This window comes from Azospirillum sp. P4_B5, from assembly GCF_056402275.1.
In genome coordinates this window covers 56,326-169,224 of sequence record NZ_JBFUHT010000009.1, presented here as the reverse complement: position 1 = coordinate 169,224, position 112,899 = coordinate 56,326, and the positions used below count along the sequence as shown (strand labels likewise).

General features: G+C 68.1%; 100 protein-coding genes and 1 tRNA gene (2 of these 101 cut by a window edge). 54 read left to right on the top strand and 47 right to left on the bottom strand.

What is annotated here, in order from left to right:
- Positions 1-426: the 3' portion of a hypothetical protein gene (locus tag AC1DVI_RS10060; protein WP_476957845.1), read on the top strand. The gene continues 1,563 nt to the left of window position 1, outside the view; only the last 426 of its 1,989 coding nucleotides appear in the window; the start codon falls outside the window, past its left edge; its stop codon occupies positions 424-426.
- A 75-nt stretch (positions 427-501) separates the two neighbouring features.
- Here AC1DVI_RS10060 and AC1DVI_RS10055 read toward each other — a convergent pair whose 3' ends face one another.
- Positions 502-714: a hypothetical protein gene (locus AC1DVI_RS10055; protein ID WP_476957844.1), complete on the bottom strand. Its 213-nt coding sequence runs from the start codon at positions 712-714 to the stop codon at positions 502-504.
- Between the two features lie 81 nt (positions 715-795).
- Between AC1DVI_RS10055 and AC1DVI_RS10050 the strand changes: the two genes are divergently transcribed.
- From AC1DVI_RS10050 to AC1DVI_RS10040, 3 genes are all read left to right on the top strand, one after another.
- The gene (locus AC1DVI_RS10050) at positions 796-966 is read left to right on the top strand and encodes a hypothetical protein (RefSeq protein ID WP_476957843.1); all 171 of its coding nucleotides are present in this window, start codon (positions 796-798) and stop codon (positions 964-966) included.
- 1,761 nt (positions 967-2,727) lie between these two features.
- The gene (locus tag AC1DVI_RS10045) at positions 2,728-5,454 is read left to right on the top strand and encodes a helix-turn-helix domain-containing protein (protein WP_476957842.1); all 2,727 of its coding nucleotides are present in this window, start codon (positions 2,728-2,730) and stop codon (positions 5,452-5,454) included.
- Between the two features lie 67 nt (positions 5,455-5,521).
- Positions 5,522-7,972, top strand: a complete 2,451-nt coding sequence (locus AC1DVI_RS10040; RefSeq protein ID WP_476957841.1) for a hypothetical protein — start codon at positions 5,522-5,524, stop codon at positions 7,970-7,972.
- Positions 7,973-8,161: 189 nt separating this feature from the next.
- Here AC1DVI_RS10040 and AC1DVI_RS10035 read toward each other — a convergent pair whose 3' ends face one another.
- Both AC1DVI_RS10035 and AC1DVI_RS10030 read right to left on the bottom strand, forming a co-directional pair.
- Entirely contained in the window at positions 8,162-8,482 is a 321-nt protein-coding gene (locus tag AC1DVI_RS10035; protein ID WP_476957840.1) for a hypothetical protein, read from the bottom strand.
- A 237-nt stretch (positions 8,483-8,719) separates the two neighbouring features.
- Entirely contained in the window at positions 8,720-9,121 is a 402-nt protein-coding gene (locus AC1DVI_RS10030) for a hypothetical protein (RefSeq protein WP_476957839.1), read from the bottom strand.
- A 1,107-nt stretch (positions 9,122-10,228) separates the two neighbouring features.
- Between AC1DVI_RS10030 and AC1DVI_RS10025 the strand changes: the two genes are divergently transcribed.
- Complete coding sequence (locus AC1DVI_RS10025; RefSeq protein WP_476957838.1) at positions 10,229-10,840, top strand: hypothetical protein; 612 nt, start codon at positions 10,229-10,231, stop codon at positions 10,838-10,840.
- A 155-nt stretch (positions 10,841-10,995) separates the two neighbouring features.
- On the opposite strand, the gene AC1DVI_RS10020 is transcribed toward AC1DVI_RS10025, so the two are convergent.
- The 5 genes from AC1DVI_RS10020 to istA all read right to left on the bottom strand — a co-directional run bounded on the left by AC1DVI_RS10020 (position 10,996) and on the right by istA (position 16,323).
- On the bottom strand, positions 10,996-12,105 hold the full coding sequence (locus AC1DVI_RS10020) for a hypothetical protein (RefSeq protein ID WP_476957837.1): 1,110 nt from the start codon (positions 12,103-12,105) through the stop codon (positions 10,996-10,998).
- A gap of 647 nt (positions 12,106-12,752) precedes the next feature.
- Positions 12,753-13,154 (bottom strand): hypothetical protein, encoded by a 402-nt coding sequence (locus tag AC1DVI_RS10015; RefSeq protein WP_476957836.1) that lies wholly within the window; start codon positions 13,152-13,154, stop codon positions 12,753-12,755.
- Positions 13,155-13,358: 204 nt separating this feature from the next.
- Positions 13,359-13,979 (bottom strand): plasmid pRiA4b ORF-3 family protein, encoded by a 621-nt coding sequence (locus AC1DVI_RS10010; RefSeq protein WP_237906837.1) that lies wholly within the window; start codon positions 13,977-13,979, stop codon positions 13,359-13,361.
- Between the two features lie 44 nt (positions 13,980-14,023).
- Positions 14,024-14,800 (bottom strand): IS21-like element helper ATPase IstB, encoded by a 777-nt coding sequence (gene istB / locus AC1DVI_RS10005; protein ID WP_237906836.1) that lies wholly within the window; start codon positions 14,798-14,800, stop codon positions 14,024-14,026.
- Entirely contained in the window at positions 14,797-16,323 is a 1,527-nt protein-coding gene (gene istA, locus AC1DVI_RS10000) for an IS21 family transposase (protein WP_476957835.1), read from the bottom strand. Before istA ends, istB begins: the two co-directional genes overlap by 4 nt.
- A gap of 662 nt (positions 16,324-16,985) precedes the next feature.
- On the opposite strand from istA, the gene AC1DVI_RS09995 reads away from it, so the two are divergent.
- From AC1DVI_RS09995 to AC1DVI_RS09980, 4 genes are read left to right on the top strand one after another with little or no spacing between them, the layout of a single operon-like run.
- A complete protein-coding gene (locus tag AC1DVI_RS09995; RefSeq protein ID WP_476957834.1) occupies positions 16,986-19,424 on the top strand; it encodes a type I restriction-modification system subunit M in 2,439 nt (812 codons plus the stop codon).
- Positions 19,421-20,563, top strand: coding sequence for a restriction endonuclease subunit S (locus AC1DVI_RS09990; protein ID WP_476957833.1), 1,143 nt, complete (start codon positions 19,421-19,423; stop codon positions 20,561-20,563). Before AC1DVI_RS09995 ends, AC1DVI_RS09990 begins: the two co-directional genes overlap by 4 nt.
- A 31-nt stretch (positions 20,564-20,594) precedes the next feature.
- Positions 20,595-23,666 (top strand): type I restriction endonuclease subunit R, encoded by a 3,072-nt coding sequence (locus tag AC1DVI_RS09985; RefSeq protein WP_476957832.1) that lies wholly within the window; start codon positions 20,595-20,597, stop codon positions 23,664-23,666.
- Positions 23,656-24,366, top strand: a complete 711-nt coding sequence (locus tag AC1DVI_RS09980) for a M48 family metallopeptidase (RefSeq protein WP_476957831.1) — start codon at positions 23,656-23,658, stop codon at positions 24,364-24,366. Before AC1DVI_RS09985 ends, AC1DVI_RS09980 begins: the two co-directional genes overlap by 11 nt.
- 126 nt (positions 24,367-24,492) lie before the next feature.
- Here AC1DVI_RS09980 and AC1DVI_RS09975 read toward each other — a convergent pair whose 3' ends face one another.
- Both AC1DVI_RS09975 and AC1DVI_RS09970 read right to left on the bottom strand, forming a co-directional pair.
- Complete coding sequence (locus AC1DVI_RS09975; protein WP_476957830.1) at positions 24,493-25,776, bottom strand: tyrosine-type recombinase/integrase; 1,284 nt, start codon at positions 25,774-25,776, stop codon at positions 24,493-24,495.
- Positions 25,777-26,054: 278 nt separating this feature from the next.
- Complete coding sequence (locus AC1DVI_RS09970) at positions 26,055-26,282, bottom strand: YMGG-like glycine zipper-containing protein (RefSeq protein ID WP_476957829.1); 228 nt, start codon at positions 26,280-26,282, stop codon at positions 26,055-26,057.
- 417 nt (positions 26,283-26,699) lie between these two features.
- Here AC1DVI_RS09970 and AC1DVI_RS09965 point away from each other — a divergent pair, with 417 nt between their 5' ends.
- Positions 26,700-27,092: a hypothetical protein gene (locus AC1DVI_RS09965; protein WP_476957828.1), complete on the top strand. Its 393-nt coding sequence runs from the start codon at positions 26,700-26,702 to the stop codon at positions 27,090-27,092.
- Between the two features lie 66 nt (positions 27,093-27,158).
- On the opposite strand, the gene AC1DVI_RS09960 is transcribed toward AC1DVI_RS09965, so the two are convergent.
- The 3 genes from AC1DVI_RS09960 to AC1DVI_RS09950 all read right to left on the bottom strand — a co-directional run bounded on the left by AC1DVI_RS09960 (position 27,159) and on the right by AC1DVI_RS09950 (position 29,846).
- The gene (locus tag AC1DVI_RS09960) at positions 27,159-27,947 is read right to left on the bottom strand and encodes an ABC transporter ATP-binding protein (protein WP_094307089.1); all 789 of its coding nucleotides are present in this window, start codon (positions 27,945-27,947) and stop codon (positions 27,159-27,161) included.
- Positions 27,948-27,956: 9 nt separating this feature from the next.
- Positions 27,957-28,745, bottom strand: a complete 789-nt coding sequence (locus AC1DVI_RS09955; RefSeq protein ID WP_038529855.1) for an ABC transporter permease — start codon at positions 28,743-28,745, stop codon at positions 27,957-27,959.
- A gap of 150 nt (positions 28,746-28,895) precedes the next feature.
- On the bottom strand, positions 28,896-29,846 hold the full coding sequence (locus AC1DVI_RS09950; RefSeq protein ID WP_476957827.1) for an ABC transporter substrate-binding protein: 951 nt from the start codon (positions 29,844-29,846) through the stop codon (positions 28,896-28,898).
- A 289-nt stretch (positions 29,847-30,135) separates the two neighbouring features.
- Here AC1DVI_RS09950 and AC1DVI_RS09945 point away from each other — a divergent pair, with 289 nt between their 5' ends.
- Complete coding sequence (locus AC1DVI_RS09945) at positions 30,136-30,357, top strand: hypothetical protein (RefSeq protein ID WP_476957826.1); 222 nt, start codon at positions 30,136-30,138, stop codon at positions 30,355-30,357.
- Positions 30,358-30,381: 24 nt separating this feature from the next.
- Here the strand turns inward: AC1DVI_RS09945 and AC1DVI_RS09940 are convergent, their stop codons facing one another.
- A complete protein-coding gene (locus AC1DVI_RS09940) occupies positions 30,382-33,354 on the bottom strand; it encodes a PAS domain-containing protein (RefSeq protein WP_476957825.1) in 2,973 nt (990 codons plus the stop codon).
- 391 nt (positions 33,355-33,745) lie between these two features.
- On the opposite strand from AC1DVI_RS09940, the gene AC1DVI_RS09935 reads away from it, so the two are divergent.
- The 4 genes from AC1DVI_RS09935 (at position 33,746) to AC1DVI_RS09920 (ending at position 39,649) form a co-directional block, all read left to right on the top strand.
- Positions 33,746-35,422 (top strand): sensor histidine kinase, encoded by a 1,677-nt coding sequence (locus tag AC1DVI_RS09935; protein WP_149164455.1) that lies wholly within the window; start codon positions 33,746-33,748, stop codon positions 35,420-35,422.
- Positions 35,423-35,506: 84 nt separating this feature from the next.
- A complete protein-coding gene (locus tag AC1DVI_RS09930) occupies positions 35,507-36,520 on the top strand; it encodes an amidoligase family protein (RefSeq protein ID WP_476957824.1) in 1,014 nt (337 codons plus the stop codon).
- Positions 36,521-36,531: 11 nt separating this feature from the next.
- On the top strand, positions 36,532-37,245 hold the full coding sequence (locus tag AC1DVI_RS09925) for a gamma-glutamyl-gamma-aminobutyrate hydrolase family protein (RefSeq protein WP_149164453.1): 714 nt from the start codon (positions 36,532-36,534) through the stop codon (positions 37,243-37,245).
- 139 nt (positions 37,246-37,384) lie between these two features.
- Complete coding sequence (locus tag AC1DVI_RS09920) at positions 37,385-39,649, top strand: ATP-binding protein (protein ID WP_476957823.1); 2,265 nt, start codon at positions 37,385-37,387, stop codon at positions 39,647-39,649.
- Between the two features lie 6 nt (positions 39,650-39,655).
- On the opposite strand, the gene AC1DVI_RS09915 is transcribed toward AC1DVI_RS09920, so the two are convergent.
- The gene (locus AC1DVI_RS09915; protein ID WP_476957822.1) at positions 39,656-40,081 is read right to left on the bottom strand and encodes a hypothetical protein; all 426 of its coding nucleotides are present in this window, start codon (positions 40,079-40,081) and stop codon (positions 39,656-39,658) included.
- Between the two features lie 342 nt (positions 40,082-40,423).
- On the opposite strand from AC1DVI_RS09915, the gene AC1DVI_RS09910 reads away from it, so the two are divergent.
- On the top strand, positions 40,424-42,007 hold the full coding sequence (locus AC1DVI_RS09910; RefSeq protein WP_476957821.1) for a phospholipase D-like domain-containing protein: 1,584 nt from the start codon (positions 40,424-40,426) through the stop codon (positions 42,005-42,007).
- A 21-nt stretch (positions 42,008-42,028) separates the two neighbouring features.
- Here AC1DVI_RS09910 and AC1DVI_RS09905 read toward each other — a convergent pair whose 3' ends face one another.
- The 4 genes from AC1DVI_RS09905 to AC1DVI_RS09890 form a co-directional block, all read right to left on the bottom strand.
- The gene (locus tag AC1DVI_RS09905) at positions 42,029-43,336 is read right to left on the bottom strand and encodes a methyl-accepting chemotaxis protein (RefSeq protein ID WP_476957820.1); all 1,308 of its coding nucleotides are present in this window, start codon (positions 43,334-43,336) and stop codon (positions 42,029-42,031) included.
- 275 nt (positions 43,337-43,611) lie between these two features.
- Complete coding sequence (locus AC1DVI_RS09900; protein WP_476957848.1) at positions 43,612-44,382, bottom strand: OmpA family protein; 771 nt, start codon at positions 44,380-44,382, stop codon at positions 43,612-43,614.
- Positions 44,382-44,852, bottom strand: coding sequence for a DUF4398 domain-containing protein (locus AC1DVI_RS09895; RefSeq protein ID WP_476957819.1), 471 nt, complete (start codon positions 44,850-44,852; stop codon positions 44,382-44,384). Before AC1DVI_RS09895 ends, AC1DVI_RS09900 begins: the two co-directional genes overlap by 1 nt.
- Before the next feature lie 229 nt (positions 44,853-45,081).
- Positions 45,082-45,609: a hypothetical protein gene (locus tag AC1DVI_RS09890; protein WP_476957818.1), complete on the bottom strand. Its 528-nt coding sequence runs from the start codon at positions 45,607-45,609 to the stop codon at positions 45,082-45,084.
- 218 nt (positions 45,610-45,827) lie between these two features.
- Between AC1DVI_RS09890 and AC1DVI_RS09885 the strand changes: the two genes are divergently transcribed.
- Both AC1DVI_RS09885 and AC1DVI_RS09880 read left to right on the top strand, forming a co-directional pair.
- Positions 45,828-46,493, top strand: a complete 666-nt coding sequence (locus AC1DVI_RS09885; RefSeq protein WP_476957817.1) for an NnrU family protein — start codon at positions 45,828-45,830, stop codon at positions 46,491-46,493.
- A gap of 70 nt (positions 46,494-46,563) precedes the next feature.
- Positions 46,564-46,833, top strand: a complete 270-nt coding sequence (locus AC1DVI_RS09880; protein WP_476957816.1) for a DUF2934 domain-containing protein — start codon at positions 46,564-46,566, stop codon at positions 46,831-46,833.
- A 3-nt stretch (positions 46,834-46,836) separates the two neighbouring features.
- Here AC1DVI_RS09880 and AC1DVI_RS09875 read toward each other — a convergent pair whose 3' ends face one another.
- Both AC1DVI_RS09875 and AC1DVI_RS09870 read right to left on the bottom strand, forming a co-directional pair.
- The gene (locus AC1DVI_RS09875) at positions 46,837-47,574 is read right to left on the bottom strand and encodes a hypothetical protein (protein ID WP_476957815.1); all 738 of its coding nucleotides are present in this window, start codon (positions 47,572-47,574) and stop codon (positions 46,837-46,839) included.
- Positions 47,575-47,608: 34 nt separating this feature from the next.
- A complete protein-coding gene (locus tag AC1DVI_RS09870; protein ID WP_476957814.1) occupies positions 47,609-48,664 on the bottom strand; it encodes a Do family serine endopeptidase in 1,056 nt (351 codons plus the stop codon).
- A gap of 475 nt (positions 48,665-49,139) precedes the next feature.
- Between AC1DVI_RS09870 and AC1DVI_RS09865 the strand changes: the two genes are divergently transcribed.
- Both AC1DVI_RS09865 and AC1DVI_RS09860 read left to right on the top strand, forming a co-directional pair.
- A complete protein-coding gene (locus tag AC1DVI_RS09865; protein WP_476957813.1) occupies positions 49,140-50,117 on the top strand; it encodes a hypothetical protein in 978 nt (325 codons plus the stop codon).
- A gap of 43 nt (positions 50,118-50,160) precedes the next feature.
- Positions 50,161-51,399 (top strand): pentapeptide repeat-containing protein, encoded by a 1,239-nt coding sequence (locus tag AC1DVI_RS09860; RefSeq protein ID WP_476957812.1) that lies wholly within the window; start codon positions 50,161-50,163, stop codon positions 51,397-51,399.
- Between the two features lie 86 nt (positions 51,400-51,485).
- Here AC1DVI_RS09860 and AC1DVI_RS09855 read toward each other — a convergent pair whose 3' ends face one another.
- The 5 genes from AC1DVI_RS09855 to AC1DVI_RS09835 form a co-directional block, all read right to left on the bottom strand.
- Complete coding sequence (locus tag AC1DVI_RS09855) at positions 51,486-52,895, bottom strand: heme biosynthesis HemY N-terminal domain-containing protein (RefSeq protein WP_476957811.1); 1,410 nt, start codon at positions 52,893-52,895, stop codon at positions 51,486-51,488.
- Positions 52,892-54,754 carry a COG4223 family protein gene (locus AC1DVI_RS09850; RefSeq protein ID WP_476957810.1) on the bottom strand — a complete coding sequence of 621 codons (1,863 nt, stop codon included), beginning with the start codon at positions 54,752-54,754 and terminating at the stop codon, positions 52,892-52,894. The genes AC1DVI_RS09855 and AC1DVI_RS09850 overlap by 4 nt, the downstream gene beginning before the upstream one ends.
- A gap of 62 nt (positions 54,755-54,816) precedes the next feature.
- The gene (locus AC1DVI_RS09845; RefSeq protein WP_476957809.1) at positions 54,817-55,572 is read right to left on the bottom strand and encodes a uroporphyrinogen-III synthase; all 756 of its coding nucleotides are present in this window, start codon (positions 55,570-55,572) and stop codon (positions 54,817-54,819) included.
- Between the two features lie 12 nt (positions 55,573-55,584).
- Positions 55,585-56,511, bottom strand: a complete 927-nt coding sequence (hemC, locus tag AC1DVI_RS09840; RefSeq protein WP_476957808.1) for a hydroxymethylbilane synthase — start codon at positions 56,509-56,511, stop codon at positions 55,585-55,587.
- Between the two features lie 87 nt (positions 56,512-56,598).
- A complete protein-coding gene (locus AC1DVI_RS09835) occupies positions 56,599-57,435 on the bottom strand; it encodes a class I SAM-dependent methyltransferase (RefSeq protein WP_476957807.1) in 837 nt (278 codons plus the stop codon).
- Between the two features lie 72 nt (positions 57,436-57,507).
- Between AC1DVI_RS09835 and tsaD the strand changes: the two genes are divergently transcribed.
- The 5 genes from tsaD (at position 57,508) to AC1DVI_RS09810 (ending at position 61,091) form a co-directional block, all read left to right on the top strand.
- Positions 57,508-58,581 (top strand): tRNA (adenosine(37)-N6)-threonylcarbamoyltransferase complex transferase subunit TsaD, encoded by a 1,074-nt coding sequence (tsaD, locus tag AC1DVI_RS09830; RefSeq protein WP_476957806.1) that lies wholly within the window; start codon positions 57,508-57,510, stop codon positions 58,579-58,581.
- 13 nt (positions 58,582-58,594) lie between these two features.
- Positions 58,595-59,062, top strand: a complete 468-nt coding sequence (locus AC1DVI_RS09825) for an N-acetyltransferase family protein (protein ID WP_476957805.1) — start codon at positions 58,595-58,597, stop codon at positions 59,060-59,062.
- Between the two features lie 83 nt (positions 59,063-59,145).
- Positions 59,146-60,156, top strand: coding sequence for an NAD(P)H-dependent glycerol-3-phosphate dehydrogenase (locus AC1DVI_RS09820; RefSeq protein WP_476957804.1), 1,011 nt, complete (start codon positions 59,146-59,148; stop codon positions 60,154-60,156).
- A 219-nt stretch (positions 60,157-60,375) separates the two neighbouring features.
- Positions 60,376-60,660: a YciI family protein gene (locus AC1DVI_RS09815; protein WP_035669394.1), complete on the top strand. Its 285-nt coding sequence runs from the start codon at positions 60,376-60,378 to the stop codon at positions 60,658-60,660.
- Between the two features lie 17 nt (positions 60,661-60,677).
- Positions 60,678-61,091, top strand: a complete 414-nt coding sequence (locus tag AC1DVI_RS09810; protein ID WP_476957803.1) for an EVE domain-containing protein — start codon at positions 60,678-60,680, stop codon at positions 61,089-61,091.
- Positions 61,092-61,130: 39 nt separating this feature from the next.
- On the opposite strand, the gene AC1DVI_RS09805 is transcribed toward AC1DVI_RS09810, so the two are convergent.
- Positions 61,131-61,466 (bottom strand): hypothetical protein, encoded by a 336-nt coding sequence (locus AC1DVI_RS09805; protein ID WP_476957802.1) that lies wholly within the window; start codon positions 61,464-61,466, stop codon positions 61,131-61,133.
- A gap of 311 nt (positions 61,467-61,777) precedes the next feature.
- Here AC1DVI_RS09805 and acs point away from each other — a divergent pair, with 311 nt between their 5' ends.
- Entirely contained in the window at positions 61,778-63,718 is a 1,941-nt protein-coding gene (acs, locus tag AC1DVI_RS09800) for an acetate--CoA ligase (protein WP_476957801.1), read from the top strand.
- 69 nt (positions 63,719-63,787) lie between these two features.
- On the opposite strand, the gene AC1DVI_RS09795 is transcribed toward acs, so the two are convergent.
- The 3 genes from AC1DVI_RS09795 to AC1DVI_RS09785 form a co-directional block, all read right to left on the bottom strand.
- Complete coding sequence (locus AC1DVI_RS09795; RefSeq protein ID WP_476957800.1) at positions 63,788-64,144, bottom strand: hypothetical protein; 357 nt, start codon at positions 64,142-64,144, stop codon at positions 63,788-63,790.
- A gap of 128 nt (positions 64,145-64,272) precedes the next feature.
- Entirely contained in the window at positions 64,273-64,758 is a 486-nt protein-coding gene (locus AC1DVI_RS09790; protein WP_476957799.1) for a thermonuclease family protein, read from the bottom strand.
- A gap of 162 nt (positions 64,759-64,920) precedes the next feature.
- A complete protein-coding gene (locus AC1DVI_RS09785; RefSeq protein ID WP_476957798.1) occupies positions 64,921-65,103 on the bottom strand; it encodes a DUF1674 domain-containing protein in 183 nt (60 codons plus the stop codon).
- Positions 65,104-65,271: 168 nt separating this feature from the next.
- Between AC1DVI_RS09785 and htpX the strand changes: the two genes are divergently transcribed.
- The 6 genes from htpX (at position 65,272) to purH (ending at position 73,114) form a co-directional block, all read left to right on the top strand.
- Positions 65,272-66,162, top strand: coding sequence for a zinc metalloprotease HtpX (gene htpX / locus AC1DVI_RS09780; RefSeq protein ID WP_476957797.1), 891 nt, complete (start codon positions 65,272-65,274; stop codon positions 66,160-66,162).
- 285 nt (positions 66,163-66,447) lie between these two features.
- Positions 66,448-67,380 (top strand): exopolyphosphatase, encoded by a 933-nt coding sequence (locus tag AC1DVI_RS09775; RefSeq protein WP_476957796.1) that lies wholly within the window; start codon positions 66,448-66,450, stop codon positions 67,378-67,380.
- A gap of 8 nt (positions 67,381-67,388) precedes the next feature.
- Complete coding sequence (locus AC1DVI_RS09770) at positions 67,389-68,123, top strand: hypothetical protein (protein WP_476957795.1); 735 nt, start codon at positions 67,389-67,391, stop codon at positions 68,121-68,123.
- Positions 68,124-68,210: 87 nt separating this feature from the next.
- Positions 68,211-69,527, top strand: a complete 1,317-nt coding sequence (locus tag AC1DVI_RS09765) for an RsmB/NOP family class I SAM-dependent RNA methyltransferase (RefSeq protein WP_476957794.1) — start codon at positions 68,211-68,213, stop codon at positions 69,525-69,527.
- Between the two features lie 148 nt (positions 69,528-69,675).
- Positions 69,676-71,307 (top strand): heparinase II/III family protein, encoded by a 1,632-nt coding sequence (locus AC1DVI_RS09760; RefSeq protein WP_476957793.1) that lies wholly within the window; start codon positions 69,676-69,678, stop codon positions 71,305-71,307.
- A 202-nt stretch (positions 71,308-71,509) separates the two neighbouring features.
- Positions 71,510-73,114, top strand: a complete 1,605-nt coding sequence (purH, locus tag AC1DVI_RS09755) for a bifunctional phosphoribosylaminoimidazolecarboxamide formyltransferase/IMP cyclohydrolase (RefSeq protein ID WP_476957792.1) — start codon at positions 71,510-71,512, stop codon at positions 73,112-73,114.
- 117 nt (positions 73,115-73,231) lie between these two features.
- Here the strand turns inward: purH and AC1DVI_RS09750 are convergent, their stop codons facing one another.
- From AC1DVI_RS09750 to AC1DVI_RS09730, 5 genes are all read right to left on the bottom strand, one after another.
- Entirely contained in the window at positions 73,232-73,483 is a 252-nt protein-coding gene (locus tag AC1DVI_RS09750; RefSeq protein WP_476957791.1) for a hypothetical protein, read from the bottom strand.
- Between the two features lie 81 nt (positions 73,484-73,564).
- Positions 73,565-74,869: an MFS transporter gene (locus AC1DVI_RS09745; protein WP_476957790.1), complete on the bottom strand. Its 1,305-nt coding sequence runs from the start codon at positions 74,867-74,869 to the stop codon at positions 73,565-73,567.
- 8 nt (positions 74,870-74,877) lie between these two features.
- A complete protein-coding gene (locus AC1DVI_RS09740) occupies positions 74,878-75,108 on the bottom strand; it encodes a hypothetical protein (RefSeq protein ID WP_476957789.1) in 231 nt (76 codons plus the stop codon).
- A gap of 69 nt (positions 75,109-75,177) precedes the next feature.
- Complete coding sequence (locus AC1DVI_RS09735; RefSeq protein ID WP_476957788.1) at positions 75,178-76,812, bottom strand: tetratricopeptide repeat protein; 1,635 nt, start codon at positions 76,810-76,812, stop codon at positions 75,178-75,180.
- Between the two features lie 129 nt (positions 76,813-76,941).
- Positions 76,942-81,798 carry an NAD-glutamate dehydrogenase gene (locus tag AC1DVI_RS09730; RefSeq protein WP_476957787.1) on the bottom strand — a complete coding sequence of 1,619 codons (4,857 nt, stop codon included), beginning with the start codon at positions 81,796-81,798 and terminating at the stop codon, positions 76,942-76,944.
- A 231-nt stretch (positions 81,799-82,029) separates the two neighbouring features.
- On the opposite strand from AC1DVI_RS09730, the gene AC1DVI_RS09725 reads away from it, so the two are divergent.
- Positions 82,030-83,697 carry an HD-GYP domain-containing protein gene (locus tag AC1DVI_RS09725; protein ID WP_476957786.1) on the top strand — a complete coding sequence of 556 codons (1,668 nt, stop codon included), beginning with the start codon at positions 82,030-82,032 and terminating at the stop codon, positions 83,695-83,697.
- 248 nt (positions 83,698-83,945) lie between these two features.
- Positions 83,946-84,917: a Bug family tripartite tricarboxylate transporter substrate binding protein gene (locus AC1DVI_RS09720; RefSeq protein ID WP_476957785.1), complete on the top strand. Its 972-nt coding sequence runs from the start codon at positions 83,946-83,948 to the stop codon at positions 84,915-84,917.
- A gap of 90 nt (positions 84,918-85,007) precedes the next feature.
- On the opposite strand, the gene AC1DVI_RS09715 is transcribed toward AC1DVI_RS09720, so the two are convergent.
- The 5 genes from AC1DVI_RS09715 to AC1DVI_RS09695 form a co-directional block, all read right to left on the bottom strand.
- Positions 85,008-86,705 carry a methyl-accepting chemotaxis protein gene (locus AC1DVI_RS09715; RefSeq protein ID WP_476957784.1) on the bottom strand — a complete coding sequence of 566 codons (1,698 nt, stop codon included), beginning with the start codon at positions 86,703-86,705 and terminating at the stop codon, positions 85,008-85,010.
- A gap of 156 nt (positions 86,706-86,861) precedes the next feature.
- Positions 86,862-87,845, bottom strand: a complete 984-nt coding sequence (locus AC1DVI_RS09710; RefSeq protein WP_476957783.1) for a tripartite tricarboxylate transporter substrate binding protein — start codon at positions 87,843-87,845, stop codon at positions 86,862-86,864.
- A gap of 546 nt (positions 87,846-88,391) precedes the next feature.
- Positions 88,392-89,321, bottom strand: a complete 930-nt coding sequence (locus tag AC1DVI_RS09705) for an AEC family transporter (RefSeq protein WP_149164415.1) — start codon at positions 89,319-89,321, stop codon at positions 88,392-88,394.
- 80 nt (positions 89,322-89,401) lie between these two features.
- Positions 89,402-90,079, bottom strand: coding sequence for an RraA family protein (locus AC1DVI_RS09700; protein ID WP_237904815.1), 678 nt, complete (start codon positions 90,077-90,079; stop codon positions 89,402-89,404).
- Positions 90,080-90,694: 615 nt separating this feature from the next.
- Positions 90,695-90,769, bottom strand: a tRNA-Gly gene (locus tag AC1DVI_RS09695).
- A gap of 163 nt (positions 90,770-90,932) precedes the next feature.
- Here AC1DVI_RS09695 and AC1DVI_RS09690 point away from each other — a divergent pair.
- The 6 genes from AC1DVI_RS09690 (at position 90,933) to AC1DVI_RS09665 (ending at position 94,505) form a co-directional block, all read left to right on the top strand.
- Positions 90,933-91,499 carry a prolyl-tRNA synthetase associated domain-containing protein gene (locus AC1DVI_RS09690; RefSeq protein ID WP_149164413.1) on the top strand — a complete coding sequence of 189 codons (567 nt, stop codon included), beginning with the start codon at positions 90,933-90,935 and terminating at the stop codon, positions 91,497-91,499.
- Between the two features lie 54 nt (positions 91,500-91,553).
- Positions 91,554-92,504, top strand: a complete 951-nt coding sequence (locus AC1DVI_RS09685) for a tetratricopeptide repeat protein (protein WP_476957782.1) — start codon at positions 91,554-91,556, stop codon at positions 92,502-92,504.
- A gap of 97 nt (positions 92,505-92,601) precedes the next feature.
- The gene (locus tag AC1DVI_RS09680) at positions 92,602-93,291 is read left to right on the top strand and encodes an LON peptidase substrate-binding domain-containing protein (protein ID WP_145622898.1); all 690 of its coding nucleotides are present in this window, start codon (positions 92,602-92,604) and stop codon (positions 93,289-93,291) included.
- 48 nt (positions 93,292-93,339) lie between these two features.
- Positions 93,340-93,576: a Trm112 family protein gene (locus AC1DVI_RS09675; RefSeq protein WP_145622897.1), complete on the top strand. Its 237-nt coding sequence runs from the start codon at positions 93,340-93,342 to the stop codon at positions 93,574-93,576.
- Positions 93,576-93,980, top strand: coding sequence for a gamma-butyrobetaine hydroxylase family protein (locus AC1DVI_RS09670; protein ID WP_476957781.1), 405 nt, complete (start codon positions 93,576-93,578; stop codon positions 93,978-93,980). Before AC1DVI_RS09675 ends, AC1DVI_RS09670 begins: the two co-directional genes overlap by 1 nt.
- 147 nt (positions 93,981-94,127) lie before the next feature.
- Complete coding sequence (locus tag AC1DVI_RS09665) at positions 94,128-94,505, top strand: hypothetical protein (RefSeq protein ID WP_200526826.1); 378 nt, start codon at positions 94,128-94,130, stop codon at positions 94,503-94,505.
- 161 nt (positions 94,506-94,666) lie between these two features.
- Here AC1DVI_RS09665 and AC1DVI_RS09660 read toward each other — a convergent pair whose 3' ends face one another.
- Both AC1DVI_RS09660 and AC1DVI_RS09655 read right to left on the bottom strand, forming a co-directional pair.
- Positions 94,667-95,023 (bottom strand): cupin domain-containing protein, encoded by a 357-nt coding sequence (locus tag AC1DVI_RS09660; RefSeq protein ID WP_476957780.1) that lies wholly within the window; start codon positions 95,021-95,023, stop codon positions 94,667-94,669.
- Positions 95,024-95,036: 13 nt separating this feature from the next.
- Entirely contained in the window at positions 95,037-95,723 is a 687-nt protein-coding gene (locus AC1DVI_RS09655; RefSeq protein ID WP_476957779.1) for an HAD family hydrolase, read from the bottom strand.
- Positions 95,724-96,034: 311 nt separating this feature from the next.
- On the opposite strand from AC1DVI_RS09655, the gene AC1DVI_RS09650 reads away from it, so the two are divergent.
- On the top strand, positions 96,035-96,253 hold the full coding sequence (locus tag AC1DVI_RS09650; RefSeq protein ID WP_476957778.1) for a DUF1127 domain-containing protein: 219 nt from the start codon (positions 96,035-96,037) through the stop codon (positions 96,251-96,253).
- 164 nt (positions 96,254-96,417) lie between these two features.
- Here AC1DVI_RS09650 and AC1DVI_RS09645 read toward each other — a convergent pair whose 3' ends face one another.
- Positions 96,418-97,554 (bottom strand): type III PLP-dependent enzyme, encoded by a 1,137-nt coding sequence (locus tag AC1DVI_RS09645; RefSeq protein ID WP_476957777.1) that lies wholly within the window; start codon positions 97,552-97,554, stop codon positions 96,418-96,420.
- Between the two features lie 442 nt (positions 97,555-97,996).
- Between AC1DVI_RS09645 and AC1DVI_RS09640 the strand changes: the two genes are divergently transcribed.
- Positions 97,997-98,482, top strand: coding sequence for an MgtC/SapB family protein (locus tag AC1DVI_RS09640; RefSeq protein WP_476957776.1), 486 nt, complete (start codon positions 97,997-97,999; stop codon positions 98,480-98,482).
- On the opposite strand, the gene AC1DVI_RS09635 is transcribed toward AC1DVI_RS09640, so the two are convergent.
- The gene (locus AC1DVI_RS09635) at positions 98,466-99,650 is read right to left on the bottom strand and encodes a multidrug effflux MFS transporter (protein WP_476957775.1); all 1,185 of its coding nucleotides are present in this window, start codon (positions 99,648-99,650) and stop codon (positions 98,466-98,468) included. The two genes, AC1DVI_RS09640 and AC1DVI_RS09635, sit on opposite strands and share 17 nt — an antisense overlap.
- Before the next feature lie 63 nt (positions 99,651-99,713).
- Positions 99,714-100,520 (bottom strand): M48 family metallopeptidase, encoded by an 807-nt coding sequence (locus AC1DVI_RS09630; RefSeq protein ID WP_476957774.1) that lies wholly within the window; start codon positions 100,518-100,520, stop codon positions 99,714-99,716.
- Positions 100,521-100,718: 198 nt separating this feature from the next.
- On the opposite strand from AC1DVI_RS09630, the gene AC1DVI_RS09625 reads away from it, so the two are divergent.
- The 10 genes from AC1DVI_RS09625 to AC1DVI_RS09580 all read left to right on the top strand — a co-directional run bounded on the left by AC1DVI_RS09625 (position 100,719) and on the right by AC1DVI_RS09580 (position 110,157).
- Positions 100,719-101,849, top strand: a complete 1,131-nt coding sequence (locus AC1DVI_RS09625) for a PAS domain-containing sensor histidine kinase (RefSeq protein WP_476957773.1) — start codon at positions 100,719-100,721, stop codon at positions 101,847-101,849.
- Between the two features lie 207 nt (positions 101,850-102,056).
- Complete coding sequence (locus tag AC1DVI_RS09620; RefSeq protein ID WP_476957772.1) at positions 102,057-102,449, top strand: hypothetical protein; 393 nt, start codon at positions 102,057-102,059, stop codon at positions 102,447-102,449.
- A 314-nt stretch (positions 102,450-102,763) separates the two neighbouring features.
- Positions 102,764-104,101 carry a sn-glycerol-3-phosphate ABC transporter substrate-binding protein UgpB gene (gene ugpB, locus AC1DVI_RS09615; RefSeq protein ID WP_476957771.1) on the top strand — a complete coding sequence of 446 codons (1,338 nt, stop codon included), beginning with the start codon at positions 102,764-102,766 and terminating at the stop codon, positions 104,099-104,101.
- 139 nt (positions 104,102-104,240) lie between these two features.
- Positions 104,241-105,125 (top strand): sn-glycerol-3-phosphate ABC transporter permease UgpA, encoded by an 885-nt coding sequence (gene ugpA / locus AC1DVI_RS09610; RefSeq protein WP_476957770.1) that lies wholly within the window; start codon positions 104,241-104,243, stop codon positions 105,123-105,125.
- Positions 105,122-105,994 (top strand): sn-glycerol-3-phosphate ABC transporter permease UgpE, encoded by an 873-nt coding sequence (gene ugpE / locus AC1DVI_RS09605; protein ID WP_476957769.1) that lies wholly within the window; start codon positions 105,122-105,124, stop codon positions 105,992-105,994. Before ugpA ends, ugpE begins: the two co-directional genes overlap by 4 nt.
- Positions 105,995-105,997: 3 nt before the next feature.
- A complete protein-coding gene (locus AC1DVI_RS09600) occupies positions 105,998-107,071 on the top strand; it encodes a sn-glycerol-3-phosphate import ATP-binding protein UgpC (RefSeq protein ID WP_476957768.1) in 1,074 nt (357 codons plus the stop codon).
- 86 nt (positions 107,072-107,157) lie between these two features.
- A complete protein-coding gene (gstA, locus tag AC1DVI_RS09595; RefSeq protein WP_476957767.1) occupies positions 107,158-107,763 on the top strand; it encodes a glutathione transferase GstA in 606 nt (201 codons plus the stop codon).
- 115 nt (positions 107,764-107,878) lie between these two features.
- A complete protein-coding gene (locus tag AC1DVI_RS09590; RefSeq protein WP_476957766.1) occupies positions 107,879-108,313 on the top strand; it encodes a VOC family protein in 435 nt (144 codons plus the stop codon).
- Positions 108,314-108,754: 441 nt separating this feature from the next.
- Positions 108,755-109,384, top strand: a complete 630-nt coding sequence (locus AC1DVI_RS09585; protein ID WP_476957765.1) for a calcium-binding protein — start codon at positions 108,755-108,757, stop codon at positions 109,382-109,384.
- Positions 109,385-109,635: 251 nt separating this feature from the next.
- The gene (locus AC1DVI_RS09580) at positions 109,636-110,157 is read left to right on the top strand and encodes a hypothetical protein (protein WP_476957764.1); all 522 of its coding nucleotides are present in this window, start codon (positions 109,636-109,638) and stop codon (positions 110,155-110,157) included.
- Positions 110,158-110,180: 23 nt separating this feature from the next.
- Here AC1DVI_RS09580 and AC1DVI_RS09575 read toward each other — a convergent pair whose 3' ends face one another.
- On the bottom strand, positions 110,181-111,617 hold the full coding sequence (locus AC1DVI_RS09575) for a DEAD/DEAH box helicase (protein WP_149164393.1): 1,437 nt from the start codon (positions 111,615-111,617) through the stop codon (positions 110,181-110,183).
- Positions 111,618-112,082: 465 nt separating this feature from the next.
- Here AC1DVI_RS09575 and AC1DVI_RS09570 point away from each other — a divergent pair, with 465 nt between their 5' ends.
- Complete coding sequence (locus AC1DVI_RS09570; protein ID WP_149164392.1) at positions 112,083-112,538, top strand: Fur family transcriptional regulator; 456 nt, start codon at positions 112,083-112,085, stop codon at positions 112,536-112,538.
- Positions 112,535-112,759, top strand: coding sequence for a hypothetical protein (locus AC1DVI_RS09565; protein ID WP_014241688.1), 225 nt, complete (start codon positions 112,535-112,537; stop codon positions 112,757-112,759). Before AC1DVI_RS09570 ends, AC1DVI_RS09565 begins: the two co-directional genes overlap by 4 nt.
- A gap of 47 nt (positions 112,760-112,806) precedes the next feature.
- Here AC1DVI_RS09565 and AC1DVI_RS09560 read toward each other — a convergent pair whose 3' ends face one another.
- A protein-coding gene (locus AC1DVI_RS09560; protein WP_476957763.1) for a DUF1329 domain-containing protein crosses the window boundary here: on the bottom strand, positions 112,807-112,899 show its final stretch. Its footprint extends 1,248 nt past the window's final position; only the last 93 of its 1,341 coding nucleotides appear in the window; the start codon falls outside the window, past its right edge; its stop codon occupies positions 112,807-112,809.

The following is a 112,899-nucleotide window of genomic DNA, read 5'->3' as shown; positions in this document are numbered from 1 at the left end:
GATCTGCACGAGGATTATCTCGCGACGATGAGAGCGGCGACGGCGGGTGGTGGGATCAGGGCCGAGGGGCGCGGCATCGGGCATGGGCGGGCCGACGTCGTCTTCGACCTGGGTCTCATTTCGATCGTCGCGGAGATCAAGAAGACCCACGAAAATCGCACGCTCCAACAGCTTCTTGACGAGCACGGACTGCAGGCCATCTCCTACCAGCGAACGAACGTGCGGCTCGCCCTCTTGGTCGTGCTCGACCTCTTCGACCGTGGCGGGACCGGCGACCATTTCGAGGCCTCGTCGGCCGTCCTGGAAAAGGTCCCCAGCTTCACCACGACACCGTATTCGGTGGCGGTCTTCCGGATCCAGGGGAGAAAGAGGACACCGTCGAAGGTGCGCGCTCGCTTGTCGTCGCGACGTCCTGCCGCTCAATGACCGATTGCGTCTCGGACTCCATTCGAAGCGTAGCGCAGGGACGGGCACTCCGATCGTCCGATCGCGGTTCGGAACTCAGGACTCGTTGACGGGCGCATCGAGGGCGCGCGTGCGGTTGATCGTCCCGCGGCGCACTAGGATCGAGCTTCGGAACAGCCCGTGGCCGCCGTTGACGCGCTGCAACTCGTCACGGGTAACTTGGCCCGAGCGCAGGGCCTTCTCATCGCGGCGGCGGGACTCCGCCTTCTCCTGGGCTCGTCGATCCGGGTCAAGGAGGCGCGCGTGCATGAGGCCGATCCTAGCAGAGGCCCGGTCGATTGTCGTGGCAGATTGTCGTAGCAGCGCGGCCTCGGCCGCGACGGCCGCCTCGTGCCTCCGGCCAGCGTCTCCCTGACCTTTTCCGTCGTCCTGTTCTGGTCGATGGTGGAGGCGATGGCGACCGGCGCGCGGGCCGCCGACGCGAAGAGGTTCATGGCCGGTAAGTGCCATTCCGGCCATGACGGCGACGGTCCCGAGTCCGTCCTCATGACCACCGCCTGACCTCCGTTGGGGGGACTTCCGCCGTCCCGGCCCATCAACTGGCTTCTTGAGGACGGCTGTTGGCGCGCCGGGAACACTCCTCACATCGAGTTCCCGAACAATGCTCTCGTTGCCGTCCACCACGCAGGCGCTGCACTGTATCCACAGGGACATCAATCCCGGTGCAACGGGGTCGGGAAGTCTACCGCAGACAACGGCTTGCGGAGGCAGCCGGATGCGCGCGAAACTCGACGCCATGCCCCAAACTGTCTTCGACCGGGGCACCGTCTCCGTCCCCGTGACGGAGCTCCGGGACGGGGAAAGACTCCGGGCCGGCGTTGCGCGGGGACGGGCGCTCCGTCCCCGGCCGCGCACGCGCCATTGCCGGCCATTAGGCCTCCGGCACGGGGACCGATCCTCGGCGCGACGGCGGAGACGGCCGGGCCGAAGGTCCCGTCGCCGTCGCGCACCGGCGTCCGCTCATGACCGCTTGACCCAGATCCGACCGCTGAACATTTCCCATCGGTTGGGCAACTGGAGGAGCTGGACTGCATCTATTCGGCGACGCGACAGCACGCCCCGCCCCGCGGCTGAATCGGTGAAGGAACTCGGGCGTTCTTTCCGTCGTGACGGGGCGCCAGACGGCGTGGTCGTCGCCGGCGGGGGCTCCCGCCTCACGGCGGAGACGCTGTATCATGCTAGCCGCGACACGGAACACGACGGCGCGTCCGACCGGCTCGACCGCGTGTCGCCCGTCCTCGGCTTCGAAGGAGGCCGTGATGTCCTGCATCAGCTCTGGATCCAACCGCTGGCTCTGACCGCGTGCGCCTGAGTGCCCGTCGGCGGGGCCGTAGACGGGTCGAAGATCCCTTTGGACAGCGTTGGATACGCTCTTCAAAGCTCGAAATCAGGGCTGGATACGCCAGAAATGGCGGTTTGCCGCCTACGATGTACAAGGGACATTGACGTATTCAATAAAATCAAATGGCTAATGACGATGGCGTGTCATGATGTATCCATAATGAAGCCTATTTCTCGGAATATAACTATGTGCCTTAGTGCGACGCATAACATAGAAAAAACAACGATCTAGTCTGCCTCTTGGATACACACCGAACCAACCGGCGAAAGGGGGTGGATACAAACAGGACGAAGGCCGAGAAATTCGCCCTGGGAAGCGTGTTTTCCACCATCGGGCAGCCTGTGCACCGGAGTGGACGTCGGTCGGCACGAAAGGGCCTGCTGCCCGCTCGGATCAAGTCCGATGGCCGTGCCGGCATGTGTGTTGCTCATCCGCTGAGCCGAGCTCCACCTGCCTCTATCTATTTGTAGTTATTGAAAAATAGGAATGCCACGGCCGTGTCGGCAATCGTGCCGGCCAACCGTTTTGCTGTGCCGGCTCGTTCGTGCCGAATTCTCGCCGGTGCACAGCCTGGGCTCGGACGTCCGCACGGCCGGGGACCGCTGGTGCTCTTGGTTTTCCATTTCTCCCGTGCCGACTTTGAGCGCTGTGCCACCCCACGCGCGGCCGCCGCGCGGAGCCGTAGCGCTCCAGGCGTCGTGGGAAGAAGATGCACGTCGTGAACACGCTTCACGCGGGCTTGCGGCTCCGAAGCCGCGATGCCCACCAGTCGAGCCGACAAGGCAACGGCCCGGAGTGCGCCAACACCCCGAGCCGTCACCTTCGTGGAAAGGGTGTCGGACCCCTCCTTCCATAAAGGTGCCGCCGAAGGCTCTCGCTTTCAAGCGCCGATCGATTCGGCGAACGGGAGAGGTTTGCCTATGGCCAGGAGACGCCTGACGGACCCGTCGATCAGCAAGAAGACGGGCAAGCCCAAGAGGGCCCGTGTTCCGTTCGATGTCCAGTACGACGCCCTCGACACGTACCTTCGGGAACAGCACGAAAAGACCGGTCGGCCTCTGCCGGTCTATGAGAACACGCCGACGGCGCGTCTCCGGCCTCCCGATGCCGACTCCATCCTCAAGGAGTGGAATGAGCTTCTCGCCAAGGAGGATCAGGCCGCCATCCAGCGATACGTCCCCTTTGTCGGCGCGATCAATCTGCGCGAGATCAGCCGGCAAGCGAACATCAACAAGAAGACCTTCGCCAGCGACGCTCCGGCGAAGTTCCGCATCCGCGTGCTGCAGACCTACGCAAAGGTCGGCGCGGAGCCATTGAAGGTGGTCGCGGCCCGCCGGTGCACGTACGCCGATTTGCTGGACCGTGTCTCCGAAATTGCCGCGAGCGGAACCAACCCCCGGATCCGGCAGTTGGACGCCCGGTTGCTGCGGAGCATGCTGAAGAAGTGGATGGTCGCTCACGGGATAACGAAGAACAACGACCCGAAGATGGACGCGCCGCTCGGCGCGGAGATCCTCAGATCTTACAAGTCGTCCCTGAAGGTCGCCAAGAACCGCCTCGCCGCGACGCTCAGACCCGCTACGATTGCGAAGTTCTCGACGATGATGGACGCGATTGCCGCAGTCGCGGCCGCCCTCGATCGCGAGCGCCAGAACGTGACGCTGTCCTTTGGCGAACGGCTGAGGGCGCTCATGCAGGAGCAGCATGTGACCGCGTCGTCGCTGTCCCGTGATGCGGAGAAGGACGGAATCTCTCTTCGTGTGGCGACCATCAGCGCGTGGACGCTCGACCAGACCCAGCCGCGAGCTGATCGGAAACAGCAGGTCGCGTGGCTGGCCAAGCGCTTCGGCGTTCCCATCGATTACCTTCTGGACGGCATCGGCAAGGACATGCGCGTCACGCCGCTGATACGCATGCCGGATTGGCTCCGGGCCTTTCCCAAAAACCTCTTCAATACCGTGGCCCGTGAGCTTCCCGAGGACTTCCTCACGAGGAGGAGGCTGCCCGATGGCGAGCTGGAAGGTGCGGACGAACTCGACGCTAGGCAGCGAGAAACCGTGGAGTGGATCAGAAAACACTTCTGCGAAACCGCAGAATCCACCTTCAAGCGGAATCAATACGGCCTCGGCCTGCACCGGGCTGACGGTCCATCCCAGCTCAAGGAGGAATTCGACTTCCTCGTCAGGTTTAGGAACGATCAGATGCCGCCGCGTATTCCGGGCGTCGGCGCGCGCATGAAGCGCATCAAGAAGTCGAAAATCAGCTCCGAGCTCGACCAACGTGTTGAGCCCGTGGATCTGACCACCCTGAGCGGATGGAGGGAGACCGTCGGCTTCATCTTCGGCGCCCTCGCCCTTCCGCTGGACGGAGACGAGGAGATGTGCGGCCGAGGCCTGAGCGCCGAGGACGCCTCGCTCGCCCTCCTGCTCGACGACAAAATCATCGAATGGTACTGCCGCTGGCGGGCGGCGGGCCGCGCCGGCGCGAGTATGGACGATTCGGACCTCGAGGCGAAGCTTCACTACTCGTTTACGGAGGTCACCACCGTCTCCTTCGTCAAGAACCTCTTTCTCCCGGACATCGGGTACCTGACGCAGCGCCCTGACCTTCTCGAACGCTTTCTCGACGGCAACGGCGAACTGAAGCCCGGACTTCGCGGCATCATGGATCCGGAGATCGTCGCCCGCGCCAAGTCGGATTGGGTGGGCGCCTGCGTCAAGGCTTACGAAGCCTACAGCGAACTGCAGGCGCACCTCACGCAGGCTGCGATGCCGGTGCGGGACCGATGGCTCCCGATCCTTCCGATTCTCGAGGCCGATCGCCCCCTCGAAGTCTATTACAGGTTTGCGCTCCACATCCGCGACAACGCCCCGTCGGAGGGTGCGACCGAATTTCAGAAGGCGCGACACAAGAGGGATTATCTCATCATCCGTCTCGCCATCGAAACGGGCTTCCGGCAGGAGAACCTGCGGGAGCTCACCTGGGACCAGCTGGTCTATGACGACAGGGACCGCGTCTGGCGGATCACGCTTCAGCCTTCGTGCTTCAAAAACGATTATGCGAAGCATCTCGCCGGCGAGGACTATGTGCTGGTGCTCCACGATGAGCTGGACCTCTACGCCGACCTGCATGAGTACAAAGAAAAATGGCACCGGATTCTCCTGAAGGGGTACGCCGGAGCCAAAGACAACATTGTGTTACCGGCCGTGCGGCGCTTCGCTTTCGGTACCAAGCTGACCCGGATCAGAAGGCGGTTCCAGTGGAGCGATGTCGCTCTCCCGGAAATGAACGAGAACGAGTTCTACGTCTCGTGGAAGCGCATCCTTCGGAAATACGGCATCTACAACAAGTACAAGAACACCGGATTCTTCCAACCCATGACGATGAGGGTCGGCGAACATCAGGAGGTCTTCTACGTGCGTCTGCATGGGCCGCACGACATCCGGGACATCATCGTCACGGATTGCGCCAAAGCGCTCGTTCCGATTGAGCACGCGGCCGCGCGCATCCAGGACTCGACGGAGACGCTCAAGGATCATTACCGGCGCTGGGGTCCCAAGGACAACCAGCGCCTCGCGCAGATGGTCTACGTGCAGCGGCTGAACACAATCGCCGGCGCGATCAAGGGGCAGGTGGAACATGGCTGAGCCTACGATTCGAAGCAACGCCCCGTCCGCGTACCCTGCGGACGAACAACGCGGGGTCCAGCGTCGGATGCTACCGCCCGCGGCCGACGGCGGCGTTGGTCCCACGATCAGCGACAGGACGCCGGAACGGGCCAGCCCCTCGAACATCGCCAAGAGCCGCAGCCGGCTGCTGAAGTCGACGGCCGCGGTCGCCTGGCTGCTCGACCGGGGGATCACCGATGCGACGATGGCCCGCTACAGCATCGGCCTCGCCGAGCCCTACCCGGCGAATTCATCTCCCGACGAGCAGACGGCGGACGTCATCGAGGCTCCGCTGCGGCACCGGGATGGGACGTTCCGCAAGCAGTACATCAAGGTCGGCGTCCCAGGCCTCTCCCGGAACCCGAAAGGCTCCGCGTGGTGCGCTGGGGAGGCGCAGACCTACTGGTCGCACGAGATGTCGGAGGATAGAACCTGGCTCATCGTCGTCGACAACCCGATCGACCTCTGGCGGATAGCCCAGGAGATGGATGGAACGCCGCTGGGCGACCGCGTCATGGTCGTCGCGAGCACCCATGGTGCGACGGTTCCCGAGGAATGGGGCTCGAGAACGTTCTGGAGTCGGTGGCAGAAGGTGTTCGCGGCGCACCCGGACACCGCCGTGGGTGAGCGCCATGCGAATCAATGCGTCTTCGAAAAGGCGCGTCGGACCGTCTTTCGTCTTCTCGTTCCCGAGGGGATGGGCAGAACCTGGGGCGACTTCTTCGACCGCGACGGCGCGGTTGCAGCGCTCGAACGGCTGCTCGGCACGGCGCCGCCGATGTCGCGCGTCGTCCAGGATCTCGTCCGGGATGAGACCAGCGAGCTTTCGGTCGGCATGTACGCGAGCCGGGCGGTGAACATCACCGGCGCCTGGACCGGCACACACCTGTACTACCCGTTCCGGGTCCGCTCCGTGGAGGAACGCAAGCGGCGCGTCGAAAAGCCCGACGGAGGCGTCGTCTTCGAGCCGTTCAAGGTGCATCGCTACGACACCAAGGTCATGCGTTCCGACGGCGTCGTCCAAGGGTGGGTCGAGCTTCCGTCGCCGCCGAACACGCCGCCGGTCGATCGGGTCTACGAGCTCGACGACCATACGGAAATCGTCACGCCGCCCCAGGCCCGGGAGTTCTCGACATGGGCTTACGATTCCATCATCCGCTTCGGCGAGCGGCGCCGCGCCGGCCAGTCCACGCACCGGTCGATCGGCGAGATCGTTGCGGATCTCCGGCGTGTGGCCCGGAGCATGACCTGGCTGCCGCACGAGCCCGACTACGACCTCATCGTGTCCTACGTCCTGCTCAGCTACGTCTACCAGGTCTTCGACGCCATTCCGCTGGTGATGCTCAATGGCCCAGCCGGCTCCAACAAGACTGGGACCGCGGTCAACATGGCGGAACTCTCCTACAACGGCTTCGTCGCCGGCGAGGGCTCGGAAAAGGCGATGATTCGCTTCATGGACGCAGGCCGCGGCCTCCTCGTCCTCGACGACATCGAGGCTCTCGGGGCGGGCCGTGACGGCATCGGCGACATCCATCAGCTCCTCAAGCGCTCGTACAAGAAGGCCACCGCCAAGAAGATCATCTACGACCGCGACGCTGGCGGGAATCGAGTGCTCGACTTCTACGGCCCGAAGGTCATCACAAACATCCTGGGCATGGATCCGGTGACGGCGACACGGACGCTGTTCATCCGAACCCAGAAGATGCCCGAGGCCGTCAAGGCGGGGGGCCGCATCACCGGCCTCCCGCTCGAGGAGGCGCAGGACCTGCGTCAGGAGCTGCATGCCTGGGGGATGACGTCGGCCCGGGCGGTCCATGCCGCCTACGTGCATCGGATGGCCTCGCTCGGTGACCGCGACATGGAGGTGCGCGCGCCGCTCTTCGCGATCTGCGATGTCGTCGGCGATTCCGACTTCTCCCATTCGGTGGAAAAGGCTCTCGCCGCGCAAAGCATGAAGCGCCTCGAGAACGAGGATCCCGCCGATCTCCTCAAGCTGGCCATCCAGAATGCCGTCTATTACCGCGGGGTCCGCGACGCGATCGCCCTTCCTCAGATCCAGTTGGAGTTGGGGCTGATCCTCGACCCCCATGAGGACGGCAAACGCGAGGGCCCGACGGCTTCACTCCGCGATCCCCAGTGGATCGGGCAGACGCTCATCCATCTCGGCGTGAAGTCCCACACCGAGCCGCACCGGCGCCACCGGTTCTGGACGGAGCAAGTGCGCGTCTATCCGCTGGACAAGCAGTGGGTGCGCGACGCCCTGGAGACGATGCGGGTTGTCGCCGAGCGCGACGGAAGTGGCCTCGCCGCAACGGAGGAGCAGCGGGAAGCGCTGTCGTTCTGCCAATCCGGTCAAAAGGGCGTGCCGCATCCGTCATGTTCCGCCTGCCCGTATTCGACGGTGTGCGAGACATCCTACCCGGGGCTGATGAGCCGGAAGCGCGCGAAGGGCGGCTGGAAGCCCACCACATCCACCGAGGGCGAGGTCCGTCCCTGAAGCGGTGAGAGCTGGCGCGGCCATGCGGGGGATACAGCCTGGACGGAAGGCTCGTCCCCCATGCCGGAGCCCAGCTCGGATGGGGCGGGTTCCATGCGCCGCAGCGTCGGCGGGTTCACGGGGCGGCCGGCGGCGGACAGCTGCCGAAATCCTGGCCGGTTGGCGGCGGACTACATTCCGGGCCAGCCCTCAAAGGGCAGGCACCCGCCTTCCACGCGGCCCAGGCTCGCCCAGGCCGTCCTTCGGAACGACGACCTTGATGGCCCTGGATAGGACGGCATCGCGGCGTTCGAACGCTGCCGCTTCGCCGATAAGGGCGGTGCCGAGAATGGACGGACCATCCGAACCGCGATCGAGGCGACGAACAGCCTCGCCGGCGGGGCGGCCGACTGTCTCGTTCTCATCCGCATCGACATGATCGCGATGCGCGAGGACCGGTCGTTCGCCGACGAGCCGGAGGTCAAGCACCTCATGCGTCAAACCGTTTCTCGGGAAGGCGGAAGCGCACATGCTCCGCCGCGTCCCGGGCGACAGAGCATGGCTTTCGACAGCAACGGCCCAGGTGGGGGGCCTGAGTGGGGCCGGAACTCCTATGCTCACAGCCACGAATTCAGCTCGGCCCTCGCCTGTCCGGGTGAGGGCTTTTGCTTTTTCACGCCACCGGTCCGCAGGCGCTGCGGACCGGTCCGTGATGCCAGACGACCCGTCCACGCGAACAGGACGCCGGCCGACGAGTTCAGGCCATCGTCACCATGCGAGCCCGAGCATCATCCCGGCTTTCCGCGGCCGGCTGTCTCCGCTCGTCACCACCACGGTCACTCCGAGGCGGCGCAACTCCGCCACTGCTGCCGCCACTGCCTCGACCCCTTGCTCAGTCGCTGCCCAGCCAGCCTGCTCGGCGTCGAGCGCGGCGACGAGTGTGTCGGCCCGGTACGCTCGTTCCTCGAGGGCCTGTGCCGCGGCATCGAGGTCTTGGATTTCCTCCAACAGGCGATTTGCCGCGGCCCGGGCTTCGCCGTCGAGATAGCCGTTCGACCACGGCTGTGGTGTCCCCGATTGGCGCACCCGCTCAGTGATCCGTCGGGCGAGAGCCTGATCCATCGGCATCGGCTGTTGCTGTCGGCCCGCATGCGTATCGATGGCTGCCATCCTTCTGACCTCCTCCTGTTGGGACCCGAGCGCGGAAAGCGGCCGGGGGCGACACGCCGGTCTCACGACCGTGTGACGGGCCAAGGTGCTGGCATCAGCGCCGGCTCGCGGCGCTGCAAGGGGCGGCGGATGGCCGCCGGAACAGGGACTCCGGAGAACGGGGGGCAAGTGCCTCCACCGCCTCAAGGAGTACAACTCTGTCGAACGCCTTCCGCAGCGGCCGGACCGCTGCGTCGCGTTCTACGCTTCGGTGGCGCACGCGGGCTACAGCGACGGCCGTCTCGCCGATTGTACGGACAGGACGTGTGATGCGCTGTTGGGCGGCGGCAGGGCGACAACACCGCTCCGGTGAGCCGTCATGTCCTCCATACGGTGATTCCTTGAGCCGTTGCCGTTGGCGGTGCATCATCCGGCGGAGTGGCCGCTTCCGTTTGGACAAAGGAACAGAAGGTGTGGACATGCATTAGTATTTACCTTCTTGCTTTGAGCGAATTCGGCCTGTTCAGCCAACGACTCGGGAAGGCAGGAGGGCTGTTCTCCTCTGAAGAAAATATTGGATCGAAATTCTCGGCGGGAACGGAAAACGTTGCTTCGGTGAAAATATTTTCAGGCGTGTATGGATAAAGAGGAAGCCTTCTTTTGTATTCCGTTCTGATCGCGAGTTGACCGCTTCCTCTGGGGCATCCATTCTCCCCGCGGACATCGTGAAGCCGAATTGACATGGCGGGTACGGCAGGAAGTGCGGCGCAGGCCAAGCTGTCGATCCGGGGCGGGCACTGAGGATGCCAAACGAAGGTGTTGGCGGTTCGTTCGGCGCATGCTCCGCTGTGACCCATCCTCGGGCCACTGATGCACAGGGGAACCGCACAGTTTCTCAGTGGACGTGACCCGTCGATGGCCGGGATGCACCGTCTTTCTGGCGGTCAACGGAATGAGAACCTTGCGACACCCTGGCCGCTTCTACCAGAATTTGACAAATATATATCGGTATGCTATAAGGTGTCTGGATGAAGGTAGACCGCCTTCTCTCCTCGCTTCTTAACAAAGAAGCTCGGCTTGTCCTCGTCGCCGTCGGCGCGGGACTTTCTCCAACCAGGAGGACAAGCCATGTCACGTCTCGCACCCGTTCAGTCCGTCTTCGAAGCGGCTCCTCGTGTTGAGGAGCTGGAGGTCTATTACACAGATGATCGCTACTCAGACTCGACCATCGTGATCGAAGCCGTCTCCCCTTCGTTCCCCGGGAGCTTTTCCGAGGCGATGGCGAGCACCCACGTTTACGCCAGACACTTCACGGAGACGACCGACTGGGTCTTCGACTCCCTCCATGCCACGCGGAGCACCACTCAACCCTGCGCCCCCTGCGCCCGCATCGTCACCTTTCTCAATCAGGTTGCCGAAGGCATCCAGGACCACGTCAACAGCCTTTCGGGTGAGCTGACCGAGGCCGAGGCCATCCTGTACTACAACCCGACCGCGCCCTTCGTCATGTTCCATCCGGACCCGGACACCCCCCGCACGCTTCCGGTTCCCTTCGCGCTCGCCAGCGGGCTCAGCAGCTTCCGCTCCAACATCCTGTGCGGTGTCCAATCCCTGGTGGTCCACCGCCGCTTCCGGCCCGCAACCCATCACGCGATGATCCACCGGGCCAGGCTCAGGGCGGTTGCCGCCGCAGCGCCCCAGACGACCAACACCATTTCGAGAGGCTTCACCCGTCCGTAATCGACACGGTCGGGAGCGGCGTGGCGGTCGCCGCTCCCGACCGCGAGTTCTCGGGTCGGCTGCGCGTGCGTTCATTGTCCTGGGCCATCCCCAAGACCAGGAGTACTCACCTCCCAACACGGCAAAGCCGGGCGGAAATCGCCACGAAGCCCGCTCTAAAACGCGTAAGGCCGCTGGACCCAGCGCTTCATGACCTCCGCGTCGCGGTCAGGCAGGGTAACGTATTTGGAATCGAGAGCGTCCAACATGCGCCGGATCGCGTCGGGGGTCGAGCGGTTGCCGTAGGCGGAGTGGAAGAACCAGGCCATCGGGTAGCCGAGGGCGCGGTCGAACGCCGCCGCGTCGGTGGCCAGGCGTCGCAGCTTCCGCGGGTCCGCCACGCCGTCGGGGATGCTGAGGGACGGCAAATTCGCGTCGCCGATCCAGCGCGGCGTCCCACCCAGGATGCGCTTGCCGTTGCTCATGCGGTCGACCACCTCGATGCCCCAATGGCGGGTGATGTCATGCTCGTGGGCGGAGCTGTCGCGCCAGTCCTCGAACCACCGCACCAGCTTGGGCAGCTCGTTGATCCAGCCGGGACATTCCTCGAGGAATGGCTTGTCGTACTGCCGGGAGCGCGTCCCGTCGATCTCAACGATGCGGATGGTTTTGCGCTGCATCTCCGGGGCCTGGGCCAGGCGCTCCTCATATTCCAGCCGGTCGATCTCTTCGAGCAGCGCGGGCACGTGGTCGACCCGGCTCAGGCGGTACGACGGGCGGCCGATCACACCGCCAGAGACGCCGGTGGGAAGATTGCCGAGGTCATGCAGGAATTCGTCCTCGCCGTACGGCATCCGCTGGGTGGTCACGGTGCCGACGACGTGCTCGGTCTGCACGTCGAGCGCGACCTGCACATAATCCTGCGGTGCCGGACCGGTGCGCGCGACGACATAGACCGGATTGAAGCGGCGCTCGACAGCGAGCAGATCGGTGCGCCCGCACAGCGTCCTCCAGACCGGACGCCATGAGCCGCCGGCCGTCGCGATCTGCTCCCTGATCCACGCCTTCCGGCTGTCGACGGCGCGCACGCCCGCCGTCGTGACGAGCGCCCGATCGGTCGAGTAGCTTTCCGGCATCGCCGGCAGCACCGCCCGCCACCGCAGATTCGGGTATGCACCGTGCAGCGCCGCCAGCAGCGCGGTATGGTCGTCGTCGGGCGTAACGCCGGCGAGCAGAACCGACAGCTCGTCGCCCGTCGGCAGCCCTTCCTTGGTGTGCTTGGTCATCCGTGTTCTCCTCTGTGGCCTGGAGACAGGATTGACTTGGTTCGGTGCTCGGACCAAGAGCGGCGCGCGGCGGTCGCGCGTTCCAGCTTCCGAAATCTGCCACGAGAAGCGGATCGCCGCGCTGCCCTCCACCCCCACTATGATCGGCCGGCGGAACCCGGTCGCGCGTATTTCGTATATTTTAGGCGACCTGTGGATGAGGCGGCGGTGCCGGGGCAGGAGCTACGGAAGGCTGCGCGCTTGCCTGAAGGAGTGAGCAGGATTGCCGCTGCATCACACTTGGAAGGCGTGCAGGAATGAGCTTCTCGAGTCGGTGAGCGCGGATTGGCGGCGTCGCTCCGCTCGGAATTTAAGTCGCCACTGCGCAGGTCAAGAACGGACATCCTCGTTCTGGCCACTGCACTGCCTTCCCGCCGGTGCCAGTGCCGGTGTCGGGCCCGCGGGCGATGGTGGGATCGGTCATGGTGGCCGTAGCTCCGAGGCGCCGTGATGTGACACCGCGGTCGTCGTCCGGCGAATTATAGCGTTCGGACGCTATAAACCGATAAGCTCGACAGAAATGCCCGCGCAGGAACAATCGGCTCGGTGCTGGCCGTCGTACTCGTCGATCATCGCTGTCGGCCTACCGAGAAAGCTGGCCGGCGAGATCAGGCGACTGTCACCAGCCGGGTCCGAATGTCGTCCCGGCCTTGCGCGGTCGGCTGTCTCCGCTCGTCACCATCACGGTCATTCCGAGGCCGCGCAGCTCTGCCACCGCCTCGCCCCCCGTCCTCCGTCGCCGCCCAGACAGCCTGTTCGGCATCGAGCGCAGCGACGAGCGTGTCCGCCCGGCACGCTCGTTCCTCGGGCGCCTGCGCGGCGTCATCGAGGTCTTGGATTCCCGCCAGCAGGCGATCCGCCGCGGCCCGGACCTCACCATCGAGATAGCCATTCGTCCAGGGCTGGGGCGTCTCCAACCGGTGGACCCGCTCGGCGATCCGTCGGGCGAGAGCCTGATCCGCCGGCGCTGGCTGTTCCTGCCGGCTCGCATGCGTATCGATGTTCGCCATCCTTCTGACCTCGTCATGTTGGAACCCAACCGCGGAAGCGGGTGGGGGCGACACGCCGGTCTCATGACCACGTGACGGGCCAAGGCGCTGCAGGAGGGATTGCCGACAGAACGACAGCTTCGGGAAGCGGAGGAAGGCGAAGTGTGCAACGACAATTTTGACGTCCTGTTGACGCCAATTACGGTGTCTGGTCGGAGGGTGGGATCAGTCGTATCGTGACAGTGCCGCTCGGCGTTTTGCGGCGCGGACAGCGGAGCGAACAGCGCGATCGGTTTTGGCGATGTCGAACTTTTCGGGATGGAATGCTCGGCCCGCCCATCGCTTCATGTCGGCATGGTCGGGGTGGTTTGGGTCGTGCAAGACGTCGAGGAACTCAGCGTAGCCATGGACACCGCCGACGTCCTCCGGAGGTCGCGAGCGGGCGCCGTCGATGCAGGCGGGGTACTTGCGATCGGCCTCGGGCAAACGCAGGGTTTCGATCTCGATCCGATGGTGCCAATCGTCGCCGAAGTCGTAGAGATAGAGGAACGGCGGCGGGGTGGACAGGAAGTCGAACAGGCGAACGTCCTCCTCCGGCAATGCCCGGCTGTCGTCGTCGAAGGCGTCGGCGTTGAGCATGTCGGGGTCGCCGAAGCGCAAGCCGCCGATCTCAAACTGATGGAGATGGTAGTCGAGCCAGCCGAAGGCGGCCTGGATGATGTGGTGCAACTCGGCCAGCGTGGTTTTGCGCGGCACCAGCAGGCGCCGCCAGATCGGCGGGTCGATGTCCAGGATCGTGATCTTCAGCTGGGCGATGGTCGGCGGCTCATACATGGCCGCCATCATGCCGCCGCGCCGGTCCGGCGACAATGACGCGGTTGTCGCGTCGATTACCCTTCGCCGGCCCTCGGGTCTTGGGCCGCGGCCAGGGCGGAGCGGCGGCGGTAGCTTTCCGTGTTCAGTTCCAGAATGGTGGCGTGGTGCACCAAGCGGTCGATGGCGGCCACGGTCATGGCGGGATCGGGAAAAATCGCGTCCCAGGCGCTGAAGGGTTGATTGCAGGTCAAGATCAAGCTTCGGCGTTCGTAGCGTTCGGCGATCAGCTCGAACAGCACCGAGGTTTCGGCCTGGTCCTTGCGGACGTAGCCGAGGTCGTCGAGGATCAGACAATCGAAGCGGTCGAGCCGGGCCAGCAGGTTTGGCAGGGCGAGGTCGCGCCGCGCCGCCTGAAGCTTTTGCACGAGATCGGTGGTCCGGGTGAACAGGACACGCCGGCCGCCTTCGATGAGGGCGGTGCCGATGGCGGCGGCGACATGGGTCTTGCCGACGCCGCTGGGGCCGAAGATCAGCAGGTTGGCGCCGCGCTCGATCCAACCGTCGCCCCGGCCGAGCGCCTCGACGTGGGGTTTGCGGATGGTGGGCACGGCAGCGAAGTCGAAGGTGGCCAGCGTCTTGCCGTCGGGCAGATCCGACTCGGCCATGTGGCGGGCGATGCGGCGTTCGGTGCGTTCGGCCAGCTCATGCTCGCACAGGGTGGCCAGGAAGCGCGCGGCCCCCCAGCCCTCTCGGTCGGCCCGTTCGGCGAAACCCGGCCACAGCCGGCCAATGGTCGGCAGGCGCAGGGCGGACAGCATCACGGGCAGTTTGGCGGCATCGATGTCGGTCATGCAGGCTCCGGATCGGGGGTGGCGGTGGCCGGCCGCAGCAGGCGGTCGTATCCGGCGAGATCGGGCGGCGCCACGGTGATCAGTGGCACCGCCGCCGGCTGGGGAGGCGCCACGGCCGTCCGGGCACCCTCGAGATCGGGCAGGCCGCCGCGGTCGAGCACGGCGTCGAGATGCTCGGCCAGGGCCGCCTCGCAGGCGCCGGTGGCTGCCAGATGAAGCAGACCGACGTAGACGCGGCACGCCTGCCGGTCGTCGAGCTGTTCGTCCAGCACCTCCCAGGCCCGGCGGAAGGCCGGTTGGGGAAAGAGTTCGTCGCGGAAAACGGAGCGGCGGAACGCCTGCGGCTTGCGCACCAGGGATGCGGCGAGGTGGCGGTAATCGACGACCCGGTCGCGCAGCTTGCCCTTGGGATGCTTGCGGGCGAGCGTCAGCACCTGGGTCGTGCCCAGCCAACAGAGCAGCCGGTCGTCGTAGAGATGCACCTTAAGCCGGCAGCCGACAAGCCGGGACGGCACGGTGTAGAGCACCTTGCGCACGGAGATGGTGCCGCTACGGGTCACGGTGACGGTGGTGGTGGAGAAATCGGTGGTGCGGTGGCGGGGCAGCGGCTTGAGTTCCGGCAACTCCACCTCCAGCGCCTTTCGGCGGCGGGCGTTCTTGCGGGCGACGGTGTCCTGCAGGAAGGCCTGGTAGGTGGGAATGTCCGGGAAATCGCGCGACCCACGCAGATCGAGGGCGTCGCGCAAGGCTGCTTTCAGATGTCCATGGGCGGCTTCAACGCTGCCGTTCTCATGAGCGACGCCGGCGTTGTTGCGGGTCGGGGTCATGCCGTAATGGCGGCAGAAGGCGGCGTATCCGGCGGCTTCGTCGTCCTCGGCCGTCAGGTTGCGGTAGGCGGCAGACAAGCGGTCGGTGCGATGGGTGTGAGGAACGCCGCCGAGTTGCCACAGCGCTTCCTGAAGCCCTTCGGTCAGGGCGGTGAAGCTCTCGCCGCCCTGGACGAGCTTGACGGTCTCCCAGCCGCTGTAGGCCAGCCAGAAATGATAGAGGAGATGGTCGAAGGGGATGCCGTCGATGGTGATGCCGAGGCTGGCGGTCTCGGTGAAATCGGACAGGGCCTGATAACCGGGAGGGTGGTCTTGGCGGAAGATCAACTCCTGCTCCGGGCCCTCGGTCGCCCGCCACAGGGCGACCCGGCGCTGAAGCGAACGCAGCAGGCGATCAGGATAGTCGCCGGGGTGACGGCGCTGGAGCTCTTCCAGCAGGGTGGTCGCCCGGATGTGTGGAGCCGAGCGCAGAACCGGCACCAACTCCTCGTCCCACACGCCGGCGAACGGATCCTCGCGGGTACGCCAGGTCCGTTCACGGGGCCGTTGGCTTGGCGGGATTGGGTTGGCGTCGATCCGGCGCGCCGTCCGCTCGCTGAACCCGGCCTTCGCCGCCGCCGTCGCCTGACTGTCTCCTTGCCTGCGCTCGTCCATGTACTGCCTGACCTGCCGGTCGGTGATCCGCGCGCCCGTCATCAGCCTCTCCCCCGCGATCGCGGGGGAGAGGCTGATGACGGAGCCGCCACCCGGCCATTCCAATCGTCGTCAGGCGGTCATCGTAATTGGCGCCGTGCAGCGAAGGCCCGTCGCTTGGGGGCAACACTGTCGAGCGCCTTCCGCAACAGCCGGACCGCCGCGTCGCGCTCGTCGCTAAGACGGCATACGCGGACAATGCTGGCGGTTTGGTGATTCCCCGAGTGCTGTCGCCGTTGACGGCGCATCCTTTGAGCGGGGTGGCCGCATCGGTCGTGAAGGGAGACAAGAAACACAGACGCGCATGAGCAATTCCTGTCGAGGCATAGGCGCCGACTTGGCTGTGAGCTGGGCGATTAAGGAGGGTAGCCTCCCCGGTGAGGGAGGGATGCGGCGGCCCACACCTCATCTCAAGCAATGGGAACCTGCTGCCCAGCGAGCACTTCCAGTCGGCCGTGAAGCGGGATTTGTCGAGGCCACTCTCGGTGTGCGTCTGCCAGATCGGACCGTCATGCCGGCCCTGTACCGTCACCCCAACGGCTAGGCCAGCCCGAACTTGACGGTGTCTGCAGGACGCCTTCCGCAACGTCACGACGTGATTGCGCAACAGCCTCCAAGCCCGTATCAATCGGGAAAAATAGAGATAATTCGAGAGCGAGCGGCTCATGGCCATCAAGAAGAGCGATATCTACCGGTCTCTTTGGGAAAGCTGCGATCAGCTCCGGGGCGGCATGGATGCCTCGCTCTACAAGGACTACATCCTCACCCTGCTCTTCGTGAAATACGTGTCCGACCGCGCTGGCCAGCCCGACGCGTTGATCGAGGTGCCACCGGGGGCCTCCTTCGCCGACATGAAGGCCCTGCGCGGATCCAAGAACATCGGCGAGGGGATGGACACGATTATCGCCCGCATCGCGGAAGAGAACGACCTCAGCGGCGTGATCGATCGAGCCTTCTTCAACGACCCCGAAAAATTCGGGCGCGGCCAGAAGATGATCAAAACGCTGACCGCGCTGATCAACATCTTCAGCCGGGAAGGGCTGAACTTCTCGAAGAACAGGGCTGACGGCGACGACATCCTGGGCGACGCCTATGAATACCTGATGCGCAACTTCGCGACTGAGGCGGGCAAGTCCAAAGGTCAGTTCTACACCCCGGCCGAGGTGTCGCGCGTCGTGGCGGCTGTCGCAGGCGTCAGCCGGGCTACCAGTCCGCGCCAGACGGTCTATGACCCGACCTGTGGCTCCGGCTCGTTGTTGATCAAAGCCGCCGAGACCGCCCGCGTGCCGATCACCATCTTCGGTCAGGAGATGGACATCGCCACGCGCGGCCTCGCCCGCATGAACATGATCATGCACAACCGCGCGACCGCTGAGATCGCGCAGGGCGACGTCATCGCCGAACCGCACTTTCTGACCGACGCGCACACCCTCCAGACCTTCGACTTCGTCGTCGCCAACCCGCCCTTCTCGGCCAAGGCATGGGCCGCGGGCCTGGCCGAGGAAACGAAATACGGTCGCTTCGTCGATGGGGACCCGCCCGCCAAGAACGGCGATTTCGCCTTCCTCCTACACATCCTCGCCTCGATGAAGGCCACAGGGTCGGGCGCGGTCATCATGCCGCACGGCGTCCTGTTCCGCGGCAACGCCGAGGCCAAGCTGCGCGAGAAGATCCTGAAACGCGGCTACATCAAGGGCGTCATCGGCTTGCCCGCCAACCTGTTCTACGGCGCCGGCATCCCCGCCTCGATCATCGTCCTGGATAAGTCCGAGGCGCGGGCCGACCGCCCCGTCTTCATGATCGACGCCTCCAAGGGTTTCATCAAGGACGGGAACAAGAACCGTCTGCGCGAGCGCGACATCCATAAGATCGTCGACGCCTTCACCCGGCAGGAGACTACCCCCGGCTATTCCCGTCTCGTCCCCTTCGATGAGATCACCGGCAACGGCTTCAACCTGAACATCCCCCGCTACATCGACGGGTCCGACCCCGAGGATCTACAGGACATCACCGCCCACCTGCACGGCGGCGTGCCGGAGCGCGACATCGACGCGTTGGGCGAATTCTGGGCTGTCATGCCCACCCTGCGCGCCACGCTCTTCGGGCCGAACCCGCGCAAGGACTACGCCGATCCGCTGGTGGCACCCGACAAGGTGCGTGCGACCATCCGCAACCACCCGGATTTTGCCGCCTTCCGGGAGCAGGTCACGGACATCCTGAACGGCTGGATCACGGCCAACATCCCCGCCCTGTTGGGCATCGGGCAGGGCGACCACCCCCGTGACCTGATCCACTCCATCGCAGAGGACATGCTGACCCGGTTCGATCCCGCGCCCCTGGTCGACAAGTACGAGGCCTATCAGCGCCTCATGTCCTATTGGGCGGCGACCATGCAGGACGATGTGTTCATCATCGCGGGCGGCGGCTGGCTGGCGGCGCGCGCGTTGCGCGAGGCCCGGAAGGAAACCAATGACGACGGCAAGGTGAAATGGCTGGAGGAGGGCGACTTGACCGTGAACAAGGCCCGCCTTGTCGCCGATGTCATCCCGCCCGCGCTGATCACCGCACGCTTCTTCCCCGATCTGAAACAGGCGCTGGACACCGCCACCACCCGGGCCGAGGAGCTGGGCCGCGAGATCGAGGAACTGGCCGAGGAACACGGGGCCGAGGGTGGACTGCTGGAATTCGCGCTGTCCGATACCGGAAAGCTGACCGCCGCATCGGTGAAGGCGCGCGAAAGTTCGGATGAGGCCGAGCCTGAGGAACGGTTGCTGTTGAAACAGGCGGCCAAGCTGATTGCGGCCGAGGCGGCGGCGAAGAAGGCGGCGAAGGAGGCCGAGGCGAAGCTGACCGCGGCGGTGCTGAAGAAATACCCGATCCTGACCGAGGACGACATCCGCACCCTGGTGGTGCGGGACAAGTGGCTGGCCGACATCACGGCCGCCATTGGGGCCGAGGTCGAGGCCCGCACCGAGGCGCTGACCGCCCGCGTGAGGGTGCTCACCGAACGTTATGGCCAGACCCTGCCGCAGATCATGGATGATCTGGCGGTGCTGGAGTCTCGGGTGGCCGGTCATCTGTCGGCGATGGGGGTAGCGGTATGATTGAAGGCTGGACCAGTAAGCCACTCGGCCAGATTGTAACCTTTCAACGTGGCTTTGATCTTCCGAAGCGTTTGCGTGTCCAGGGGGATGTGCCAATTATCTCGTCCTCTGGTCCCGAGGGATGGCACAACGAGACGATCAAGACGGGGGCGGGGCTTGTAACAGGGCGATACGGAACCATCGGGAAGGTCTTCTTTGTCGAAGGCCCTTACTGGCCACTGAACACAACCCTTTTTGTCTCGAATTTCCACGGAAATGATCCGAATTTTTGTTATTACCTGCTTCAACGCTTTGATTTCGCTGGCCAGAGCGGGAAGACAGGCGTTCCGGGCGTAAACAGGAATGACCTTCATGTAATTGATGTGCTGTCGCCTGATGACCCCGTCGAACAAAAGGCCATCGCCGCCGCGTTGTCGGATGCGGATGGGTTGGTGGTGGGGTTGGAGCGGGTGATCGCCAAGAAGCGCCTGATCAAACAGGGCGCGATGCAAGACCTCCTCACCGCCCGCCGCCGTCTCCCGGGGTTCTCGGGGGAGTGGCCCATTCGAACCGCAGCGTCATTCGCGCCATTTATCACCAGCGGATCGCGTGGCTGGGCAAAATACTATGCAGAGGCGGGTGATCTGTTCATACGGATTACAAACCTGGATCGGGAGTCCATCTACCCAGACTTGTCTGACCGACAACACGTTGCACTCCCAGAGTGTGAACGAGAAGGGCTGCGAACGGGACTCAGGTCCGGAGACATCCTGATTTCCATCACCGCGGACATTGGGATCATCGGTTATGTAGATGAAAGGGTACCACTTCCCGCTTACGTCAACCAGCACGTCGCCTGCCTGCGGCTGCCGTCTGATCACGTATGCCCCAAGTTCGTCGCCTACTATCTAGCATCAGACGGACCGCAAAAGCGTTTCGTCGAGATGACGGATGTGGGTGCAAAGACTGGGATAAACCTGGCAACGGTTAGCGAATTAACCTTTGCTTGTCCCTCGATTCATGAACAGAAAGCCATCGCCGCCGTCCTGTCCGACATGGACGCCGAAATCCAAACCCTCGAATCCCGTCTGGCCAAAGCGCGGGCGGTGAAGGAGGGGATGATGCAGAACCTTTTGACAGGGCGGGTCAGGCTGGTCTGACTGGGTGACAGTATTTTCAGGGGGAATTCTCATGGCCATCGGCGATCCGGAACGCGCCACGCAGAACCGCATGATCGCCCAGATGTGCGGCGATACGTCGGGCAAGACCGGCGGCCTCGGCTGGCGCTACCTGGGGGACTGGCAGAAGCGCGCGGGCAACGCCAACATCGAGCCCGACCTTCTGCGCCCCTGGCTGACCGCACGCGGGTATGACCCGGAAGTCGTCACCAAGGCCGTCGCCGAATTGCAGCGCGCCGCGCGGATGGACGGGCTGAAGCTCTACGAGGCGAACCGCGCCACCTATGACATGCTGCGCTACGGTGTGCAGGTTACCCCCGGCCCCGGCGAGGCTCCGGTCACTGTGCGCTTTGTCGATTGGGAGAATCCGGCCGCCAACGACCTTGGTGTTGCCGAAGAGGTGGCGATCACCGCGAAGAACCCCAAGGCCTACAACAAGCGCCCCGATCTGGTGATGTATGTGAACGGTATCGCGCTGGGCGTGGTGGAGTTGAAGAAGTCCACCGTCGATCTGGGTGAAGGCATCCGCCAGACGCTGGACAACCAACGCCCCGAATTCATCCGGCATTTTTTCACGACCGTACAGATCACCTTTGCAGGCAACGACATGCAGGGCCTGCGCTATGCCGCCATCCAGACCCCACAGCCCTATTGGCTGGCCTGGAAGGAGGAAAGCACGATCACCGCGCCGCTCGACCGCGACGTATCGCAGATGCTGGCGCCCGCGCGGTTTCTGGAACTGATCAACGATTTCATCCTGTTCGACGCAGGCATCAAGAAGGTCGCCCGCCCAAACCAGTATTTCGCCGTGAAGGCCGCGCAGGCGGCCGTGCAGGCGCGCCAGGGCGGGATCATCTGGCAGACGCAAGGCTCGGGCAAAAGCCTGATCATGGTGATGCTGGCCCGCTGGATCCGCGAGGCCCGGCCCGATGCCCGGATCTTGGTGGTGACCGACCGGAAGGAACTGGACGAACAGATCGAGGCGGTTTTCGGCAATGCCGGCGACAAGGTCCGCCGCGCGAAGTCTGGCGCCGACCTGCTGGCCGCGTTGGCCGACCCGAAGCACCGGGTGGTGGCGTCGCTGGTTCACAAGTTCGGCCGCCGGGAAGAGGACGAGCTGGGCTCCATGATCGCCGACATCCAGCGCGGCCAGGTCGGCGCGCCGGTATGCGAGTTTTTCGTCTTCATCGACGAGGCGCACCGGACCCAATCGGGCAAGCTGGCCGGGGCTATGCGGATGATCCTGCCGGATGCAGTGTTCTACGGCTTTACCGGCACACCGCTCTTGCGCACCGGCAAGCAAACCTCGCTGGAAGTGTTCGGCCCCTACATCGGCACGCCTTACCGCTTCAATGAGGCGGTGGAGGATCGGGTCGTGCTGGACCTGCGCTATGAAGCTCGTGACATCGACCACCGCGTGGCCTCGCCGAAGAAGATCGACGAGTGGTTCGAGGCCAAGACCAAAGGGCTGACCCCTGTTGCGAAGGCGACGCTGAAGCAGCGCTGGGGCACGCTGCAACGCGTGCTATCCTCCAAGGACCGGCTGGAGCAGATCGCCAACGACATCATCATGGATATGGAGTTGAAGCCGCGCCTGAAGGCCGGCCGCGGTAACGCCATGCTGGTGGCAGGGTCGATTCCGGAGGCATGCAGGCTGTTCGAGATCTTCCGGAACTCCGGCTCGGACCTCGCCGGGAAATGCGCGATCGTCACGTCCTACATGCGGAATGCCTCCGAACTGACCGGCGAAGAGGCCGGGATGGGCGAGACGGAAAAGCAGTACGTTTATCGCGTCTATAACCGGCTGATGACCGATCTGGGCACGGATGAAGAGGCCTACGAGGCCGAGGCCCTGCGGAAGTTCCGCAAGGAACCGGCGCAGATGAAGCTGCTGATCGTCGTCAGTCGTCTGCTGACTGGGTTCGATGCGCCGACCGCGACCTACATCTACATCGATAAGCAGATGCGCGATCACGGGCTGTTCCAGGCGATCTGCCGCGTGAACCGCCTCGACGGGGATGACAAGGATTACGGCTACGTCGTCGACTACAAGGATCTGTTCAAGAACATTGAAACCGCGGTCGAGGATTACACCTCAGGCGCCTTCGATGCCTTCGACGTGGCCGATGTCGAGGGGCTGATTTCCTCGCGGGCCGAGAAGGCCGGTGTGGACCTCATGACTGCGCGGGACGCATGGTTCGGACTGCTCGACCCTGTGGAACAGCCCAAGGGTGACGAGCAGGTTCTGGCGTACTTCTCCAGCCCAGGCGGATGGGAGACAGATCCGCAATCCGAAGAAAAGGCGCGGCGACGCCAGGCGCTCTACAAACTCGCTGCGGCTTATGCCCGCGCATTTGCGTCTGTAGCCGACGATTCGGCAGCCTCAGGTATCAATGATCTTCAGCTGGCTCAGTACCGTGGCGAGGTGGATCGGGCGATCTTGCTGCGCGATGCTGTTCGGCTGCACAGCGGTGACGCAGTCGACATGAAGCAGTTCGAGCCTGCGATGCGGTATCTGATCGACACCTACATCAAGGCTGAAGAATCCGAGGTGATCTCGCACCTTGACGATATCAGTCTGATCGATCTCGTGGCGAGCAAGGGCGCAGCGGTCGAGGACGGGCTGCCAAGCTCCCTGAAATCAAAGCGTGAGAACGTTGCCGAAGCCATTGAGAACAACGTGCGCCGGCTAATCACCGATGAGACGCCGGTAAACCCCAAGTTCTACGAAAGGATGTCGGATCTTCTGACCGACTTGGTCAAGAAGCGGAAGGATGATGCCCTCGCCTATGCGGAGTATCTGGAAAGGATAGCAGAACTGGTCAGGGCGGTGAAGGCGGGGCATGGTGGGGAATATCCCTCGACCATGACATCACCGGGGCGCAAAGCGCTCTATGACAACCTTGGTCAGGATGAGGCCACGACCTTGGCGGTGGACGAGGTGATCCGCAGAACCGCCCAAACCGGATGGCGTGGCAACAGAATGAAGGAGCGGATGCTCCGGCAAAAGCTGCTCAACACTCTCGACGTTGAGGAGGTCGTGGACAGTATCATCGAGATCATACGGTCGCACGATGAATACTGAACTGATCGAAATCGCTGGACTTTGGGTGGAGCTGGTCCGCAAACCGATCAAGAACCTTCATATCGGCGTCTATCCCCCGACCGGTCGCGTTCGCGTCGCAGCACCGCCTGCGGTCAGCGAAGATGCAGTCCGGGTGGCGGTTGTCACGCGGCTTGGCTGGATCAAGAAGAAGCAGCGCGAGTTCGAAGGACAGGCCCGACAGCCCGAACGCCGGTATGTCTCCGGGGAGACCCATTTTGTCTTCGGAAAGCCGCTTCGCCTGCTGGTCAAGCCAGCTCCCAAGAACAGGTGCGTGATCCAGCCAGACGCGTCGGATCGCTTGACGATGACAGTGCCGGCAGGGTCAACAACCGATCAGAAGGCACATTTGCTGTCTGCTTGGTATCGCGGGCAACTGAAGGAGCGGGCAGCGCCCCGCATCGTGAAATGGTCAGACCGGCTGGGCGTGACTGAACCGCGATGGGGCATCAAGCTCATGAGAACCAAATGGGGAAGCTGCAATCCCGACAAGGGCTTGGTGTGGCTCAACCTGGACCTCGCGAAAAAGCCTCTTCCTGCTCTGGACTACGTCATCTTGCATGAAATGGCCCACTTCATTTCTCCGCGACACGACGACGTCTTCTTGAGCGTCTTGGACAGGAACATGCCGGGATGGCGACAGATCCGGGCGGACCTCAATGCCCTACCTCTGTCGGAGTGACGTTCTGATTTCCGCTGAGTCTGCGTATCGGGGAGGAGATGCTGGCGCTGCGCGGCATTTTGGTGTGCCACCGTACCTGGGGGCACCATCAGTCAGACCAGCCTCAGCCGAGTAGCGCGTTTTTGTTCATCCCCCGACGGATAGAGGCAAAACATTTGTTTGCTGAACGAGGCCGAACGACGGCGCGGTCCGGCGCACCATGTCGGCCACGTACGACTGTGCCAAGTGCCCATAGTGCTGCTCCACCATGCGCGTGTCGCGGTGCCCGAGGTTCTGCGCCACCACCATCAGCGGCGCCCCGGCCATGATGGTCAGGCTGGCCCAGGTGTGGCGCAACTCGTGGAAGGTGAAGGCCGGGTCGAGGCCGGCGCGTCGCACCGCGTCCTTGAAGGGGCACTGGTGAAGGTCGCGGTCCCAGCGCCCGCCGTCATCCCGTTTGAGCAGCGGCTCGCCCATCGGGCGACCGAGTGTCAGTTGCCGGCAGGCCGCCATACCTTCCTCGTTCAGAACGACGTGCCGCGGCTTGCCGGACTTGCTGTCACGAATGAACAGCGTGCCGCTCGCCACTTGGTAGTCGCGCACCTCCAGCCGGCACAGCTCACCGTAGCGCGCCCCGGTGAGAAGGGCCAGTTGCACCATTGCCCGCAGCTCAGGCTGGCAGGCATTCAGCAGGCGGCGGGCCTCATCGTGGTCGAGGAAGCGCGAGCGCTGGCGCTCGACGCCGCCGAACTGCTGGACACGTGCCCAAGCGTCGTTACTCGGGATCAGCCCCTCGCGCCACGCCCGGTTCAGCGCTGCACGCAGGGTCACCAAGTGGCGGTTGGCGCGCAGCCGGCGCTTGCGCAACGCTTCCTCGGGGTTGGGATCCTCCGCACGGTACCGCTGCGCCGTGCCCTTCGACGTCCGCAGGCGCGGCGGCTCCTCGGCAATCTCCCGGTGCCACTTGCGGATCACGGCGGAGCTCAGTGCTGCCGTGTCGAAGGCGCCCAGGCGTGGCAGGATGTAGGCTTTGACGTAGGTGTCGAGGTGCTTGACCGACTTGCGGTGCGTCTTCACGTAGTCGAGGTAGTCCTCTAGGCACTGCGCCACCGTGTAGGGGCCACGCCGCACGCCGGCCTCGGCGGCGGCCTTGGCCTCGCACCAGCGCCGCGCACGCACGCTCGCCTGGTCGAAGGTGAGGACGCCGACGCCGTCCGCTTCCAGAGCGTCGTCGGCTTGGCCAAACGCGTCGAAGTGCTGGGTGCCCAGCGTGTCGCGGTAGCGTACCAGCCAGCTGCCGGCCCCTGCCGTCAGTCGCCGGTAGCCGAGATAGCTGCCCTTGGCCAGACGCGTCCAGTAAGGCTCGCGGCGAGGAGCAAGTTTGGCGCGCGCGGTCTTCGAGCGGATGTCAGGGGCCGCGGAGCGGGCCATGAACGGGCCTCCTCGTACGGAATCGGTACGGAAAAGCATCGGCGATAAGGCCCAGAAGATAGCAGGCGGGCGTCTGCTAAGCTATTGAAAAAGCAGATACATATAGTGCCAAGCCCGCCGTTCCCAAGCTTACGACGAGGGTTCGATTCCCTTCACCCGCTCCAACATCTCCTTGAAAATCAGAAGTCTGCTGAGGCCTTGACGTTCAAGGCACGCGGAGGGTCGGGGTGGCCGCGGACATTGGTCCGGCGGCCTGATCCCCGTTCTGAAGCCTGTGTTTACCGGTGCTTGCCGTTGTTTGAGGTTAGGGCGCCCACCGCGGCGCCGGCCGCACCGCCGATCACGCCGCCCATCACGGCGCTGCCCCCCGTCAGAGCGCCGACCGCGGCACCGCCCGCAGCGCCGATGGCACCGCCGGAGAGCGTGCGCTGTTCCCGGTGGCTGAGGTTCGAGCAGCCCGTCAGAACAAGACCGCCAACCACGATCACTGCCAATTTCTTCATCATGATTCCACCCGTTTTTCTTCCCTGCATTCTTGGGTGCCGCCAGACTCGAAAGCCAGCGGTCAAGCCTGCGCTTACGTCGCATGCTTACGGAATGAACACGCTTTTGCGTGTGACTATTCCGGGGCAGAAAGCCATCCATTCCATCCCTAAGAGAGCGTATCTGACCCCTTGCCCTTCCTCGAAATAGGAATTCGGGAGCGTTCTGCAAAGCCCGGAGGGCAGTGCTTGGCTAACAGTCAGTAACTATAGAAGCAATCTGGTTATTGCTTTTTTACCATTTTCCCGCGTCGAAAGGTTGCACGGATTCGGGGGCGTTTCCTCTTTACTTCATTCAGGGCGCGTGGAACGTTCAGTGTCCTAACGACCTGCGCGACATCGAGGACGCAGGCTCATCGGAAACGTCCCAGGATGCCCCCCATGCTGCATCTTTCCAGACCGCAGGCGCTTGCCACTCTCCCGGCGAGCCGCCCGAGTGACCGCCGTGAACGGCACCCGTTGCAGCCGGTCAACGCCCATCCTTGCGCGCCGGCCTTTGAGCGCTCGGATGCGGCGATCCATCCAACGGTTCCGGCGGCTGCCCAACTCGTATCTCCGGTTCATCCGGGCTTCAGCGGGGAACCGCTGGCCCGTGTCATCCGCTTGGCGACCACCGGCGTGTGGGTGGTGAAGCGTCATGGCCGGATGCTTGAAATTGATGGGCGGCTGCACTGGAACTGCCCGCGCAGGCTCGCGTCGGACGCTGAGCGCGCCGGTGTCGCCCTGTCCGATCTGGTCGTGAACACCGGTCATCAGCTTCGGGCCGGTGGTTAAAAAAGAAAGGAGCGGCACCCGCCGGTGCCGCTCTTTCGTGTTTTCCAGTCCGGACGGGAGCGCCGGTCAGCGTTCCATCGTCACGGCCTTGATGGTCTCGACACGGATCTCCTCGGTCAGCCGCTCCTTGTAGGCGGCGAACTCCGGGGTGGTCTTGACCTTGTAGGAGCGAGGGTGCGGCAGCTCGATGGGGATGTCGCACTTGATGCGGCCGGGGCGGGCCGACATCACCACCACGCGGCTGGCCATGAAGATGGCCTCGTCGATGTCGTGGGTGACGAACATCACCGTCTTGCGGTCGGCCTCCCAGATGCCCAGCAGCAGCTCCTGCATCAGCTCGCGCGTCTGGTGGTCCAGCGCGCCGAAGGGCTCGTCGAGCAGGAGCATCTTCGGATCGTTGGCCAGCGCGCGGGCCAGCGCGGTGCGCTGCTGCATGCCGCCGGAGAGCTGGGCGGGGTGGTGGTTCTCGAAGCCCTTCAGCCCGACCTGGGCCAGAAAGCGGTCGGCGATCGCCAACTGCTCCGCCCGCGGCAGGCCGCGCTCGCGCAGGCCGAAGCAGACGTTGTCGCGCACGGTCAGCCAGGGGAACAGCGTGTAGGACTGGAAGACCATGCCGCGGTCCGGGCCGGGGCCGGACACCGCCTTGCCCTCCAGCAACACCTCGCCGGCGGTGGGGGTTTCCAGACCGGCGACGATGCGCAGCAGAGTGGACTTGCCGCAGCCCGACGGCCCCAGGATGGTGATGAAGTCGTTGTCGGCGACCTCCAGGCTCGTCGGCACCAGCGCGCGGGTCGGCGCCGTGCTGTTGCGGCCGGGGAAGGTCTTCTCGACGTTGCGGATGGACAGCTTGCTCATGGCCGGCGCTTATCGTCCTTTGGCCCACGGGAAGAGACGGGCGTTGAGCGCCCGGAACAGCAGGTCGGTGATCAGGCCGATCACGCCGATGATGAAGATGCCGAAGATCATCTGGCCGGTGTCGAGGAAGCGCTGCGCGTCGATGATCATGTGGCCGATGCCGCGCGACGCGCCCACCAGCTCCGCCACGATCACGTAGGTCCAGGCCCAGCCGAGCACGAGGCGCAGCGCCTCGAAGATCTGCGGCGAGGCGGCGGGCAGGAGGACGCGCAGCACCACGCCGTCGCGCTTGGCGCCCAGCGTGTAGGCAGCCTCCACCAGATCGGAGCGGATGCCCGACACGATGACCGTCACCATGATGATCAGCTGGAAGACCGAGCCGATGAAGATGACCAGGATCTTCTGCAACTCGCCCACACCCGCCCACAGGATCAGCAGCGGGATGAAGGCCGAGGCCGGCAGGTAGCGGGCGAAGGACACGAAGGCCTCGAAGAAGGCCTCCACCGGCTTGAAGGCCCCCATCAGGATGCCCAGCGGCACCGCCAGGGCGGCGGCCATGACGAAGCCGGCAAAGACGCGCCAGACCGTGACGGCGATGTCCTCGGCGAAGCCGAACTCCCGGAACAGCGCGATGCCCGCCGTCAGCGTGTCGCCGGGCGAGGCCAGGAACAGCGGCTTCACGAAGCCGCCGTAGGTGGCGATGCCCCAGCCCAGGAAGAACAGCACGAAGCAGGCGATGCCCAGCACCGTGCGCAGCGCCGGAGCGACCGGCTTCAGCGGAGTGAAGAGGGGGGACATGGGATTGGTGGACCGTTGTCGGTGTATTGGAGGCGCTTGCCCCCACCCCGGCCCTCCCCCGCTGTCGCAGGGGAGGGGGCTTGATTCCCTCCCTTGCCGAAGGCGGGGGGAGGGCTAGGGAGGGGGCAACGGCAGCAGAAACGTACCGTCTTACTTCACGAAGGACGCGTCGGTCATGCTGTCCAGGCTCGGCGGGGCCTTGCGGATCAGCTTGGCCTCCAGCATCACGTCCTGGACCTCCTTGATGAAGGTCGGCATGGTCTTGGTCAGATACTCGACGTTGCCGGCCTTGTCGTACCAGAGCACGGTCTTGGCGGAGCTGGCGAACTGTTCCGGCGTCTGGTTGACGTCGCGGGCCATGATCTCGAAGGCCTTCTTTTCGTCCTGCTTGATCACGTCCAGCGCCTCGAACCAGCTGTCGACGAAGGCCTTCACGACCTTCGGGTTCTTCTGGATGTAGTCGGGCTGGAAGGCCAGCGTGTCGATGATGACGCCCGGCGTCTGGTCCGACGTGACGATGATCTTGCCGTTGGCCTCGCGCACCTTGGACAGGTACGGCTCGTAGGTCACGGCGGCGTCGAACTGGCCGGCGACGAAGGCGTTGGCGGCGTCGGACGGCTGGAGGTTGACAGTCTGCACCTCGCCGATCGACAACCCGTTCTTCTTCAGCACATAGGCCAGCCAGAACTGCGGCACGCCGCCATACTGCACGGCCACCTGCTTGCCCTTCAGGTCGGCGAGGCTGTTGACCGCGTCGCGCACGACGATGCCGTCGCCGCCGTGCGAGCTGTCGAGCACCAGCACCTGCGTCACGTCCACGCCGGAGGAGGCGTAGAGCAGGTGCGTGTCCACCGTGGTGGTGATCGCCTGCACCTCGCCGGCCGCCATCGCCTGGTGGCGGTTGGAGGTCGGCATCTTCTTGATCTCGACCTCGATGCCGTTCTTCTTGAAGATGCCGGTTTCCTTGGCCAGCGTGATCGGCGCGAAGCCGGTCCAGCCGCTCATCGCCACGGTCACCTTGGTCTGCGCCGAGGCCGAAACCGCGCAGAGCCCGGCGACGGCCGCCGCCAGGGCTCCGGCCATCCACGACGTCTTCCTCATGATCCCCCGCTCCCGGTTCTGAAGGTGTCTTTTGATCGCGCCGGGCGGCGCCCCGCCGCCCACGCATCCGTGTGCCGCATTGTGCACGCCCGCGGGGTGGGTGGGAAGGGATGGGCACCACCTCGGCCTCAGACCTGACCTTCGTCGGATGGTGCGAATGGAAACCCTTGCAACCAAAGGCTTATTGGGATGCTTGCGTGCCCAATCCATATACCAACTGAACAAACCGCGACGGGTGTATGCCGTTCTTTTGGGCACCACAGAGGGGAGGCCGGACAGGATGCGCTCCATGGACCCGATGAACCCGCCGATGAACGCGATGGACCGCCAGCGGACGCTGGACTATTTCGAACGACTCGGCCGGGACAAGGTTCGGCTGTACAGCGCCATCGACTGCGACCGTTACCTGGGCGGCTGGCAGGTGCGCGAACTGGCCGACCAGTGGCTGGCCGAGAAGGCCGCGGAGGAGCACCCGGTGCCGCTGTGGCGGAGGATCGTCCGGCGGCGCTGACGCCGCCGCGCGCTCTTCCGCCGTTTACGCCGCCCCGGCGTTCGCCATCATCTTGCGCAGGTCGTTGGGGAAGACCGGCTTGTGCAGGATGCTGAAGCCGTTGCGACGGGCCTCGTCCAGCCGTTCCGGGGCGGTGTCGCCGGTCAGGATGATGCCCGGCACGTCCTTGCCGACCAGACCCTGCACCGCGGCCAGGGCTTCCGGCCCGGTCCGCCCCTGCTGGAGTTGATAGTCGGCCAGCACGATCTGCGGACGCCGACCGTCGGCGCGCAGCCGTTCCAGCGCCTGATCGCCCGACCGCGCGGTCAGCACGCTGTAGCCCCAGCCCTCCAGCATCGCCTTCAGGCCGAGCAGGATGATCGCCTCGTCGTCGATGACCAGCACCATGCCCTTGGTCGCGCAGTCGTTGGCGGCCTGCCGGAACAGGTCCATGGCGGGCGGAGGGACGGCGGCGCGGGGCCTCTCCACGACGACGCGCGGCATCTCCACCGAGAAGACGGAGCCGATGCCCTCCTTCGAGCGCACGCGCACGCGGTGGTCCAGCAGCTTCGACAGGCGCTTGACGATGGCGAGGCCGAGGCCCAGCCCGCGGTCGCCGCTGCCCTGGATCTGGGTGAACTCCTCGAAGATGTCCTCCAGCCGGTCGGCGGGGATGCCGACGCCGCTGTCCCACACCTCGACGCGCAGCCGGTCGGGGCCGCTGCGGCGGCAGCCGATCAGGATGCGGCCCTGGCGGGTGTAGCGCAGCGCGTTCTCGATCAGGTTGCGCAGGATGCGTTCCAGATGCGCCGGGTCGGTGCGCACCCAGGCCCGCGTCGGGACGGCGCGCAGTTCCAGCCCCTTCTGGGCGGCGCGCGGCGCGTATTCGGCGACCAGCCGACCCAGGACCTGGCCCAGCCGGACCTCCGCCGGGGTGGCGGCGATCTTGCCGGAGTCCAGCCGCGACATGTCGAGCAGCCCGTCCAGCAGACCCTTCAGCGTGTCCAGCGCCTGGCGCATGTTGTCGAGCAGCGGCAGGCTGGGGTGGCCCTGCAGGCGGTCGCCCAAAGCGGCGGCGAAGAGGTAGAGCGACTGCACGGGCTGGCGCAGGTCGTGGCTGGCGACGGCCAGGAACTTGGACTTTCCGGCGGCGGCGTGCTCTGCCGCCTCCCGCGCGCGGCGCAGGTCGGCCTCGGCCTGCTTGCGGCCGGTCACGTCGACGGCGGCGCAGGTGATGCCGGCCAGCGCGCCGTCCGGCCCGCGCAGCGGGTCGATGGTCATGTCGTAGAAATGGTCCTGCCCGGCCTGGCGGATACGGACCTCCTCGCGCACGCCCTCGCCGGTCTCCAGCGCGCGGCGCTTGATGGCGGTCAGGGCCTCGGCGTCGCCGGCGTCCTCGAACACCTCGGCATCGGTCTTGCCCACGACATGCTCCGCCGTGAAGCCGAGCGCCGGGTTGTGCATCCAGGTGTAGCGCAGGGCGCAATCCTGGTTGAACACCACGACGCCGGAGTTGCGCAGCGCCGTGCGGAAACGCTCGTTGGCGACGCGCAGCGCCTCCTCGGTGGACTTGCGCTCGGTGATGTCGATGCCCGAGACGATCAGATGGGTGATCCCGCCATCGGTGCCGCGCATCGGGGTGACCCGGACCTCCATGATCGCCGAACGGTCCCCGGCGATGCGCACCGGCGCGTCGAAGCGCGCGGAGTCGCCGTGGGCCGCGCGCTCCACCGCCGTGCGCAGGCGCTCGCCCGCGGCGCCAGTGAAGGCGCGCCGGCAGGCCTCGTGGAAGGGGTGGCCGACGATCTGCTCGACCGGCAGGCCGGACGCCTGGACGGCGGTCTGGTTGACCTGAAGCACGTCGCCGGCCGGGCTCAGCACGCCGACGAAGGTCGGCAGGGCGTCCAGCACGGCGCGCAGATGCTCCTCCGAACCGCGGAGGGCTCGCTCGCGGGCTTCCAGCGTTTCGGCCATGGCGTCGAAGGCGCGGCCGAGCTGGCCGATCTCCGACTTGCGGTCCACCAGACCGGCCCGCGCGCTGGAATTGCCGGCGCTCCACCCCTGGGTGGCGCGGATCAGCGCCTCGACCGGGCGGCGGATGAACAGGGTGCCGCCGATCCAGGCGGCCAGAATGGCGACCAGCAGCCCGGTCAGCGTCATCAGCAGGCCCTGGCGGGTGGCGCGGTCGATGGTGCCGGCCACGGCCGTGTGGTCGAGCCCGACGCTGATGAACAGGTCGCGCGTGCCCTGGCGGGACGGCGAATAGGCGAGCACCCGCGCCACCCCGTCCATCCCCGGCAGGGTGGTGACGCCGCCGCGTTTTTCGCCCAGCAGGTTCAGATAGGGTTGCGGCACGCGCTCGCCGCGCTGGGCGATGCCGTTGGGCAGCTTGACCAGGATGGTGCCGTTGCGGTCGGTGACCAGCAGGCTGGCGTTCTCGGGCAGCGGGCGCGCCGCGAAGTTGGTGGCCAGCCAGGGCAGGTCGAGGCCGAGCGTCACCACCCCGGCGACCGCGCCGGCCTCGTCGCGGAAGGGAACCGCGAAGGGCAGCATGGCGGTGCCGGGCTCCGCCGCCGGACCGGGGGGCGTCCATTCGCCGACGATGAAGCGGCCTTCCTCCAGCGCGCGGCGGACGTAGGGACGCTGGGCGTTGGGAAGGCCGGTCGCGGCGGGGGCGCCGTCGGGCGCGGCGCGGCACAGAACGGTGCCGTCGCGGTCCAGGACGGACAGGTTGCGGTACTCGGGGGCGCGTTGCGCCAGCCGGATCAGATGGGCCTGGCATTGGGCGTAGTCGCCGGACCGCAGGGTGGCCGATTCCGCGATGGAGGTGACCATCAGCCGCGCGCCGTCGACGATTCGCGCCTGCTCCCCTTCGACCAGATGCAGCAGCCGCTCGGCCTGGGTCGCGACTTCCTCGGCGCGTTCCGCACGGAACTGGAACACGCTGTAGGCTTGGATGCCCAGGGCCGGCAGGACGGCCAGAAGCACCAGCAGGAAAAGGCGGGCCAGCAAGGTCATCGTGTCACAGGCTCCCATCGGGCGGGAAAGCGGCCGGAACCAAAAGTCCGCTATCGTTTCGCCTGTGTTCCGAATAACCTTTGCATGGTTAAATCGCAGTTAATGCCTCGGGTTTATTTTCTTGAAGACCGGCAGCTTGCCGGAACTTTGCTGGAAATAAAGGGGTAGATGGAGGGGTGTGTCATAGATTTACTTTTGAGTTTCTCTTAAAATTTTGCATTCTCTCTTGTCGAAAGAGGTAATCATCGCCCCTTTCGATGGATGGGTGGTTGGGCCCCTCTTCTGCAACCCGTGGTAAATGCGGGATGCATGACATCCTGAATCGGATCACCCGCTTCCAGCGGAGGACGGGCGTGCTACAGTGCACACCCCGCCGCTCCGGAAGACCCGCTTGCCGTCGAAGTCCCATCATCGTCCGCTGGTTCTTCTGCTGCTGGCCGCACTGCTGCCGCTGGTGGTCCTGTCCGCGGTTCTCGGCGGTGCCTGGCTGCGGGGGCAGCAGAGCGCGATGGAGGCCAACGCCATTGCGCTGGTGGACCGGCTGTCCGCCCTGGTGAACCGCGAACTGTCCGCGCAGATGGACGCGCTGAAGGCGATGGCGGCGTCGCCCCAGCTGGACGGGCTGGCGGTGGGCGGTGAGGTCGATGCCGTTGCCTTCTTCGAATACGCCGAACGGGTGCAGGGCGCGCTTCCGCTGTGGACGACCATCGTCCTCAGCGATGTCCAGGGAAACCGGCTGGTCGACGCTCCCTTCCTGGTGGGCGGCGTCAGGGGCAAGGTGCTGGACCTGGACAGCCACCGGCGGGTGGTGGAGACGGGAAAGCCGGTGGTCGGCACGATCCTGCGCGGCCCGCGCGGCAGCCACGCCTTCCCCATCCGCGTTCCGGTGACGCGCAACGGCGCGCCGGTCGCCGTTCTGTCGGCGGTGGTGATGCCGGAGGGCTTCCAGAGCCTGCTGTTCGGCAACAGCCTGCCGCCGGGCTGGATCGCCGCGGTCATCGATGCCGAAGGACGTGTGGTGGCACGGGCCGGCGGTGAGCCGGACATGATTGGGCGCCAGGCCAGCGAAAACGCGCTCCGCGCCCGCCGCGCCGCCGGCAGCGGCGTCTATGACGGGATGAGCCTGGAAGGCACGCCGACGGTGGTCGCCTTCCGCAAGCTGCCCGACTATGGATGGTCGGTCCATTTCGCCATCCCGCGGGACGCCTATCGGGCGCCGGTCTCCAACGCGTTGTGGTTGGCCGGCGCGGGGGCGCTGGCCAGCCTGACCATGGCCGGCGCCTTCCTGTGGCTTTTCGCCCGCGAATTGCGGCTGCGTCGCCGTCAGGAGGCGGCACGGGAGGAAAGCCTGCGGCTGGAGGCCCTGGGCCGCATGACCGGCGGCGTCGCCCACGACATCGCCAATCTGCTGACCGTCGTGATGAGCGGCATCGCCGTCATCCGCAGCCGTCCCAACGATCCGGCGCGCATCACCCGCGTGCTGCCCGAGATCGAGGGTGCGGTGGCGCGCGGGCAGTCGCTGATGCGGCAGATGGCCGCCTTCGGCCGCCGCAGCGTCTACGAGCCGGTGCCCTTCCGTCTCCAGGACCGCAAGGAGTCGCTGGAGGCCCTGCTGGCGCGCTCCGCCGGCAGCGCGGTGGACACCGCACTGATCGTTCCGGACAATCTCTGGCCCATCCTGGCCGATCCGGACGCCATGGAGGTGGCTCTGCTCAATCTGGCGGTGAACGCGCGCGACGCCATGCCGGACGGCGGGACGCTCACCATCATGGCGGAAAACCGCGGCCTGCCGGGCCGGCGGGGCGACGACACCGGACTGGCTGGCGATTTCGTGGCGCTGGCCGTCCGCGACACCGGGACCGGCATCTCGCCGGAGCATCAGCGCCAGATCTTCGAACCTTTCTTCACCACCAAGCCGGAGGGGAAGGGGACCGGGCTGGGGCTCAGTCAGGTCTTCGGCTACGCCCGGCAGTCGGGCGGGACGGTCACGGTGACCAGCACCGTCGGGGCCGGCACCACCGTGACGCTCTATCTGCCGCGGGCGCCGGCGGGCGACGATCACGGCTGAACCGGACGGTGGCCGGGGCGGTGGCCGGGGTAATGGCCGGGGTGGCTGGGAACCGCCGGCCGTGCGCCGTGTTGAACGGGCGCCATGGACATTGCATTCCGCACGCCCCCCCATTCCACCACGACGGACGGCGCCCCGCGCACGGTCGGCGTGGAGGTCGAATTCGCCAACCTCGACGCCCCCTCCGCGGCCGCGGTGGTGCACCGCCTTTACGGCGGCGCGCTGCAACCGGAAAGCCCGCACCGCTGCCGGGTGACCGGCACGCGGCTGGGCGACTTCTCGGTGGAACTGGACATGCGCTCCGCGCATCCCGAAAAGATGGAGGCCGGCAAGGCGCAGGAGGATGAACCCGGAGCGCTCAAGAAGGCGGTAGGCAAGGCGGTGGACGGCGCGGTGGAGGCGCTGCGGCCCTGGTGGGGAAACATCGGCAGCCTCGTCATGCCCTTCGAGATCGCCGCCCCGCCCATTCCCATCGCCCGACTTGCCGAGCTGGAGCCCCTCTTCGCCGCTCTGAGCGCCCAGGGTGCGGCCGGCACGGACGCCAGCCCGCTGTTCGCCTTCGGCCTGCACCTGAACCCGCAGGTGGCGCGCACCGACGGGGAGTATGTGCTGGACCATCTCAAGGCCTTCCTGCTGCTGGCCCCGTGGCTGCGCCGCGAGATCCGCGTGGACCCGACCCGGCGCCTGACCGGCTTCATCGCCGCCTTCCCGGTGGATTACGCGGTGAAGGTCGTCGACCCCGCCTACCGTCCGGATCTCGACGGCCTGATCGGTGGTTATCTGGAGGCCAACCCGACCCGCAATCGCGAGCTGGACCTGTTCCCTCTGTTCGCCCATCTCGCCCCGGAGACCATGGCGGCCACGCTGAGCGACCCGCATGTGCGGCCCCGCCCGACCTTCCATTACCGCCTGCCGAACGCCCGGCTGGGCGATCCGGATTGGAGTCTGGCCCAGGACTGGAACCGCTGGGTGGCGGTGGAGGAGCTGGCGGCGGACCGCGACCGGCTCGACGCGTTGGGGGAGGACTTCCGCGCCTTCGCCGCCCGCAAGGCGCTGGACGGCTGGGCCGCCGAGGCGGGCCGGCGGCTCGCCATCTGACGGGGACCGGGATGGCCGCCTTCATCGCAGGGGGACGCCCCCTGATCGGAGTCACCGCGTCGGTGCACGGCAGCCGCATCGCCTGGTGGGCGAACCGCCTGGCGCTGCGCCGCGCCGGGGCGCGGGCGGTGCGCATCACGGCGCGCGACCCCTTTCCCATCGAGCGGCTGGACGGTCTGGTGGTCGGCGGCGGCGACGACATCGACTCCGCCCTCTACGGCGAGAGCGCGCGCCCGAAGATGCGCATCGACCCGGAGCGCGACCGGCTGGAGCTGTGCGCGCTGGACGGCGCGGCGGCGCGGCGGCTTCCCGTTCTGGGGATTTGCCGGGGCTCGCAGATGATCAACGTGCACCGCGGCGGCTCGCTGCTCACCGACATCCACGAAGTGTACGAGGAGGCGCCGCGCCTGCGCACCGTCCTGCCGCGCAAGCGCATCCGCATCGACCCGCGCAGCCATCTCTACCGCATCCTGGGCATTGCCGAATGCCGGGTGAACGCGCTGCATCATCAGGCGGTGGACCGGCTGGGCGACGGCCTGCGCGTGGTGGCGCGCGAGACGGTGGGGATCGTCCAGGGGATCGAGGCGGTCCACCACCCCTTCCTGATCGGCGTGCAGTGGCATCCCGAATATCTGGTCGCCGACCCGCGCCAGCAGGCGCTGTTCCGCACCCTGGCCGCCACCGCCGCCGGAGCCGCCAGCCTGGAGGACGCCGCCACCCTGTAGCCGATCCCCTGATCGCGCTGCCCCCTTAACTGTTCGGTGTGCCACCATTTCCCTCGCGCGCGGAAGTGGCTATCCTAACGATCGGGCCCAATGATCGGGTTTGGCGATCGGGCCGCCGCAACGGCGGAGGGGCAAGGGCGTGACGGAGAAACAGGCGGGCCGGCGGCTTCGGCTGCACACGGTGACGATGCTCACCGCGCTGGCCACGGCGTTTCTGATGGCCGGGCTGACCCTCGGGGTGGGCGGTGCCTTCGTCCGGGTGCTCGACCTTGCGGAAGAGGCGGACCGCGCCATCGTCCCCCAGATCACCCGCCAGCACCAATACGCCGTCTTCGCCGCCCGCATGGGCCAGCTCGCCGAGGCCGTCCTGCGCTCCCGCTCGCCGGAGGAGCGCGCCGGCGCCCTGGCCGAGGTGGAGGGCGTGTCGCAGCGCTTCGCGGCGGACGCGGCGGCCCCGGAGCTGCTGCAACGGCTCGAACAAGCCATCCAGGCGGTGCGCCGCACCGCGGAGCGGGCCGACGCCATCGACGCCATGGCGGCGCAGGCCGTCGCCCTGCAGCGCAGGGGGGACGAAGCCTTTCTGAGCCTGCTGCGCTCCGGCGCGCCCCTGGCGGTGCAGGAGCCCTACCACCGCGCGCTGGAGGCGCTGGCCGCGGGGATGATCGCGGCGGACACGGAGCAGCTCGCCGGTGAGGTCGCCCGCTTCCACGAGCACGCCGCCGCGGTGGTGAACGCGCTGATCCCTCTGGAGGCGGGGGAGCGGGCGCCGCTGGCCCGCACCGCGCGCGACCTGGACGGGCTGGGCGAACTGTTCACCCTGCGCCGGTCCATTCTGTCCGAAGCGGGGCTGATGGGGCTGGAGACGGAAATCGCCCACGGCGTGCTGAACGACCTCAGCGGCAGCCTGACCGACGCCGCCGCGACCAACACGCGGCGCATTGCCGAAACCTTGACCGATCAGGCCCGCAGCGGCCTGTGGATCGTGCTGGTTGGGCTGGGCGTCGCCTCGGCGGTGCAGACGGTGCTCTACGTGCTGCTGCGCGTCCATGTGGTCCGCCCGATCCGCCGGGCCTCGCAAGCCTTGGCCATGGTGCAGCGGGAACGCCGGACCGTCCGCCTGCCACCCGCCCTGTTCGCGGAGCTTCATGCCATCTCCACCAGCGTGGAGCGGTTCGGAACGGCGCTGGTGGAAACCCACGCCTACGCCGAGGCGCTGAAGGCGGGGGAGGAGCGGATGCGCGCGATCCTGGCGGCCTCGCCCTTTCCCATCGTGATCGCCCGTCGGTCGGACGATGCCGTCCTGTTCGCCAACCCGCAGGCCGAGGCGCTGTTCGGGACCGAGGGGCCGCGCCTGACGCTGACGCGCAACGCGCGCTTCTTCGTCCACCCGTCCGACGCTGTCCGGCTGTCCCGCCTGGTGGCCGTGCAGGGGGCGGCGAGCGACCTGGAGATGGAGATGCGCACCGCCGGGGGCCGGCCCTTCTGGGCGATGATCTCCGCCGTGGAGATCCGCGACGTGGACGAGCCGGCCATCCTCATCGCCGTCAACGACATCACCCTGCGCAAGCGGTCGGAGGAGGAGACGGAGGCCGCCAAGCAGCGCGCCGAAGGCGCCCTGGCCGATCTGCGCGACACCCAGACCCACCTGATCCAGGCGGAGAAGATGGCCTCGCTCGGCGGGATGGTGGCGGGGGTGGCGCACGAGGTGAACACGCCGGTGGGCATCGCCCTGACCGGCATCACCCACCTGGCCGACCAGACCCGCAAGGTGGTCCGCGGGGTCGAGGCCAACACGCTGCGCCGCGCCGACTTCACCGGTTATCTGACCACCGCGGGGGAGGCCTGCCGGCTGATCGAAAGCAACCTGAACCGCGCCGCCGAGCTGATCCAGAGCTTCAAGCAGACCGCCGTGGACCAGACCAGCGAGGAGCGGCGCCGCGTCGATCTGGCCGCCTATCTGGACGACGTGCTGACCAGCCTGCGCCCGCGGCTGAAGCAGACCCCCCACCGGGTGGTGGTGGACTGTCCGGCGGGGCTGTGGGTGGACAGCTATCCCGGCGCGCTGTTCCAGGTCTTGACCAACTTGACCATGAACGCGGTGATTCACGCCTATCCGGACGGACGGGCGGGCACGCTGACCATCGCCGTGACCCGCCCCAACCCGCAGGAGGTCGAACTGCGCTTCTGCGACGACGGTTGCGGCATTCCCGCCGCCCATCTGGGGCGTGTCTTCGACCCCTTCTTCACGACGCGGCGCGGCGAGGGGGGCAGCGGGCTCGGCCTGCACATCGTCTACAACATCGTGACCACCCGCCTGCGCGGCAGCATCCGGGTGGACAGCCGCGAGGGCSGCCKGGAGGTCCCGGCGCGCCCTTCGCTGCAAACCTTGAAGGCGATTAATTGAAGGCGGTTACTTGCTGCCGTCCGGGCCGCAGTTCGGGGTGCCCGGCGGGCAATGGGTGCCGGTCGCGGTCTGGTTGTCGCGAGCCGGGTTGCTGCTGGTGGCGCTGCCCATACCCGACGGTGCGGTGGTCTGGCCCTGCCAGGTGCCGCCCGACGAGCCGCTGCCCATGGAGCCATTGCCCATGGTGCTGCCCGACGAACCGGGCATCGTGTTGTTCCCCGGCATTGTGTTCATGGTGCCGGACGAGCCGGCGGTGCCCGGCGAGGTGACGCTGCCCGGTGTGGAGCCCGGACCGGAGGTGCTCAGGCCGGTGGACGGCGATGTGGTGGTGCTGGGAACGGTCGGGCTCACGGCGGTGCCGCCCGATTGGGCGACGGCGGAGCCGGCCATCAGGGCGAGCGCCGAAGCGGCGGCGATCAACAGGGTACGCATCCTCATCTCTCCATCTGGTGATGGCGCCCTTTGGCCGGGCGCCCTCCTGGCGGGGGTTCGGGCGGGGATTCAGTCCGGCGCCCTGCGGCCCGGCGCCCTGCGGCGCGCCCGTCCCCCATTCGCCCATCCCCAACAGGAGGCTGGGCGCATCGTTTCGGAAAAACCGGACAGTCATCCGATCCTTTGGCCCAATCTTTTGGCGAATCGCACATCGTCCGGGCTTTCCGTCCGCCACCATCCGGAAGCGGCCGCCGGGCGATTCCGGAGCAGCCGGGCGGCCCGCGGAACAGGCCGCCGCCGGAAAGGTTGACGCAAGCACCGTTACGGCACGTCGAGGCAGGAATGAGCGATCATCGGGATGCGGCGGACCTTGCCGGGGCGCGGCCCATCCTGCGCCCCGGCGCCACCTGCTGGCGGGCCGAACGCGCGGACCGGGTGGCCGTGCTGGTCGATGGCGCCGCCTTCTTCGCGGCGGTGCGCGCCGCCCTGCTGCGGGCGCGGCGGTCGGTGATCCTGCTCGGCTGGGACATCGATCCGCGGATGCGCCTCGATCCCCACGACCCGGAAACGCTGGGCGACTTCCTCGCCCGCCTGATCCATCACCGCCCGTCGCTGCGGATCCACGCGCTGAAGTGGGACATGCCGTTCCCGATCTCGCTGGAGCACCCGCACGGTCCGCTGGAGCGGCTGAACCGGCGCACCGGCCCGCGGCTGACGCTGGAACTGGACGACGCCCTGCCGGTGGGCGCGGCGCAGCACCAGAAGCTGGTGGTGGTCGACGACGCGCTGGCCTTCTGCGGCGGCATCGACCTCGCCGGCGACCGTTGGGACACGCCGGAGCATCGCGACAACGACCCGCGCCGCCGCTGGCCGACCGGGGAGCTTCACGCGCCGCGCCACGACGTCATGATGGCGGTGGACGGCCCCGCCGCCCGCGCGCTGGGTGTGATGGCGCGCGAGCGCTGGAGCCACGCCACGGGGCAGGCGCTGCCGCCTCCGCCGCCGGACGTTGTTTCGGATGGGGGCGCCGATCCCTGGCCGGAGGGGCTGCACCCGCTGATCACCGACGCGGTGGTGGGCATAGCCCGCACGCTTCCCGACTGTCTGGTCGGCCGTCCGGTCCGCGAGAACGAGGCGCTGACCTTCGCCGCCATCGCCGGGGCGCGGCGCAGCATCTATCTGGAGAACCAGTATTTCGCCTCCTTCCGGGTGGCCGAGGCGCTGGCCCGGCGGCTGCGCGAGCCGGACGGGCCGGAGGTGGTGGTCGTCGTCCCCATGGAAAGCCCGAGCTGGTTCGACCGCATGGCCATGGACACGCCGCGCGGCGTGGTGCTTCAGGAACTGCGCGCCGCCGACCGCCATGGACGGCTGCGCGCCATGACCCCGCTGACCGAGGGCGGCAACGGCATCGTCGTGCATTCCAAGCTGATGGTGGTGGACGACCGGCTGCTGCGCATCGGGTCGAGCAATCTGAACAACCGTTCCATGGGCTACGACACGGAATGCGACCTGGCGGTGGAGGCCCCGCCGGGGGACCGCAGCACCGCCAACGCCATCGGCGCGGTGCGCAACCGTCTGCTGGCCGAGCATATGGGCGTGGATCCGTCGGACCTGACCGCCGCCGTCCGCGCCACGGGCAGTCTGGTGGCCGCCATCGACCGGTTGAACAAGCCGTCGGGGCGCCGGTTGGCGCCGCTGCCCGACACCGACCCCGGCCTGACCGAGCAGGCCTTCGCCGCCTTGCGCATCGCCGATCCCGATCGTCCCGAGGAAGCCTGGGCGGTGTGGAAGCGCATGCCCCCGGCCCCCGCGCCGGCCCGCTCCCTGACACGCGCGGTGGGTGCGGCCCTGTTCACCGCCGGGGCGATCGCCGGGGTCTACGCCGTTGCACAGGCCATTGTCGAGACCGAGCGCGGCGATCGCTGAGCGGTTTGCCGCCTCCCGCCGTCAGGCGGCGCGCTTACGGATGCCGGACAGGCCGCGCAGGTCCTGCTCCAGAACGTTCAGCCGCGCCAGCCCGCCGCTGATCGCGTCCAGCTCCCGGCGCAGCCCCTCGGGCACGCGCAGGTCGCCGGCGAAACCGGCCAGGGCGTCGGACAAGGAATCGCCCAGCCGGTCCAGTTCGCCCATCAAGTGCCGCTCGTGCCCGGCGACGTCCTGCTGGCCAGTGCTGAGGCTTTGCAGGCGGTCGGCCAGATCGGACAGCAGCGCGTGCTCGGCGGCCACCTTGGCCTGGGCATCCTGCCCGGCGATCTGCTGGGCGATCGCCTGCTGCATGCGGTCGATGCCCTTCTGGATCACCTGGATGGCCTCGTTCGACTGGCGGGCCAGATCGCGCACCTCGTTCGCCACCACGCGGAAACCGTGGCCGTACTCTCCGGCCCGCGTCGCCTCGATGGCGGCGTTCAGCGCCAGCATGTTGGTGGCGGACATGATGCGGGTGATGGCGTTGACCGAATCCTCCAGCGCGCGGGACTCAGCGACGATCTGCTCGAACCGCGTCAGGTCGGAGGTCGCCTCCGCCCGGCGGCGGTCCAGATGCTCCTGAAGGCTGGCGAGAAGCTCCCGGTTCTCCGTGGCGCAGCGCTGGGCGTCGTCGTGGCGGCCGGCGACCTGCATCCCGCTGTCGCGGATGAAGCCGACCAGAGCGGCCACCGCGTCCTGCGTGTCGGACAGGCGGCCGCGCAGGGCCTGCACCTCCCGCTCCGCCTGGTCGAGCGCCGCGCCGACGCGGGCCTTGGCCAGTTCGACCGCCTGCGGCACCTCGGCGATGGCGCGCTCCGTCTCCGGCGGGATGCCTTGGGGGCGTCGCGCGAAGGCCAGCCGGGCGGCGCACAGGCTGCCGAACTCGTCCAGCGGGCCGTCCATGCCGTTGTCGCGCAGCAGGCGCCGCCAGACCTCCAAATCCCGGTGCAGGGTGACGAACAGGCGGTTGGCCTCGTCCGTCGTCAGCGTCTCGCCGTCGAAGGTCAGATGTTCGTGCGGGATGAAGTTGAACAGCGACGTGACCATGGTCCGCCGCGTTTCCAGAACCCAATACTGGACGACCATCACCACCATGATGGTGACGATCATGCCGAGCGCCGCCGCCGGTCCCTCCGGCACGCCGAAACGGTGCAGCGTGGCGTTCCACAGCGGGTTGAGGAGGACCACCACCAGGATCACCGGAACGCCGATGATGAGAAGAAGCAAAGCCTGCGCCTTCAGGAATCCCTTGCTGAGCATCGCCCCCTCGTCACCCTGTCCAGTGGTCATTCCGAATCCTCGCGCAATCAAAAGGACGCTTCAGTCCTTTGTGTTCGCGCATGGTAAAACCACACACCATAAAAGGTAAAGAAAGATTGAGTTTGCCTTGCATTCGAGACAATTTTTCTCGGAAGGCCGAGGCTCGGCCGCAATGGCGGTGCGGAACGGGCAAATCAGTTCGGGAAAAACGGCCTGGAATCGGGCCGGAATCGACGCGGGCGAGCCGTTTCCGGCCCGCCCGTTCTTGATCATGCACGGTCTGCGTCAAATGGCAGCACAGCCCGTCAGGAGCGCGTTTCCGCCACCGAGCCCGGCTCGGAGATCACGATGTCCACACGGCGGTTCTGCTGGCGTCCCGACTCCGTGCTGTTGGAGGCGACCGGCTGGGCCGACCCCAATCCCTGGGCGGTGATGCGGCTGGGGTTGACGCCGCGCGCGGTCAACGCATCGCGCACCGCCATGGCCCGCTCCTCGGACAGGCGCAGGTTGGTGGCCGACGAACCGGTGGTGTCGGTGTAGCCCTCGATCCGCACGGTCCGTTCCGGATTGCGCTGGAGGAAGTTGGCGAGTTCGCTCAGACGCGCGTCGGCGCCCGGAGTCAGGCGGGCGCTGCCGGTGGCGAACAGCACGTCGCCCAGCGACATCACCAGACCGCGCTCCGTCCGCTCCGCCTGAAGGGCGCGGATCTGGTCCTGGAGGCGGTAGGTCTCGGCGTTGGCGACGACCTGCTGCGCGCCCTTCATCGCTGCCACGTCCTGGGCGATCTGGATCTGCCGGTTGGCGAGATAGGCCTGATGGTCCATCTCCGCCGTGTTGCCGTCGCTGCGCGCCCGCTCGCCGCGCTGCAGCGCCTCTTCGGCGCGGCGCAGCTCCAGCGTGGCGTTGCTCGCCAGCTGCGGGTTGGCGGCGGCGCCGGAATAGGACAGGCGCGCCTGGGCCAGGGCCGGCGTGTCGTCCGGGGTGGCGCAGGCGCCGAGCGACAGGGCGACGACGCCGAGCGAGGCCAGGGCCAGGCTTTTCCTCACCTTGCGGGTCTTCTCGTTTGCGGCGTGCATCACGGCGTGCCCTCCAGCGTGCGCGGGGAATCCCAGGTCGAGGTCCCGCTCATGCCCGACGGGGCCAGGGGAGCGGCGGCGGACGCGGCGGGCGCCCGGCCCGCAGCGCCCGGCATACCGGCGTTGGGCAGGCCGGCATTGGGGTTGGCGAGCGTGCGCACCGCGCTGGCGGCCTGCTGCGCCGTCGCGCGCTGCGAGCGCACGGTGGCGAGTTCGGCGTCGGCCTGCGCCTGCTCGGCGAGGCGGCGGGCCTTGGTCCGCTCGTCCTCGCGCATCGCGGCGTCGGCGGCGGCCAGCTTCTCGCGGGCGGACTGGAACTCCGCGGGGGCATGCTGGAGGGCGCCGGCCCGTTCGGCCTGCTGGATGGCCTGCGCCGACGCGCCGAGCTGGGCGGTGGGCGGCGGCACGCTGCCGGCGCAGGCGGCCAGACCGACCGACGCCGACAGGATGACGGCGGCCCTCCATCCCACCCTGGGCCATCCGAATGTCGAAGTGCTGTTGCGGTTCATGCTGCGGCTTCCCGAATGACCGCGGCGCACGGCCGCGGGAGAGTGAACGCCGCTCCAACGCGCCGCCGGGTGGAAGGTTCCTTCTCGGCACATCCGCACCGGGAAACCGCCCGCTTGCGCGCACAAAGACGGCCGGGGGAGCGCCCCGGCCGCAAGGTCTGCCTGGATGGGAGGATGGATGGGGAGGGGTTTACTTCTGGATGCCGGTGACCTGCTGCTGGGCCTTGTTGCCGATGCCGGCGGCGAGGTTGGAGACGGTGCCGAGGTTCTGGTTGAACAGGGCACCCGGCGCGCCGAACTGCATGGCCTTGACCTGCTGCTGGGCGGTGTTGCCGATGCCGACCGCGCTGTTGCTGACGGTGCCGGCGTTGCTGTTGAAGCCGCCCAGAGCGAAGGGCGCCTTCACCCCGCCGCCCATCCCGCCACCGGTCTGCAGGCCGAAGACCTGCTGCTTGGCCTTGTTGCCGACTCCGGCGGCGAGGTTGGAGACGTTGCCCAGGTTGGAGGCGGTGCCGAAGGGACCGGCCAGCCCGCCGCCGGCTTGAACGCCCATCACCTGCTGCTGCGCCTTGTTCTGGATGCCCGCGGCGGTGTTGGAGATGACGCCCAGGTTGCTGGCGTTGCCCAGCGGGATGCCGCCGGTCATCAGGTCGCCGGCGAAGGCCGGGGCGGAGCAGAGCAGGACGGCGGCGGCGGCGATCAGGGTGGTGTGGCGCATGGTGTGGTTTCCTTCCGGTGTCTGGGGGAGTTGGCTTCTGGGGGGTGTCTGCCGGTTCCGTCTGCGTCGGAGCCCGGCCTGTTCGATGACCGGACAGTACGCCCCGCCGCCCATCCCCGCTGTGGCCTGCGCCACACTCGGATGCGGTTTGCTTACAGCGCCGCATGCTTGACGTTCATCAAGACTCCGTCGGGCAAATCAGTGTCTTCTCCGTCCCCATGACCACCGACCTTCTCCTCGCCGCCCTGTTCCTGTTCGCCACCCACGCCGTGCCGTCCTGGCCGGGGGTGCGGCCGTGGCTGATCGCCCGGATGGGGCGGGGTGGGTTCGTCGCCCTGCATTCGTTGGGCTCGCTGCTGGCGCTCGGCCTGTTCGTCTGGGCCTACCGCGAGGCCGGGGGCGGCGAGCCGCTGTTCGTTCCCGCCGGCTGGGCGGCGCCGCTGGTCGTCGCGCTGATGCCGCTGTCCTTCCTGCTGATCGCCGCCCGCGTCACCAGCAAGGCCGGCGAGCCCGACGCCCCCAACCCGCCGCGGGGCATCTACCGGATCACCCGCTTTCCCGGCAGCATGGGGCTGCTGCTGTGGGCGCTGCTGCATCTGCAAGCCACCGGGGACGGGCGGCGGGTCGTGCTGTTCGTCGCGATGGCGGCCATCGCCCTGTTCGCCATGGTCAAGAACGACTGGCTGCTGCGGCGTGGTGCTGCCGGACGGGACTACCGCGCGGAGACCTCCGCGCTGCCCTTCGCCGCGATCCTGGCCGGACGCCAGAGCTTCCGACCCGGAGAGATCGGCTGGGGCCGTATCCTGGGCGCGCTGGCCGCCTACGCCGCGATGATCGCGGTGCATCCCTGGCTGTTCGGGGTCAGCCCGCTCTATTGGCTGTAGCAGGACGGCACACCGTGCCACTCCACCTGTTGACGGTCCTGAGACCAGACCGCACAGGAAGGACAGCGCCATGGAGCATCACACCGGCCCCGACGACCCCCGCGTCCGCGAGCGTGCCCATGCCATCTGGGAGCGTGAGGGCCGTCCCGAGGGGCGCCACATCGCGCATTGGCAGCAGGCCGCCCGCGAGATCGCCGAGGAGGATGCCGTCCCCGGTCCGGAGGCTGGGCTGCAGACCCCCGACAGCGCCAGCGAGCGCGCTCTGCACGAGGCCGCCGAGCATCTGCGCGGCGTGGACGCGCACAGCCACCACCACCAGTCGTCGCCGGCGGAAGGCTGATTATCAGTCCTCGTCGTCCAGGGACAGCTGGCGAACCTCCAGCCGGGGATCGGGCCGTTGGGAATTGGGCTGGGGCAGCGGGCGCGGCTCCGCCGCCCGGCGCGCGGCGGTGGGGGGCGCGGCGCGGGGCGGGCGCAGCGGCTTGTTCACCGTTCCGCGCGGCCCGATGCTCGGCTCGTCGCCGAAGTCGGGCAGGGGCGGGCAGCGGTCCATCACCGCGCGCATCAGGACGGCGACGCGGTCCGTCTGCTTGCGCAGGCCCTGCCCGCGCTCCCCCTCATAGAGCGGGTCGTCGAGGAACTTGCGGATCTCCATCAGTGCGCGGAACTCCACCCCCACCGTCTCGTGGGTGCCGATGGGCAGCGCCTTGACCCGCGCGAAGGTGTTGAAGAAGCCGAGGCTCTCCTCCACGAACAGGATCACCATGCGGGCGTGCAGACGCTCCAGCGCGGTGGTCATCGGGCCGATCAGCTCCTCCATCTCCGACGGGGCGGCGTCCAGCCGTTCCTGGGTCACCGCGGCCAGCGAGAAGAAGTCGCGCACCTTGCGGGAGAATTTGCGGTAGCGGCCCATCCCGCCGACCGACACGCGCTCCCGCGCCGCCGCCGCCAGATCCGCGCAGGTCTTCAGCATGTCGTCGAGCCGCATCAGCATGCGGGCGACCTCGCGCTGGCGCTGGGCCGCGCTGACCATGGGGGCGGGCGGGGCCTGCCGGCGGGGAGGGGAGGGGCGGCCGATCATCAGACCATGGTTATCCCGATCCGGTCCGCCGGGTCTAGTTCCCCGTGCGGACGTTCAGCACCCGTTCGCTGCCGCCGCGCAGGACGGTCACCTGAAGCGGCGTGCCGGCCCGCACCAGACCCATGCGGTTGCGGAAGTCGGTGGCGCTGCGCACCGGTCGCCCGTTCACCGCGGTCACCACGTCGCCGCTGCGAAACCCGGCGCGGTCGGCGGCGGACCCGCGCTCCACCTGGGCGATGACCGCCCCGGCGTCCCCGGTCAGGTTCATGCTGTCCGCCAGATCGGGGGTCAGGTCCTGGATGGAGACCCCCAGCCGGCCGCGCCGCACCTCGCCGTACTCGACCAGCTGCTCCATCACCGAGCGGACGATGCTGACCGGGACGGCGAAGCCGATGCCGACCGACCCGCCCGCCGGGCCGATGATCGCGGTGTTGATGCCGACCAGCTCCCCGTTGAAGTTCACCAGCGCGCCGCCGGAATTGCCGGGGTTGATGGAAGCATCGGTCTGGATGAAGTCCTCGTACCCCTCGATCTTCAGACCGCTGCGGCCGAGCGCCGAGACGATGCCGGAGGTCACCGTCTGGCCCAGCCCGAAGGGGTTGCCGATGGCGACCAGGAAGTCGCCGACCTTCAACTGGTCCGAATCGCCCCAGGACAGGGCGGTCAGCTTCTCCGCCTCGATCTTCAGCAGCGCGATGTCGGTCGCCGCGTCCCGCCCGACCAGCTTGGCGCGCAGGCGGCGGCGGTCCTTCAGGGTGACGGCGATCTCCTGCGCGTTTTCCACCACATGGGCGTTGGTGATGACGTAGCCGCGCCGCGCGTCCACGATGACTCCCGACCCGGCGCTGACCTGGGGGCGGGCCTGCTGCTCGGGAACGTTGAAGAAGCGACGGAAGAAGGGATCGCGCAGCAGCGGGTTCTCGGCCTGCGGCGCCCGCGACAGGACGGCGATGTTGACGATGGCGGGGGTCACCTGCTCCAGCATCGGCGCGATGGTCGTCACGCCGGTGACCCCGGCGGGCAGGGCTGCCGCGGCGGGGGCGGGCACCAGACCGGTGCCTGGAACGCCGATCCCCAAAAGCCCGGCCACGCACGCCGCCCCCGCAAACCGAAGCGCCGCGAACCGAAGCGCCCCGAACCGAAGCGTCGTCCTCATCGGCATCTTGTCCCCGTTCCTGTTGTTCCGAACCGCGTTTCCGCGGCTGATGTGGGCGAACGGCGCCCTTGGGTCAAGCCTGCGCGCACTTTGCCCCACCGCTCGGCCAGCGCCGGGGCGGCGGAGTATAGGGCAGCGGCGGCGACGCGAGAATCCTCAATGCCGTGGCCCGGTCTTCATTGTCCGCTCCGCTCCGGTGACCGACTTCCATGCCTGGTTGCATGACGACGGGGTGCGTCATCGTGCACCGTCCATGACGTCATTAAGACTTTGTTCAGCGGGATCTGCGAGGCAAAGGTGTATGGGATTTGTCTGAAATCCAGGCCATGTCCGGTGTAACCTCAGTTTTCCCAAGACGTGCTTTCCTCCATGGCGGATTCTCAACAGCGGCCCGCCGACGGTGACGACGATGAGCGATGTTCCTCTGATGGAACTGACCGAGCATGACTACCTCCAGATGGAGGAGGCGCTGTCGCAGACCGCGCGCGGCCGCGCGTTCCTGCGCATGCGCGACCGGCGATCCCGCGTGGTCGCGGTGGACGAGTTCCACCGGCTGACCGGCGCGCTGGAACAGCAGGTCAACCGGCTGCGCGGGGTGGACCCCGGCGCCTTGCCCCGCCCGCTGCCGGGGGTCGGCATGAGCGGCGGCATGGGGGACGGCTTGCAGCTTCAGCAGGAGCTGATGTCGATCACCCAGGTGGTGCGCGAGACGCGCAGCGACATCGCAGCACTGCGCCCCGCCGACACCGGGTCGAACCGCATCGAGGCGGCGACCGGCGAGCTGGACGAGATCGTCGCGGCGACCGAGAGGGCGACCACCGACATCCTGAACGCCACCGAGAAGATCCAGGAGATCACCCAGGGCATCCCGCGCACCGATCCCGACATCGCGGAGATGGTCGACGCCATCGACGCCTGGAGCATCGAGATCATGACCGCCTGCGCCTTCCAGGACATCACCGGTCAGCGCACCACCAAGGTGGTCAACACGCTGCGCTACATCGAGCAGCGCGTGAACACGATGATCGAGATCTGGGGCGTCGACCGCATCGCCACCGCCTCGGAAACCGCGTCCATGGGCGAGGGAGCGTCCCACCGCAAGCTGGGCGACACCCGGCCCGACGCGCATCTTCTGAACGGACCGCAGCTCGGCGGGCCGGAGGTCAGCCAGGACGACATCGACGCCCTGTTCGACACACTGGCCACGCAGATCCCCCAGGTGCTGGAACGGGCCGAGCCGGCCGAGGCGCCCGCACCGCCCCCTCCGCCTCCTTCTCCGCCTCCCGCCGCTGCGAAGCCGGCCCCGCGACCCGCCGCCCCGGCGCCCGAACCGTCGGGCGGCGGCAGCGGGATTTCGCAGGCCGACATCGACGCTCTGTTCGCCTGAGGCGCCGATGGCGAACGACGGCTCCCACAAGTCCCGGATACGCTTGAGCCAGGAACAGCTGGACCGGGTGTGCGAGCGCCATGTCCGCTTCACCGAGGGGCGGCCCAACGGCGCCCGCGCCAACCTGCCCTTCTTCGACCTGACCGGACTCGACCTGTCGGGCCGCAACCTGACCGGCGCGCATCTGTCGGGCGCCATCCTGCGCGACGCCCGGATGCAGGGCACCATCCTGGACCACGCCGACCTCTATGGCGCGGACCTGCGCGGCGCCGACCTCTCGGAGGCCCGCCTCTACCGCACCGACATGCGCGGCGCCAACGTGCGCGGCGCCATCCTGGACGGCGCGGTGATGGTGGAGGTCGACCTGCGCGACGGCAGCGTCGCCAACCGCAGCGCGTCCGGCGAGTTGAAGGTGGTCGGCTTCGAGCCGGGACCGGCGGACATGTCCTCGGCCAAGCTGACCAACGCCGACATGGCGCGGGCCAAGCTGTCGGGCAGCTTCGCGCGGGCGGCGGACTTCACCAACTCGCGGCTGTCGGGGGCGCGGCTCCAGCGCACCGACCTGCGCGACTGCAACTTCTCCGGCGCCGACCTCCAGGGGGCGGACCTGAACGGTGCCGACCTGCGCGGCGCCATCCTGGACGGCGCCAAGGTGTCGGAACTGGACCTCGTCACCTCCATCCGAACCGACGAGGAGGCGGTGGCGGCGGCCCAGACGCCCGCCCCCATCCCGGAGCCGGACGAGGACCCGGCGGCGGAGCCCCCCCGCCCGGCGATCCCGGCGGCGGACATCGAGGTTCTGCTGCACCAGCACCTGCTGTGGCTCGGCACCAGCGGCCAGAAGGGGCGCCAGCTCGACCTGACCGGTCTGAACCTCGACGGAGCGGACCTGTCGGGCAAGGTGCTGACGCTCGCCAAGGGCTCCGGCGTGCGGCTGCGCCACGCCCGGCTGAACGGCGCGCAGCTCCAGGCGGCCCAGTTCGACGGCGCCGATCTGCGCTCCGCCGACCTGCGCGGCGCCGATCTGCGCGGTGCGAAGCTGGACCGCGCGATCCTCATCGACGGCTGTCTGGACGGGGCCAATCTGGGGATGCTGCTGATCAGCGCCGGAGCGAAGGTGATGCGCGCCTCGCTGGTGCGCGCCCGCATGGCCGGCGCCTCGCTCAGCGCGACGAACATGAAGGGCTGCGACCTGACGCTGGCCGACCTGACCGGCTGCGACCGCAGCGGCGCGATCTTCGACGAGGCCATCCTGGACGGCGCCCGGCTGGGCAGCGCGTAAGGGTTCGGGACCGCTCCACCACAAAGAAAAAGCCCCTCCCCGGCGGACCGGGAAGGGGCTTTTTCTTTGATGCGACCGACGCGGGGCTAGGTCGCTCCCTGGGTGGCGATCTGGCCTCCGGGCGCGACGCCCGGTTGGCCGGTCACGGGCTCCGCCACCTGATGGGTGATGGCCGCCGGCGCCGACTCCGGGCTCATCAGCGACATGCTGACGGTCGGGGTCTTCCATTCCAGGCTGTCGAAGGCGCCGCAATGGCCGCACAGGCCGCCCCAGCTCGGGCTGACCGCGTTGCAGGCGGTGCAGGTCCAGGCCGCGTCCGCCGGAGCGTTCGCCGCCTGGGCCAGCCAGGCGCGCGCCGCCTCCTCGTCTTGCCGTTCCGCCCGCTCCAGCTCGGCCAGGAGCTGGAAGACGCGGCGGGACGGCCGCATCTCCAGCGCCTTGGTCAGATGGGCGCGGGCCTCGCCCCACAGCTGGGCGTCGAGGGCGGCGCGGGCCACGGCGAGCAGCGACTCGACGTCGTTGGGGGCGTGGTTGCGCAGCTTCTCGAATAGCTTGACGCGGGTCATCGGGTCGTAGCTCGACACCACCTCGCGGTAGGCCGAGGTCAGGTCCGGGTGCGGGTTGACGCGCCAGCAGCGCTCGATGGTCTTGGCGGCGTTCTTGTGCTTGCCGATGGCCATCTGCAGCCGGGCCGCGCGGGCCGCCGCCGGGACGAAGCCGGACAGCAGGTCGTGCGCCGCCTGGGCGTGCGACAGGGCCGAGTCGGACCGGCCGCGGCGCTCCGCCTCGAAGCTGCGCTCCAGAAGCAGGGTGGCGCGGTGGCGGCGGCCGTCGTCGGGGTTGATGGCGCCGGCCTGGACGGCCTGCTGCAGCGTGCCTTCCGCCGCCGCCCATTCGCCCGAGCGGGCCTCCAGGTCGTACAGCGTGCCGAGCAGCCAGGGCGTGTTGGGCTGGAGCGACTGGGCGCGGCGGGCGAGCTGCAGCGCCTCCACCCGGTCACCGGCCTTCAGCGACTGCGTCAGCAGGCCGCGCAGGCCGAGGAAGGCGGTCTCCGGCCGGTCGAGCATGGCGGTGAAGTATTCCTTCGCCGCGCGGTCGTCGCCCTGGAGCTGGGCGGCCTGGGCCGACAGCAGCATGGTCAGCGGCGGCTCGTTGAGCAGCCCGTCGGCCTTGCGCGCCATCTTGCGGGCGGTCGTGGCGTCGCCGGCGGCGACGGCGACCATGCCGCGGGTCAGCGCCTGATAGCCGCGCTCGCGCCGGCGCGACCGGCGGTAGCGGCCGAAGTTGCGCGGCGCGCCGAGGACGGCGCGGGCCAGCCGGTACAGGACGATGCCCGCCGCCAGGGCCGCGACGCCGATCAGGATGGCGATGCCGATGCCGGTCTCGACGACGTAGCCCTGCCAGTTGATGGCAAGGGTTCCGGGGTGGTTGGCCAGCCAGACCGCGATCGCGACGACGATGGCGACCTTGATGATGAACCAGATGGCGCGTGTCATTGGGCCGCTCCCTTGACCCCGGCGGACTGCGACAGCAGGCCGATGGCGCGGTTGGTGAGCTGCTGGCCGGCCTCGTTGGCGGCCAGACGGGCCTTGGCGTCGGCGATCCACGGGGCGGCGACCTGCGCCGCCGGACCCTTCAGGGCCGCCAGCTCCTTGACCGCGCCGCCGAGGTTGCCGTCCTGCAGGGCGGCTTCGGCGCGGGCGACCACCGCCGAGGCGCCGTCGCCGACCGCGTCGCCGCCCGAGCGGCGGACGGTGACCAGGGTGGCGATCTTGCCGGTGACCTGCTCCACCCAGTCGTTGCCCTCACCCTGGTTGTCGGCGCGCACGATGTCGGAGGCCATGGCCGAGAAGCGGTCGGTGAGCTGCGGCTGCGTCGGCACGCCCTTGGCGGCGTAGCCGGCCACGGCCTCCAGCGGCTGCGTCACCTGGGCGTCGCCCGACGCCACGGCGCGGACGGCCTGGAGTTCCTGCTGGAACGGCTGCCCGGCGGCCAGCGCGGAGCGGAGCTGCCCGGAGGCGAGCACCAGCGCCTGGGCGGCTGTGGCGGCATCGCGGCGGGTCTCCACCGCCTGGTTGACAGCGGCCAGCTCCTGCTTCAGCGCGTCCACCTCCTGGCGGATCTGCCCGGCGGCCTGGGCTTCGTTGCCCACCGCGTCGACGCGCTGCTGGATCTGGCCGAGCTGCTCGGTCAACTGGGCGACGCGCGGGTCGGGCTCGGCCGGGGCGGCGGGAGCGGCGGCCTGCGGGCGCTCCTCGAGTTGCTGGATGCGGGAAGCAAGCTGGCCGACGGCGTTGTCCAGCGTTTGCTGGTCGATGCCGGCGGCGGCCGCGTTGCCCTCGGCCGGGGCGGCGGGGCGCTGCTCCAGCTTGGCGAGGCGCTCGGACAGCTGTTGGATCTGGTTGCGCAGGGCCGAGTCGGGCTGCGGCGCGGGCGCCGTGGCCACCGGGCCGGCGGCGGGGCCGCCGGCGGTGGGCCAGCCGGGGACGCGCGGACCCCACCAGGGCTGCGACAGGGCGGCGGCGCCGACCAGCAGGGCGATCAGCGAGACGGCGGTGGCGAAGCCGGCGCCGGACTTGCGCTCCTCGCGCGGCGCCTCGTAGCGCGGCGGCTCGTAGGAGGTGGCGGTGTAGGCGGGGGCGGGGGGCTCCACCGGGGGCGGCGTCTCGCTCTTAACCTCTTCGGATTTGAAGGGATCGGCCTTGGCCTCCTCGATCCGGGTCGCCTCGACCTTGTACTCCTCGGACCGGATCTCCTCGCCCTTGATCGTCTCTGCCTTCGCATCGCCACCCGAAAGCGTGTCGGCGGCGCCCGGCAAAGTGTCCGCGGCGGGCGGCAGGGTGGAGGGCGGCAGGTCAGTGGCCGGAATCGGGCCACCGCCCGGCAGCGTGTCGGCGCCCGGCAGGGTGTCCTCGGCCTTGGCGGGCTCGGTCTTGAACGGTTCGGCGCTTCCGGGGAGGGGAGCGGCGGAGGCGATGATGGCGGCGTCCGGCGGCAGCGGCGTCACCGAATCGGCGGCGTCAGGAGCGTTGCGGTCCTCGCTCGGCGTGGCGGCTTCCAGGTCGGCTTCGCTCAGCTTGATGCGGTGCTTGGCGGCGGAGACGCGGAGGTCGGCGTGGCGGGCCAGCGGAATGGCGCCGCGCTTCTTCCAGCCCTGCACCGTGGTGACCGGGATGTCCAGCTTGTGGGCCATCGGGCGGATGCCGCCGAAGCGTTCGATGATGCGTTCGACGGCGGGGCCGCCCGACACCTGGTTCTGGTCGGCCGCCTGATTCTGGTCGGGCGTCTGGTTCTGGTCGGACGGCGTGTGGCCGTTCGGGTCAGCCTCGTGTTCGGAGCCTGGGCGAGAGGTCATTGGGTGCCTTCTGGTCGCAGTTGTTCTCAACGAACGCCACACAAGCCCCCAAGCGGATGCGCTCAAGCCCGGCCCGTGCCGCCGGATGCTTCCGGCAGCAGGCCGAGCAGAGAGTCCTGCTCCGGCCGTGGCGCCACCCGTACGTTCTGCCACGGTGTCACTCCCAGCTCACCGTACGCGCGGGCAGCCTCCGCGACCGCGGGGCTGAGGCAGAGCGCGTCCACTGTACGACAGCGGTCGATGAGCCCGGCCTCGGCGACAAGCCTAACAAACGAACGGGCGGTACGGGGAGAGAAAAACAACACGGCGTCCAGTGTTCCCGTACGCAACAGCGCCGCCGTGCCGTCCGACAGCCGCGCGCTCGGAACGGCGTCGTACAGCGTTTCCCGCAGGATGGAAAATCCGGCATCGCCCAGCAGGGCCGACAGGTCCCCGGCAAGCTTGGTTCCTGCGACATGAAGTAGCGGACCCGCTGCTGCGGTGCAGCGTGCGCGCACCAGTTCGGCCAGCGCGTACACGTCGCCGGACGCGCTCTCGACCTGCGTGAAACCGGCCGCGCGGGCGGCGGTCGCGGTGGCGTCGCCGACCGCATAGACCGGACGGTCAAGCCGGCTCGTACGTCTGGTGTAGCCCCGTACGCCGTTTGCGCTGGTGAAGAGGAGGGCCTGTACGTTCCCGATGTCCGGCTCCGGCCCGTCGAGCCAGCGGATGTCCAGCATCGGCTCCACCGATACGGCGAATCCCAGCGCGCGGAGACGGGCCGCCAGCGGCTCGGAATCCTCCGCCGGCCGGGTGACCAGGAGGTGAGGGGCCGCCATCGCCGGCCGCCGTCAGCTCTTGAAGAAGTCGGGCGGCAGGACCGCCTTGATCTCCGCACCGGCGTCGGCGCCGATGGCGGCGGCATCGCTTGCGTTGCCGCTGCGCTCGGCCCGGAAGACCTGCCGGCCGTCGTTGGACAGCACCTTGGCCTTCAGATGCAGCCGGTCGCCGTCCAGCGTGGACAGAGCGGCGATGGGGGTGCGGCAGGAGCCGTCGAGCATGGCGAGCAACGCGCGCTCCGCCGTCACGCGGGCCGCGGTGGCGGCGCAGTTCAGCGGGGCGAGCAGGGCACGGGTGGCGTCGTCGGCGCTGCGGATCTCGATGCCGATGGCGCCCTGGGCGACGGCGGGCAGCATCTCCTCATGCTCCAGCACGGCGGTGATGCGGTCGGTCAGGCCGAGGCGGCGCAGCCCGGCGAGCGCCAGCAGGGTGGCGTCGACCTCCCCGGCTTCCAGCTTGGCGAGGCGGCTTTGCACGTTGCCGCGGAAGGGCACGACCTTGAGGTCGGGCCGCCGCTCCAGGATCTGGGCCTGACGGCGCAATCCGGCGGTGCCGACGACGGAGCCGGCGGGCAGCGTGTCCACCGTGTGCCCGCCGCGCGAGAAGAAGGCGTCGCGCGTGTCCTCGCGCGGCAGGAGCGTGGAAATCTCCAGCCCGTCCGGCATCCAGGTCGGCACGTCCTTCATCGAATGGACGGCGAGGTCGGCGCGGCCGTCGAGCAGCGCGTCCTCCAGTTCCTTGGTGAACAGGCCCTTGCCGCCGGCCTCGGCCAGCGTGCGGTCCAGGATGCGGTCGCCGGTCGTCTTGAAGACGACGATCTCGATGGCGCCGGGGGCGGCCAGATGCGGGTGCGCCGCGATCAGCCGGTCGCGGGTCTCGTGGGCCTGCGCCAGCGCCAGCGGGCTGCCGCGCGTGCCGATGCGGAGCGGTTGGGTCATGGGGCCAGTGTTCTAGGCGATCCACCGCGGTTTGCAAGCCTTGGTGACGGGCGCACTACTCTTTGGTGAGGCGCGTCGCCGCGCGTCTCACGATGCGCGGCGCGCCGTGACCACCATGCGGCGGCTGTCCACCGTCCAGGCGGCGTCATCGAAATCGCCGGCCAGCCGTTCGATGGCGAATCCGGCACCCTCCAGCATCAGCTCCAGCTCGTAACGGAAGATCATCCGCCAGGTGAAGGCGTATTCGGTCACCGCGATCTTGCCGTCCGGCAACAGCTCGTCGTACCAGCCGTGGATGCGCTGGCACTGCCCCTCGTCCAGGCGGGAGGCCATCGTGTTGCGGATGTAGCTGTTGCCGTTGTGCGGGCTGCGCCGCGGCTCCGACGGGCTGGGCTTCGTCTCGGCGTCCATCGGCAGCGTCAGCGGATTCATCACGTCCAGCGCCAGCGTGCCGCCTGGCGCCAGATGCGCCGCGACGGCGGCCAGCGCGCGGCGCTCCGCCGCCAGTTCCGGGATCAGCATCAGCACGTTGAAGGGAATGGCGGCGAGCCGAAAATTCCGCACCGGCAGATCGAGCGCCGTGGCGTCCTGCCGCACCGGATGGACACGGGCCTGCACCTCCGGCGCCTCGCGCGCCAGCTTGGCGCGGAGCTGGTCGAGCATGGCGGCGGAGACGTCCACCGCCCACACCTCGTGCCCGGCGCGGGCCAGCGGGATGGTCAGGCGCCCGGTGCCGCAGCCAATCTCAAGGACCGGGCCGCCGGTCTCCGCCGCGCGCTCCTTGTAGAAGGGCACGTCGCCCAGCATGCCGAGGCGGGCGAGCGTCGCGGCGTGCTCCGCCCGCGCCTCCCCGATCTCCAGCGAGGGGTAGTCGCCGTCGTAATAGACGATGCTGGCGTCGTCGTCGGGGACGTCTTTGTTCATGGAGGGCGAAACCCTGAGGAATCCGGGTCAAGACCCTATACCAGAGCGGTGGAGACGGCTAGTTTGGCGGCCATGATCGTTCTTGGAATCGAAACGAGCTGTGACGAGACGGCGGCGGCCATCGTGACCGACGCGCGGGAGATCCGCGCCGACGTGGTGCTGTCGCAGCTGGACGACCACACGCCCTATGGCGGGGTGGTGCCGGAAATCGCCGCGCGCGCCCATCTGGAGCATCTGGACGGGCTGATCCGCCGCGCCATGGCCGACTCCGGGCTGGGCTTCGCCGACATCGACGCCGTGGCGGCGACCGGCGGGCCGGGGCTGATCGGCGGGGTGATCGTCGGGGTGATGACCGCCAAGGCCATCGCCGCGGCGCGTGGGCTGCCCTTCGTCGCGGTGAACCATCTGGAAGGCCACGCGCTGACCGCCCGGCTGACCGACGACGTGCCCTTCCCCTACCTGCTGCTGCTGGTGTCCGGCGGGCATTGCCAGCTTCTGGTCGTGGAGGGGGTGGGCCAATACCGGCGGCTGGGCACCACCATCGACGACGCGGTGGGAGAGGCGTTCGACAAGACGGCCAAGCTGCTCGGCCTCGGCTATCCCGGCGGGCCGCTGTTGGAGAAGGCGGCGGCGCTGGCGACGAACCCGGGCCGCTTCGACCTGCCGCGCCCGATGGTCGGGCGCCCCGGCTGCGACTTCTCCTTCTCCGGCCTGAAGACCGCGGTGCGGCGCCATGTCGAGGAGCTGGGGATGCCGCTCGCGGCGGAAGATCAGGCCGACCTCGCCGCCGCCTTCCAGAACACGGTCGCCGAGGTGATGGCCGACCGCTGCGCCCGCGCCATGCGCCAATTCAAGGAGATGCACCCGCAGGGCGGCGCCCTGGTGGTGGCCGGCGGCGTGGCCGCCAACAAGACGCTGCGCGCCCGCCTGCAGACGCTGGCCGACCGCGAGGGCATGCCCTTCGTGGCGCCGCCGCTGCGGCTGTGCACCGACAACGCGGCGATGATCGCCTGGGCAGGGATCGAGCGCTTGCGGCTGGGCCAGACCGACCCGCTGGACTTCGCCCCGCGCCCGCGCTGGCCGCTCGACCCCACCGCGAAGCCCGCCATCGGCAAGGCCGGGGTGGGCTCCGGCGTGAAGGCGTGAGGATGCCCCCGTCATGACCCTGACCTTCCGCACCGCCGGGCGCGACGACGTTCCGGCGATCATCCGGCTGACCGCCGACGACGCTCTGTCCACGGCTGGCGACCTCTACAGCGAGCCGCTCGACCCGCTCTATTACGAGGCCTTCGACCGCATGGCGGCCCAGCCGGGCAATTTCATTGTGCTGGCGGAGTTGGACGGGCGGATTGTCGGCTGCTTCCAGTTCACCGTCATCCATGGGCTGGTCCGCCGCGGCGCGGCGCGGGCGACGGTGGAGGCGGTGAAGGTGGATAGCGCGCTGCGCGGCCAGGGGATCGGCAGCGCCATGATGCGGCACGCCATCGCGCTGGCCCGCGCCGAGGGCTGCGCGATGGTGCAGCTGACCAGCCAGACCCGGCGCACCGACGCCCACCGCTTCTACGAGCGGCTGGGCTTCCGGGCGAGCCACGTCGGGATGAAGCTCATGCTGACACCGGAGGCTTGACCGTCCGGGTTGCGGACGGGGGACGCTCCGCCTAAACAGGCGGGCAAATCCTTCAAGACACATCTTAAAATCGGGGGGAATCCATGGCGGCAACGGACTTCCGGCGCATCGGCGTGATCGGCGGCGGGGCCTGGGGCACGGCGCTGGCTCTGGCCGCCCTGCGCGCCGGGCGGGAGGCCCTGCTGTGGGCGCGCGAGCCGGCGGTGGTCGAGTCGGTCAACGCCGCGCGGGAGAACCGCGACTATCTGCCGGGCGTGACCCTGCCCGCCGAATTGCGCGCGACCGGCGATCTGGCCGAGGTTGCCGCCTGCGACGCCATCCTTCTCGTCACCCCGGCCCAGCATCTGCGAAGCGCCTGCGCCGGCCTCGCCGCCCATCTGCGGCCGGGCACCCCGCTGGTCATCTGCGCCAAGGGGATCGAACTGGACAACCACGCCCTGATGAGCGAGGCGGCGGAGGCCGCGCTGCCGGCGGGGACCCCGCTGGCCGTGCTGTCCGGCCCGACCTTCGCGGCGGAGGTGGCGCGCGGCCTGCCGACCGCGGTGACGCTGGCTTGCGCCGACGCCGCGCTGGGCGCCGGGCTGGTCGAGGCGCTGGGCAGCCGCACCTTCCGCCCCTACCTGTCCGACGACGTGGTGGGGTCGCAGATCGGCGGGGCGGTGAAGAACGTGCTGGCCATCGCCTGCGGCGTGGTGGAAGGCCGCAAGCTGGGCGACAACGCAAGGGCGGCGCTGATCACCCGCGGGTTGGCGGAGATCACCCGGCTGGCCCTGGCGCTCGGCGGACGGCCTGAGACGCTGATGGGTCTGTCGGGGCTGGGCGACCTGACGCTGACCTGCTCCAGCCTGCAATCGCGCAACATGTCGCTGGGCGCCGCCCTGGGCGCCGGCCGGACGCTGGCCGAGGTGCTGGCGGAGCGCCGCTCCGTCGCCGAGGGCGTCTACACCGCCGCCGCGGTGGTCGGGCTGGCCGGGAAAAAGGGCGTGGACATGCCGATCTGCGGTGCGGTGGACGCCATCCTGAACCACGGCGCCGGGCTGGACGCGACGATCGACGGGTTGCTGTCCCGGCCGTTCCGCGAGGAGGGGCGCTGAGGGGGAGCGTTTTTCGCCACGAAGACACGAAGACACGAAGGCAGAAAGGCCTGCACGAAGGGGTTCGGCATTGTCCGCCCGGTGTCGAGTGTGCTGGGATTCTTCGTGAAGAGCTTTGTGCCTTCGTGTCTTCGTGGTGAATAGCCTCAACTCGCGGCACCTTCCGCAGCGGCCCCGGCTGCGCTAGGCTCGCGCCCGACCGAACGGGAGACTCAAGCCATGCTGTACATGTTCCATTGCACCGACAAGGCCGGCGCCGCCCAGGTGCGGGCCGACAACCGCCCGGCCCATCTGGCCTATCTGGAAGCGCACGCCGACCGTCTGTTCGCCGCCGGCCCGTTGCTGTCCGACGACGGCCAGGGCATGGCCGGCAGCCTGCTGATCGTGGAGTGCGCCGACGAGGCCGCCGCGAAGGACTTCGCCGCCAACGACCCCTACGCCCAGGCCGGACTGTTCGAGAGCGTGGAGATCCGGGCGTGGCGCCGGGTCTACCCGAAGTCCTGACCAGGGAGCAAACGGCGATGGCCCGCTGGCTTCTGAAGTCGGAGCCCTTCAAATATTCGTGGGAACGCATGGTCTCCGACGGCACCACCCATTGGGACGGCGTGCGCAACCATCAGGCGTCGAACAACCTGAAGGCCATGAAGGTCGGCGACCGCGCCTTCTTCTACCACTCGAACGAGGGGCTGGAGGTGGTCGGCATCGTCGAGATCGCGCGGGAATACTACCCGGACCCGAGCGACGAGGCGGGGCGCTTCGGCATGGTCGACGTGCGGGCGCTGCTGCCCGTGAAGACGCCGGTCACGCTGAAGGCGATGAAGGCCGACCCGCTGCTCCAGGGCATGGCCCTGGTCAAGCAGTCGCGCCTGTCGGTCTGCCCGGTGTCGGACGCCGAATGGGCGCATGTCTGCGCGCTGGCCGGGATCGAGGCGTGACGGCTTTTCGGACCTGTTGAGGGCGGCCGTCTGCGGCGGCTATTCCGCCGGTTCGCAGATGGCCGCCTGGAAATCCTGGGTGGCCTGAAGCATCCGGCGGGCCAGCGCCTGCATCTCCGCCGCGGCTCCGGCGAAGCCGGCCTCCTGCCCGAAGGGCGCCAGGGCGGCGGAGCCGGACGCCTCCAGTTCGGCCAGCGACGCAGTGCGCAGGGCCGCGTCGATCACCATCAGACTGGTGCGGCTGCCCATTTCCGACAGGCGCCCGGCCAGTTCCATGCCATGCCCGGCGCCGCCATTGGCCGTGCCGTTTCCGGTGGTGCCGTCCGCGTTGGTCGTGCTGGCCATGCCGGTGCCCTGCTGTTGGGTGAACAGCATGCACGCTAACGATGCGACGGTTAAGACCGGGTTAAGCGGTCGCCCGGAGTGCGCCCTCATGCTTTCGTGCTATGCGCGACAAATAGTCGCGCGGTCGCGCCGGCGTGGATGCTGGTGACGTCAAAGGAACGGGCGGTGCGCTGCAACAAAGAGGGACCGAAAGCCCCGATGGAGAAGGCGGACAATCAGCCGTTCTGCTTGTAGAGACGGGAACTTGTGTGGATAATGTCCCGCAACAGGGGCGGTCGGAAGCCGCTCCCCAACAGCCCTTCAGGGCGTAACCAGAAGCACTACGGGGGAATCGCGAGCCAATGTCCGACAATTCGTTTTTTCCTGTTAAGCAGGAAATCGCCAAGACCGCTTACGTGGACGAAGCCGCCTACGCCCGCCTGTACGAGCAGTCCATCAACGATCCGGAAGCCTTCTGGGGCGAGCAGGGCAAGCGCATCGACTGGATCAAGCCCTACAGCAAGGTGAAGGACGTCAGCTACACCGGCGACGTCCACATCAAGTGGTTCTACGACGGCACGCTGAACGTCTCCGCCAACTGCGTCGACCGCCACCTGGCGACGCGCGGCGACCAGACCGCCATCATCTTCGAAGGCGACGATCCGGGCGTTTCCAAGCACATCACCTACAAGGAACTGCACGAGCAGGTCTGCCGCCTCGCCAACGTCCTGAAGAAGAACGGCGTCAAGAAGGGCGACCGCGTCACCATCTACCTGCCGATGATCCCCGAGGCCGCCTACGCCATGCTGGCCTGCGCGCGCGTCGGCGCCATCCACTCCATCGTGTTCGGCGGCTTCTCGCCGGACAGCCTGAAGGACCGCATCGTCGACTGCGACAGCCACTTCGTCATCACCTCCGACGAGGGTCTGCGCGGCGGCCGCAAGGTTCCGCTGAAGGCCAACGCCGACAAGGCCGTCGCCGCGGCGCCGGGCGTCCAGCACGTGCTGGTCGTCAAGCACACCGGCGGCAACGTCGCCTGGACCGAGGGCCGCGACCTCTGGTACCACGAGGAGATCGCGTCGGTGTCCGCCGACTGCCCGCCGGAGGAGATGAGCGCGGAGGACCCGCTGTTCATCCTCTACACCTCGGGCTCGACCGGCAAGCCGAAGGGCGTGCTGCACACCACCGGCGGCTATCTCGTCTACGCGTCGATGACGCACCAGTACGTCTTCGACTACAAGGACGGCGAGGTCTACTGGTGCACCGCCGACGTGGGCTGGGTCACCGGCCACAGCTACATCGTCTACGGCCCGCTGGCCAACGGCGCCACCACCCTGATGTTCGAAGGCGTGCCGACCTATCCGGACATCTCCCGCTTCTGGCAGGTGGTGGACAAGCACAAGGTCAACATCTTCTACACCGCCCCGACCGCCATCCGCTCGCTGATGCGCGAGGGTGAGGGTCCGGTGAAGAAGACCTCGCGGTCCTCGCTGCGCATCCTCGGTTCGGTGGGCGAGCCCATCAACCCGGAAGCCTGGCTGTGGTACTACAACGTCGTCGGCGATGGCCGTTGCCCGATCGTCGACACTTGGTGGCAGACCGAGACCGGCGGCATCCTGATCACCCCGCTGCCGGGCGCCATCGGCCAGAAGCCGGGTTCGGCGACCAAGCCCTTCTTCGGCGTGAAGCCGGTCGTCGTGGACAACGACGGCAAGGAGCTGGAGGGCGAGACGGAAGGCAACCTGTGCATCGCCGACAGCTGGCCGGGCCAGATGCGCACGGTGTTCGGCGACCACGAGCGCTTCGTCCAGACCTACTTCTCGACCTTCGCGGGCTACTACTTCACCGGTGACGGCTGCCGCCGCGACGCGGACGGCTATTACTGGATCACCGGCCGCGTGGACGACGTGATCAACGTGTCGGGCCACCGCATGGGCACGGCGGAAGTGGAAAGCGCGCTGGTCGCCCACCCGAAGGTGGCCGAGGCCGCCGTCGTCGGCTACCCGCACGACCTCAAGGGCCAGGGCATCTACGCCTATGTCACGCTCAACGCCGGGGAAAACCCGTCGGAGGAGCTGCGCAAGGAGCTGGTGGCCTGGGTCCGCAAGGAGATCGGCCCGATCGCCTCGCCGGACCTGATCCAGTGGTCGCCGGGCCTGCCGAAGACCCGTTCGGGCAAGATCATGCGCCGTATCCTGCGCAAGATCGCCGCAAACGAGCACGACAGCCTGGGCGACACCTCGACGCTGGCGGATCCGACCGTTGTGACCGACCTGATCGAGAACCGCATGAACAACGCCTGATCGCGGCGTTCATCGGGGTTTGTCTACGGACCGGGGGCCTTCGTGGCCCCCGGTTCCGTTTCGGGGCCTTTACTTGGGCGTGGAGTCCGGACCGCCGGACGCGCCGCTGCCGGACTGGGGCTTCACGGACTCGGCGGTGCCGGGCTTCAGGCCGGACTCGCCGCTCGCCGCGTCGGGGACGGCGCCGATGCGGCCCTGCGCGCGGGATTCCGCCGCGTTCTTCTGCTTCTCGGTGCGGCGCTCGCCCAGCGTCGGGTCCTGGGCGCCGGTCGATTCCATCCAGGCTTCGCCTTGGGATGGCGGGGCGGCGCCGAGACCACCCTCCATCGTCTTGGCGTCCTGCGCGGCGGCGGCGCTGGTCAGGGCGAGGCTGGCGGCCAGCAAGGCGATGGCGCCGGGGACATAAGACGAGGCCTGGGTCGTCATGGTTCGCTCTCCTCCTTGGTGGGAGGGGCAACAGCGGAGCGAGACGACGGGTTCCCGATTCATCCGTTGGTGGAATTGGGCGTTGGTGGAACTGGGCGTTGGTGGAACCGGGCATTGGAGGAACCGGGTTAGCCCATGCCCGTCCCGTCGCACCAGGGCTGGCGCCGTTCGCCGTGATAGGGGCGGGCGAGCCCCGCCTCGATCAGCGCGGCCGACAGGTCGGCGCCCCCGCCGGTCAGCACGCGGGCGCGCACCCGCCCGCCATACTTGTCGGGCTGGACGTCGAGCAGCCGCACCGGGGCGGGCCCGATCAGGCGGCGCGCGTGGTCGCGGGCACTCTCAGCCAGTTCCCGCTCACGGGGGCAGCGGGCGCGCATCTCCGGTGCGTCCAGCCCGTCCACCCGGACGTGGGTTTCCACCACCTGACCCAGCCAGATGGTGGCCCGCACCAGCAGCGTGTCGCCGTCCAGAACCTCCAGCACCTCCGCCGGGATCGGGCCGGGCAGGGTGGGCGGAGCGGCCTGGACGGTGCCGGCTAGCAGTGTGGAGAGAAACGCCAGCCAGATCCCGGCGGAGCGGGGCGGGCATGGGCTGGTGGACTTGGGCGATCCCATGGCGCGACCTCTCCGGGCACCGGTTCGCGAAGGAGCGAACCGGTCACAGAGTAGCGCGCGAACAGGAGCGCATCAAGCACAACCTAGGTATTCTATCCTGGTTGCGTACGTATTCAAATTTGGAACAGGGGCGTTCAGGCAATTGGTCCTAGAAGCGCCGGCTCAAAAGTCCGAGCAGCGGCCCTTGAACTCCCAATCGCCGAAGCGGGTCGGTTCCGGTCCCTTCGGGCCGCCGATTTCACCGGGCATCTGCTCGGGTCCCTTGGCGCCGGTCTCGGGGGTCGTTTCGGCGTCGGGCTTTGCGGCGTCTTCCGGTGCCGGGCCGGTGATCTTCGTCTCGGTCATGGCCGTCCTCTGGGGTCGGGTGCGGTGCCGGGCCATCTTGAACGATGCCTTCCGCCAAGCCCATATCACCAGACAAGCCCCGCGGAAAGCCCCGCCGGGGCCGTCTCGTCCAACCAACAGTGAAACCGTCCAGAAGATCGCCCGGAACATCGCCAAGAGAACACCGCCATGACCAGCTATGTAAAGACCACCATCCTCCTCGCCGGCCTGACCGCCCTGTTCATGGGCATCGGCTATCTGATCGGCGGCAAGGGCGGCATGATGATCGCCTTCGTCATGGCGCTGGGCATGAACCTGTTCAGCTACTGGAACTCCGGCGACATGGTGCTGTCCATGTACGGCGCGCGGGAGGTCGACGCCTACACCGCCCCCGAATATTACGGCATCGTCCAGCAACTGGCCGAGCGCGCCGGCCTGCCGATGCCGCGCGTTTACATCATGGAAAACGACCAGCCCAACGCCTTCGCCACCGGGCGCAACCCGGAGAACGCCGCGGTCGCCGCCACCACCGGCCTGCTGCGCCTGTTGAGCCCGGAGGAGGTCGCCGGCGTCATGGCGCATGAGCTGGCCCATGTGAAGAATCGCGACACGCTGATCATGACGATCACGGCGACCATCGCGGGCGCCATCTCCATGCTCGCCAACTTCGGCATGTTCTTCGGCGCGTCGCAGGGCAACAGCCAGAACGGGCAGGGCGGCAACCCGCTGGGGCTGATCGGCGGCATCCTGGTTGCCATCCTGGCTCCCTTCGCCGCGATGATCGTCCAGATGGCGATCAGCCGCACCCGCGAGTACGAGGCCGACCGCATCGGCGCGGAGATCTGCGGGCGCCCGCTGTGGCTGGCCGACGCGCTGACCCGCATCCACAGCTACGCCCACCAGATCCCGAACTACGCGGCGGAATCCAATCCGGCCACGGCGCATCTGTTCATCGCCAATCCGCTGCACGGGCGCAGCCTCGACAGCCTGTTCTCCACCCACCCGAACATGGAGGAACGGGTGCGCCGCCTGCGCGGCATGGCCGGCCCCTCCTTCATGCCGCGCAGCCCCTGGGGGTGAGTTCGCCCGTCCATCGCACGACCGGATAGGTCTGAAGCCGGGGGCAAGATCGACACGGATTTCACGGATTTGGGCACGGATTTCACGGAATCCTCGATCCGTGCCTCATTCCAGCCGCACCGGGCCGAGCAGCTCCGTGAAATCCGTGTCGATCTTGCCCGCGTTCGCCGGGCGCTGCGTTCAGGCGGGCTTTTCCGGCCCGGACGGTTCGCGGTTGCACGCCGAAAGACGTACGTCTACCTTCCCTCCACTTGCCGATTGTGGGGCGCTCAGGGGGAAAACCGCATGTCCGACGTCACGAAATACCGCCTCGTCACCCGGTCCGACTTCGACGGGCTGGTCTGCGCCGTGCTCCTGAAGGAGCTGGGCATCCTCGACGAGATCAAGTTCGTGCATCCCAAGGACATGCAGGACGGCAAGGTCGAAATCTCCGACCGCGACATCACCACCAACCTGCCCTATGTGCCCGGCGTCCATCTCGCCTTCGACCACCATTTGTCGGAGACGATCCGCGTCGGCAAGCGCGACAACCACGTCATCGAGGCCGCCGCCCCCTCCGCCGCCCGCGTCGTCTACAACTACTACGGCGGCAAGGCGCGCTTCCCGACCATCTCCGACGAGATGATGGCCGCGGTCGATCAGGCCGACTCCGCCCAGTATACCATCGAGGACATCCTGAAGCCGCAGGGCTGGACCCTGCTGAACTTCATCATGGACGCGCGCACCGGCCTTGGCCGCTTCCGCGACTTCCGGATCTCCAACTACCAGCTGATGATGGAGCTGATCGACTACTGCCGCAGCCACGGTATCGACGAGATCCTCGCTTTGCCCGACGTGAAGGAGCGGGTGGACCTCTACACCGAGCATGAGGCGAAGTTCTCCGACCAGCTCGCTCGCTGCAGCACGATCCGGGGCAACGTCGTGGTCATCGACCTGCGGCGGGAGGAGACCATCTTCGCCGGCAACCGCTTCATGATCTACGCGATGTACCCGGAGTCCAACGTGTCGATCCACGTCCTGTGGGGGCTGAAGCAGCAGAACACGGTGCTGGCCTGCGGCAAGTCGATCATCAACCGCAGCTCCAAAACCAACATCGGCCCGCTGATGCTGGAGTATGGCGGCGGCGGGCACGAGGCGGCGGGCACCTGCCAGGTGGACAACGACAAGGCCGAAGCGGTGCTGGAGGAGATCGTCGGGCGCATGCGCGCCGACGGCTGACGGGAATCGTGCCGGACCTGTTTCTCGACAAGACCCCGCTGTTCGACTCGGGGTGGCTGAGCCTGTCCCCCGCCACCAGCCGCGATGACGTGCTCCTCTGCATCGCCGAGGCCGAACGCCGCGCCGAGGCGGCGCTGGAGCGACTCGGGCGGACGCTGACGCAGGGCATCCCGGCGGCGGAGCGTGACCGGCGCATCGACGCCCTGCTGGCGCTGGAGACGCGCGGCATTCCGGCCTCCGGCACTGCGGCGGACGGGGCGGTGGAGCGTGTGATGATGGAGGTCGGCTTCCGCAGGCGCGACCTGATGCCCCGCTTCCACGAGCTGGCCGAGCAGTGCCGCGCCGTCCACCGCCGCGCCCTGGCGATGGCGCGGGACGCCCGCTGGGCGCTGATGCTGGAACGCGCCGCCGCCGATCCCGGCGGACCGTCCAGCCCCATCCAGGGGGTGGGGACCCGCTACGTCAAGAGCGACCGCTACGACGCCCGCGCCGCGCGCAGCCTGCCACCGGACGACCGCGTGCGCGCCGACCGTTTCCTCAAGCGGCTGGGCGAGGACCCGGTGCCGCCGGAGCTGGAGCTGAGCCCGCTGGAAGGCACGGAGCTGTGGGGGATGAAGGCCGGCAACGGCAACCGTTTCATCCTGCGCCGGGGCGAGCTGCGGGGCGTCGTCTGCTTCTTTGTCGAGGACGTCGGCCCCTATCCCGACCACGAAGGCGGACGGCGGGGCGCCCTGGCCCGTTGAGGCGCCCCGCTGAGGCGTGGCGGAATCCGTTTGGTCCCGCGCAGCGGCTACTCGACACCCGCCGTCCGGCGCGCTACATCCAGCGGCATGTCCGACGCCTCCCTTGCCGCGCGCTCCGCCGCGCTCGACCTTCTGCGCGATGTGCTGCGCAAATCCATTCCCTTCGACGATGCGTTCGACGCGCATCCGGAGTTGCGCGGGCTCGACCCGCGCGACCGCGGCTTCGTGCGGCTGCTGACCGCCACCGTGCTGCGCCGGCTCGGTCAGATCGACGCGCTGATCCAGGGCAGCCTCGCCAAGCCGGGTCTGCCCAAGGCCACCGTGCACGACATCCTGCGGCTGGGCGCGGCCCAGCTCGTCTTCCTCGGCACGCCCGCCCACGCCGCCGTCGACACGGCGGTGGAGCTGGCCGCGGCCAGGGGGGCGGAACCCTACAAGGGCCTGATCAACGCCGTCCTGCGCCGCATCGGGCGCGAGGGGGCGGAGCTGGCCGCCCAGCAGGACGCCGGGCGCCTGAACACGCCGGACTGGCTGTGGCTGGCCTGGCGGCAGGCCTACGGCATCGGCCGCACCCGCGGCATCGTCGAGGCGCACCTGCACGAGGCGCCGCTGGACATCACCGTCAAGACCGACCCCGCGGCCTGGGCCGAGCGGCTGGAGGCCAGGCTGCTGCCCACCGGCACGCTGCGCCGCGCCGCCGGCGGCAACCTGACGGAGCTGCCGGGCTTCGCCGAGGGCGCCTGGTGGGTGCAGGACCTCGCCGCCTCGCTGCCGGCCAAGCTGTTCGGCGATCTGGCCGGCAAGCGCGTCTACGACCTGTGCGCGGCGCCCGGCGGCAAAACCGCGCAGCTCGTCGCGCAAGGGGCGCAGGTGACGGCGGTCGACCGCTCCGCCAAGCGGCTGGAGCGGGTGCGGGACAATCTGGCCCGCCTCAACCTCTCGGCGGAGGTGCTGGCGGCCGACGCCGCCACCTGGACCCCGGACCAGCCCGCCGACGCGGTGCTGCTCGACGCCCCCTGCTCGGCCACCGGGGCGATCCGCCGCCATCCCGACATCCTGCGCGTCAAGTCGCCGGAGGACATCGCCAAGCTGGCCAAGGCGCAAAGCCGCCTGCTGGCCCACGCCGTCGATCTGGTGAAGCCCGGCGGAACGCTGATCTACTGCACCTGCTCCATCCAGCCGGAGGAGGGCGAGGCGCAGGTCGACCGCATCCTGGCCCGCGACAAGCGGGTCGAGCGCCTGCCGATCACACCGGTTGATCTGGGCGGCGGTCATGCGGGGGATGGCAATTTGGCCGAGTTGATCAACGAGCGCGGTGAGGTACGATCCCTGCCGGGCATGCTCGGGGACCTCGGCGGGATCGACGGGTTCTTCGTGGCACGGCTGCGACGGCTGCACGATTAGGGCACCACCGGCTTGCGGGGGTCGAGGCGAATTTGATACGACAACAGGATGCATCCCCCCGATCGCCCGAATGCCTTCAGCGAAGCGCCGGCCATCGCCTCCCCCTGCCGTGTGACGGGGTGAGCCGATGAGCGCCGGGCGTGGGAAAATGGGCCGCTTGCGGGACGGCGTCGCGCAGATCGCCTTCGGCAACCCGATCTACAAGCTGACCTTGGGCGGCCGCGCGCCGACGGCCCTGTCCGCCGTGCCGCCGGACCCCTGGCCGGGCGACGCCGGGGAAGGCTCGGCGATCCTGGCCGGCGTCTTCCGCTTCGGCGGGCAGGCCGCGGCCGCCGACGCCCACGGCGCGCCGAACTGGCGGGCCGGCGGTACCGTCTGGCAGGACGCCCTGCACGGCTTCGAATGGCTGCGCGACCTGCGGGCGGTCGGCGGCGACACGGCGCGCCGGCGCGCCCGTTCGCTGGTGCTGTCCTGGCTCGACCACAACGGCGGCTGGAACGCCCAGACCTGGGCGCCGGAGGTGCTGGGCGCCCGCATCGCCGCCTGGATCGGCCTGCACGACTTCTACTGCGCCTCCGCCGACGACGAGTTCCGCGCCGCGGTCTTCGACAGCCTCGCCCGGCAGGTCAAGCATCTGACCCGCGTGGTCCCCGGCGCGCTGGACGGCAAGGCGCTGGTCACCGCGGCCAAGGGTCTCGTCTATGGCGGCTTCTGCCTGCCGGAGCATGAGCGGATCGGCCAGGATGCGTTGAAGCTGCTGGAGCGCGAGCTGCCGCGCCAGATCCTGCCGGACGGCGGCCATGTCGAGCGCTGCCCCTCGGTGCAACTGCGCATCCTGCGCGACCTGATCGACATGCGGTCGGTGCTGCGCACCGCCCGCGCCGACGTGCCGGAAGCGCTGCAGCACGCCATCGACCGCATGACGCCGGCCCTGCGCTTCTTCCGCCACGGCGATGGCGGCCTCGCCCTGTTCAACGGCGGGCGGGAGGAGGACGCGGCGCTGGTCGACACGGTGCTGGCCCAGGCCGACGCCCGCGGGCGCCCGCTGAAGAGCGCGCCGCACACCGGCTTCGAGCGGCTGATCGCCGGGCGCACCATGGTGCTGATGGACACCGGCGTGCCGCCGGTCACCGGTTTGGACGCCACCGCCCACGCCGGCACCCTGTCGCTGGAGATGTCGGTCGGCAAGGAGCGGCTGATCGTCAATTGCGGCGCCCATCCGGTGAAGACCGGCCCCTGGCGCGCCGCGCTGGCCGGCACCGCTGCCCATTCCACCGTCGTGCTGGCCGAGACCAACTCGTCGGAGGTGATCGAGGCGGGCGGGCTGGGCCGCCGCCCCTCCCATGTCGGCTGCGAGCGGCAGGAGAACGACGGGGCGGTGCTGGTCGTCGCCACCCACAACGGCTACAGCCGCAACTTCGGCTATCTGCACCGCCGCCGCGTCTATCTGGCGGAGAACGGCGAGGACCTGCGCGGCGAGGACATGCTGGAGCCGGTGATCGGCGCCACGCCGGAGCCGCGGCCCTTCACCATCCGCTTCCACCTGCACCCGGCGGTCCAGGCGACCCTCATCCAGGGCGGGCAGGTGCAGCTGAAGCTGCCGAGCGGCGCCGCCTGGCGGCTGCGCGCGTCGGGCGGCACGCTGGAGCTGGAGGAGAGCATTTATCTGGGCAGCGGCGACGAGCCGCGGCGGACCACCCAGATCGCCGTCTCCGGACATACCGGCCCCGCCATCAAGACGGTGAAATGGGCCTTGCGCCGCGAGCGCAAGGGGGGGTAAACCGCGCCCATCCGCGGCGGACAGGCCGTGGGAATACGGATCGGTGCCTGTTTCGAGAGTCTGTGGAGTGTTCGCCCTGCGACCGTGATCCCCGCCCGTGCGGGGGTGACGAAGCGGGGTGTTTCGCTTTTCCGTCTTCCCAAGCCCTGTCTTCCCAAGCCCTGCCCGCCGCAGCCGGTTCCATGACAGCCAGGATGCCCCGATGAGCCCGCCGAACGTCGCCCACTCGCCCGCCCCCGATCTCGTCCGCATCACGCGCGCGCTGATCTCCGTGTCCGACAAGACGGGCCTCGTCGCGCTCGGCCAGGCGCTGGCGGCCAAGGGCGTGGAGATCCTGTCCACCGGCGGCTCCGCCCAGCGGCTGGCCGAGGCCGGCATCCCGGTGAAGGAGGTCTCCGACCACACCGGCTTCCCGGAGATCATGGACGGGCGCGTCAAGACGCTGCACCCGCGCGTGCACGGCGGCATCCTGGCCCGCCGCGACATCCACGCCGAGGCGATGACCACCCACGACATCCCGCCGATCGACCTCGTGGTGGTGAACCTCTACCCGTTCGAGGCGACGGTGTCGAAGGGCGCCGACTACGCCAACTGCGTGGAGAACATCGACATCGGCGGCCCGGCGATGATCCGCGCCGCGGCCAAGAACCACGACTTCGTCACCGTCGTCACCGACCCCGAGGATTACGAGGCGGTTCTGGACGAGCTGGCGACCCATGACGGCGCCGTTACGCTGAATCTCCGCCGCACCCTGGCCCAGCGCGCCTACGCCCGCACGGCCTCCTACGACGCGGCCATCTCCTCCTGGCTGGCCGGCCAACTCGGCGAGACCTTCCCGCCGCGCACCACCCTGTCGGGCAAGCTCAGCCAGACCCTGCGCTACGGCGAGAACCCGCACCAGCAGGCGGCCTTCTACGTCACCGGCGAGCAGCGCCCGGGTGTGGCGACGGCGATCCAGCTCCAGGGCAAGGAGCTGTCCTACAACAACCTGAACGACACCGACGCCGCCTTCGAGCTGGTCGCCGAGTTCGAGCGTCCGGCCGTCGCCATCATCAAGCACGCCAATCCCTGCGGCGTCGCCGAGGGGACGAACCTGCTGGACGCCTACAAGCAGGCCCTGCTGTGCGATCCGGTCAGCGCCTTCGGCGGCATCATCGCCGTCAACCGTCCGCTGGACGCCGCCACGGCGGAGGAAATTGCCAAGCTGTTCGCCGAGGTGGTGATCGCCCCCGACGCCGACGACGCGGCCCGCGCCCTGCTCGCCACCAAGAAGAACCTGCGCGTCCTGCTGACCAAGGACGTGCCGAACCCGGCCGAGCCGGGGATGATGGTGAAGCAGCTCTCCGGCGGCTTCCTGCTGCAGAACCGCGACAACGGCCGCATCACGCTCGACGATCTGAAGGTGGTGACCAAGCGCGCTCCGACGGAGCAGGAGCTGGCAGACCTGCTCTTCGCCTTCCGCGTCGCCAAGCATGTGAAGTCGAACGCCATCGTCTACGCCAAGAACGGCGCCACGGTGGGCGTCGGCGCCGGCCAGATGAGCCGTGTCGACTCGGCGCGCATCGCCGCCATCAAGTCGGCGGAGGCCGCCAAGGCCGCTGGCCTGTCGGAGCCGCTGACCAAGGGGTCGGTGGTCGCCTCGGATGCTTTCTTCCCCTTCGCGGACGGCCTGCTGGCCGCGGCGGAAGCCGGCGTGACGGCGGTGATCCAGCCCGGCGGCTCGATCCGCGACAACGACGTCATCGCCGCCGCCGATGAGAAGGGTCTGGCGATGGTGCTGACGGGGATGCGCCACTTCCGGCACTGAGCATCCGCATTCGCGAGCTTTTGCCCCCTCCCTAACCCTTCCCCGCCTTCGGCGAGGGAGGGGACCAACTCCCTCCACCGCAGAGCGGGGGAGGGTCGGGGAGGGGGCAATACACTCTTACCCCCGCCGCGCCCCCAAGATCCGCGCCAGCATGGCGGCGGCCCCGCCTTGGGGGGAATCCCCGTCCGTCCCCTCGTCCGGCTTCAGCCGACCGGTTGCCGCCATGGCGATCAGCATCGCCGGATGCATCGCGGGATGATGGGGCGAAGGATGCCCCGCCGAATCGCCTTCTCCACGCGCCGCGGCGTGGTCGCGGGCCAGCGCCTCGTTGATGTGCGCGAAGGCCTCGATGTCCTTGATGTGCAACATGTCCGTTCCGCCCTCCGCGCAAAGTTCGTTGTGCGTCGCAGCAAAAGGCAAGTTAGCAGCTTCCGCTGGGTGAATCCGCCGTCATGCCGCGGCGGACTGTCGCACCGCATTCGCATCGCCCGGTGCCGGCTCCCGAACCGCCAGCATAAGCCCAAAACCAATGACGAAGAAAGCCACAACGCTCGCCATGCCGGCCCGCTGGCTCTCGAACAGCGTGGTCGCCAGCCCGAAGGCGAGCGGCCCGACGAAGCCGGCCATGCGGCCGGTCAGGCTGTAGAGCCCGAACATCTCGCCCACCATGCCCGGCGGGGCCAGCCGCGCCATCATCGACCGCCCGGCCGCCTGCGCCGGCCCGAAGAAGGCGCCCAGCCCCAGCGCCAGCACCCAGAACCACGCCTTCTCCGTCGCCAGAAGCAGCGGCACGCCGAAGGCGGTCAGGCCGATCAGGCTGACCAGGATGGTCGGCTTGGCCCCCATCCGGTCGTCCACCCAGGCGAAGCCGATGGCCCCGACCCCGGCCACCACGTTCAGCGCGATGGCGAAGAGCAGGATCTCCTCGAAGGTCATGCCGAAGGCGTGGGCGGCGAAGATGCCGCCGAAGGCGGTGATGGTGTTGATGCCGTCGCGGTAGATCGCGCTGGCGATCAGGAAGCGCAACGTGTTGCGGTACTTGCGCGTCTCCGCCAGCGTCCGCCGCAGCGTCGCCATGCCCTCCCGCGCGGCCTCCCGGATGCCCAGTCCGGTCGCCGGCACGTCCGGAACGAACAGGAAGAAGGGCAGGGCGAACAGCCCATACCAAGCGGCGGCCAGCAGGGCGGTGGCGCGCACCGGCGCCTGCTCCGCCGTGTCGAGCAGGCCGAACAGCGGGGCGGGCGACTTCACGAAGACGAACAGGGCGACCACCAGACAGGCCAGCCCGCCGAAATAGCCGATGCCCCAGCCCCAGCCGGAAATCCGCCCGAGCATCCGCGGCGGCGCCAGAGCGGTCAGGCTGGCGTTGTAGAAGACGTTCGCCAGCTCGAAGGCGACGGTGCCGATGACCACGCAGACCAGGGCGAACAAAGCGTGGGACGGGTCGGGTTTCACCCACCAGAGCGCGGCGCAGAAGACCACGGTCAGGGCGGTGAACAGCGCCATCCACGGCTTGCGCCGCCCCGTCCGGTCGGCCACCGCGCCCAGCACGGGGCTGAGCAGGGCGATCAGCAACCCGGCGACGGTCAGCGCCGCGCTCCAGCGCGAGGCCCCGGCGACCTCGTCCCCGACCACGCCGCGGGCGAAATAGACGGAGAAGATGAAGGTCGTGACGATGGTGTTGTACGACGAGTTCGCCCAGTCGTAGAGGCACCAGGACGCGATGGCACGGCGGCTCGGCGTGTCGTTGGCCATCGGTCGGATTACTCGACGGCCGGCGGGGGCGGGTCGAGGTGGATCGGGACGAGGTCGATGGTGGGGCGCTGGCCGTCCAAGCGCTGGTCGTCCAGCCGTTGATCGATCCGGGCGCGCAGTTGCATCATCTGCGCCTGGATCGCCTCGATCTCCGCCTTCTGCCGCTCCAGATCCGACAGGTCGGGCAGCGGGACGGCGACGTCGGTGGCGATGCGGTCGGAAGACTCGTCGGTGCTCATGGGGCCTCTCCGGTTCGGCGTCGATCGGCTGGCTTCGGCCCGCGGGAAAACCCGAGGGCGCGCGTCCGTTCAGCCGCCCACGCCGAACGAAATCTGGTTGTTGTCGTAGCGGGCGACGATGGTCAGCCGGTCGCCGGGGCGCACGCGGATCGGCGTCTCCAAATAGGTCATCGCCTGCTTCCAATGGTTCGTCCGCGCCCGGCTTTCGGAGCGGTAGGTGACCTCCTCGTCCATCTGCAGGTCGAACCAGAAGGCCACGCCGTGGCAGGTGCCCTCCGCCGTGATCTCCACGGCGATCTCGCGGCCGCCCTCCTCTGGCATGTTGCGGGTGAAGTCGAAATCGAGCGCGGTGAAGGGGGCCGACAGCGGCGTGTGGGTGTCGGCGCCGAGGTCGATCTGCTGGTAGCCGGGGGAGCGGAAGACGTCGAAGGTCGACATGTCGAAGCCGCCGATGCGCTTCACCGGGTTGATGCGGGCCAGCTCCGGCGTTTCCACCAGCATGGCGTAGACGGTCGAGGCGCGAGGGATGATCGCGCCGCCGGGTTTCACCAGATGGGTGCGCGCGTGCTGCAGCACCGACAGCATGCGCGGCGCCAGCATGCCGATGTTGATGAGCTCCGACACGAAGATGTCGGCCTTCTCCGGCAGGTCGCCGCCCTCGCCCACCGACAGGCGGGTGGACAGCTTCGGCACCACGTCGATGCGCTCGGCGTAGCCGTTGTTGGCGACGGTCTCGCGGGCGATGCGGGCGAGGATCGGGTTCACCTCGCAGGTCACCACCCGCCGCGCCCCGGCGCGCGCCGCCATCATGGCGACGATGCCAGAGCCGGTGCCGATCTCCAGGACCAGCGAATCCGGGGTCACCGCGCGCTTCAGCGCCGCCTCGTAGGCGTCGTTGCGCTCGACATCGTTGATCATCGGCAGGTGCCAGCCGGGAACGGCGTTGGAATAGATCAGCCGGCGGGTGAATTGCACCAGCGGGTGGTCCGGCGCGATGGCGCGGGCGGCCTCGATGGCCTCCACCGCCTCGTTGGCGCGGTCGAGGCTCTGCAAGGTGTGGGCCAGCCCGACATGGGCGGGGACGAAGCGGGGCGCCGCCGCGATCACCACGCGGAACGCCTCCTCGGCTTCCTCCAGGGCGCCGCGGGTGCTCAGCGCCTCGGCGAGGTTGTAGCGGGCCTCCAGATACTCCGGCGCCCGTTCCAGAGCGGCGCGGAAGGCGGCCTCCGCCTCGTCCAGCCGGCCCAGCTCGCGCAGCGTGGTGCCCAGGAAATTGTGCATCTCCGGCGCGTCGCCGCGCAGGGCCAGGGCGGCGCGGAAGGCGCCCTCGGCGTCCTCCAGCCGGCCCAGCGCCTTCAGCGCGTTGCCCAGGTTGCCGTGAAGCTCCGGCAGGCGGTCGTTGAGGGCGATGCCGGCGCGGAACGCCGCCTCCGCCTCCGCCGCGCGGCCGAGCTGGAAGAGCAGGCTGCCGCGGCTGTTGTGGAAGGACGGGTCCTTGCCGTCCTCGGCGATGGCGTGCGTGAAGAGGTCGAGCGCGCCGTCGGGATGGCCGGTGTGGGCGGCGACGACGCCCAGCAGGTGCAGGGCCTGCGCGTTGTGCGGGTCGGTCGCCAGGATCGCCCGGCAGGCCGCCTCCGCCCCGCCCAGATCGTTCGTCCGCAGCAGGCGGATGGCGTCGTTCAGGGTTGGCTGGGGGTCGGTCATCGCGGCGGGCTCCGGTTGGGCGGACAATCCTTGGATTGGCCGCACCATAGCCGGAAAGCGGGCGGGACGCATGGGAAACCCTCGTCCGGGCCCGCCCGAAGGGGGCCGGACGAGGGGTTTTCAAGCCCTTTACCCCGCCGTCAGGCCGCGGAGCTGCCGGTTCGCCACCGCCAGCATCGACAGGTCGACGTTGGGCTGGGTGCGCAACTCGGACAGGAGCTGCTCCACCCGCTCCACCACCGGGCGGCGGTGGGCGATCCAGGCCTCCACGGGGGCTTCCGCGGGTAGCTGGTCCACCGCCTCCAGAACGCGGGTGGTCAGCGCGGTCTGGTGGGCGAACAGGTCGTCCACCAGGGCGGCCACCGCCTGCTTCTGCCAATGGTTCTCCGCCTTCGCCGCGGCGGCCTTGTCGCGCAGCCACTCCAGGCCGAAGCGACGACCCAGCATGAAGTAGACCGCGGCGACGTCCGCGACCCCGCGTCCGGTGCGCCCGGCGATGCGGACGAGGTCGGGAGCGGCGGCCAGGACCGGCAGCGCCGCCATGCGGCGGGCCAGCTCGGCGGGAACGCCCTGCTCCTGGTAGGAGGCGACGCGGGCGGTCAGGCGGGCCGTCTCCTCGGCGTCCAGCACGTTGTCCAGACCGGCCAGAAGCGTCTCGATGCCGGGCCGGAAGGCCTCCGTCTCGCGGGCGATGTCCAGCGGCTGCTGGCAGCTCGCCAGGAACCAGGCGGCGGCGCGCTCCATGTGGCGGACCGTCTCCAGGATCATGCTGGTCTGGAGCGCTGCGGGGACGACGGTGTCGAGATCCTCGATCCCCGTCCACAGCGAGCGCAGGCCGAAGGCGTCGCGCACGATGGTGTAGGCGCGGGCGACGTCCGCCGGCCCCATGCCGGTCTTCTCCATCATCTCCTTGACGAAGGTCGGGCCGGTGCGGTTGACGAGGCTGTTGGTGACGCCGGTCGCGATGATCTCCCGCCGCAGCCGGTGCCGCCCCACCGCCTCCGCATGGGCCTTGCGCAGCGGCTTGGGGAAGTAGCGGGTGAGGTCGTCGGCCATGAAGGGATCGTCCGGCAGGTCCGACGCCAGCAGATCGTCGTAGAGCGTGATCTTGGCGTAGGCCAGCAGCACCGCCAGCTCGGGCCGGGTCAGCCCCTCGCGGTTGGCCATGCGGGCGGACAACTCCTCCTCGTCGGGCAGATACTCGATGGCGCGGTTGAGCCGCCCCGCCTTCTCCAGCGAGCGGATCAGCCGGGCCTGCGCCTCCAGCGCGTCGGGACCCAGCGCGCGGGCGACGGTCAGGGCCTGGCTCTGCAGGTAGTTGTCGGCCAGCACCAGACCGGCCACCTCGTCGGTCATGGCGGCGAGAAGCTGGTCGCGCTGCTTCAGCGTCATGTCGCCGCGGACGACCACGTCGTTCAGCAGGATCTTGATGTTCACCTCATGGTCGGAGGTGTCCACGCCCGCCGAATTGTCGATGGCGTCGGTGTTCAGCCGCACCCCGTGCCGCGCCGCCTCGATGCGGCCGCGCTGGGTGACGCCGAGGTTGGCGCCCTCGCCGATCACCTTAGCCCGCACGTCGCGCCCGTCGATGCGCAGCGCGTCGTTGGCCTTGTCGCCGACCTCGGCGTTGGTTTCCTCCGCCGCCTTCAGGTAGGTGCCGATGCCGCCGAACCACAGCAGGTCCACCTCGGCCTTCAGCAGGGTCTGCATCAGCTCCAGCGGGGTGACGTGGTCCTTGGCGATGCCGAAGCGCTGGCGGATCTCCGGCGTCAGCTCCAGCGACTTGGCCGAGCGGTCGAACACCCGCCCGCCCGCGGACAGCAGCGACGCGTCGTAGTCCGCCCAAGAGGAGCGCGGCAGGTCGAACAGGCGCTGCCGCTCCTCCCAGCTCCGCGCGGCGTCGGGGTCGGGGTCGATGAAGATGTGCCGGTGGTCGAAGGCGGCGAGCAGGCGGATGTGCTTCGACAGCAGCATGCCGTTGCCGAACACGTCGCCCGACATGTCGCCGACGCCGACGACGGTGAAGTTCTGCGTCTGGGTGTCGTGTCCCAGCTCGCGGAAATGGCGCTTCACCGATTCCCAGGCGCCGCGGGCGGTGATGCCCATCTTCTTGTGGTCATAGCCGGCGGAGCCGCCCGACGCGAAGGCGTCGCCCAGCCAGAAGCCGTGGTCCACCGACACCGAATTGGCGATGTCGGAGAAGGTTGCCGTGCCCTTGTCGGCGGCGACCACCAGATAGGGATCGTCCTCGTCGTGGCGGACCACCTCGGGCGGCGGCACCACCGCGCCCTCGGCGTCGAGGTTGTCGGTGATGTCCAGCAGGCCGCGCATCAGCGTCTTGTAGCACTCGATGCCCTCGGCCAGCGCCGCCTCGCGCCCGGCGGACGGCGGCGGCGGACGTTTGACCACGAAGCCGCCCTTGGAACCGACCGGCACGATGACGGTGTTCTTGACCATCTGCGCCTTCATCAGCCCCAGGATCTCCGTGCGGAAATCCTCGCGCCGGTCGGACCAGCGGATGCCGCCGCGCGCCACCTTGCCGCCGCGCAGATGGACGCCTTCCATCCGCGGGCTGTAGACGAACACCTCGACCATCGGGCGAGGCAGCGGCAGCTCGTCGATGTGGCGGCTGTCGATCTTGAAGGAGAGGTAGGTCTTGGGCCGCCCGTCCGCGCCGTTCTGATAGGCGTTGGTGCGCAGCGTGTTGCACAGCAGGTTGAGGAAGCGCCGCAGGATGCGGTCCTCGTCCAGGTTCTTCACCCCGTCGAGCGCGCGTTCGATCTCCGCGGCCAGCCCCGGATCGTTCTGCGGGCGGCGGGCCGGGTCGAAGCGGCTGTGGAACAGGGCGACCAGCTTGCGCGCGATGGCCGGATGGCCGGCCAGCGTGCTTTCCACCACGTCCTGCCCATAGGGGATGCGGGCTTGGCGCAGATACTTGGCGTAGGCGCGCAGCACCGTCACCTCCCGCGCGGTCAGGCCGGCGCGGAGCACGAGGCGGTTGAAGCCGTCATCCTCCATCCGGCCGTCCCAGACGGCGGCGAAGGCGTCCTGGAACTTCTCCTTGACCATCGCGCAGTCGATGGGCAGCCCGTTTTGGGAGCGCGCGGTGAAGTCGTGGATCCACACCGGGGCGGCGTGGCCGGCGATGGCGATCTCGAAGGGGGCCTCGGTGATCACCTTCAGGTCCATGTGCTCCAGCATGGGCAGCACGTCGGACAGCGGCACCGGGCGGCCTTCGTGGTAGATCTTGACGTGCAGCTCGTCCCCTTCGGCCTCCAGCGGGCGGTAGAGGTTGATGCCCAACGTGCCCTGGGCCGTCGCCTTCTCGATGCGGTCGATGTCGAAGACGGCGGCTTCCGCGTTGAACTCCTCGCGGTAGGCGGTGGGGAAGGCGTCGGCGTAGCGGCGGAACAGGGTGCGCCCCTGCTCCTCGCCATGGGCCTCGACCAGCGCGTCGCGCAGATGGTCGTCCCAGCCGCGCGACGCCTGGACCAGCCGCGCCTCCAGATCGGTGGCGTCGACGGCGGGCACCCGGCCCGGCTCGGTCCGGATGATGAAATGCAGGCGGGCCAGCACGCTTTCGGTCAGCTGCGTGGTGAAGCCGGTGCAGGTGCCGGCGTAGGCGGCCTCCAGGATGGACTGGATGCGCCGGCGCAGGGTGGTGTCGTAGCGGTCGCGCGGCACGTAGACGAGGCAGGAGGCGAAGCGCTCGAACGGGTCCTTGCGCACGAACAGGGCCAGCCGCTGCCGCTCCTGCAGGTGCAGGATGCCGACCGCGATGTCCAGCAGCTCCGGCACCTGGATCTGGAACAGCTCGTCGCGCGGGTAGGTCTCCAGGATGTGCAGAAGCGCCTTGCCGTCATGGCCCTGCGGGTCGAAGCCGGCCAGCTCCATCACCTCCGCGACCTTGCGGCGGAGATAGGGGATCTCGCGCGGGCTGCGGTTGTAGGCGACGGAGGTGAAGAGCCCGGCGACCAGCCGCTCGCCGACGATCCGCCCCTCGGCGTCGAAGCGCTTGATGAGGATGGCGTCCATCGGGACGGAGCGGTGCACGGGGGAGGGGCGGTTGCCCTTGGTCACCATCAGCACGCGCGGGTTGCGCAGGAAGTCGCGCACGTCGGGCGGCAGGGTGGCGTAGTTGCGCAGCCCGTCGAAGACGGTGACGGAGTCGTCGCGCAGGATGCCCAGACCGCTGCCGGCGACCAGACCCAGCGAGGAGTCCGCCCCGTCGGCGCCGCTCTCGAAGCGGTATTCGCGGTAGCCGAGGAAGGTGAAGTGGTCGTCGTCTGCCCAGGACAGGAAGGCCTTGGCCTCGTCCACCTCGTCGTCCGGGATGATCGCCGGGACGGCGGCGCGGGCGCAGTCGGCCTCCACGATGGCGGCGCGCACCTGCTGGCGCATGGCCCGCCAGTCGGCGACGGCGGCGCGCACGTCGGCCAGCACGCGCTCCAACCCTTCGCGGGCCTGGTCCAGCGCGGCGGCACCGGTGACCGCGCCGACCTCGACATGCATGAAGGATTCGGGGGCCGCGTCGGTGGGGGCCGCCGCCGGCTCGTACATCTCCACCAGCTGGCCGTCGGCGTCGCGCTTGACCCGCACCACGGGGTGGATGACCAGATGGACGGTCAGCCCCTGGCGGTTCAGCTCCGCGGTCACCGAGTCGACGAGGAAGGGCATGTCGTCGTTGACGATCTCCACCACCGTGCGGTGGGACTGCCAGCCATGCTCCTCGACGCGGGGATTGTAGACGCGGACCTTGGCGCGGTCCGCCGCCTCGCGCTGCTGACCCCATTGCCACATGGCCAGCGCCGCGCCGTAGAGCTGCTCCGCCGGAGCCTGGATGATGTCGTCGGGCGGGACGTTATCGTAGAACTGCCGTACGAAGCGCTCCGCCGGTGCCGCACGGCTGCGGCCCAGCCGCTCGCGAACCTGCCGCACGACCTCTTCGGTCAGCTCGTCCTTGAGCTGTTCGGCCCTGAGAGCCATCGCTCCAATCCTTCCCTGATTTTTTGCGGCGGTTTGCCGCCGTTGTAGGCAGAGGGTAGCCGATTTGCTGCGACAGGCAACAGGCGGAGGGGCGTAACCGGAAGAGGCGGTTATTGAGGCGGTTATTACGGAGCGGCCCTTCGTGTCCAAATCGATGAAAGTTGAATGAGTCCGGAAGTGGGCGTATTTTTCGTGCCGGCGCGCTTGCGGCGCGCAACCAACGAGACGATCATGCCCAACGACGACGCCCGCCCGCCGGAGGCCAACCCGGTTCCCCCCGCCAAGCCCCGCCTGCACGTCCTCGTGGTCGATCCCGACCCGGCGCTGGCCGGGCTGACGCGCGCCGCGCTCGACGGCTTCGCGCTGGACGGGGCGCCGGTGACGGTGCTGACCGCCGCCACCGCCGCCGAGGCGCGCGAGGCGCTGTACCGCAACCCCAGCACCGCCGCCGTCCTGCTGGAGCCGGTGCTGGACCCCGCGGCGGATGGGGTGCCGGAAGGGCTCGGCCTCATCGACCACATCCGCAAGGATCTGGGGAACAGCCGCGTCCGCATCCTGGTCTGCACCGCCCATCCCGAGCGGGCGCCGGAGGAGGAGGTGGTGGAGGGCCACGACGTCAGCGACTACCGCCTGAAGGACGGGTTGACGGTGCGCACGCTGCGCACCGCGGTCGTGCCGCGGCTCCGCGCCTTCCTCAATCTGCAGACCCAGGCCGCCGGGCGCAAGGCGCTGGCCCGCATGCTGGTGGCGACCACCGGCCTGCTGGAGATGCGCACCCCGGACGTGCTGTTCCCCAACATCCTGCCGCGCGTCGTCGGGCTGCTGGGCATCGGGCGGCACGCGCTGCTGTGCATCCAGGGCGACACGCTGCCGCGCGACCGCCGCATCCGCGTGCGCGCCTCCACCGGGCGCTTCGCCAAATGGAAGGACGTGGACGTCGCCGAACTGGGCGAGCCCAGCGTGGCCGCCGCGCTGGAGCGGCTGAGCCCGAGTTCCGAGACCATCGTGGAGCCGGGCTATTGCGCGCTGCGGCTGCGCGCCCATGGCGGGATCATCGGCATGATCTACGTCGAGGGCCACAACAACGAGGGCACCGCGCGCGAGTGGCAGTTGCTGGAGCTGTTCCGCAACAAATGCTCCATCGCCTTCGAGAACGCCCTGCTGTTCGAGGAGCTGAACACCGCCCAGAAGGCCACCGTCCTCGCCATGGGCTCGCTCGCCGAATACAAGGACAACGCCGCCGCCGGCCATCTCCAGCGCATCGAGCGGCTGGTCGGCGACATCGCGCGCGAGCTGCGCGTCCACGGCCGCTTCGCCGACGAGCTGGACGACGAATTGGCGGAGAAGGTCGGGCTGGCCGCCCTGCTGCACGACGTCGGCATGCTGAGCGTGTCGGACGAGACGCTGGGCATTCCGGGCGAGCTGGCGAACAACGACATGGCGGCCATCCAGCGCCACACCCTGATCGGCCACCGCATCCTCAGCGAGGCGGCGCTGCCCCTGCGCGGGCGCAGCCTGCTGTCCATCGCCTCGGAGATCGCCCGCTACCACCACGAGCGCTACGACGGGTCGGGCTACATGGAAGGGCTGCGCGGCGGGGCCATTCCGGTTTCGGCGCGGATCATGGCGGTGGCCGACGTGTTCGATGCCCTCATCACCGACCGCCAGTACCGCAAGGCCTGGGGGGTCGAGCACGCCATCGCCTGGATCGCCGAGCGGGCGGGCAAGGATTTCGACCCGCTGGTGGTCGAGGCGTTCCTGACGGTGGTCCGCCGCATCCAGATCGAGGAGCCGGACTGGTTCCCCAAGCCGGAGGGCGGCAACCAGGGCCTGCTGGTGTCGGCGATCGGGCGCAAGCTGCGCGCCCTGTTCGGCAACCGCGCCGAGCCGATCAACTGACCCGCGTCGTTGTGTGACGGAACCTGACCGAACGGCCTTTCCCAAGGCGGGAGGGCCGCTTTGCCGACGCCTTTCGGTGGCGATGACTGGCGCGGCAATGTGTCCGTTTCTCTCACTATGGTTGCGCCTTAAATACTATAGTGTACAAAAAATCGTGTTACTATGAATTGCGCAACCGACACCACAGAAGCGTTCCTTGGTGGCGCTCCGGTGTGGTGGTCGTGCGGCAGCATTTGGCGGAGCCGACCATGAAAGCCAGACGTTTCATTTCCAGCCTCCTGACCTCCTGTGCCCTGATGATGGGCGCGACTGCGGCCCAGGCCGCCTACCCGGACAAGCCGATCACCATGATCGTCGCCTACGGGGCCGGCGGATCGACCGACGTGACCGCGCGCATGCTGGCGCCCTACATCGAAAAATATCTGGGCGGCGGCGCGCGGATCGTGGTGATGAACCGCGGCGGCGCCGGGGGGGAAATCGGCTTCGCGGCCATCGCCGACGCCACGCCGGACGGCTACACCATCGGCTTCATCAACACGCCGAACGTCGTCACCATCCCGATCGAGCGCAATGCCCGCTTCACGCTCGACCGGCTGGACGCGCTGGTCAACATCGTCGACGACCCGGGCATCATGACGGTCCACGGCGACAGCCCCTACAAGACGGTGGAGGATCTGGTCGCCCAGGCCAAGGCCAACCCGAACACCATCACGTTGGGCTCCACCGGCGTCGGGTCGGACGACCATCTGGGCATGCTGCTGCTCCAGCGCCAAGCGGACGTCCGCTTCACCCACGTGCCGTTTCCCGGCAGCGCTGAGAACTACCGTTCCATGCTCGGCCGCCACACCCAGATCTGCGGCCAGAATCTGGGCGAGGGGCTGCGCGGCAAGGCCGGCGGCGACAACATCCGCATCCTGGGCGTGATGAGCACGCAGCGCTGGGACATGGCGCCCGACCTGCCGACCTTCAAGGAACTGGGCTACAACATCACCATGGCGTCGCTGCGCGGCGTCGGCGCGCCGAAGGGCCTGCCGCCGGAGATCCGCACCAAGTTGGTGGAGGCGGTGACCAAGGCCGCCAACGACCCGGAATTCCAGAGCAAGGCCCGCGACACCTACCAGCCGCTGCGCATCCTCGATTCGGAAGCCTTCTCGGCGGAGCTGAAGGAGCTGGACGGCGATTTCCGCAACCTCTGGCGCGAGTTCCCCTGGCTGAAGTGATCGGGCAAAAGCGAACAGACAAGGCCATATAGAAAAAGCCCCTCTTCCATGTGGAAGAGGGGCCTTTTTCATGGGCGGTGTCCCGACCGGTCAGGCCGCGGTGATGCGGGTGATGAAGGCTTCGATCTCGTTGTCCAGCCGGTTGAAGCTGCGCGACAGCTCCTCGGTCGTGGTCTGGACGGCACCGGCGGAATGGCCGGTGGTTTCCGCCGCCTGCTGCACCAGCCGCATTTCCTGGAGCACGGCCACCGTATCGGTGGCGGCGCGCTGCGAGCGCTCGCTGATGTCGCGGGTGGCGGCGTCCTGCTCCTCCACCGCCGCGGCGACGGTGCTGAGCGATTCGTCGACCTGCCGGATGGTGTTGACGATGGCGCGGATGGCGTTGACCGCCGCGCTGGTCGCCGCCTGTACCGCCGCGATTTCCGCGCCGATCTCGTCGGTGGCCTTGGCGGTCTGGTTGGCGAGGCTCTTGACCTCCTGCGCAACCACGGCGAAGCCCTTGCCGGCCTCTCCCGCGCGGGCCGCCTCGATGGTGGCGTTGAGCGCCAGCAGGTTGGTCTGGCCGGCGATGTTGTTGATGAGGCCGACCACCTCCTCGATCTTCCGGCTGGCCTCGCTGAGGCCCTGGACGATCGAGTCGGTCCGCCCCGCCTCGTCCACCGCGCCGCGGGCGAGCTGGGTCGACTGGGTGATGGAGCGGGTGATCTCGTCGATGGAGGCGCGGAGCTGTTCCGCGCCGGCGGCCACGCTCTCCACCTCGCTCGTCGCCTCCTGCACCGCATGGGCGACCGAATCGCTGTGGTGGCTGGTCTGGCGGGCGTTCTCCAGCATGACGTTGGCTTCCCCGCGCATGGAGTCGGCGGACCGCACCACCTCGCCCATCATCGCCTTGACCGACGCCTCCAGGTCGGCGGCGAGGCTGTTCATGGCCCGGCGCTGCTCCTCGGTGGCGCGGGCGCGCATGGCCTCCTGCTCGCGCGCCATCTCCTGGACGCGCAGCGCGTTCTCCTTGAAGACGCGGACGGTGCGGGCCATCTGGCCGATCTCGTCGCCGCGCTCGGCGGCGGGCACCTCGTCCTCCAGCCGGCCCTGGGCCAGCCGTTCCATGACCATGGTCAGGCGGACCACCGGACGGGCGATGTTGAAGCCGATGAACAGCGCGACGCCCACCGTGATCAGCAGGGCGACGATTGCCGAGGCGACGAAGGCCTGGGTGGTCGCGTCGACCGACGCGTTCACGTTGGCGTAGGCGTCGGCCGACTGCTGGCGCTGGTAGGTCAGGTAGTCGCGGGCGGTGCCGTTCAGGCGTCCGTAGGCCGCCTGGACCTCCTGCAGGAAGTCGAGCGGATCGACGCCCATCTTCAGCAGGTCGAGGAAGCTGGTCACCTTCGCCTGATAGGCCGCGGTGTCGGAGCCGAAGCGCTGGAGGATCTGCCCCTCCTCCTCGGTCGCGGCGGACTGGCCCTTCATCTTGTCCGCCTGGGTCTTCAGCTTGGTGATCTGTTCGGTCAGGGCCTTCGATTCATCCTCGACCGCCTTGGGAGAGGCGTTGGCGGTGCTGAGGATCACCGTCCGGTAGAGGCCGGCGTGGGCGACGGTCAGCGTGTCGGTCAACGCCTGGACATCCGCTTCCCGCGTGAAGGAGCGGTTGAACAGCGTGTCCAGCAGGCGTGACTGTTCCGTGATGGCGGAGCCGCCGAGCAACGCGATGGCAAGCATGCCCAGGATCGCTGTCGCCGCCGGGATTCCCATTTTGGTGGGAATGTGGAGGTGATTGAGGAAAGTCATGGAGCACCTGCTTCAACCATTGGCCGGTCCGTTGGCGCCGGATGGTCAGGGGGGCTTGAACCGCACCCGTCGCAGGCCGGGCGGCCGGCGGCGGGTGGTTTCGCGGATGGGCCGGACCCGGACGGACCAGCCCGCCCGGGTCGCGTCAGCCCCGGATCACTTCAGCCAGGGCGACGACTGCCACAGCGACTTCAGCTCGGTGTCGAGCTGCTTCAGTTCCGCCGCGAAGGCGTCGGGGCCGAGGACGCGCAGCGGCTGGAAAGTCTCCTTGGCCTCGGCCTTCGCCACGAACTCCGGATCGGTCGCGGCCTTGGTGACGGCGTCCACCAGCTTGGCGCGGACGTCGGCGGGCAGGCCCTTCGGCGCGCAGACGCCGCGCAGCGAGGCCATCAGCACCGGGTAGCCCTGCTCCGCGAAGGTCGGGATGTCCGGGGCGGCCTTCCAGCGCTCCTTGCTCATCACGCCCAGCACGCGGATCTGGTCGGAGGCCTGACCGCGCAGACCTTCGCCGAGGTTCTGGCCGCTGATCTGGATCTTCTTGGCGAGCATCGCCTTGTAGTTGGCGGCGGAGCCGGAGAAGGGCACATGGGTGAACTGCACGCCCGCCTGGCGCTGCACCAGCAGCATGGCGAGCTGGTCGTCCGAGCCCACGCCGGTGGTGCCGACGGTGACGGTGTTCGGGTTGGCCTTGGCGTGCTCCACGACGTCCTTCAGCGTCTTGAAGGCGCTGTCGCCGGGAACGCTCCACACGCCCGGATCGTCGACGACGTTGACCAGCGCGTCCAGCCGGTCCGCCGAGAAGCGGGCCTGACGCTCGATCGGGATCGACACCATGTTCGGCGTGTTGCAGAAGCCGATGGAGTAGCCGTCCGGCGCGGCGTCGGCGATGGCCGCGAAGCCAATCTCGCCGCCGGCGCCCGGCTTGTTCACCACCTCGATCCGGGTGCCGCCCAGATGCTTCTCGATGAAGGGAGCCAGCAGGCGCGCGGTCACGTCGGTCGAACCGCCGGCGTCGTAGGCGACGACCACGGTGATCGGCTTCTCGGGATAGGCGGCCCGGGCCGTCGACAGCGCGGTCGTCGACATGGCCAGCGCCAGGGTCCCGGCCGCCAGCGCCAGGAACTTGCTGCGAATGATCATCTGGATGCCCTTCTTTCCTGCGTTATTGCGGAAGACCCCCTTGGTCGCGGACGCGGCGGGGTCCCGGGAGATCCCGCCCGTCCCGATGCGGACACAGGCTGGGCCTCCTTTTCTGAAATTCTCGTAAAGATCGATGATCTTTGATTTCGACAGCATTGGAATATCGGGTCATGAACGAGACGAAGAGCCGTCCTGGCTTTGAGCAGGATGGGTGCATACTTCGGTATGTCTGTCTTCGTGGGTGGCCGATCCCGTCGCCGGCGCGGCGGCGGAGTTCAGTCGTCTTTTTCGCAAAAAGGGGCGGTTCATAGACCCAACGCTGTCAAATCGACCTTATGGAAGCGGTTAAGACGCTTCAAGGTGGAAGATACAGAGTCGCTATTCGTGTATCAATCGTGTTGACCGAACCGGACATCCGGAAATGACAGGGATTTTCGACGAATGATTTCTATTCGGCATGGTTTCCTGGAGTTCCGCACGGTCGGGCGTGCGTGATAAGCGTCAAATGGACGCATAATGAAAATCGCCTGCGTCGAAATGACCGTGTCAGCCCATCGCCACCATGAAGGCGACGGAAATCGAGATCGGGGACATCAGGGTGGACAGCAGCAGCGACATGGACACCAGCTCCCGCCCCGTCTGGTAGCGCTCGGCGAAGGCGTAGACGTTGACGCCGATGGGCAGCGCCGCCGCGGTCACGGCGGGGGCCAGCCAGTCCGGCGGCAGGTGGAACACCTCCACCGCCAGGACCCAGGTCAGCACCGGGTGCAGGACCGTCTTCATCACCGCCAGGACCAGCGCCTGGCCGAACTTGCCCGACAGCTTCCCGAAGGACAGCGCGGTACCCAGCGTGAAGCAGGCGCAGGGCAGAACGGTGGCCGCGGCGTAATCCGCCGCCTTCATGACCGCGTCCGGCACATGAACGCCGGTCAGGTTGAAGCCCATGCCGACGACGATGGACAGGATCATCGGGCTGAGCAGGGTCGCCTTGACGGCGTTGACCGCGGCGGCGACCGGCCGCCCGCCCGCCGTCCGCTGCGCCTCGGCGATCATCGTCGCCGTGGTGAAGAGGAGCGGCGACTGAAACAGGATCAGCAGCATCACCGGGATGGCCACCGACGATCCGTAGGCGTCCATCAGGATCGGTGCGCCGAGCAGGCCGATGGAGGAGAAGGAGGGGGCGAAGCCGCCGATCGCCGCCTCGTCCCGCCGCCGGATGGACAGCATCCAGGCGGCACCCAGCCCGAAGATGATGAAGGCCGCGACGAAGAAGGACGCCACGAAGCCCCATTCGATGGGATCGGGGATCTTCGCCTTGGCCATCGCCGCAAACAGCAGCGCGGGCAGGGCGTAGATGCCGAGAAAGCGCGACAGCCCCTGAGCCGCCGTGTTGCTGAAATTGCCCGATTTCCCGGCGTAGAAGCCGAGCGCGACCAGGACGAACATCGGCAGCACGATTTGAAAGATGAGCGTCATGGCAGCGGAAACCGGTCTTGGGGCGGCTTAAGGGGCTGTGCGGTTCGCCGGCGCGCGTGGTCCGGCGGAGGCGCTGGGGGTCAGCGCAGGGTGGGCGTTTCGACGATCTCCGGTTCCGGCACGCCCAGCACCTCCATCAGCGACTTGCCGGCGTCGAGCTGCTGCGACCACACCTTCTCCTTGGCCATCAGCTCCAGGCAGCGCCTCAGAACCTCGTCCATCACGGCCAGCGGCACCACGGTCACGCCGTCGTCGTCGCCGATGATGAGGTCGCCCGGATTGACCACCATGCCGCCGACGCCGGCCGGCACGTCCATCTTGCCGCCGAAGGCCTTGTGCGGGCCGCGCGGCACCGAGCCCTTGGCGAAGACCGGAAAGCCGATGGTCCGGATTTCCTGGAGGTCGCGGACGGAGCCGTCGATTACCAGCCCGCCCAGGCCGCGCGACTTGCAGCCGCGGACCACCCATTCGCCGGCCAGCGCCACCTCCTCCAGCCCGGCGCCGGCAACCACCACCACCTCGCCCGGCTCGGCCAGGCTGCAGGCGGTCAGCAGCATGCTGTTGTCGCCCGGCATCGACACGGCGGTGCGGGCCTGCCCGCAGATGCGCATGCCGGGAGCGCAGGGCTTGATCCGGGCGTCCATGCTCTGGCAGCGGTTCTGCACGTCGGACGCGATGCTGCTGGGGACCGTCTTCCAGATTTCCAGCATGTCCGGGGACAGGCGCGGAAAGTTCACGATGTAGCGTTGCATAGCCATGGGAAGGACCTCTTGTCGTCTGGGCGGATTGCCGTCTGGGCTGTACGAAGCGGGGCTTGGAAGCGCGACCAGCGGCACCGCCGGTCGCAGCGCGACGACAGCGGAGCCGGTGACGATCAGGCGGGGGAGGGCCGGCGTTGCCGGAGCGGCGGACGCCGGCCGGACAGGAGCGTCCTATCCGGGAAAATCACGGGCTTAGCCCGTCCGACATGACCGGACCATCCATGGTGCATACAACCCTAAACGGATAGAAGTTCTATTTGTTTCGCATTTGAAGCTTAGTCCTTCCGCGGGTCATACGCAAGTAGGTTGCCAATAAGTAAATTTATTCACGCGGTCATATAGGATATGAGCGCGGGGAATGACCTACATAAGTATGAGATTTGCCAGGATTCGCACCTTTCGATTGCGCCATTTGGTGGCGCGCCCTGTATGGCTGCGTCGATTCGGGGCGAGGGGAGTCGGGGAGGGTGAGGCGTCGGTTGCGGAATCGCAACGCGCGGGGAGCGGGATGACTCGGGAGGAAAAAACGAAAAAGGCCGGCACCCGAAGGTCCAGCCTTTCCATCCACTGTCTTGTTTCCCGCCTGGAGGATCACCGCCTCCGTCGGGAAAATGGAGCGGGCGAAGGGATTCGAACCCTCGACCCCAACCTTGGCAAGGTTGTGCTCTACCCCTGAGCTACGCCCGCGCTCCGTTTCGCTGCCGTTCGGACCGTTGTTCGGTGCCGTCCGGCGGCGTGCGGCGGACTATACTCATGGATCGGCGCAATGCAAGCGTCATGTTTCACTTTTCTCGGGCGCCTGGACAGATTTTCCCGGACGAATATTCCCGGCAACGCTAAAGATGGCTCCATGGACACCCGCGACACCCCCGAGGGCAGGGCCGAGGAGCCGCTGCCGACGAGCCCGGAGCAGCTCCTGCAGCATCTCGCGGCGCTCGGCATCCGCACCGTGACCCACCGTCATCCGCCGCTGCACACGGTGGAGGAGAGCAAGGCGCTGCGCGGCGCGCTGCCCGGCGGCCACTGCAAGAACCTGTTCCTGAAGGACAAGAAGGAGCAGCACTGGCTGGTCGTCGCCCTGGAGGATGCGCGGGTCGAGCTGAACCGCTTCGACAAGGTGATCGGGTCGGCGCGGCTGTCCTTCGCCTCCGCCGACCGGCTGTGGCGGCATCTCGGCGTGCGGCCGGGTTCGGTCACGCCCTTCGCGCTGGTCAACGACCGCGAGCGGCGGGTGCGGGTGGTGCTGCAGGAGCAGATGCTGGCCCACGACCCGCTGAACTACCATCCGCTGCTGAACGACCGCACCACGGCCATCGCCGCCGCGGATCTGCTGCGCTTCCTGCGGGCCGGCGGGCACGAGCCGCTGATCGTGCCCTTCGGGGAGGAGCCGCCGGACTCTCAGCCGACGCTTGCTTAACGCGCCCCGTGCGCTCATCTATCACGCGAGATCGCAAAGGGATACGTGACCGCCATGTTCTCCATTCCGCCCGCCAACAAGCCCGCCGCCGCCGGTGCCGCTCCCGCTGCCGGTGACCTGATCAAGGACAGCAGCGACCGCGCCTTCATGGCCGACGTCATCGAGGCGTCGCAGTCCGTGCCGGTGATCGTCGATTTCTGGGCGCCCTGGTGCGGCCCGTGCAAGCAGCTCGGCCCGATCCTGGAGAAGACGGTGCTGGCCGCGAAGGGCAAGGTGCGGCTGGTCAAGATCGACACCGACAAGGACCCGATGATCGCCTCGCAGCTCCGCGTGCAGTCGATCCCGGCGGTCTACGCCTTCTTCCAGGGGCGCCCGGTGGACGGCTTCATGGGCGCCCTGCCGGAATCGCAGGTGAAGGCTTTCGTGGAGAAGCTGGTGAAGCTGGCCGGGGCCGCGGGCGGCGACGCGGGCGACGTCATCGAGGAGGCGCTGGCCCAGGCCAAGGAGGCGCTGGAGGCCGGCGACACCCAGACGGCGTCGGAGATCTACGGCGAGATCCTGCAGGCCGATCCGGAGAACCTGAACGCCGTGGCCTATGCCGGGCTGGTCCGCTGCCTGATCGTCAACGACGAGCTGGCCCGCGCCAAGCAGATGCTCGACAAGGTGCCGGAACCGATCGCCAAGGACAAGGAGATCGCCGCGGTGCGCAGCGCGCTGGAGGTCGCCGAGCAGGCCGCGAACGCCGGCCCGATCCCGGAGCTGATGGAGAAGGTCGCCCGCAACCACGACGACCACGAGGCCCGCTTCGACCTCGCGCTCGCGCTGTTCGCCGCCGGCAAACGCGAGGCCGCGGTGGACGAGCTGCTGGAACTGGTGCGCCGCGACCGTGCCTGGAACGACGAGGCCGCCCGCAAGCAGCTCGTCAAGTTCTTCGAGGCCTTCGGCCCGACCGACCCGCTGACGGTGCAGAGCCGCCGCAAGCTGTCGTCGATCCTGTTCCGCTGATCTCGGGGGGCCGGCGGTCCGAAGGCGACTCCGGATCGCGGCCTGTTCCGTTCCAGGCCGCTCTGTTCGCCGTGCGCGGGGGTTCTATATTCGTCGCATGAGCCGGAACCCCATCGACCCGTCACCGGACCGCTTCCCGCGGCAGCTTCCGATCTTCCCGCTTGCGGGGGTCCTTCTGCTGCCGCGCGGGCGCCTCCCGCTGAACATCTTCGAGCCGCGCTACCTCGCGATGGTCGAGGACGCGCTGGCCGGCGACCGCATGATCGGCATGGTCCAGCCGACCGACCCGGCTTGCCGCTTGCGCGAGCCGGCGGTCTACGGCACCGGCTGCGCCGGGCGGATCACCAGCTTCGCCGAAACCGAGGATGGCCGCTACATCATCACCCTGACCGGGGTCAGCCGCTTCGCCATCATGCGGGAGCTGGAGGGCCAGCGCGGCTACCGCCGCGTCGCCGCGGATTGGGACCGCTTCTCCGGCGACCTGATCGACCCGCTGGAGCGCGGCGGGGCCGACGGCTGCGGGCTGGATCGCCCGCGTCTGCTGGCCGGGCTGAAGGGCTATTTCCGGATGCAGGGGCTGTCGGTCGACTGGAAGTCCATCGACGGCACGCCGGACGAGCGGCTGGTCACCTCGCTGGCGATGATCTGCCCCTTCTCGCCCAGCGAAAAGCAGGCCCTTCTGGAGACGCCGGATCTGCCGGAGCGCGCGAAGCTCTTGATCGCCCTGGTCGAGATGGCCATTCTCGACGGCCATGAGGGGGACGGCGGCGGCGCGCTGCGTCACTGACCGTTTCCTGCAAACCATGTTGCACTCTCCGACTGCGAGGCCCGATCCATGAGCGCCCACCCCCACGACAACACGCCCGCCGACGGCAAGACGCAGGCGCGCGTCGATCCGAAGCTTCTGGAGATCCTCGTCTGCCCGCTGACCAAGGGGCCGCTGCGCTACGACGCCGAGCGCGCCGAGCTGATCAGCGACCGCGCCGGGCTGGCCTATCCGATCCGCGACGGCATTCCGATCATGCTGATCGACGAGGCCCGCAGCCTCGACGGGAAGCCGGGGGCCGCCTGATGTCCGACGAGCAATTCGCGTCGGACGCCTTCGGCACGAAGCACTGGCCGGTGGAAGTCCGGCTGAAGAGGGAGGAGAAGCGGCTGGAGGTCGATTTCGACAACGGCCGGACCTTCTCCTACCCGGCGGAGTTCCTGCGCGTCCACAGCCCCAGCGCCGAGGTGCAGGGCCACGGTCCCGGCCAGAAGCAGACCGTCTCGGCCCGCCGCCACGTCGGCATCATGAGCCTGGAGGCCATCGGCCATTACGCCCTGCGGATCGTCTTCGACGACCTGCACGACAGCGGCATCTACTCCTGGAAGCTGCTGTACGAGCTGGGCGAGGACCAGGACCGCCTGTGGGCGGAGTATCTGGCGGAGCTGGAGGCCAAGGGGCTGAGCCGCGATCCCCGCGGCCGCCGCTGACGCAGTGGAGGCGGGGCGAGGCAATCCGCCGCGGCCTCGCCTTTTTCGCGTGTCCTTTCCGGGCGCCGGGGCGCGGCGTGTTGCGCTTTCATGAAAATGGCGTAGATAACGGCCCATCGACCGTTCCTCCGCCGCAGGAAGACCGCTGTGACCGCGACCGACCCGCCCGGCGCGACCGCCAGCCGGACCACCGCGCCCGACGCCGATTCGCCGCCTGCGGGCGGCGCCGCACTGCCCGTTCCCACGACACCCGCGCCGAATGATCCGCCGCCCATAGAGAGTGGCTGGGGTGGATGGACGCGCGGCTACGGGCGGCGCGGCAGCGCCTTGCGGCAGAAGCTGGCCGCGCATCTGGCCGCCCGACGGCGCAAGCGGCGGGCCTGGGCGAGGGACATCGCACGGATCGTCCTGGTGGTGTCGATCATGGCGCTGTGCCTGCTGGCCGTGGAGATCGGGCGAAAGGCCGTGGTCGTGCTGAACCGCGCCGACCTGGGCGCCGTTCACCTGTTCGGGGAGCGTGGCTGAAGCGCTTGGTGTTCCCTCTCCCCTCTGGGGAGAGGGTTAGGGTGAGGGGGTTGCGCGTGGCGCCACGCCCGGCAAAAGCGCAACCCCCTCACCGGCCCTTTGGGCCACCCTCTCCCCAGAGGGGAGAGGGTTAAAATGGCCGAGTGCAGATGAACTGCCTCTCAGGGAAGAATGACCACATAGCGCTTCGTCGTGGTCTCCAGCACCTCCCACACACCGTCGAAGCCAGGCTCCAGCGTGAAGCGGTCGCCGGGGCCGACGGTCCAGCGGCGCCCGTCGGCGTGGCTGATGGCGCTGGTGCCCTCCAGAATCTCGCAATACTCCCACTCGTCGTAGACGATCCGCCAAGAGCCGGGGGTGGAGCGCCAGACCCCGGCGAAGCGCTTGCCGTCCGCCGATTCGTACTCGTTCCAGGTGGTGAAGACCGGTGCGCCGGACAGGACGCGGTCGGCGGCCGGGCCGCCGGTTTCGGGTTCCACGGCGGGGCGGGCGGGGTCGGTCAGCAGGGCGAAGCTCATCACGGTTTCCCTTTCACCAGGCGGCGAGCAGCGGCGGCAGGCCGTGCAGGCTGTCGATGCGGCGGTAGTTCTCGGTGGGCGGCTCGGCCACCTCGTGCGCCCAGGTGACATGGTAGGGCACATGGACGGCGTGGCCGCCGACGGCCAGCACCGGCAGGATGTCCGACCGCACGGAATTGCCCACCATGACGAAGCGCGCCGGGTCCACCCCGTGGCGATCGAGCAGGCGGCGGTAGGTGGTCGGGTCCTTCTCGCTGACGATCTCGATGGCGTCGAAGCGCTCGGCGAGGCCGGAGCGGGCGATCTTGCTTTCCTGGTCGAACAGGTCGCCCTTGGTGACGAGCAGCAGCCGGTAGCGCCCGGACAGCCCCTCCACCACCTCCTGCACCCCGTCGAGCAGATCGACCGGGTGTTCCAGCATCGCCTTGCCGAACTCGACGAGGCTCTGGATGTCCCGCCCGCCGATGCGCCCGTCGGTCAGATCCACCGCCGTCTCGATCATCGACAGGACGAAGCCCTTGATACCATAGCCGTAGACGCGGAGGTTCTCGCGCTCGGCCTGCAACAGCCGCCGGTCGATGTCCGCCGGATCGGCCAAATGGTTGGCGAGCAGCGCGCGGAAGCGGTCCTGCGTCATCGAGAACAGGGACTCGTTGTGCCACAGCGTGTCGTCGCCGTCGAAGGCGATGGTGTCGATCATGGGAAGAACTCGGTGTCGGACGACGGTCGGGATCAGAGGTAGGACGCGCCGCGGCGCCTGTCCAGCGCTCCGTTTTAAACCCTGTTTGTTGGTGAACTGCACAATTCGTGACGCCCAAAAACTGTGCATCGGCCCATTATTTCTGCATCGGTGATATTCCTACGACAGCTATCGAGAAAGCACACGGCTCGCATACCCACATGGCGGTGGCGGGTTTGCGCGGAATGAGCAATATTCTTTCTCACAAAGCGAGGGCGCGGCGGCCACTTCCGGCAGGCCCCCTCGGGACCTTCAAAGATAGGATGACCACCATGGCAATCGCTCTGCGCACGGCCCACGTCGGCCGTACCCTGCGCCCTGCTCCGGTGGCGTATGTGCTGGACAGCGTTCTGGACACGTTCGCCCTGTGGCGGCAGCGCACCATCACCCGCCGCGAGCTGGCTCGGCTGGACGACCGGATGCTGCACGACATCGGGATTTCCCAGATCGACGTCGAAGGCGAGATCAGCAAGCCGTTCTGGAAGGCTTGATGCCGTCGTCACGGCTGCGGGAGACCGCAAGGAAAAGGGCCGCCCCTGTCTAAGGGAGCGGCCCTTTTCGCGTCCGGGTTCCTGTCTTCCCGCAAGTCGCCAAAAGAAAAGGCCGCCCGTCCCGAAGGACGGGGGGCCTTTTCCTTGAACAGACCGTCGCCCGATCAGATGCAGATCTGCTGGAGCGGGGCGAAGCCGTTGAAGCAGACCGCCGAGTAGGTGGTCGTATAGGCGCCCGTGGCGTGGATGCGCACGCGGTCGCCGGCCTTCAGGTCCATCGGCAGCTTGTACTCGGCGCGCTCGTAGAGCACGTCGGCGCTGTCGCAGGTCGGGCCGGCCAGGACGACCGCCTCGCTGTCGCCCTCCTCATCGTCCCCCATCACCTGGATCGGGTACTGGATCGCCTCGTCCATCGTCTCGGCGAGACCGCTGAACTTGCCGATGTCCAGATAGACCCAGCGCTTCACGTCGTTGGCCGACTTGCGGGAGACGAGGACGACCTCGCTCTCGATGATGCCGGCGTTGCCGACCATGCTGCGGCCCGGCTCCACGATGGCTTCCGGCAGGCGGTTGCCGAAGTGGGTGCGCAGGGACTCGAAGATGGCCTGGCCGTAGGCGGTGGTCTCCGGCACGTCGGTGCGGTAGCGGGTCGGGAAGCCGCCGCCCAGGTTGATCATGCCGAGATCGACGCCCAGCACCTCAAGCTCGCGGAACAGCTGCGCCACCTGGAAGATGGCGTGGTCCCACTGCATCAGGTCCTTCTGCTGCGAGCCGACGTGGAAGGACACGCCGTAGGGAACGACGTTCATGCCCTTGGCCTTCAGCAGCAGCTCCCGCGCCATGGCGAGGTCGCAGCCGAACTTGCGCGACAGCGGCCATTCGGCGCCCTCGCCGGAGGTCAGGATGCGGCAGAAGACGCGGGCGCCGGGGGCGGCGCGGGCGATCTTCTCCAGCTCCGCCTCGCTGTCGAAGGCGAACAGGCGCACGCCCAGCTCGAAGGCGCGGCGGATGTCCGCTTCCTTCTTGATGGTGTTGCCGTAGGAGATGCGCTCCGGCGCGCAGCCGGCGGCCAGCACCATCTGGATTTCCGGGACGCTGGCGGTGTCGAAGGCGGAGCCCAGACGGGTCAGCAGGCCGAGGATCTCCGGCGCCGGATTGGCCTTCACGGCGTAGAAGATCCGGGCATCCGGGAGCGCTTCCTCCAGGTCGTGGTAGTTCGCTTCCACGACGTCCAGATCGACGACGAGGCACGGGGTCTGCGGGCGCTGCTCTTCGAAAAAGCGCGCAATCTTATCGGTCATCTCAGTCTCCCGGACGCAAGATGAAGGTGTCGGACGAATTGTGAAAAAGCAGGGGCGGAGCGGCCGCGCGCTGCTGACCGGTCAAAAAGAAAAGACGGTCAGGCGTTCAGGCCGCCCATACTGGACTGCCGCGTCGCCTTGCGGGGAAGAGCCGAACTGGACAGAACCGGAAAGAGTCGGAGACGGGTGAGCCGGCGCCCACCCACAACAACATGAACCATCGTAACCTCCAAGACGCCGCCTTGCTTAAGGGACGGTCGGGGATCACGCGTTACGTCGTTGCATAACCACATCTCGAAAAGGACGAGGGGCGGGCCAGCGGCACGTGCGCTTGCGAGTTGCGGTTACATAGATCGAACGGGCCGCCTTTTAAAGTGAAAAATGCGACCGGGCGCAAAAAAGTAGCAAGCGTTACGCAAAGGTAAAAATACGGAGGAATAACATGGACTTGAGTACGGCCATTCCGGTCTGGGACATGGCGGCCCGGCTGGCCGCGGCGGCGGTTTGCGGGGCGGCGCTGGGACTCGACCGCGAGATCCGGGGCAAGGCGGCGGGGCTGCGCACCCACACGTTGGTGGCCATCAGCGCGGCGGTGACGACTCTGGTTGCGCTGGAGCTTTACTGGGGCATGGCCGGGCATAAGGGCGGCGGTGGCAGCGGCGGGGGCGACATGGACCCCACCCGCGTCATCCAGGGCATCGCCCAGGCCATCGGTTTCATCAGCGCCGGGGTGATGTTCCGCGCCGGAACCACGGTGCGCGGGGCGACCACCGCGGCGGTGATCTGGATGGCCGGCGCGCTGGGCATCGCCTGCGGGGCCGGATTCTACGTGCTGGCGGGGATGGCGCTGGCGCTCTGCCTCGCCGTCACCATCGTCTTCTCCTACGCCCTGCGCTGGATACCGGAGTCTGTCAAGCGCGAGGATTGACCAGAAGCCGATGGGACAGCGCGGCGCCCAGGGCGACCAGCCCGATGGCCGTCATCATGGGAAGTTGGCTGTCCGCGTGGGTGTGCCCGAGCATCACGCCGATCAGCGCCGCCACGGTCATCTGCACGAAGCCGACCAGAGAGGAGGCCAGCCCGGCCATCATCGGGTAGGGGCCGACCGCCCCGGCCATGGCGTTGGGCAGGGTCAGCCCGGCGCCCAGCATGAAGAGGAAGACAGGCGCCACCACCGCCGCCAGATGCAGCACCCCGCCCAGCGCCAGCCCCACCCCCAGCAGCCCACCGGCAAGCGAAACCGCCGTGCCGGTGCGGATCATCCGCGGCCCGCCCAGCCGCGCGCTCAGCCGCCCGGCGAGGAAGGAGCCCACGGCGTAGCCCAGCACCACCACGCCGAAGCTCGCGCCGAACTGCGCGGGCGTCAGCTGCAACCGCCCGATCAGCACGAAGCTGGACCCGGAAATGAAGGCGAAGATGCCGCTGTAGGCGAAGGCCACGGTCAGCATCTGCCCGACGAAGCCGCGGTCGCGCAGCAGGCGTGAATAGTTGGCGAGCAGCCGGCCGGGCTGCAGCGCCGTCTCGTCGCGGTTGGCGTTGGTCTCGCCCATCAGGGTCCAGGTGGCGACCAGGATCAGGGCGGCGAAGCCGGTCAGCAGCAGAAAATTGCTCCTCCAGCCGAACCACTCCGTCAGGACGCCGCCGAGGATGGGGCCGGCGGCGGGGGCCAGCGTCATCGCCATCGCCATGTAGGCCAGGACGGTGGCCGCCCGGTCGCGCCCGAAGACATCGCGCACCACCGCCCGCGCCACCACCGGGCCGCAGCAGGCGCCCAGCGCCTGGAAGAAGCGCGCGACGATCAGCGTTTCGATGTCGTCGGTCAGCGCGCAGGCGGCGCTCGCCACCAGATAGATGAGGATGCCGCCGAGCAGGGCGGGCCGCCGCCCGAACCGGTCCGACACCGGCCCGTAGACGAGTTGCGACACCGCGAAACCGGCGAGGAAGACCGACAGGGTCAACTGCACCGTGGCGATGTCCGTGTCGAACACGGTGACCAGCGTGGGCAGGGACGGCAGATAGAGGTCGGTGGACAGCGGGCCGAAGGCGACGAGCGCCGTCAGCAGCACGCGGACGGTCAGGGAATCAGGGCGGGGCATGGAAGAGGTCGGGCCGGGAACGGTGGGAGTGGCGCACTCTAGCAGAGCCTCGGCGCGACCCCGTCACGGCGTTTCGGCATGACCGTCATTTGCAGGTGAAACCATTTCCGCTCCCTCGCCGTAGCGCAGCAGCCGCGTGCCGTTGGCCTTCAGCCAGAGGCGCGGCGTGCGCACGTCGCCGGTCAACTGCGCGCACAGCGTCCAGAAGCGCTGGGAGTGGTTCATCTCGCGCAGATGCGCCACCTCGTGCCCCACCACGTAATCCAGCACCGCCTCCGGCGTCAGGATCAGCCGCCAGGAGAAGGAGAGCCGCCCGGTGGCGGAGCAGCTTCCCCAGCGGCTCTTGGTGTCGCGCACGGTGACGGCGGCGACCCGCGCGCCGATCAGCGCGGCCTTCGCGCGCGAGCGTTCGGCCAGCTCGCGCCGCGCCTCCGTCATCAAAAAGTCGCGCACCCGGCGGGCGACATGCTCCGCCCGGCCGCCGACCAGGATCGCGCCGTCCTCCCGTCGCGTCGCCCCGCGCAGGTCGGGGCTGTGCCGGATGACGTGGTCGATTCCCAGATAGGGCACCGTCGCTCCATCGGCGAAGGGAAGCTGCGGCGGCAGGGCGGCCAGCCGCGCCCGGACCCAGCCGTCGTGCCGCCCGACGAAGCGCAGCGCTTCCTCCTCCGGAACACCCACCGGAATCACCACCTGGATCAGCCCGCGCCCGGCGTCCACCCGCAGGGTCATCCGGCGGGCGCGGGCGCTTTCCCGCAGTTCCAGCGGCACGGGCAGGCCGGCGACGGCCAGGGCGCGCGGGGCCTTCGCGCGGGGAGCCTGGGGTTTGGCCTGGGTTCTGGAGGGGTGGGATTTGCGGCGGAAGAGCATACCTGACTTATAGCCCGCATGGCCGGCCGGGGCCAATGGGGCCGTTGTCCTTCACATTCAAACGGAATTTGTCCCAAGTGAGTTTTGCATGTGATATTTGACTTCGTAGGCCAAGTGGCCGAATAAATGCGCTGAAATCTCAGTGTAAGTGGTGAAGTCGTGGGCGAGTATACCGGTAAGAACTCAACCGAAAGTCATATGACTGATCGTGCGATCTGGCTTGAGGCTCTGGTCTCCGCCAACGGCGCCGCTCACGCTCTGCTTGGGCTGGACGCGCGGCTTCTCGTGGTCAATCAGGCTTTCGCCGCTGCCTTCGGCTGCCTGCCGGAGGAGGTGGACGGCCGGGAGCTGACCGAGTTGGGTGTTCCGGCGGCCATCGTCTCCCAGGTCGAGGCACAGGTCCGCCGTGTCGTCCTCACCGGGGTCCCGGTGTCGGCCTTTGGCCTGCTTCCCCGCGGCGAAATGGTGCTGAGCCCGGTGCGCGACGCGGACGGGGTGATCACCGCGGTCGCCGCCATCGCCGACACCAACGCCGCCGCGCTGGCCGCCGCCCGCGCCGAGGCCGAGCGGGCGAAGGCCGAAGCCGAGCGGGTCCGCGAGGAGGCCGAGACGGGACGCACCGCCATCGGGCGCTTCCTGTCCGCCGCCAGTCACGATCTGCGCCAGCCCTTCCAGGCCATGCACCTGTTCCATCATCTGCTGATGGGCCGCCTGACCGATCCCGGCGCGCGCGATCTGGGCGAGAAGCTGGAAATGTCGATCGAGGCGGCGGAAGCGCTCCTGCGCGCCCTGCTGGACGTGTCGAAGCTGGAGGCCGGGCTGGTCCGGAGGCAGGTTCAGACCTTCCCCATCGACGAAACGCTGGGCCGCCTGCTCAACGAGTTCGCGCCGGAGGCCGACGCCAAGGCCCTGCGCTTCAACGTCCGCCCCGCGGACGCGGAGGTGAGCACCGACCCGGTGCTGCTGGAGCAGCTTCTGCGCCCGATCCTGTCGAATGCCCTGCGCTTCACCGAGTCGGGCGGCGTGCTGCTGGCGGCGCGGCGGCGCGGCGGGGCGCTGCGCATCGAGGTGTGGGATACCGGCATCGGCATCGCTCCCGCCGACCAGTCGGCGATCTTCGACGACTTCCGCCAACTCGGCAATCCCAACCGCGACCGTCGGCACGGGCTGGGGCTCGGCCTTGCCATCGTGCGGCGCTTGGCGGCGCTGCTGGGCCTGCCGGTCTCGCTGCGCTCGGTGCCCGGCAAGGGCTCGGTCTTCGCAGTGGACGTCCCGCTGGCGGCGGAGAGCGCCGAGGAACTGCCGGTCGAGAGCAGCAGCGCGGCGTGACGGGGCGGGGAACCCCCTTTCCTCCTTCCCACCGAACGAACAGAGAGCGCCGTCCTCGCTTGCGCTCGCCGACCCGTCCATCGGCGCCGCGCCGGGCGTCGATGGAGCGCGCATACTTCCTTCGAAGGCCGGGGCCGTTCACGGCCCGCCGGCCCCGGCGTCATGGTCTGGGTGCGCCACGGGCGCGGCCTGGGATCGGAGGGAAGCATGCATCGCAAAGCAGGGTGCCGGCTGGCCGGTTGTCTGGCGGGGATGACGATGGCCGCCTTCGTCGTCCTGCCCGCCGCCGCGCAAACGACGAGCCTGGACTGGGACCAGCGCGGCTGTGTCTTCGGTCCCCGGCCCGGCCTCGACCGGCTGGTGCCCGGCTACAACCCCGGTGCGCAGCCCTATTACTGCCCGCCGCCCGCCGCGCTGTATCCCGCGCCGCCGGTCGCGGCCCCGACGGCGTCGCTCTATCTGTCGGCGCCGAGCCGGTCCTACTGCCTGCTGCGCTCCTCCGGCCTGATGGGGGACAGCCTGTCGCAGATGGCCGGGTCCCTGTGCCGGGACGACTCCGCGCTGTGGGCGCTCGCCCAAACATGGCACCCCGAGAGATGACGTAAAGGTGATAGTCCGTACTGATACGTACGGCTGATTGACAGCCTCCCCCTCTATCCTTAAGGCTTGCAAAAAAGAAACACACATGCGGGGAGGAAAATCATCAATGCCGGCGCAACATCCGCCACCGCCTTAAGTCCCGTTCCATGCCTTACGCAGGACCGACGTTGCAACCGCGAGGAGCGGATGCGGCGCGCCCCTGCGCGCGTGTTCCGGACACGTCACCAAATCTTCACAAGACCGTCGCGGGACCGCAACCCGCGCCCTGCATGTCAGCACATCACGCAATCGATTGGTTCCAGGGAGAGACCACCATGCTGACCCGCCGCAAGCTCGCCGTCTCGACGGCCGCCTTCGCGCTCGCCGCCGGTTTCACCGGCGCCGCTTACGCCCAGCAGAAGACCGTCGTCGAATTCTGGCACGGCCTGCCCCAGCCGCTCGGCGGCCAGCTCGAGCAGGTGGTGAAGGGCTTCAACGACAGCCAGGACAAGGTCCAGGTCAACCCGACCTTCAAGGGCAGCTACCCGGAGACGATGCAGGCGGCCATCGCCGCCTTCCGCGCCGGCAACGCCCCGCACGTCGTGCAGATGTTCGAGGTTGGCACCGCCACCATGCTGTCCGCCGGCCCGGCCATCAAGCCGGTGCACCAGCTGATGAGCGAGACGGGGTCGGGGCTCGACGCCGCGGCCTACATCCCGGCGGTCCGGGGCTATTACAGCTCCAAGGACGGCAAGATGATGGCCCTGCCGTTCAACAGCTCGACCACCATCACCTTCTACAACAAGGACGCCTTCCAGAAGGCCGGGCTCGACCCCAACAAGCCGCCGGCGACCTGGCCGGAAGTGGCCGACGCGGCGCGCAAGCTGAAGGTGGCGGGCGTGACCTGCCCGATGACCTTCTCCTGGCCGACCTGGACGCAGTTCGAGCAGGTCGGCGCGCTTCACGACAAGCCCTTCGCGTCGGAGGCCAACGGCTTCGGCGGGCTGAACGCCACGCTGAAGATCAACGACCCGTTCTTCGTGAAGCATCTCCAGACGCTGATCGACCTCCAGAAGGAAGGCGCGCTGCGCTACGGCGGCCGCGACAACGCCGCGGACTCGCTGTTCCCGTCGGGTGAGTGCGCGATGATCCAGGCCTCGTCGGGCCTGCGCGGGCGCATCGTCAAGGAGGCCAAGTTCGCCTGGGGCGCCGCGCCGCTGCCCTACTGGCCGGACGCCATCGCCTCGCCGAAGAACTCGATCATCGGCGGCGCCGCCTTCTGGGTGATGACCTCGCCCAAGCGCACCGCCGACGAGTACAAGGCCGTCGCCGCCTTCTTCAGCTACCTCGCCCGTCCGGAAGTGGACGCCAAGTGGCACATGGACACCGGCTACGTCCCGGTGACGCTGCAGGGCTTCGAGCTGGCGAAGAAGGAGGGCTTCTACGACAAGAACCCCGGCGCCGAGGTGCCGGCGGAGCAGCTGACCCGCACGGCCACCACGGAGAACACCATGGGGCTGCGGCTGGGCAACCTGCCGGAAATCCGCAACATCATCCAGGAGGAGATGGAGCGGGCGTTCCAGGGCCAGCAGACCGCCCAGCAGGCGCTGGACAACGCGGTGAAGCGCGGCGACACGGTCCTGCGCAACTTCGAGCGCGCCAACAAGAACTGAGAGTAACCCCCTCTCCCCTCTGGGGAGAGGGTTAGGGTGAGGGGGTTGCGCTTGTGCCGGACTTGCGGCCCTGCGCAACCCCCTCACCGGCCCTTCGGGCCACCCTCTCCCCGGAGGGGAGAGGGTTGAAAGGGATTCCATGCAACGTCGCGTGATTTTCGACAACAGGGCGTTGCCCTACCTGCTGCTGGCGCCGCAGGTGGCGGTGACGCTGATCTTCTTCATCTGGCCGGCGGCGCAGGCGCTGTGGCAGTCAGTGCATCTCCAGGACGCCTTCGGCCTGCGCAGCCAGTTCGTCGGGCTGGAGAATTTCCAGGCGGTGCTGAGCGACCCGAACTATCTGGAGACGGTCAAGACCACCATCGTCTTCAGCGCGTCGGTGACCCTCCTGTCGCTGGTCTCCGCGCTGGGGCTGGCGGTGCTGGCCGATGCGAAGATCCGGGCGGCGGCGGCCTACAAGACGCTGCTGATCTGGCCCTACGCGCTGGCGCCCGCGGTGGCGGCGGTGCTGTGGATGTTCATCTTCAACCCGGACATCGGCATCCTGGGCCGCGCGCTGAACAACCTCGGCTACGCCTGGGACTACCGGCTGAACGACGGGCAGGCGCTAACCATGGTCATCCTGGCGGCGAGCTGGAAGCAGGTCTCCTACAACTTCATCTTCTTCCTAGCCGGACTCCAGGCCATCCCGCGCTCCGTGCTGGAGGCGGCGAGCATCGACGGGGCGGGGGCGGTCCGCCGCTTCTGGACGATCACCTTCCCGCTGCTTTCGCCGACCACCTTCTTCCTGCTGGTGGTGAACATCGTCTACGCCTTCTTCGAGACCTTCGGCACGATCCACGCCCTGACCCACGGCGGGCCGGGCAAGGCGACCGAGACGCTGATTTTCCGCGTCTACCAGGACGGCGTGGTCAACCACGACCTGGGCGGTTCCTCGGCGCAGTCGGTGATCCTGATGGTCATCGTCATCGCGCTGACCGCCATCCAGTTCCGCTTCGTCGAGCGCAAGGTGCATTACTCATGAACCGCGACCGCGCCAATCCGCGCTCCGGCGGACGCCTGATGGACATGGTCCCGTACCTCGTCCTGACGATGGGCGTCCTGATCTTCGCCTTCCCGATCTACGTGACGGTCATCGGCTCCACCTGGGACGCCGCCACCATCGGGCGCGGCAACCTGCCGCTGACGCCCGGCGGCGAGATGCTGAACAACTACGCCTCGGCCTGGAGCGAGTCGCAGGGCAACCGCGTCATGCACACGCCCGTGCGCATCATGATGTGGAACAGCCTCGTCATGGCGCTGGTCATCGCGCTGGGCAAGATCGCCATCTCGATCATCTCGGCCTACGCGGTGGCCTTCTTCCGCTTCCCGCTGCGCATGGTCTTCTTCTGGATGATCTTCATCACGCTGATGCTGCCGGTCGAGGTGCGCATCATCCCGACCTACGAGGTGGTGGCCAACCTCGGCCTGATCGACAGCTACGCCGGGCTGACCATCCCGCTGATCGCGTCGGCCACGGCGACGCTGCTGTTCCGGCAGTTCTTCCTGACCATCCCGGACGAACTGATCGAGGCCGCGAAGATCGACGGGGCGGGGGCGCTGCGCTTCTTCGTGGACGTGGTGCTGCCGCTGTCGCGCACCAACATCGCGGCGCTGTTCGTCATCCTCTTCATCTACGGCTGGAACCAGTATCTGTGGCCGCTGCTGATCACCAACAGCGCGGAGATGGAGACGGTGGTCATCGGCATCACCAAGATGATCGGCAACGGCGAGGCCGCGACCGACTGGAACCTCATCATGGCGACGACGGTGCTGGCCATGCTGCCGCCGGTGGCGGTGGTCGTGCTGATGCAGCGCTGGTTCGTCAAAGGCCTTGTGGACAGCGAGAAATAAGAAATGGCAACCGTCGATCTGAAACAGGTCCGCAAGTCCTACGGCTCCGTCGAGGCGATCAAGGGCATCGACATCAGCGTCGCGGACGGGGAGTTCCTCGTGCTGCTCGGCCCTTCGGGCTGCGGCAAGTCCACGCTTCTGCGCATGGTCGCCGGGCTGGAGAGCATCACCGGAGGCGAGATCGCCATCGGCGGGCGGGTGGTCAACGGGCTGGAGCCCAAGGACCGCGACATCGCCATGGTGTTCCAGAACTACGCGCTCTACCCGCACATGAGCGTGTTCGACAACATGGCCTACGGCCTGAAGATCCGCGGCCTGCCCAAGGCGGAGATCCAGGCGCGCGTCGCCAAGGCGGCGGAGATCCTGGAGCTTGGCCGCTTCCTCGACCGCCGGCCCAGCCAGCTCTCCGGCGGGCAGCGCCAGCGCGTCGCCATGGGCCGCGCCATCGTGCGCGAACCCGCCGCCTTCCTGTTCGACGAGCCGCTGTCCAACCTGGACGCCAAGCTGCGCACCCAGATGCGGGTCGAGATCAAGCGGCTCCAGGACCGGCTGGGCATCACCAGCCTCTATGTAACGCACGATCAGGTGGAGGCGATGACGCTGGCCGACCGCATCCTGGTGATGAATCACGGGGTGGCCGAGCAGGTCGGCACGCCGCTGGAGGTCTACCAGCGCCCGGCCAGCCTGTTCGTCGCGGGCTTCATCGGGTCGCCGCCGATGAACGTGCTGGACGCGCGCTTCGACGACGCCGGGCAGGGGGTGGCGCTGCCCGGCGGCACCGCCTTCGTCCTGCCGCGCCCGCGGCCCGACATGGCCGGGCGGCCGGTCAAGCTCGGCGTGCGGCCGGAGCATCTGGCCGTCACGTCCGGCGAGGGGCCGCTGATCGTCACGGTCGATCTGGTGGAGGCCCTGGGCGCCGACACGGTGGTCTACGGCCGCCTGCCGGACGGCGAGGGAATGGTGGTCCGAGTCGCCGGCCTGCCGTTCTGCCGCGAGGGCGAGACCCTGCGCGTCGGCGCGCCACCCGACGCCCTGCATCTGTTCGACTCGGAGAGCGGACGGCGTTTGCCGGATTGAATGGGGTGGGGCGGTTGCATTCGCAGCCGCCCCGTGCCCCACTGTCGATCCGTCATGTCCCGCCGGAAACAAGGATAAGAAACATCATGAAGCTCTACCTGAAGCCGGGCGCCTGCTCGCTGTCGCCGCACATCGTTCTGCGCGAAAGCGGCTTGGCCTTCGACGTCGCGGCCGTCGACCTCGCCGCCAAGAAACTGGAGGACGGCGGCGATTTCCTGGCCGTCAACCCGAAGGGGCAGGTGCCGACGCTGGCCTTCGACGACGGCGCCATCCTGACCGAGGGCGCCGCGATCGTTCAGTGCATCGCCGACCGCGTGCCGGAGACCGGTCTGCTGCCCGCCGTCGGGACGATGGAGCGCTACCGCGTGCTGGAGTGGCTGAACTTCATCGGCACGGAGCTGCACAAGACCTTCAGCCCGCTGTTCCGCCCGACCACGCCGGACGCCTTCAAGGACATCGCCAAGCAGACGCTGACGGCCAAGTTCTCGGTGGTGGAGGCCGGGCTGGCCGGCAAGGATTACCTGACGGGCGACCGCTTCACGGTGGCCGACGCCTACGGATTCACGGTGCTGCGCTGGGCGCCGCGGGTCGGCCTGCCGCTGGATGGTTACCCGAACATCACCGCCTACATGGCCCGCATCGCCGGGCGCCCGGCCGTGGCCGCGGCGCTGGCGGCGGAAGGGATCGCCTGACCGCGTGCCGGACGGGGAGGGGACGCACCTGTTCGATCCCGAGACAGGCTGGCGATTGCCCGAGTAGACTGCTCAGGCAATCACCAGCAGGGAGGGGGCGAAGACCCCGACGAGCATGAGCGCAACCGACCGCAAACCCGTTCCGCCTTTCCACCTTGCCTTCCCCGTCCGCGACAAGGAGGAGGCGCGCGCCTTCTACGCCGGCCTGCTGGGCTGCGGGGTGGGGCGTGAGTCCGATCGTTGGATCGACTTCGACCTGTACGGCCATCAGGTGGTGGCTCATGTGACGGAGGATGCCGGAACCCGGGCCACCAACCCGGTCGATGGCGAGGACGTGCCGGCCAGCCATTTCGGGGTGATCCTGGATTGGAACGACTGGCACGCGCTGGCCGACAAGCTGAAGGCCGAGGGGGTGAGATTCCTCATCGAGCCGCAGATCCGCTTCAAGGGCCAGGTGGGCGAGCAAGCCACCATGTTCTTCCTCGACCCGAGCGGGAATGCCCTTGAGTTCAAGAGCTTCCAGGACATGGGGCAGATTTTCGCACGGTGATGCCGGCGGCATGAGTCCATGCCAAACACGCTTGGCCCTCCTTCCCATCGGGCGGAGGGCCTTTTCCTGTCAACACACGGTTATTTCCTCACTTCATTCGTGTGTCGACAAAAGAAAAAGTAAAATATCACCAACGCAAGCGTGCTGTCCGTTGTCCTGCTTTTGTATTCCATTTTTGATTAGATAGATAAGTAATGAAGATCGTGCTCTTGTGTGTATTTTATTGTTATTGACTCCTTATTTCTCTCATGACAGATCTTGTTCGGAGAGCATCCGCCAAATAATGTTCAACCACATGCTGTTGTGTGCATGAGCGAACACGGGTGAGAAGCCTTTGTTCGGAGAACATGATCAACCGACCGGTGAACGCTGGCGGTCGGTCAAATGAAAAGATTTTCCGGACACTCATTGGAAGATGCATGAAGTAAGTGGGGAATCGACATGAGCGTCATCAATGGAACGTCCGCGTCCGAAGTGATCGATCTGCGGGGATTGGTTCCCGGGCAGTACGAGACCGCCAACGGCTCGGCGGCGGGTGCCGGCAACGACACCGTGTATGGCAGCAGCTATCCCGACGTGATCCAGGGGGGGAGCGGCGCCGATCTTCTCTACGGTTTCAATGGAAACGACATTCTGGTCGGCGACGACGGCAACGACACGCTGTATGGCGGCAATGGGGGCGACAGCCTTCTGGCCAGCTCAGGGAACGATCATCTGCTGGGCGAAGCTGGTGACGACACGCTGTACGGCGGGGCGGGCAACGACGTCTATTATCATTCGGCGAATGGCGGCGTCGATCTCATCAACGACGACAAGTCGGAAGCTGGGATGCCGGGCTACGGCGGCGGCACGTCCGACATCGTCTACTTCACCGATGTGACGATGGCGAACCTCGCTTACTTCCGCCCGACGGGAAGCAACGACCTGTGGGTCTCCAGCGTGGCCGACTTCAGCGACGGCTATCTGAACGACGGCGTGGTCATCCAGGACTTCTATCTCGGGGGCAACAACACCATCGAGTATCTGTACAGCTCCGACTCCTACGCGTTCAATCTGACGACGCTGCTCTGATCGGCCCATCGTCACGAAACGGAAAAGCCGCCGCGGCCATCGCGGCGGCTTTTCTTTGATGGCTCAGGAAACAATTCGATGCCATCGGCATTTCTTTCACCCTCGCTGGGAAAATTCCGCCCGTGCCTCCGCTTCCGCTCTTCCCCTCTGCTTCGGCGAGTGCCCGAGGTCACGCACCCCCGGGGGTGGCATGGAAACTGCTAAGGAGAAAGTTGCCGAAGAGAGGTCGATAATCAACCAGGGAGTGTTTCATGAGCAGCCTGTCCGTCTCCGCGCCGGGATATGGTCCGTCAGGCGCGTACACGCTGAACGGTGGCGCGGTCAGCCGCTTCCCGACGGCGACCAAGGCCACGCCGGAGATGATGGCGCGGGTTGGGGTCGGCGATTCCGCCTTTCAGCAGCAGATGAGGATCGCCGGAGACCCGAATGCCGTGGACCCGGCGGTCGCGGCGCGCAGCCGCGCCGTGCAGGCCCACACCGTGTTCCGGCAGGGCGGCCAGATCGTCGCCGCCGTTTGGCGGGACGGCCAGACGCAGATGAGCAACGGGCTTGCGGCGCGGCTGGATTGGGGCGCGCTGGAGCGGCAGACCGCCGCCCTGCCCGAAGCGCAGCGCCGGGACGTGATCGCCGCGGCCATCACGAAACAGATTGGAGGGAGCGTCCAGGTCCAGCGCTACGGCGACAGCGGCGCCGCGCCGACCCGTGGCGCGGTGATCGACGAGCAGGCCGCTGCGAACCGGGCAACAAACTGGGTGGTGCGCGGCGGGCGGTGATCCCGCTGCGCACCGAACAGACTTTAGGCCGCGGACCGCTTGTTTCCGCCCGGCTGGCCGCCATGCGGGGCGGGGCGGCGGTTGTGGCGGTTCTGCTGGTTGGCCGACACCTTGGCCTTCAGCGGCTGGTCGCCGGTGGCGCCGGCAACCCGCGCGCCCTGCGGCGCCTGCGGCTTCGCACCCTGGGCCTTCGGCGCCTGAGCTCGCTGGCCCTGCGGCTTGCCGCCGCCCGGCTGCTGCTGGGGCTGACCGCGGCCCGGACGGGGCTGCTTGGGCGCCGGCTTCGGCGGCTTGGCCGAGGAGGCGTGGATCGCCGCCACCACCGACGCGTGGTAGGGGTGGTCGTGGTCCGCCGGGACCGGCTGGCGGATGGTCTTCTCGATGGCCTTCAGATAGGCCACCTCCTCGGCGTCGCAGAAGGACACCGCGCTGCCGTCGGTGCCGGCGCGGGCGGTGCGGCCGATGCGGTGAACGTAGCTCTCCGGCTCGTTCGGCAGGTCGAAGTTGATGACGTGCGTGATGCCGTCAATGTCGATGCCGCGCGCCGCGATGTCGGTCGCCACCAGCGCCTTCAGGTCGCCGCTGCGGAAGGACTCCAGCGCCCGCACGCGGGCCGACTGCGACTTGTCGCCGTGGATCGCGTCGGCCGGGACGCCGGCCTTCTTCAGATGGTCGGCGATGCGGTCGGCGCCGTGCTTGGTGCGGGCGAAGACGATCGTCCGCTCCATGGCGCCCTCCTGGAGGAGGTCGGCGAGCAGGCGGCGCTTGTCGGCGCGGTCCACGAACAGCACGCGCTGGGCGATGCGCTCCACCGTGGTGGATTGCGGCGCCACCTCGATCCGCTCGGCGTCGGTCAGGATGCTGTGCGCCAACTCGACCACAGCTTCCGGCATGGTGGCGGAGAACAGCAGGGTCTGGCGCTGCTTCGGCAGGACCGCGACCACCTTCCGCACGTCGCGGATGAAGCCCATGTCGAGCATGCGGTCGGCCTCGTCCAGGACGAAGATCTCGACCTGGTCGAGCACGCACTGCTTCTGGGCCATCAGGTCGAGCAGGCGGCCCGGAGTCGCCACCAGCACGTCGGTGCCGCGGGCCAGCGCCGCCACCTGCGGGCTCTGCCCGACGCCGCCGTGGATCACCGTGCGGCGGATCGGCAGGTGCCGGCCGTAGGTGCGGAAGCTCTCGCCGATTTGCAGCGCCAGCTCGCGCGTCGGCGTCAGGATCAGCGTGCGCGGCGCCTTGGCCTGCGTCCGCTTCTTGTTCTGGAACAGCCGCTGCAGGATCGGCAGGGTGAAGGCGGCGGTCTTGCCGGTGCCGGTCTGGGCGAGGCCGAGCACGTCGCGGCCCTCCAGAAGGACGGGGATGGCGCCGGCCTGGATCGGCGTGGCGGTCTGGTAACCCTCTTCGGCGACGGCGCGCAGAAGGGGCTCGATCAGGCCGAGGCCACTGAATTCGGTCATACGGGGAGGGTCCTGGTCACGTGAACAGAGGCTGCACCTGGGCCGTGCCCGGACGGTGCCGGGGCGGCGTGGCTTGGGGCGCTCCGCCGCGGGAGTGCGCGGAGCCATCAATTCACCGTGGGAAGGCGCAAGCGGCGCCGGTACCGGGACGACGAGGAGCCGGCAGCCCCAAAGCAAAATCGACCGACCACACATAGGCGTTGGGGCGGCTTTTGGCAAGCAATCAAGGACCTTGGCCGCGTTTCGGACCGGAAATGTCCCTGGGACGGGCGGCGGTTCCAGGGGACGGTGGGGATGGCGGGGAGGGGCCGCGTCGGTGGGTGAGGCATTTTGCCGCGTGAATTCCCGGAATAAAAAACGGGGTATAAGATTGCGAATGAATTTCAGTATTATGATCGGCGCTGCAGCATGGCGCCCCGGATTGCGGGACACGGCGCCGCAACGGATGGCAAAGGCGGTGGGGCAATGACGTCGCGTCTCGAATCCTTGTGCCTGGAGAAAGGACTGAAGATGACCGGCCAGCGCCGGGTCATTTCCCAGGTCCTGTCGGAGTCGGAGGATCATCCCGACGTGGAGGAGGTCCACCGCCGCGCCGTCCTGATCGACCCGCGCATCTCCATCGCCACCGTCTACCGCACCATGCGCCTCCTGGAAGACGCGCAGGTGATCGAGAAGGTGGACCTGGGCGACGGACGCGCCCGCTATGAAGAAGCGTCCACCGACCATCACCACCACCTGATCGACACGCGCAGCGGGCGGATCATCGAATTCGCCAGCCCGGAACTCGAGGCGCTGAAGGAGCGCATCGCGCGGGAACTGGGCTACCGCATCGTCGGTCACCGGCTGGAAATCTACGGCGTCCCTCTCGATGGCGGCGACGCGCTGGACGGCAACTCTGTGGATGGCGGGGAGCGTCGATGAAGAGCATGCGCTGGTTGACGATCGACCCCTACCCGGCGGTGAGCCTGAATTGCCGCGACGCCGTCCAGCGCTGTTACGCCGGCCTGTGCGACTGCGGCCAGCCGGAGCGTTACGCGCTGGAAGCGGCGGTGACCGTCTTCCGCTACCACCATCCGGAAACCCCGCCGTTCCAGGCGGAAACCATCGTCAGCCAGTGGGTGGCCGGTCCGGTCCGGCACTGACCGCCGTCCTCTGTCCGTCTCACTGCGCCTATCTCACTCCGCCTATCTCACCAGGGCCGCCGCTTGCGCTCCAGCGTGTCGGGGGCGAAGTCCTCGGGCCGCAGGGTCTTGGCGAAGTCCGGCGGGGCGAGTTGGTTGTC

Excerpts from the sequence above, each read along its gene's own strand:
- AC1DVI_RS09760 (WP_476957793.1), top strand. The coding sequence starts at position 69,676 with ATGGGCCGCTTGCGGGACGGCGTCGCGCAGATCGCCTTCGGCAACCCG.
- AC1DVI_RS09575 (WP_149164393.1), bottom strand. The coding sequence starts at position 111,617 with ATGACCGAATTCAGTGGCCTCGGCCTGATCGAGCCCCTTCTGCGCGCC.
- AC1DVI_RS09820 (WP_476957804.1), top strand. The coding sequence starts at position 59,146 with ATGGCGGCAACGGACTTCCGGCGCATCGGCGTGATCGGCGGCGGGGCC.
- AC1DVI_RS09655 (WP_476957779.1), bottom strand. The coding sequence starts at position 95,723 with ATGATCGACACCATCGCCTTCGACGGCGACGACACGCTGTGGCACAAC.
- AC1DVI_RS10010 (WP_237906837.1), bottom strand. The coding sequence starts at position 13,979 with ATGATGGCGGCCATGTATGAGCCGCCGACCATCGCCCAGCTGAAGATC.
- AC1DVI_RS09625 (WP_476957773.1), top strand. The coding sequence starts at position 100,719 with ATGACTGATCGTGCGATCTGGCTTGAGGCTCTGGTCTCCGCCAACGGC.
- AC1DVI_RS10030 (WP_476957839.1), bottom strand. The coding sequence starts at position 9,121 with ATGGCAGCCATCGATACGCATGCGGGCCGACAGCAACAGCCGATGCCG.
- AC1DVI_RS09875 (WP_476957815.1), bottom strand. The coding sequence starts at position 47,574 with ATGATCGGCCGCCCCTCCCCTCCCCGCCGGCAGGCCCCGCCCGCCCCC.
- AC1DVI_RS09965 (WP_476957828.1), top strand. The coding sequence starts at position 26,700 with ATGCTGCATCTTTCCAGACCGCAGGCGCTTGCCACTCTCCCGGCGAGC.
- AC1DVI_RS09580 (WP_476957764.1), top strand. The coding sequence starts at position 109,636 with ATGAGCAGCCTGTCCGTCTCCGCGCCGGGATATGGTCCGTCAGGCGCG.
- ugpE (WP_476957769.1), top strand. The coding sequence starts at position 105,122 with ATGAACCGCGACCGCGCCAATCCGCGCTCCGGCGGACGCCTGATGGAC.
- AC1DVI_RS09930 (WP_476957824.1), top strand. The coding sequence starts at position 35,507 with ATGGACATTGCATTCCGCACGCCCCCCCATTCCACCACGACGGACGGC.
- AC1DVI_RS09720 (WP_476957785.1), top strand. The coding sequence starts at position 83,946 with ATGAAAGCCAGACGTTTCATTTCCAGCCTCCTGACCTCCTGTGCCCTG.
- AC1DVI_RS10040 (WP_476957841.1), top strand. The coding sequence starts at position 5,522 with ATGCTACCGCCCGCGGCCGACGGCGGCGTTGGTCCCACGATCAGCGAC.
- AC1DVI_RS09725 (WP_476957786.1), top strand. The coding sequence starts at position 82,030 with ATGCCCAACGACGACGCCCGCCCGCCGGAGGCCAACCCGGTTCCCCCC.
- AC1DVI_RS09640 (WP_476957776.1), top strand. The coding sequence starts at position 97,997 with ATGGACTTGAGTACGGCCATTCCGGTCTGGGACATGGCGGCCCGGCTG.
- AC1DVI_RS09955 (WP_038529855.1), bottom strand. The coding sequence starts at position 28,745 with ATGTCCCCCCTCTTCACTCCGCTGAAGCCGGTCGCTCCGGCGCTGCGC.
- AC1DVI_RS09970 (WP_476957829.1), bottom strand. The coding sequence starts at position 26,282 with ATGATGAAGAAATTGGCAGTGATCGTGGTTGGCGGTCTTGTTCTGACG.
- AC1DVI_RS09675 (WP_145622897.1), top strand. The coding sequence starts at position 93,340 with ATGAGCGCCCACCCCCACGACAACACGCCCGCCGACGGCAAGACGCAG.
- AC1DVI_RS09590 (WP_476957766.1), top strand. The coding sequence starts at position 107,879 with ATGAGCGCAACCGACCGCAAACCCGTTCCGCCTTTCCACCTTGCCTTC.
- AC1DVI_RS09650 (WP_476957778.1), top strand. The coding sequence starts at position 96,035 with ATGGCAATCGCTCTGCGCACGGCCCACGTCGGCCGTACCCTGCGCCCT.
- AC1DVI_RS09805 (WP_476957802.1), bottom strand. The coding sequence starts at position 61,466 with ATGCTGTTCACCCAACAGCAGGGCACCGGCATGGCCAGCACGACCAAC.
- AC1DVI_RS09790 (WP_476957799.1), bottom strand. The coding sequence starts at position 64,758 with ATGGGATCGCCCAAGTCCACCAGCCCATGCCCGCCCCGCTCCGCCGGG.
- AC1DVI_RS10020 (WP_476957837.1), bottom strand. The coding sequence starts at position 12,105 with ATGACCAAGCACACCAAGGAAGGGCTGCCGACGGGCGACGAGCTGTCG.
- AC1DVI_RS09985 (WP_476957832.1), top strand. The coding sequence starts at position 20,595 with ATGGCCATCGGCGATCCGGAACGCGCCACGCAGAACCGCATGATCGCC.
- AC1DVI_RS09745 (WP_476957790.1), bottom strand. The coding sequence starts at position 74,869 with ATGGCCAACGACACGCCGAGCCGCCGTGCCATCGCGTCCTGGTGCCTC.
- AC1DVI_RS09795 (WP_476957800.1), bottom strand. The coding sequence starts at position 64,144 with ATGACGACCCAGGCCTCGTCTTATGTCCCCGGCGCCATCGCCTTGCTG.
- AC1DVI_RS09900 (WP_476957848.1), bottom strand. The coding sequence starts at position 44,382 with ATGCACGCCGCAAACGAGAAGACCCGCAAGGTGAGGAAAAGCCTGGCC.
- istA (WP_476957835.1), bottom strand. The coding sequence starts at position 16,323 with ATGACGGGCGCGCGGATCACCGACCGGCAGGTCAGGCAGTACATGGAC.
- AC1DVI_RS09980 (WP_476957831.1), top strand. The coding sequence starts at position 23,656 with ATGAATACTGAACTGATCGAAATCGCTGGACTTTGGGTGGAGCTGGTC.
- AC1DVI_RS09585 (WP_476957765.1), top strand. The coding sequence starts at position 108,755 with ATGAGCGTCATCAATGGAACGTCCGCGTCCGAAGTGATCGATCTGCGG.
- gstA (WP_476957767.1), top strand. The coding sequence starts at position 107,158 with ATGAAGCTCTACCTGAAGCCGGGCGCCTGCTCGCTGTCGCCGCACATC.
- AC1DVI_RS09715 (WP_476957784.1), bottom strand. The coding sequence starts at position 86,705 with ATGACTTTCCTCAATCACCTCCACATTCCCACCAAAATGGGAATCCCG.
- ugpA (WP_476957770.1), top strand. The coding sequence starts at position 104,241 with ATGCAACGTCGCGTGATTTTCGACAACAGGGCGTTGCCCTACCTGCTG.
- AC1DVI_RS09775 (WP_476957796.1), top strand. The coding sequence starts at position 66,448 with ATGTCCGACGTCACGAAATACCGCCTCGTCACCCGGTCCGACTTCGAC.
- AC1DVI_RS09705 (WP_149164415.1), bottom strand. The coding sequence starts at position 89,321 with ATGACGCTCATCTTTCAAATCGTGCTGCCGATGTTCGTCCTGGTCGCG.
- AC1DVI_RS09890 (WP_476957818.1), bottom strand. The coding sequence starts at position 45,609 with ATGCGCCACACCACCCTGATCGCCGCCGCCGCCGTCCTGCTCTGCTCC.
- AC1DVI_RS09845 (WP_476957809.1), bottom strand. The coding sequence starts at position 55,572 with ATGGCGGCCCCTCACCTCCTGGTCACCCGGCCGGCGGAGGATTCCGAG.
- AC1DVI_RS09855 (WP_476957811.1), bottom strand. The coding sequence starts at position 52,895 with ATGACACGCGCCATCTGGTTCATCATCAAGGTCGCCATCGTCGTCGCG.
- AC1DVI_RS09620 (WP_476957772.1), top strand. The coding sequence starts at position 102,057 with ATGCATCGCAAAGCAGGGTGCCGGCTGGCCGGTTGTCTGGCGGGGATG.
- AC1DVI_RS10015 (WP_476957836.1), bottom strand. The coding sequence starts at position 13,154 with ATGGCGAACATCGATACGCATGCGAGCCGGCAGGAACAGCCAGCGCCG.
- AC1DVI_RS09660 (WP_476957780.1), bottom strand. The coding sequence starts at position 95,023 with ATGAGCTTCGCCCTGCTGACCGACCCCGCCCGCCCCGCCGTGGAACCC.
- AC1DVI_RS09785 (WP_476957798.1), bottom strand. The coding sequence starts at position 65,103 with ATGACCGAGACGAAGATCACCGGCCCGGCACCGGAAGACGCCGCAAAG.
- AC1DVI_RS09815 (WP_035669394.1), top strand. The coding sequence starts at position 60,376 with ATGCTGTACATGTTCCATTGCACCGACAAGGCCGGCGCCGCCCAGGTG.
- AC1DVI_RS09995 (WP_476957834.1), top strand. The coding sequence starts at position 16,986 with ATGGCCATCAAGAAGAGCGATATCTACCGGTCTCTTTGGGAAAGCTGC.
- AC1DVI_RS10045 (WP_476957842.1), top strand. The coding sequence starts at position 2,728 with ATGGCCAGGAGACGCCTGACGGACCCGTCGATCAGCAAGAAGACGGGC.
- AC1DVI_RS09740 (WP_476957789.1), bottom strand. The coding sequence starts at position 75,108 with ATGAGCACCGACGAGTCTTCCGACCGCATCGCCACCGACGTCGCCGTC.
- purH (WP_476957792.1), top strand. The coding sequence starts at position 71,510 with ATGAGCCCGCCGAACGTCGCCCACTCGCCCGCCCCCGATCTCGTCCGC.
- AC1DVI_RS09960 (WP_094307089.1), bottom strand. The coding sequence starts at position 27,947 with ATGAGCAAGCTGTCCATCCGCAACGTCGAGAAGACCTTCCCCGGCCGC.
- tsaD (WP_476957806.1), top strand. The coding sequence starts at position 57,508 with ATGATCGTTCTTGGAATCGAAACGAGCTGTGACGAGACGGCGGCGGCC.
- AC1DVI_RS09690 (WP_149164413.1), top strand. The coding sequence starts at position 90,933 with ATGGACACCCGCGACACCCCCGAGGGCAGGGCCGAGGAGCCGCTGCCG.
- AC1DVI_RS09630 (WP_476957774.1), bottom strand. The coding sequence starts at position 100,520 with ATGCTCTTCCGCCGCAAATCCCACCCCTCCAGAACCCAGGCCAAACCC.
- AC1DVI_RS09680 (WP_145622898.1), top strand. The coding sequence starts at position 92,602 with ATGAGCCGGAACCCCATCGACCCGTCACCGGACCGCTTCCCGCGGCAG.
- AC1DVI_RS09865 (WP_476957813.1), top strand. The coding sequence starts at position 49,140 with ATGAGCGATGTTCCTCTGATGGAACTGACCGAGCATGACTACCTCCAG.
- AC1DVI_RS09850 (WP_476957810.1), bottom strand. The coding sequence starts at position 54,754 with ATGACCTCTCGCCCAGGCTCCGAACACGAGGCTGACCCGAACGGCCAC.
- AC1DVI_RS09880 (WP_476957816.1), top strand. The coding sequence starts at position 46,564 with ATGGAGCATCACACCGGCCCCGACGACCCCCGCGTCCGCGAGCGTGCC.
- AC1DVI_RS10055 (WP_476957844.1), bottom strand. The coding sequence starts at position 714 with ATGCACGCGCGCCTCCTTGACCCGGATCGACGAGCCCAGGAGAAGGCG.
- hemC (WP_476957808.1), bottom strand. The coding sequence starts at position 56,511 with ATGACCCAACCGCTCCGCATCGGCACGCGCGGCAGCCCGCTGGCGCTG.
- AC1DVI_RS09975 (WP_476957830.1), bottom strand. The coding sequence starts at position 25,776 with ATGGCCCGCTCCGCGGCCCCTGACATCCGCTCGAAGACCGCGCGCGCC.
- htpX (WP_476957797.1), top strand. The coding sequence starts at position 65,272 with ATGACCAGCTATGTAAAGACCACCATCCTCCTCGCCGGCCTGACCGCC.
- AC1DVI_RS09735 (WP_476957788.1), bottom strand. The coding sequence starts at position 76,812 with ATGACCGACCCCCAGCCAACCCTGAACGACGCCATCCGCCTGCTGCGG.
- AC1DVI_RS09670 (WP_476957781.1), top strand. The coding sequence starts at position 93,576 with ATGTCCGACGAGCAATTCGCGTCGGACGCCTTCGGCACGAAGCACTGG.
- AC1DVI_RS09835 (WP_476957807.1), bottom strand. The coding sequence starts at position 57,435 with ATGAACAAAGACGTCCCCGACGACGACGCCAGCATCGTCTATTACGAC.
- AC1DVI_RS09645 (WP_476957777.1), bottom strand. The coding sequence starts at position 97,554 with ATGACCGATAAGATTGCGCGCTTTTTCGAAGAGCAGCGCCCGCAGACC.
- AC1DVI_RS10025 (WP_476957838.1), top strand. The coding sequence starts at position 10,229 with ATGTCACGTCTCGCACCCGTTCAGTCCGTCTTCGAAGCGGCTCCTCGT.
- acs (WP_476957801.1), top strand. The coding sequence starts at position 61,778 with ATGTCCGACAATTCGTTTTTTCCTGTTAAGCAGGAAATCGCCAAGACC.
- AC1DVI_RS09635 (WP_476957775.1), bottom strand. The coding sequence starts at position 99,650 with ATGCCCCGCCCTGATTCCCTGACCGTCCGCGTGCTGCTGACGGCGCTC.
- istB (WP_237906836.1), bottom strand. The coding sequence starts at position 14,800 with ATGACCGACATCGATGCCGCCAAACTGCCCGTGATGCTGTCCGCCCTG.
- AC1DVI_RS09940 (WP_476957825.1), bottom strand. The coding sequence starts at position 33,354 with ATGACCTTGCTGGCCCGCCTTTTCCTGCTGGTGCTTCTGGCCGTCCTG.
- AC1DVI_RS09750 (WP_476957791.1), bottom strand. The coding sequence starts at position 73,483 with ATGTTGCACATCAAGGACATCGAGGCCTTCGCGCACATCAACGAGGCG.
- AC1DVI_RS10035 (WP_476957840.1), bottom strand. The coding sequence starts at position 8,482 with ATGTGCGCTTCCGCCTTCCCGAGAAACGGTTTGACGCATGAGGTGCTT.
- AC1DVI_RS09945 (WP_476957826.1), top strand. The coding sequence starts at position 30,136 with ATGGACCCGATGAACCCGCCGATGAACGCGATGGACCGCCAGCGGACG.
- AC1DVI_RS09950 (WP_476957827.1), bottom strand. The coding sequence starts at position 29,846 with ATGAGGAAGACGTCGTGGATGGCCGGAGCCCTGGCGGCGGCCGTCGCC.
- AC1DVI_RS09925 (WP_149164453.1), top strand. The coding sequence starts at position 36,532 with ATGGCCGCCTTCATCGCAGGGGGACGCCCCCTGATCGGAGTCACCGCG.
- AC1DVI_RS09910 (WP_476957821.1), top strand. The coding sequence starts at position 40,424 with ATGAGCGATCATCGGGATGCGGCGGACCTTGCCGGGGCGCGGCCCATC.
- AC1DVI_RS09565 (WP_014241688.1), top strand. The coding sequence starts at position 112,535 with ATGAAGAGCATGCGCTGGTTGACGATCGACCCCTACCCGGCGGTGAGC.
- AC1DVI_RS09810 (WP_476957803.1), top strand. The coding sequence starts at position 60,678 with ATGGCCCGCTGGCTTCTGAAGTCGGAGCCCTTCAAATATTCGTGGGAA.
- AC1DVI_RS09570 (WP_149164392.1), top strand. The coding sequence starts at position 112,083 with ATGACGTCGCGTCTCGAATCCTTGTGCCTGGAGAAAGGACTGAAGATG.
- AC1DVI_RS09990 (WP_476957833.1), top strand. The coding sequence starts at position 19,421 with ATGATTGAAGGCTGGACCAGTAAGCCACTCGGCCAGATTGTAACCTTT.
- AC1DVI_RS09885 (WP_476957817.1), top strand. The coding sequence starts at position 45,828 with ATGACCACCGACCTTCTCCTCGCCGCCCTGTTCCTGTTCGCCACCCAC.
- AC1DVI_RS09685 (WP_476957782.1), top strand. The coding sequence starts at position 91,554 with ATGTTCTCCATTCCGCCCGCCAACAAGCCCGCCGCCGCCGGTGCCGCT.
- ugpB (WP_476957771.1), top strand. The coding sequence starts at position 102,764 with ATGCTGACCCGCCGCAAGCTCGCCGTCTCGACGGCCGCCTTCGCGCTC.
- AC1DVI_RS09600 (WP_476957768.1), top strand. The coding sequence starts at position 105,998 with ATGGCAACCGTCGATCTGAAACAGGTCCGCAAGTCCTACGGCTCCGTC.
- AC1DVI_RS09710 (WP_476957783.1), bottom strand. The coding sequence starts at position 87,845 with ATGATCATTCGCAGCAAGTTCCTGGCGCTGGCGGCCGGGACCCTGGCG.
- AC1DVI_RS09700 (WP_237904815.1), bottom strand. The coding sequence starts at position 90,079 with ATGGCTATGCAACGCTACATCGTGAACTTTCCGCGCCTGTCCCCGGAC.
- AC1DVI_RS09915 (WP_476957822.1), bottom strand. The coding sequence starts at position 40,081 with ATGCGTACCCTGTTGATCGCCGCCGCTTCGGCGCTCGCCCTGATGGCC.
- AC1DVI_RS09765 (WP_476957794.1), top strand. The coding sequence starts at position 68,211 with ATGTCCGACGCCTCCCTTGCCGCGCGCTCCGCCGCGCTCGACCTTCTG.
- AC1DVI_RS09905 (WP_476957820.1), bottom strand. The coding sequence starts at position 43,336 with ATGACCACTGGACAGGGTGACGAGGGGGCGATGCTCAGCAAGGGATTC.
- AC1DVI_RS09825 (WP_476957805.1), top strand. The coding sequence starts at position 58,595 with ATGACCCTGACCTTCCGCACCGCCGGGCGCGACGACGTTCCGGCGATC.
- AC1DVI_RS09730 (WP_476957787.1), bottom strand. The coding sequence starts at position 81,798 with ATGGCTCTCAGGGCCGAACAGCTCAAGGACGAGCTGACCGAAGAGGTC.